Source organism: Chryseobacterium pennae (assembly GCF_003385515.1).
Classification (GTDB): Bacteria; Bacteroidota; Bacteroidia; order Flavobacteriales; family Weeksellaceae; genus Chryseobacterium; species Chryseobacterium pennae.
In genome coordinates this window covers 1-115,343 of sequence record NZ_QNVT01000003.1, presented here as the reverse complement: position 1 = coordinate 115,343, position 115,343 = coordinate 1, and the positions used below count along the sequence as shown (strand labels likewise).

104 protein-coding genes (1 of these 104 running past the window's edge) are annotated in these 115,343 nt (G+C 35.6%); 57 read left to right on the top strand and 47 right to left on the bottom strand.

Annotated features, from left to right (window positions below; translation table 11 throughout):
* Nucleotides 1–997, bottom strand: partial view of an alkaline phosphatase PafA gene (gene pafA / locus DRF65_RS05085; RefSeq protein WP_115969405.1) — the 5' portion only. 650 nt of this gene lie to the left of the window's left edge; only the first 997 of its 1,647 coding nucleotides appear in the window; its start codon is at nt 995–997; its stop codon lies off the left edge, out of view.
* A gap of 103 nt (nt 998–1,100) precedes the next feature.
* Here pafA and DRF65_RS05080 point away from each other — a divergent pair, with 103 nt between their 5' ends.
* The 3 genes from DRF65_RS05080 to DRF65_RS05070 are packed head-to-tail and all read left to right on the top strand — an operon-like array spanning nt 1,101 to nt 2,864.
* Nucleotides 1,101–1,886 (top strand): hypothetical protein, encoded by a 786-nt coding sequence (locus DRF65_RS05080; RefSeq protein WP_115969403.1) that lies wholly within the window; start codon nt 1,101–1,103, stop codon nt 1,884–1,886.
* A 37-nt stretch (nt 1,887–1,923) separates the two neighbouring features.
* Nucleotides 1,924–2,316, top strand: a complete 393-nt coding sequence (locus tag DRF65_RS05075; RefSeq protein ID WP_115969401.1) for a VOC family protein — start codon at nt 1,924–1,926, stop codon at nt 2,314–2,316.
* Nucleotides 2,317–2,327: 11 nt separating this feature from the next.
* Nucleotides 2,328–2,864: a GNAT family N-acetyltransferase gene (locus DRF65_RS05070; RefSeq protein ID WP_115969399.1), complete on the top strand. Its 537-nt coding sequence runs from the start codon at nt 2,328–2,330 to the stop codon at nt 2,862–2,864.
* An 84-nt stretch (nt 2,865–2,948) separates the two neighbouring features.
* Here the strand turns inward: DRF65_RS05070 and DRF65_RS05065 are convergent, their stop codons facing one another.
* A complete protein-coding gene (locus tag DRF65_RS05065) occupies nt 2,949–4,289 on the bottom strand; it encodes a M28 family metallopeptidase (RefSeq protein ID WP_115969397.1) in 1,341 nt (446 codons plus the stop codon).
* Nucleotides 4,290–4,451: 162 nt separating this feature from the next.
* Between DRF65_RS05065 and DRF65_RS05060 the strand changes: the two genes are divergently transcribed.
* From DRF65_RS05060 to DRF65_RS05040, 5 genes are all read left to right on the top strand, one after another.
* The gene (locus DRF65_RS05060; RefSeq protein ID WP_115969395.1) at nt 4,452–4,706 is read left to right on the top strand and encodes a hypothetical protein; all 255 of its coding nucleotides are present in this window, start codon (nt 4,452–4,454) and stop codon (nt 4,704–4,706) included.
* A 502-nt stretch (nt 4,707–5,208) separates the two neighbouring features.
* On the top strand, nt 5,209–5,799 hold the full coding sequence (locus DRF65_RS05055; protein ID WP_228438538.1) for a Crp/Fnr family transcriptional regulator: 591 nt from the start codon (nt 5,209–5,211) through the stop codon (nt 5,797–5,799).
* A gap of 56 nt (nt 5,800–5,855) precedes the next feature.
* Nucleotides 5,856–6,407 carry a putative glycolipid-binding domain-containing protein gene (locus DRF65_RS05050; RefSeq protein WP_115969393.1) on the top strand — a complete coding sequence of 184 codons (552 nt, stop codon included), beginning with the start codon at nt 5,856–5,858 and terminating at the stop codon, nt 6,405–6,407.
* A 341-nt stretch (nt 6,408–6,748) separates the two neighbouring features.
* Nucleotides 6,749–7,480 carry a DUF1963 domain-containing protein gene (locus DRF65_RS05045; protein WP_115969391.1) on the top strand — a complete coding sequence of 244 codons (732 nt, stop codon included), beginning with the start codon at nt 6,749–6,751 and terminating at the stop codon, nt 7,478–7,480.
* Between the two features lie 234 nt (nt 7,481–7,714).
* Nucleotides 7,715–8,632 (top strand): alpha/beta fold hydrolase, encoded by a 918-nt coding sequence (locus tag DRF65_RS05040; protein WP_115969389.1) that lies wholly within the window; start codon nt 7,715–7,717, stop codon nt 8,630–8,632.
* A gap of 122 nt (nt 8,633–8,754) precedes the next feature.
* Here the strand turns inward: DRF65_RS05040 and DRF65_RS05035 are convergent, their stop codons facing one another.
* The 3 genes from DRF65_RS05035 to DRF65_RS05025 form a co-directional block, all read right to left on the bottom strand.
* Nucleotides 8,755–9,681, bottom strand: a complete 927-nt coding sequence (locus DRF65_RS05035; RefSeq protein WP_115969387.1) for a malate dehydrogenase — start codon at nt 9,679–9,681, stop codon at nt 8,755–8,757.
* 118 nt (nt 9,682–9,799) lie between these two features.
* The gene (locus DRF65_RS05030; RefSeq protein ID WP_115969385.1) at nt 9,800–10,351 is read right to left on the bottom strand and encodes a biliverdin-producing heme oxygenase; all 552 of its coding nucleotides are present in this window, start codon (nt 10,349–10,351) and stop codon (nt 9,800–9,802) included.
* Nucleotides 10,352–10,370: 19 nt separating this feature from the next.
* Nucleotides 10,371–12,569, bottom strand: coding sequence for an ATP-binding protein (locus DRF65_RS05025; RefSeq protein WP_115969383.1), 2,199 nt, complete (start codon nt 12,567–12,569; stop codon nt 10,371–10,373).
* Between the two features lie 370 nt (nt 12,570–12,939).
* Between DRF65_RS05025 and DRF65_RS05020 the strand changes: the two genes are divergently transcribed.
* From DRF65_RS05020 to DRF65_RS04995, 6 genes are all read left to right on the top strand, one after another.
* Nucleotides 12,940–13,989, top strand: coding sequence for a linear amide C-N hydrolase (locus tag DRF65_RS05020; RefSeq protein ID WP_115969381.1), 1,050 nt, complete (start codon nt 12,940–12,942; stop codon nt 13,987–13,989).
* 140 nt (nt 13,990–14,129) lie between these two features.
* A complete protein-coding gene (locus tag DRF65_RS05015; protein WP_115969649.1) occupies nt 14,130–15,296 on the top strand; it encodes a porin in 1,167 nt (388 codons plus the stop codon).
* 20 nt (nt 15,297–15,316) lie between these two features.
* Nucleotides 15,317–16,747: an anion permease gene (locus DRF65_RS05010; protein WP_115969379.1), complete on the top strand. Its 1,431-nt coding sequence runs from the start codon at nt 15,317–15,319 to the stop codon at nt 16,745–16,747.
* Between the two features lie 16 nt (nt 16,748–16,763).
* Entirely contained in the window at nt 16,764–17,420 is a 657-nt protein-coding gene (locus DRF65_RS05005) for a succinate dehydrogenase cytochrome b subunit (RefSeq protein ID WP_115969377.1), read from the top strand.
* Nucleotides 17,421–17,432: 12 nt separating this feature from the next.
* Complete coding sequence (locus tag DRF65_RS05000) at nt 17,433–19,349, top strand: fumarate reductase/succinate dehydrogenase flavoprotein subunit (RefSeq protein ID WP_115969375.1); 1,917 nt, start codon at nt 17,433–17,435, stop codon at nt 19,347–19,349.
* Between the two features lie 12 nt (nt 19,350–19,361).
* Nucleotides 19,362–20,114, top strand: a complete 753-nt coding sequence (locus DRF65_RS04995; RefSeq protein ID WP_115969373.1) for a succinate dehydrogenase/fumarate reductase iron-sulfur subunit — start codon at nt 19,362–19,364, stop codon at nt 20,112–20,114.
* Between the two features lie 275 nt (nt 20,115–20,389).
* On the opposite strand, the gene DRF65_RS04990 is transcribed toward DRF65_RS04995, so the two are convergent.
* The 3 genes from DRF65_RS04990 to DRF65_RS04980 all read right to left on the bottom strand — a co-directional run bounded on the left by DRF65_RS04990 (nt 20,390) and on the right by DRF65_RS04980 (nt 23,627).
* The gene (locus DRF65_RS04990; RefSeq protein ID WP_115969370.1) at nt 20,390–21,160 is read right to left on the bottom strand and encodes a cyclase family protein; all 771 of its coding nucleotides are present in this window, start codon (nt 21,158–21,160) and stop codon (nt 20,390–20,392) included.
* A gap of 225 nt (nt 21,161–21,385) precedes the next feature.
* Entirely contained in the window at nt 21,386–22,348 is a 963-nt protein-coding gene (locus DRF65_RS04985) for a hypothetical protein (protein ID WP_115969368.1), read from the bottom strand.
* A gap of 265 nt (nt 22,349–22,613) precedes the next feature.
* On the bottom strand, nt 22,614–23,627 hold the full coding sequence (locus DRF65_RS04980) for a nucleoid-associated protein (RefSeq protein WP_089737409.1): 1,014 nt from the start codon (nt 23,625–23,627) through the stop codon (nt 22,614–22,616).
* Nucleotides 23,628–24,094: 467 nt separating this feature from the next.
* Here DRF65_RS04980 and DRF65_RS04975 point away from each other — a divergent pair, with 467 nt between their 5' ends.
* The 4 genes from DRF65_RS04975 (at nt 24,095) to DRF65_RS04965 (ending at nt 25,288) form a co-directional block, all read left to right on the top strand.
* Entirely contained in the window at nt 24,095–24,259 is a 165-nt protein-coding gene (locus DRF65_RS04975) for a hypothetical protein (protein WP_228438536.1), read from the top strand.
* 11 nt (nt 24,260–24,270) lie between these two features.
* Complete coding sequence (locus DRF65_RS04970; protein WP_115969363.1) at nt 24,271–24,627, top strand: DUF7674 family protein; 357 nt, start codon at nt 24,271–24,273, stop codon at nt 24,625–24,627.
* A gap of 82 nt (nt 24,628–24,709) precedes the next feature.
* On the top strand, nt 24,710–24,841 hold the full coding sequence (locus DRF65_RS29080; RefSeq protein ID WP_262511434.1) for a hypothetical protein: 132 nt from the start codon (nt 24,710–24,712) through the stop codon (nt 24,839–24,841).
* 51 nt (nt 24,842–24,892) lie between these two features.
* Nucleotides 24,893–25,288, top strand: a complete 396-nt coding sequence (locus tag DRF65_RS04965; protein ID WP_115969360.1) for a DUF7674 family protein — start codon at nt 24,893–24,895, stop codon at nt 25,286–25,288.
* Between the two features lie 73 nt (nt 25,289–25,361).
* Here the strand turns inward: DRF65_RS04965 and DRF65_RS04960 are convergent, their stop codons facing one another.
* Entirely contained in the window at nt 25,362–26,231 is an 870-nt protein-coding gene (locus tag DRF65_RS04960) for a nucleoside hydrolase (RefSeq protein ID WP_115969358.1), read from the bottom strand.
* Between the two features lie 200 nt (nt 26,232–26,431).
* Here DRF65_RS04960 and DRF65_RS04955 point away from each other — a divergent pair, with 200 nt between their 5' ends.
* From DRF65_RS04955 to DRF65_RS04925, 7 genes are all read left to right on the top strand, one after another.
* Nucleotides 26,432–27,220, top strand: coding sequence for a helix-turn-helix domain-containing protein (locus DRF65_RS04955; protein WP_115969355.1), 789 nt, complete (start codon nt 26,432–26,434; stop codon nt 27,218–27,220).
* A gap of 379 nt (nt 27,221–27,599) precedes the next feature.
* Entirely contained in the window at nt 27,600–28,019 is a 420-nt protein-coding gene (locus DRF65_RS04950; RefSeq protein WP_115969352.1) for a DoxX family membrane protein, read from the top strand.
* 21 nt (nt 28,020–28,040) lie between these two features.
* A complete protein-coding gene (locus DRF65_RS04945) occupies nt 28,041–28,394 on the top strand; it encodes a cupin domain-containing protein (protein ID WP_115969349.1) in 354 nt (117 codons plus the stop codon).
* A gap of 116 nt (nt 28,395–28,510) precedes the next feature.
* On the top strand, nt 28,511–29,188 hold the full coding sequence (locus tag DRF65_RS04940) for a hypothetical protein (RefSeq protein WP_115969347.1): 678 nt from the start codon (nt 28,511–28,513) through the stop codon (nt 29,186–29,188).
* A gap of 65 nt (nt 29,189–29,253) precedes the next feature.
* Nucleotides 29,254–29,976 (top strand): ankyrin repeat domain-containing protein, encoded by a 723-nt coding sequence (locus DRF65_RS04935; RefSeq protein WP_115969346.1) that lies wholly within the window; start codon nt 29,254–29,256, stop codon nt 29,974–29,976.
* A 7-nt stretch (nt 29,977–29,983) separates the two neighbouring features.
* Nucleotides 29,984–31,291, top strand: coding sequence for an outer membrane protein assembly factor BamB family protein (locus DRF65_RS04930; protein ID WP_228438534.1), 1,308 nt, complete (start codon nt 29,984–29,986; stop codon nt 31,289–31,291).
* Nucleotides 31,292–31,332: 41 nt separating this feature from the next.
* Entirely contained in the window at nt 31,333–31,818 is a 486-nt protein-coding gene (locus DRF65_RS04925; RefSeq protein ID WP_115969344.1) for a hypothetical protein, read from the top strand.
* A gap of 245 nt (nt 31,819–32,063) precedes the next feature.
* On the opposite strand, the gene DRF65_RS04920 is transcribed toward DRF65_RS04925, so the two are convergent.
* The 4 genes from DRF65_RS04920 to DRF65_RS04905 all read right to left on the bottom strand — a co-directional run bounded on the left by DRF65_RS04920 (nt 32,064) and on the right by DRF65_RS04905 (nt 40,560).
* The gene (locus tag DRF65_RS04920) at nt 32,064–32,591 is read right to left on the bottom strand and encodes a hypothetical protein (RefSeq protein ID WP_115969342.1); all 528 of its coding nucleotides are present in this window, start codon (nt 32,589–32,591) and stop codon (nt 32,064–32,066) included.
* 390 nt (nt 32,592–32,981) lie between these two features.
* Nucleotides 32,982–33,503, bottom strand: coding sequence for a hypothetical protein (locus DRF65_RS04915; protein ID WP_123947280.1), 522 nt, complete (start codon nt 33,501–33,503; stop codon nt 32,982–32,984).
* Entirely contained in the window at nt 33,500–40,069 is a 6,570-nt protein-coding gene (locus tag DRF65_RS04910) for an RHS repeat-associated core domain-containing protein (RefSeq protein WP_115969339.1), read from the bottom strand. Before DRF65_RS04910 ends, DRF65_RS04915 begins: the two co-directional genes overlap by 4 nt.
* Before the next feature lie 20 nt (nt 40,070–40,089).
* Entirely contained in the window at nt 40,090–40,560 is a 471-nt protein-coding gene (locus tag DRF65_RS04905; protein ID WP_115969337.1) for a hypothetical protein, read from the bottom strand.
* Nucleotides 40,561–40,764: 204 nt separating this feature from the next.
* On the opposite strand from DRF65_RS04905, the gene DRF65_RS04900 reads away from it, so the two are divergent.
* Together DRF65_RS04900 and DRF65_RS04895 are read left to right on the top strand one after the other, a co-directional pair.
* Complete coding sequence (locus DRF65_RS04900; RefSeq protein ID WP_115969335.1) at nt 40,765–41,793, top strand: hypothetical protein; 1,029 nt, start codon at nt 40,765–40,767, stop codon at nt 41,791–41,793.
* A 33-nt stretch (nt 41,794–41,826) separates the two neighbouring features.
* A complete protein-coding gene (locus DRF65_RS04895; RefSeq protein WP_115969333.1) occupies nt 41,827–42,171 on the top strand; it encodes a hypothetical protein in 345 nt (114 codons plus the stop codon).
* Between the two features lie 48 nt (nt 42,172–42,219).
* On the opposite strand, the gene DRF65_RS04890 is transcribed toward DRF65_RS04895, so the two are convergent.
* Genes DRF65_RS04890 through DRF65_RS04875 form a run of 4 tightly spaced genes read right to left on the bottom strand, consistent with a single transcriptional unit; the run spans nt 42,220 to nt 44,694 of the window.
* Nucleotides 42,220–42,822 (bottom strand): hypothetical protein, encoded by a 603-nt coding sequence (locus tag DRF65_RS04890; RefSeq protein WP_228438532.1) that lies wholly within the window; start codon nt 42,820–42,822, stop codon nt 42,220–42,222.
* Nucleotides 42,823–42,843: 21 nt separating this feature from the next.
* Entirely contained in the window at nt 42,844–43,329 is a 486-nt protein-coding gene (locus DRF65_RS04885; RefSeq protein WP_123947279.1) for a hypothetical protein, read from the bottom strand.
* Nucleotides 43,330–43,349: 20 nt separating this feature from the next.
* Nucleotides 43,350–44,000: a hypothetical protein gene (locus DRF65_RS04880; protein WP_115969327.1), complete on the bottom strand. Its 651-nt coding sequence runs from the start codon at nt 43,998–44,000 to the stop codon at nt 43,350–43,352.
* Nucleotides 44,001–44,052: 52 nt separating this feature from the next.
* A complete protein-coding gene (locus tag DRF65_RS04875; protein WP_115969325.1) occupies nt 44,053–44,694 on the bottom strand; it encodes a hypothetical protein in 642 nt (213 codons plus the stop codon).
* A 273-nt stretch (nt 44,695–44,967) separates the two neighbouring features.
* On the opposite strand from DRF65_RS04875, the gene DRF65_RS04870 reads away from it, so the two are divergent.
* Complete coding sequence (locus tag DRF65_RS04870; protein WP_115969324.1) at nt 44,968–45,462, top strand: SRPBCC family protein; 495 nt, start codon at nt 44,968–44,970, stop codon at nt 45,460–45,462.
* Nucleotides 45,463–45,622: 160 nt separating this feature from the next.
* On the opposite strand, the gene DRF65_RS04865 is transcribed toward DRF65_RS04870, so the two are convergent.
* From DRF65_RS04865 to DRF65_RS04855, 3 genes are all read right to left on the bottom strand, one after another.
* Nucleotides 45,623–46,129 carry a hypothetical protein gene (locus tag DRF65_RS04865; protein ID WP_115969323.1) on the bottom strand — a complete coding sequence of 169 codons (507 nt, stop codon included), beginning with the start codon at nt 46,127–46,129 and terminating at the stop codon, nt 45,623–45,625.
* A 14-nt stretch (nt 46,130–46,143) separates the two neighbouring features.
* The gene (locus tag DRF65_RS04860) at nt 46,144–46,716 is read right to left on the bottom strand and encodes a hypothetical protein (RefSeq protein WP_165852173.1); all 573 of its coding nucleotides are present in this window, start codon (nt 46,714–46,716) and stop codon (nt 46,144–46,146) included.
* Nucleotides 46,717–46,892: 176 nt separating this feature from the next.
* Complete coding sequence (locus DRF65_RS04855; protein ID WP_115969320.1) at nt 46,893–47,354, bottom strand: DUF3291 domain-containing protein; 462 nt, start codon at nt 47,352–47,354, stop codon at nt 46,893–46,895.
* 93 nt (nt 47,355–47,447) lie between these two features.
* Here DRF65_RS04855 and DRF65_RS04850 point away from each other — a divergent pair, with 93 nt between their 5' ends.
* On the top strand, nt 47,448–47,810 hold the full coding sequence (locus DRF65_RS04850; RefSeq protein ID WP_115969318.1) for a winged helix-turn-helix transcriptional regulator: 363 nt from the start codon (nt 47,448–47,450) through the stop codon (nt 47,808–47,810).
* Nucleotides 47,811–47,851: 41 nt separating this feature from the next.
* Here the strand turns inward: DRF65_RS04850 and DRF65_RS04845 are convergent, their stop codons facing one another.
* Complete coding sequence (locus DRF65_RS04845) at nt 47,852–48,397, bottom strand: membrane lipoprotein lipid attachment site-containing protein (protein WP_115969316.1); 546 nt, start codon at nt 48,395–48,397, stop codon at nt 47,852–47,854.
* Between the two features lie 246 nt (nt 48,398–48,643).
* Here DRF65_RS04845 and DRF65_RS04840 point away from each other — a divergent pair, with 246 nt between their 5' ends.
* Together DRF65_RS04840 and DRF65_RS04835 are read left to right on the top strand one after the other, a co-directional pair.
* Nucleotides 48,644–48,958, top strand: coding sequence for an ArsR/SmtB family transcription factor (locus tag DRF65_RS04840; RefSeq protein ID WP_115969314.1), 315 nt, complete (start codon nt 48,644–48,646; stop codon nt 48,956–48,958).
* A gap of 5 nt (nt 48,959–48,963) precedes the next feature.
* Nucleotides 48,964–49,467 carry an SRPBCC family protein gene (locus DRF65_RS04835; protein WP_115969312.1) on the top strand — a complete coding sequence of 168 codons (504 nt, stop codon included), beginning with the start codon at nt 48,964–48,966 and terminating at the stop codon, nt 49,465–49,467.
* Between the two features lie 316 nt (nt 49,468–49,783).
* Here DRF65_RS04835 and DRF65_RS28795 read toward each other — a convergent pair whose 3' ends face one another.
* From DRF65_RS28795 to DRF65_RS04800, 7 genes are all read right to left on the bottom strand, one after another.
* Nucleotides 49,784–50,020 (bottom strand): hypothetical protein, encoded by a 237-nt coding sequence (locus tag DRF65_RS28795; RefSeq protein WP_228438530.1) that lies wholly within the window; start codon nt 50,018–50,020, stop codon nt 49,784–49,786.
* 32 nt (nt 50,021–50,052) lie between these two features.
* Nucleotides 50,053–51,624: a tetratricopeptide repeat protein gene (locus DRF65_RS04825; RefSeq protein WP_115969310.1), complete on the bottom strand. Its 1,572-nt coding sequence runs from the start codon at nt 51,622–51,624 to the stop codon at nt 50,053–50,055.
* 267 nt (nt 51,625–51,891) lie between these two features.
* A complete protein-coding gene (locus DRF65_RS04820; RefSeq protein ID WP_165852172.1) occupies nt 51,892–52,740 on the bottom strand; it encodes a carboxypeptidase-like regulatory domain-containing protein in 849 nt (282 codons plus the stop codon).
* 216 nt (nt 52,741–52,956) lie between these two features.
* Nucleotides 52,957–54,852, bottom strand: coding sequence for a molecular chaperone DnaK (gene dnaK / locus DRF65_RS04815; protein WP_115969306.1), 1,896 nt, complete (start codon nt 54,850–54,852; stop codon nt 52,957–52,959).
* A 188-nt stretch (nt 54,853–55,040) separates the two neighbouring features.
* Nucleotides 55,041–55,337 carry a hypothetical protein gene (locus DRF65_RS04810; protein WP_123947278.1) on the bottom strand — a complete coding sequence of 99 codons (297 nt, stop codon included), beginning with the start codon at nt 55,335–55,337 and terminating at the stop codon, nt 55,041–55,043.
* A 146-nt stretch (nt 55,338–55,483) separates the two neighbouring features.
* A complete protein-coding gene (locus tag DRF65_RS04805) occupies nt 55,484–61,927 on the bottom strand; it encodes a polymorphic toxin type 23 domain-containing protein (RefSeq protein ID WP_165852171.1) in 6,444 nt (2,147 codons plus the stop codon).
* A gap of 35 nt (nt 61,928–61,962) precedes the next feature.
* Entirely contained in the window at nt 61,963–62,403 is a 441-nt protein-coding gene (locus tag DRF65_RS04800; RefSeq protein ID WP_115969300.1) for a T9SS type A sorting domain-containing protein, read from the bottom strand.
* A gap of 153 nt (nt 62,404–62,556) precedes the next feature.
* Between DRF65_RS04800 and DRF65_RS04795 the strand changes: the two genes are divergently transcribed.
* From DRF65_RS04795 to DRF65_RS04740, 13 genes are all read left to right on the top strand, one after another.
* Nucleotides 62,557–63,522 carry a hypothetical protein gene (locus tag DRF65_RS04795; RefSeq protein WP_115969298.1) on the top strand — a complete coding sequence of 322 codons (966 nt, stop codon included), beginning with the start codon at nt 62,557–62,559 and terminating at the stop codon, nt 63,520–63,522.
* Between the two features lie 125 nt (nt 63,523–63,647).
* Complete coding sequence (ppk1, locus tag DRF65_RS04790) at nt 63,648–65,720, top strand: polyphosphate kinase 1 (RefSeq protein ID WP_115969296.1); 2,073 nt, start codon at nt 63,648–63,650, stop codon at nt 65,718–65,720.
* Nucleotides 65,717–66,601 carry a Ppx/GppA phosphatase family protein gene (locus DRF65_RS04785; RefSeq protein ID WP_115969293.1) on the top strand — a complete coding sequence of 295 codons (885 nt, stop codon included), beginning with the start codon at nt 65,717–65,719 and terminating at the stop codon, nt 66,599–66,601. Before ppk1 ends, DRF65_RS04785 begins: the two co-directional genes overlap by 4 nt.
* A gap of 460 nt (nt 66,602–67,061) precedes the next feature.
* Nucleotides 67,062–67,715 (top strand): NAD-dependent epimerase/dehydratase family protein, encoded by a 654-nt coding sequence (locus tag DRF65_RS04780; RefSeq protein ID WP_115969290.1) that lies wholly within the window; start codon nt 67,062–67,064, stop codon nt 67,713–67,715.
* The gene (locus tag DRF65_RS28380) at nt 67,712–67,861 is read left to right on the top strand and encodes a hypothetical protein (RefSeq protein WP_165852170.1); all 150 of its coding nucleotides are present in this window, start codon (nt 67,712–67,714) and stop codon (nt 67,859–67,861) included. The genes DRF65_RS04780 and DRF65_RS28380 overlap by 4 nt, the downstream gene beginning before the upstream one ends.
* A gap of 130 nt (nt 67,862–67,991) precedes the next feature.
* Complete coding sequence (locus tag DRF65_RS04775) at nt 67,992–71,030, top strand: choice-of-anchor I family protein (RefSeq protein WP_115969288.1); 3,039 nt, start codon at nt 67,992–67,994, stop codon at nt 71,028–71,030.
* A gap of 287 nt (nt 71,031–71,317) precedes the next feature.
* Complete coding sequence (locus tag DRF65_RS04770; protein ID WP_115969285.1) at nt 71,318–71,707, top strand: DUF3060 domain-containing protein; 390 nt, start codon at nt 71,318–71,320, stop codon at nt 71,705–71,707.
* A gap of 19 nt (nt 71,708–71,726) precedes the next feature.
* Nucleotides 71,727–72,437: a barstar family protein gene (locus tag DRF65_RS28790; protein ID WP_228438528.1), complete on the top strand. Its 711-nt coding sequence runs from the start codon at nt 71,727–71,729 to the stop codon at nt 72,435–72,437.
* Between the two features lie 93 nt (nt 72,438–72,530).
* The gene (locus tag DRF65_RS04760) at nt 72,531–72,938 is read left to right on the top strand and encodes an HYC_CC_PP family protein (protein WP_115969283.1); all 408 of its coding nucleotides are present in this window, start codon (nt 72,531–72,533) and stop codon (nt 72,936–72,938) included.
* Nucleotides 72,939–73,007: 69 nt separating this feature from the next.
* On the top strand, nt 73,008–74,393 hold the full coding sequence (locus DRF65_RS04755; protein WP_115969281.1) for a TolC family protein: 1,386 nt from the start codon (nt 73,008–73,010) through the stop codon (nt 74,391–74,393).
* Nucleotides 74,394–74,408: 15 nt separating this feature from the next.
* Nucleotides 74,409–77,561 carry an efflux RND transporter permease subunit gene (locus DRF65_RS04750; protein ID WP_115969278.1) on the top strand — a complete coding sequence of 1,051 codons (3,153 nt, stop codon included), beginning with the start codon at nt 74,409–74,411 and terminating at the stop codon, nt 77,559–77,561.
* Nucleotides 77,562–77,573: 12 nt separating this feature from the next.
* A complete protein-coding gene (locus DRF65_RS04745) occupies nt 77,574–78,656 on the top strand; it encodes an efflux RND transporter periplasmic adaptor subunit (protein WP_115969275.1) in 1,083 nt (360 codons plus the stop codon).
* A 7-nt stretch (nt 78,657–78,663) separates the two neighbouring features.
* Nucleotides 78,664–79,098 carry a hypothetical protein gene (locus DRF65_RS04740; protein WP_115969272.1) on the top strand — a complete coding sequence of 145 codons (435 nt, stop codon included), beginning with the start codon at nt 78,664–78,666 and terminating at the stop codon, nt 79,096–79,098.
* A gap of 122 nt (nt 79,099–79,220) precedes the next feature.
* On the opposite strand, the gene DRF65_RS04735 is transcribed toward DRF65_RS04740, so the two are convergent.
* Entirely contained in the window at nt 79,221–79,469 is a 249-nt protein-coding gene (locus tag DRF65_RS04735) for a NifU family protein (RefSeq protein ID WP_115969269.1), read from the bottom strand.
* A 47-nt stretch (nt 79,470–79,516) separates the two neighbouring features.
* Entirely contained in the window at nt 79,517–80,623 is a 1,107-nt protein-coding gene (locus tag DRF65_RS04730; RefSeq protein ID WP_115969266.1) for an Mrp/NBP35 family ATP-binding protein, read from the bottom strand.
* 149 nt (nt 80,624–80,772) lie between these two features.
* Between DRF65_RS04730 and DRF65_RS04725 the strand changes: the two genes are divergently transcribed.
* A complete protein-coding gene (locus DRF65_RS04725; protein ID WP_115969264.1) occupies nt 80,773–81,228 on the top strand; it encodes a hypothetical protein in 456 nt (151 codons plus the stop codon).
* Nucleotides 81,229–81,381: 153 nt separating this feature from the next.
* On the opposite strand, the gene DRF65_RS04720 is transcribed toward DRF65_RS04725, so the two are convergent.
* Nucleotides 81,382–83,724 carry an outer membrane beta-barrel family protein gene (locus DRF65_RS04720; RefSeq protein WP_115969262.1) on the bottom strand — a complete coding sequence of 781 codons (2,343 nt, stop codon included), beginning with the start codon at nt 83,722–83,724 and terminating at the stop codon, nt 81,382–81,384.
* A 477-nt stretch (nt 83,725–84,201) separates the two neighbouring features.
* Here DRF65_RS04720 and DRF65_RS04710 point away from each other — a divergent pair, with 477 nt between their 5' ends.
* The gene (locus tag DRF65_RS04710) at nt 84,202–85,038 is read left to right on the top strand and encodes a chitobiase/beta-hexosaminidase C-terminal domain-containing protein (RefSeq protein WP_115969258.1); all 837 of its coding nucleotides are present in this window, start codon (nt 84,202–84,204) and stop codon (nt 85,036–85,038) included.
* Nucleotides 85,039–85,052: 14 nt separating this feature from the next.
* Nucleotides 85,053–85,829 carry a hypothetical protein gene (locus DRF65_RS04705; RefSeq protein WP_123947277.1) on the top strand — a complete coding sequence of 259 codons (777 nt, stop codon included), beginning with the start codon at nt 85,053–85,055 and terminating at the stop codon, nt 85,827–85,829.
* A 331-nt stretch (nt 85,830–86,160) separates the two neighbouring features.
* Here the strand turns inward: DRF65_RS04705 and DRF65_RS04700 are convergent, their stop codons facing one another.
* Together DRF65_RS04700 and DRF65_RS04695 are read right to left on the bottom strand one after the other, a co-directional pair.
* Nucleotides 86,161–86,883, bottom strand: coding sequence for a phytanoyl-CoA dioxygenase family protein (locus DRF65_RS04700; protein ID WP_115969254.1), 723 nt, complete (start codon nt 86,881–86,883; stop codon nt 86,161–86,163).
* 3 nt (nt 86,884–86,886) lie between these two features.
* Nucleotides 86,887–88,137, bottom strand: coding sequence for a dicarboxylate/amino acid:cation symporter (locus DRF65_RS04695; protein ID WP_115969252.1), 1,251 nt, complete (start codon nt 88,135–88,137; stop codon nt 86,887–86,889).
* A gap of 220 nt (nt 88,138–88,357) precedes the next feature.
* On the opposite strand from DRF65_RS04695, the gene DRF65_RS04690 reads away from it, so the two are divergent.
* The 4 genes from DRF65_RS04690 (at nt 88,358) to DRF65_RS04675 (ending at nt 94,281) form a co-directional block, all read left to right on the top strand.
* Nucleotides 88,358–88,846 (top strand): BON domain-containing protein, encoded by a 489-nt coding sequence (locus tag DRF65_RS04690; protein ID WP_115969250.1) that lies wholly within the window; start codon nt 88,358–88,360, stop codon nt 88,844–88,846.
* Nucleotides 88,847–88,856: 10 nt separating this feature from the next.
* Complete coding sequence (locus tag DRF65_RS04685; protein WP_115969248.1) at nt 88,857–89,276, top strand: SH3 domain-containing protein; 420 nt, start codon at nt 88,857–88,859, stop codon at nt 89,274–89,276.
* A gap of 75 nt (nt 89,277–89,351) precedes the next feature.
* On the top strand, nt 89,352–92,054 hold the full coding sequence (locus DRF65_RS04680) for an outer membrane beta-barrel protein (protein WP_115969643.1): 2,703 nt from the start codon (nt 89,352–89,354) through the stop codon (nt 92,052–92,054).
* Nucleotides 92,055–92,421: 367 nt separating this feature from the next.
* Entirely contained in the window at nt 92,422–94,281 is a 1,860-nt protein-coding gene (locus DRF65_RS04675) for a CocE/NonD family hydrolase (protein WP_115969246.1), read from the top strand.
* 196 nt (nt 94,282–94,477) lie between these two features.
* Here the strand turns inward: DRF65_RS04675 and DRF65_RS04670 are convergent, their stop codons facing one another.
* From DRF65_RS04670 to speB, 4 genes are all read right to left on the bottom strand, one after another.
* On the bottom strand, nt 94,478–95,089 hold the full coding sequence (locus tag DRF65_RS04670) for an alpha-ketoglutarate-dependent dioxygenase AlkB family protein (protein WP_115969244.1): 612 nt from the start codon (nt 95,087–95,089) through the stop codon (nt 94,478–94,480).
* A 50-nt stretch (nt 95,090–95,139) separates the two neighbouring features.
* The gene (locus tag DRF65_RS04665) at nt 95,140–96,546 is read right to left on the bottom strand and encodes a toxin-antitoxin system YwqK family antitoxin (protein ID WP_115969242.1); all 1,407 of its coding nucleotides are present in this window, start codon (nt 96,544–96,546) and stop codon (nt 95,140–95,142) included.
* A 136-nt stretch (nt 96,547–96,682) separates the two neighbouring features.
* Nucleotides 96,683–97,525: a bifunctional helix-turn-helix domain-containing protein/methylated-DNA--[protein]-cysteine S-methyltransferase gene (locus tag DRF65_RS04660; protein WP_115969240.1), complete on the bottom strand. Its 843-nt coding sequence runs from the start codon at nt 97,523–97,525 to the stop codon at nt 96,683–96,685.
* A 69-nt stretch (nt 97,526–97,594) separates the two neighbouring features.
* Nucleotides 97,595–98,455 (bottom strand): agmatinase, encoded by an 861-nt coding sequence (speB, locus tag DRF65_RS04655; protein ID WP_115969238.1) that lies wholly within the window; start codon nt 98,453–98,455, stop codon nt 97,595–97,597.
* 366 nt (nt 98,456–98,821) lie between these two features.
* On the opposite strand from speB, the gene DRF65_RS04650 reads away from it, so the two are divergent.
* Entirely contained in the window at nt 98,822–99,481 is a 660-nt protein-coding gene (locus DRF65_RS04650; RefSeq protein ID WP_115969236.1) for an HAD family hydrolase, read from the top strand.
* Nucleotides 99,482–99,569: 88 nt separating this feature from the next.
* Here the strand turns inward: DRF65_RS04650 and DRF65_RS04645 are convergent, their stop codons facing one another.
* The 7 genes from DRF65_RS04645 to DRF65_RS04615 all read right to left on the bottom strand — a co-directional run bounded on the left by DRF65_RS04645 (nt 99,570) and on the right by DRF65_RS04615 (nt 107,632).
* On the bottom strand, nt 99,570–100,964 hold the full coding sequence (locus tag DRF65_RS04645) for a type III PLP-dependent enzyme domain-containing protein (RefSeq protein ID WP_103248181.1): 1,395 nt from the start codon (nt 100,962–100,964) through the stop codon (nt 99,570–99,572).
* A gap of 122 nt (nt 100,965–101,086) precedes the next feature.
* Entirely contained in the window at nt 101,087–101,962 is an 876-nt protein-coding gene (locus tag DRF65_RS04640; RefSeq protein ID WP_115969235.1) for a tyrosine-protein phosphatase, read from the bottom strand.
* A 315-nt stretch (nt 101,963–102,277) separates the two neighbouring features.
* A complete protein-coding gene (locus DRF65_RS04635; RefSeq protein WP_115969233.1) occupies nt 102,278–102,901 on the bottom strand; it encodes a thiamine diphosphokinase in 624 nt (207 codons plus the stop codon).
* Nucleotides 102,902–102,920: 19 nt separating this feature from the next.
* Nucleotides 102,921–103,550, bottom strand: coding sequence for a tetratricopeptide repeat protein (locus tag DRF65_RS04630; RefSeq protein WP_115969231.1), 630 nt, complete (start codon nt 103,548–103,550; stop codon nt 102,921–102,923).
* The gene (locus DRF65_RS04625) at nt 103,540–104,109 is read right to left on the bottom strand and encodes a cob(I)yrinic acid a,c-diamide adenosyltransferase (RefSeq protein WP_115969229.1); all 570 of its coding nucleotides are present in this window, start codon (nt 104,107–104,109) and stop codon (nt 103,540–103,542) included. The genes DRF65_RS04630 and DRF65_RS04625 overlap by 11 nt, the downstream gene beginning before the upstream one ends.
* 192 nt (nt 104,110–104,301) lie before the next feature.
* Nucleotides 104,302–106,716 (bottom strand): TonB-dependent receptor plug domain-containing protein, encoded by a 2,415-nt coding sequence (locus DRF65_RS04620; protein ID WP_115969227.1) that lies wholly within the window; start codon nt 106,714–106,716, stop codon nt 104,302–104,304.
* 331 nt (nt 106,717–107,047) lie between these two features.
* The gene (locus tag DRF65_RS04615; RefSeq protein ID WP_123947276.1) at nt 107,048–107,632 is read right to left on the bottom strand and encodes a hypothetical protein; all 585 of its coding nucleotides are present in this window, start codon (nt 107,630–107,632) and stop codon (nt 107,048–107,050) included.
* A gap of 176 nt (nt 107,633–107,808) precedes the next feature.
* Between DRF65_RS04615 and DRF65_RS04610 the strand changes: the two genes are divergently transcribed.
* Nucleotides 107,809–108,300 carry a DinB family protein gene (locus DRF65_RS04610; RefSeq protein WP_115969224.1) on the top strand — a complete coding sequence of 164 codons (492 nt, stop codon included), beginning with the start codon at nt 107,809–107,811 and terminating at the stop codon, nt 108,298–108,300.
* 79 nt (nt 108,301–108,379) lie between these two features.
* Here the strand turns inward: DRF65_RS04610 and DRF65_RS04605 are convergent, their stop codons facing one another.
* Both DRF65_RS04605 and DRF65_RS04600 read right to left on the bottom strand, forming a co-directional pair.
* The gene (locus tag DRF65_RS04605; protein ID WP_228438526.1) at nt 108,380–109,141 is read right to left on the bottom strand and encodes a helix-turn-helix transcriptional regulator; all 762 of its coding nucleotides are present in this window, start codon (nt 109,139–109,141) and stop codon (nt 108,380–108,382) included.
* A 91-nt stretch (nt 109,142–109,232) separates the two neighbouring features.
* Complete coding sequence (locus tag DRF65_RS04600; RefSeq protein WP_115969220.1) at nt 109,233–109,709, bottom strand: MgtC/SapB family protein; 477 nt, start codon at nt 109,707–109,709, stop codon at nt 109,233–109,235.
* A 248-nt stretch (nt 109,710–109,957) separates the two neighbouring features.
* Here DRF65_RS04600 and DRF65_RS04595 point away from each other — a divergent pair, with 248 nt between their 5' ends.
* The 4 genes from DRF65_RS04595 (at nt 109,958) to DRF65_RS28250 (ending at nt 112,035) form a co-directional block, all read left to right on the top strand.
* Nucleotides 109,958–110,356: an immunity 22 family protein gene (locus DRF65_RS04595; protein WP_066692735.1), complete on the top strand. Its 399-nt coding sequence runs from the start codon at nt 109,958–109,960 to the stop codon at nt 110,354–110,356.
* Nucleotides 110,357–110,427: 71 nt separating this feature from the next.
* On the top strand, nt 110,428–110,721 hold the full coding sequence (locus DRF65_RS04590) for a hypothetical protein (RefSeq protein ID WP_115969219.1): 294 nt from the start codon (nt 110,428–110,430) through the stop codon (nt 110,719–110,721).
* 46 nt (nt 110,722–110,767) lie between these two features.
* Nucleotides 110,768–111,517, top strand: a complete 750-nt coding sequence (locus tag DRF65_RS04585) for a protein phosphatase 2C domain-containing protein (protein WP_115969217.1) — start codon at nt 110,768–110,770, stop codon at nt 111,515–111,517.
* A 230-nt stretch (nt 111,518–111,747) separates the two neighbouring features.
* On the top strand, nt 111,748–112,035 hold the full coding sequence (locus DRF65_RS28250; protein WP_123947275.1) for a hypothetical protein: 288 nt from the start codon (nt 111,748–111,750) through the stop codon (nt 112,033–112,035).
* Nucleotides 112,036–112,106: 71 nt separating this feature from the next.
* Here the strand turns inward: DRF65_RS28250 and polA are convergent, their stop codons facing one another.
* Nucleotides 112,107–114,941 (bottom strand): DNA polymerase I, encoded by a 2,835-nt coding sequence (polA, locus tag DRF65_RS04580; RefSeq protein ID WP_115969215.1) that lies wholly within the window; start codon nt 114,939–114,941, stop codon nt 112,107–112,109.
* Nucleotides 114,942–115,343: the final 402 nt, after the last annotated feature.

Here is a 115,343-nt window from a genome sequence, read left to right as displayed (position 1 = left end):
GTGCTAAATCCTGATCTAATCTTATATAAACATCTTCCACTTCAATAGAGTTTGGTCCAAATTTATGTCCGGCATAATCTGTAGAAGCCAAATTGATAGCTAAAAAGTCTGTAATATTATCACCACCCAATTTCTCTCCGTCTACAGAAGCTTCAGCCAATTTTAATGTCAGCGTATTTCCGAACGGTGTATAACGGATATTGTCTTTTTTGGTCTGATAATCTTTTGCAAGATCACTGTAAGGGAATGTAGGTGTTTTTGCGCTGCCCAATAATCCTTCCCAAGGAGAATTGTCCGGTGCACTTTCCGTATATTGATTGATCGGAAGTAAAGTATTCCAACCGTTGGCTACCAATTTTTCAGGTAAATTCTGAGAGTTGAATGATTTTACCCATTGAGGAAGATCATTCATATACCATGTACTGGTGATAAAGTTCCCGGTACTGTCGTCAAACCAGAAAGCTCCGTTTGGTGTGTGTCCTGCAGGAAGAATGGAAGCTCTGTCTTTTAGAGAAACCCCGATTACTTTCCCCTGGAAATTTGTTGCCAATCTCAATTCATCTGTTACCGTTGTAGACCAAAGGTTTTTCGGAGAATGGCTTCCGGTTTTTGTATTGGTTGTTCCTACCGGCTGAACGCTGTCATCTGCAGTACAGTATACTCCTTTACCTGTTTCTTTATCTGTCCAGTCATTTCCGGCAATTCCGTGAATGGCTGGTACCGATCCCGTATAGATACAAGTATGTCCCAAAGCAGTAATGGTAGGAACATAAGGAATGTGTACATTATTTAAAGAATATCCTGTATTCAAAAGTCTTTTGAAACCGTCATTTCCATATTTGTTATAAAAACGGTATAAATAATCCCAACGCATCTGGTCTACTACCAGACCCACTACTAATTTGGGCCTTTCCAGTTGAGAATTTCTGTTCTTCTGCGCATTGATTGTAACTACGGACAAAAAAGTAGCTGCCGCAATTGAAATGTTCCTAAGCATCCAAGTAAAATTTTATTGATCACAAATTTAGGGGTTTTGAATGTTTTAGAACGTGAATTTTTATTTAAATTTGATCTTTATTCAATTCCTCAACCCATTCACTATGATTTTAGGAGTATACTGGTACTTTAAATTCCCTGAAGATCTATATCATTTCAAGTTTTTTAAGTTTTTCGAGGGATGTGGCGGTCATGCAGATAACGCCGCAGAATTGGTAGTAAGAGTACAGGTTGATCACCCAGATGATTTCATTGGAAAACTGAAAGAACTGAAATCCCGGTTTAAAAAAGCTTTTTTACATCTTAACATCAATGAAAATCAGCTCATCATCAGTATTGGAGATCATCAGCTTTTTGATTTTTATTTTCAGCTTGCGCTTGAAATAGAAGTTCTTTTGGTTCGTGAAAATGCTATAATATTGGATTCCATTATTCCATTTAAATCACTTTCTACTAAAACCTATCATGTAGAAAGAGAAAACTTTGAAAATAATGAGCACCGTTTTATACAGATTGTAGGTTCAGATTTAAAAAAAAATAATGCTGAAACTCTTTCTATAAGAATTGATTGTAACCTGCCTTTAAATAATAAAGAATTCTTCATTAATGATTTGGGTTCTATCTGCCGTGAAGAAAACCTCAATGTATTCTATTATAAGGATCATCATTTTAATAATCACTGCAACTTAATGCTTTTCTTTACCAATGGCCGCCAGAAAACAGATGCTCTTCAAACAGTTAATCTCAATTCATTTGGAAATAAGGTAAGGCAGCTTACTCAAAAATATCAGGTTTATTTCGGTCACCTTGAGGGTCTAAAATATTATCCTCAAAATGGACCCCATGTTGAATTGATGATAGATGAGGAATATATTCTAAGTAAAAAATAAAACAATTTTAATTCAAAAAATCCCTAAATATAATAATATGATTAAGTTTAAATATGTCATTTTATATGTAGAAGATGTAGAATCAGCTATGAATTTCTACCAAAACACTTTTGATGCTGAGATAAAATTCATCACTCCGGAAAAAGACTATGGAGAACTGATTACAGGAGAAACCACTCTGTCTTTTGCCTCAGTTGTATTAGCTGCATCCAATATCAAAAAAGGATTTCTACTTTCAAAAACAGAAGCTAAACCTTTTGGAATTGAACTTGGGTTTGTAACTGACAATGTGGAAGCCCTGGTTGAAAAAGCAATAAAAAACGGAGCCGTTTTGTATGAGGATATTACCGTAAAACCTTGGGGACAAAAGACGGCTTACATTAAAGATCCTAATAATTATCTCGTAGAAATCTGTACTGAAATTCAATAAAACTATCATCCGTGGAAATAAAAAAACTACAAAGGCTAACTTCTAACCCCAGTTTGAATTGGGGAAACAATGGATATTCTACAGACATCATCTATTCTGTTTCTTCAATAGAATTCAATAGTTCTTTTGAGTTTAACTTAAGAGAAAAAAAATTATCCTACACTAAAGTCTGGGAAATCGATTCTGATGATATTAATGAACTCAATACCCTCATTGAAAAAGACTCTTCTTTCGGAGCTTTTGCAGATGAAGAACTTCAAGGCTGGATCATCTGCGAACACAGAACCTGGAACAATAGCTTTTACATTGAAAACATCCTGATCAATGAACAATACAGAAGACAGGGAATCGGTATCATGTTGATTAAAAGTGCCATCAAAGAAGCCAGAAAGCTGAACTGTCGGGTGATTGAGCTGGAAACCCAGAACACCAACTATCCTGCCATACAGTTTTACAGAAGAATGGGATTCAACATCACCGGAGTGAATACCAGATTATATGATAATTCTGAAGAAATTGCTTTTTTTATGACCTTGGATATAGAATAACAGATAAATACGTTAGGTTTTGGCTAAAGCCAATGGATAGTTGATTAATGATGAAAGCGGGCTAAGCCCGCTCCTGTTAATATTTTATTTTATTTTTGGTAAAACAATCAGACTCTCATTCCCGGTTGCATTGACTGCCTGTACCGCAAAGAAATAATTATCTTTAGAATAAGACAATTTGATTGAGTTCTCTCTGGTAAAGATTTTTTTCTGCCACATAGAAGCGTCGGTCTCACGTATTAACACATAGTATCCTGCTATTTCCCCTGATTGAGGTCTTTCCCAGGAAAGATCTGTAAAGTTGGTAAGCTTACTGACTTCTATTTTTACATTTTCAGGCTGTGAAGGGGCTTTTGCAAGATTGGCCAGAACTGCAATATTTACGCCTACATTCTTTTTAAAATATTCAAAATCCATAAACTCCGGCAGATCTCCATACTGTACCCCATTTTCTTTTCTGATGTTCTGATGTTGATGATCGAAATTTTCGTTAAACTCAGTCAGCCGTACAGCAGAAAAACCTTTTTCAACAAACGGTGTATGATCTCCACCTCTCAGAAATCGGTCATTTCTATAGATGAGTTTGACCTGAAGATGATCAACATAACGCTCTCCTATTTCTTTAATATATCTTGCCAACTGTCTTGATTCACCATCATTTTCCAATCCGAACTTTCTGATATCCAATGCTTTTTCATCCAATTCGTAATAAGGTAAACCTTCAGAAAAAATTCTTAATTGATGGGTATTTATTAAATGAGTATCACTACTGAAATTATTGGAGATCATATCATTATTCAATAAGGCTTCCAGTTGCCAACCTTCACTAACCGCTTTCTCAGCCAGCATTTTTGAACCTAATAATCCTTGTTCCTCCCCGGAAAAAGCAACCAGTACAATACTTGCCGGAAACTTAGATCTACTCAATATTCTTGCGCTTTCTATAAGTGCTGCCACTCCACTTCCGTCATCATTGGCTCCCGGAGCATTGTCTTTTATATTCATGACATCACTCACCCGCGAATCCAAATGTCCACTTATCATAAATAGTCTTTTATCATTAGGATTTGTGCCACGGATAATGGCAATAACATTTCCTAAATCGGTAGGACGGTCAATTCTTTTTCCATCCGGCTGAAGCGTTTGGTTTTGCATAAATACTTCCATTCTTCCCCCCGTATTTTTCGCATAATCATTAAACTTTTTCAACACCCATTTTCTTGCAGCTCCTATTCCTCTTTTTGGATCCGTTGCAGAACTCATCGTATGCCTAGTTCCAAAACCCACCAAGTAATTGATATGACTTTTGAGAGAGTCTGTACTTACCTGCGAAACCTGGTTGATAATTTCAGGATCCTGACGAATCGTTTCTTGGGCATACAATACAACAGGAGTAAAAAACAAAGTGAAAAGTATATTTTTCATAATGCAGCGATTAATTAATCTTTTGCAATTTATTTTTAATTAATAGAATGACAAACAAAGTTGGCAAATTTCATCAACAAAATCGTTAAATCAGAATTAAACACTTGCTGGTGTATTATTTTTTTTAGATATTAGTAATCAACAAATTAAACATCAGTTACTATGAAAAATTTAAAAAAACTAAAAAGAAGTCAATTGGTATTGATCAGTGGTGGTGACACTGCTTATGCAGTTTGTTTAGACGGCTATTGCCCACCCACTTTTGGATCTTATTACTGCAATGGTGACACTTGTTACAGATCTACTGGAGGTGGAGGCAATCCTGGAGGTGGAGGCCCTGGAGGCGGTGGTTTTCCTTGCCATGAACCTATGCGTTTCTGTCAGGAAGGAGAAACTGGATGCGGATGCGTTTATTAAAAGTCAGATTTTAAATAATTCAGAGCGGTTTTCACCGCTCTTTTTTTTGTATAGCCTGCAAAAAAATGCATCTTTGTTATTAATAAACTAATACCAGAATTCTATGCTACGTGCATTCTTTATTTTAGCGATTTTGTCAGCTTCCCGCACAGAAAACATTTAAATGTAAAGAAATTCGTGATGCAATAAAGTTAATTGATGAGGAAAAATATGATGAAGGGTTAAAAAAATTTCCAAACTCCGGAAAACTACATCTTGAAAAGGGCGTAATATTTGAATTTGAAAATAAATTAGCTGCTGCACTGGAAATTTATGAAGCTGGAATGAAAGGAATTTCTAAAGGAATTCTCTACCAAAGATTATAAAACTTATCCTAATGTACTGATTGGTTACCATAAAACAATGGAAGACAACCATCTATTCAATGTATACAACCATTATATATTCCAAATGGGAGATGTGGAGGCTTTTCAAAATTGGGAAACAAAGAATAAAGCAGAATATGATAAATACAACAGCAATGCAAAACCTTCTGAAATACATCCGCTCTCTTACTTCTTTTTCTGATGAAAGCTGGACTTTACTTCAACCTGCTCTTTCAGAAAAAGTATATAGAAAAAATGAACTGCTTCTTCAGGAGGGAGAAATGTGTAAATCATTATTTTATATTAATACGGGGTTTTGCAAAAGCTATTACGAAATAAATGCTGTTATAAAAAACACCGAATTCTTCTTTGAGAATGAAATCGCAACCAATATCAGCAGCTTCGGAAGCGGAAAACCTTCAGAATTCAATATGGTTGCCTGTGAGGAATTACACGTTGTTGTTTTTAATAAAGAAATACTCTTTAAAATTGCAGCACAGTACATTGAAATAGAGTCATTGGGCCGTCACTGTATCCGGAAGATTGCTTACAAACAGGAAGAGTTCGCCAATCTTTTTAAACTGTATTCTGCTCAGGAAAGACTGGAATATCTCGAAAAGAAACATCCTGAAATGTTGCAACGGATTCCTCTTACCCAATTAGCATCGTTCCTTGGGGTAACGAGGGAAACTTTAAGCAGGATCAGGAAAAGAAGAATCTCCCAATAACAGGAATTTTTTACCAAAAGAATCTAAAATCAACACTACATCCAATCCAAAATAAAATGAAAACATTGATCTGGCAAGGAATCGCTTTCCAATCTCTGGAGTATTTCAACCTTACAGAAGATGATAAGAACTTTATTGTAGAATCAAGAATTATTGGTTCCTATGAAGGTAAAATGTATACAGTAGATTACCAACTAATCATCGACCTTAACTGGAATATCCTGGAATTTATCATCGAATCTGAAGTCAACACCGTTAAAAATAAATTAACAGGTCGAAAACTGCAGGATGAATGGGAGATCAACAATGTAATTAATCCTGATTTCAAAGGGTTTCCCTTCATTGATATTTCTTTGACTCCTTTTACAAATACCTTACCGATCAATAATCTTCAATTGGCTGAAAATGATTCTCAGGAAATCAAAGTTATTTATATTGATATTTTGAATCACCTTGTAAAACCGGTTATTCAACAATACACAAAAATTGACAAACACACTTATCATTATGACAACCTGCAGACTGATTTCAAAGCAGATATTGTAGTTGATGAAAATGGTTTGGTGGTCAATTATCCAGGATTATTTGAAAAAATTGCTGAGATTTAAAGTTCAGCCCATTATTCATTAATTTCTTTATCATTATTCAATTTTCTATCTTTGAATAAACATCAATCACAATGACTATTGCCGAAATAAAAGAAGCTGCCCCTTTCTTGTGGAGTTCTAAACCAACAGGAACTGAGTAATAAAATCAGAGAATTAAAAGACAACGGAATTTCATATCTCGGATGTTTTGCCTTTACCCAACATAATCAACAAATTTCGACTTTAGAAGCCAAAAATCTGACATTGGAACTTGACGCCTTTACAGATGAAGAAAAAGCTGAATACACAGGCTATTACAATTTGATGATGGATGATTTTAAAGAAAACGAAGACTAAAGCTTATGGAAAAAACAGATAATAGAATTCAGGAAATTAAAGATAAAATAGAAAGGCCTGCCACAGAATTTTTCACCGGTGGTTTCAGACCTATGAATGTTTTGGAAGAATCATGGATCGGACGGGTATTTGCCTATGCTGAAGATGAAGAAATTCCTTTGGATAAAAATGGTGACCCAATGATGCCGCTTATCCAGTTTTATCTTCCCAACCAGCCTTTTGTCCCGGAACTGATAAAAGACAAAAAGTTAATTACCGTATTTATCTCCCAGGATTTTCCGGAAACTTTTGAAAAAATGGACGATAATTGGGCCATCCGGGAATATGACAATCTGGAAAATATTGTCATCAAAGATTTACAAAGTCCGGTCTCTTATTTAAAACCATTTCCATTACGTTCCGAATTATATCCTAAAGATGCTCCTTTATGGGATGGTGGCGGAATTGAGGATATAGATTACAACTTAATCTCTGAAATTGTTAAATTTGAACGAGAAGGACATTTCAACAGCTATTTTGACATCATTAAGCACTGTTACAGTACTAAATTGGGTGGTTATCCTTCATTCTGCCAGCCGGGCATTGGCTTTAAAGAGGGTTTTGGAGAAGGCTTTGAATTTGTTTTTCAGATTTCCTCAGATAACAAAGCTCAACTGAATGTGATTGACAGTGGAAGTTTTATGTTTGCTAAGAATAAACAAACTGGAGAATGGAGCTTGTATTATGATTTTTATTGATAAAGCAAAGTTAGTATGGGTTGTAAAATCTTTAAAAATCAATTTTAACAGAAAAAGATAGCCGTGTTCTGTATGAATATACAATTGTAAAGATCAATCTATTTATTTCTATACACATATTGTATTTCCAATTCTGGATTATCTTAAAAAAAATAATCAGCAGGGAAAATATGGTGAAAGGAAAATAATTTTTGCACTTAGTAATAAAAACTCCTTCACGATTGTTATAATAATATGAAAACAGTTGCTCTCCTACTCTTTTTTTCCGTTTCTCTGACTGTCTTTTCAGCTCAGAATCATCAGTCTGATGGTTTTTATGAAACTTCGGATCATGTAAAGATCAAATATAAAATCTCCGGAAAAGGAGAAGCCTGCATCTATGTTCCGGGAGGGCCAGGCCAGGGATATCATTCATTTGAAATGATGGGCGGAAACAATCTGGAAAAAAACATGCAAATGGTTTATATGGAGCAGCGCGGATCCGGCGAATCCGGTACTTCTGAAAATTATCATCTTGATAAAATGATTCAGGATATTGAAGAACTTAGGCAATATCTCAAATTGAAAAAAATCTTTCTGCTGGCTCATTCTTTTGGAGGAATCATTGCAACAGGTTATGCAAAAAAATATCCGCAGTATACCAAAGGGCTTATCCTTACCAATGTCACGCTCCACTTCCTGAATGATGAATCTGTAAAAGAACAGATTGAATATGGAAATGAACTACTCCATACCCCAGTCAAAGACATTCCTAAAGACAGCCTTCAGTCAGAAATTTCAAAAGTCAGTAGTTTATTGAGAAAAAAACGTATTGGCTATAAATTTCTTACAGATGATATAGAAACCATTAAACAAATGGACATAGTAGATTCTCTTCATCCCAGGATCATAGATTTTGGGATGGCGGTTATTTCAAAGCCTAAAGAATTTCCGGAATATTATAAAAACTATATTCCTATTACGAAAGAGATCAAATTACCTGTATTAATTATCACAGGAAAAAAAGATAAAGCTGTAGGAACAAGGCATTATCAAACATTTCAATTTCCAAATCAGGAAGTGGTTTCTATTAATGGTGGACATCTTTTATATTATGAAAAAAACAGCGAGTTTATTAATAGTGTATGGGAGTTTGTAAATAAAAATAAATAAGATCCTTCAATCATTCCAATTGCTGCACGATCAACATGCTCGTACCAGAAAATATGAAACCTTCACAATAAACAGAAAGCCGCGCCCTTCGGGCGCGGCTTTCCTATATAAAATTCAGTAAATTAGAATTTAAGATCTCCATTCACTTCTCTTACTGCATTAGCAGCTTCAGCGAATTTCAATTGCTCTTCAGCAGTTAACGTTACATTTACGATTGATTCTACTCCGTTTGCTCCGATGATAGCCGGAACTCCTAGGCAGATATCATTTTGACCGTATTCTCCATCAAGCATTAATGAACAAGGGATCATTTTCTTTTGGTCACAAGCAATAGCCTGAACCATTACAGAAACAGCTGCACCTGGCGCATACCAGGCAGAAGTTCCTAATAATTTAGTAAGGGTAGCACCTCCTACTTTAGTTTCTTCGATTACATATTTTTGTTGATCTTCACTTAAGAACTCAGTTACTGGAACCCCATTTCTTGTAGCTTTGCTCAATAATGGAAGCATTCCTGTATCACTGTGAGCTGCGATTACCATACCGTCAACATCAGAAATTGGAGCTTCTAATGCTTCAGCCAATCTGTATTTGAATCTTGCAGAGTCTAATGCACCACCCATTCCGATGATTTTATGCTTAGGAAGACCTGAAGTTTTGTGTACCAAATAAGCCATAGTATCCATTGGGTTAGAAACTACAATGATGATTACTTCCGGAGAATGTTTTACTAAGTTTTCAGTAACTTCTTTCACGATACCAGCATTGATACCGATTAACTCTTCTCTTGTCATTCCAGGTTTTCTTGGAATCCCTGAAGTAATTACTGCTACATGAGAACCTGCAGTTTTGCTGTAATCTCCTGTTGTTCCGGTAATTTTTGTATCGAACCCGTTAAGCGATGCCGTTTGCATCAAATCCATTGCCTTACCTTCAGCAAATCCCTCTTTAATATCTACCAAAACTACTTCTGAACAGAAGTTCTTCATCGCGATGTATTCCGCACAGCTTGCTCCTACAGCGCCTGCACCTACTACAGTTACTTTCATATTGTTACTTTTTAAATTATTTATTGTTTAGTTACTATTTAAATTTGAAACTTCCCAAATTTAATAAATCCTGAAAAAATGCGCAATTTTTCAGGAAATTTATTAGAATTAAAAGGAATTAGTTGACGTTCAGTAAAAATGAGTACAGTTTTTTCGCGCCAGACAGCACTTCTCCGTACTTTTCTTCTGAAACTTCAGTATCCAGAACCTCCTTAAAGTTCTTCCACATCGGTCCCGTATTCTCCTGATAGCATCCGAAGAAGTTAAAAGTAACCGCATCGAAACCATCTGTTTTAGAAAGCTGTTTCGCAATTACATTTCCCCCCAATGTAGACCCTTCAATCACATACATCGCTCCCAAAGCTTCATGCTCTGTATCAAATTCAAGATCGTGGGATGCTGTCTGATTGTCCAGAGAAAGGCTTTCAAGATCCTTTTCTATTAGAGGAAGTTTTTTTCTTTCAGCAAGCTGAAGCTTATCAGCATACTTGCCGGAAAGGCTGTTGAATATTTTGTCTTCACTGTGGAGAAGCATCAGATAATTGGTATGAATAATCTTTTTATAATCTTCTAAAGTGAAGGTTTTATTAAAAATCTTCTCAGAATTAAAAAGTTTCTCGGCTGCATCGTGATAGTCGGCTGTATTTTGTTTAAGATATTCTGATACCATAATTACATTTTAAAGTTTCTCAAATGTAAGGTTTTTTGAACGTTAAAATGAATGAAGTACCTTCTTTATTGCTCTCATAATCTATATTTCCGCCTATCCTTTTCATAATACGGTGAACAATGGACAAACCTACTCCGTTTCCTTTAAACTTCTTCGCATTATCCATCCGGTTGAAGATCTTAAACATCTTATGTTTTTCCCCCTCAGGAATACCGATTCCATTGTCTGAAATTCTGTAAACAATGGTTTGCCCGTCTTCTGTTCCCTCTATTTCTACCTTAGGCTGATCTTTATGGGATGAATATTTTACAGCATTATTGATAATATTCAGAAATACCTGATGAAGCAATGTTTTATCTGCCAGAACATCCGGACATTCCTTAATAAGTATTTCACTTTCCGGACTTCCATAAGTGATCTTTGCATTATCAGAGATCTTTTGAATGGTATTACCCGTTTTCAGAGTTTCAAGTTGTATCTCGCTATGTTTTGCTCGACTCAGCTGCAGGACATCATGCATCATTTCAGCCATACTGTCTATTTCCTCAATGATTGTATTGATCTTAGTTTTACTCTTTTCAGAACTATCAGTAATATTTCCCAAAAGCATTTGTGCATTCAGTTTCATTACCGTTAAAGGAGTTCCCAGATCGTGAGAGATGGTGTAGGAAAAACTGTCGAGTTCTTCATTCACCTTTTTCAGCTCATCATTAAGCCTTTTGATCGCATTGTAATTCTTATGAGAAGTTTCCAGAATCAAATCTCTTACAGCCTGTACCGCACTCACATTTCTGGAATTCCATCTTTTTGAATGTCCTTTAATGTTTTCTGTAAAAATATGGAATGAAGTTCTCGGAGAAATCATTTGCCGGACTTCTCCATTTTGGGAAAACACCTCAATTTTCTTTTCCGGATTTCCTGCCCAGTTAATATGCTCATTAAATTCTTTACGGAACCAGATCAGCATCTCATTTTTATCCCTTTCAATAAAGTAAATAATAATTCCGGCCGTATTTTCAGACAGCCCCAGGTCCTCACCATGATTCTTAAGGAAACTGCGGTTAATATAAATTCTGTCACTTGTATTTTCTAAAGCCCAATGTACAATTCTGCTGATACAATTCATTTCCGGAGTCGCTCCTTCTGTGATAATATTTTCATCAGACACAATTGCCAGACCGTCTGCTTCCGGCAAATTCATCATCTCTGTTTTATTTTCCCACAGAGAATCAAATAAATTATTATGTTTTAAAAATTCCGTTTTAAGACCAGAAATTCTTTCATTCAGCTCAAGACGGTAATTCAGTTCATTTTTTGATTTAAAAGAAGAATAAGCATTAGCAGCCAATGCTGTGAAGATCCCAGCCTGCACCCTGTCTTCAAGGTCAATATGCTTAGGTTCCACATTCTGGCAGGTTACCAGGCCCCAAAGGTGATTATCAATGATAATCGATATACTGAAACTGGAAGAAACTCCTGAATTCTTAAGGTATCGCCCATGAACAGGAGACATAGCTCGTGATGCAGATAGACTCAGATCAATATCCTTAATGGTTTTGCTTACCACAGGAACCGTATCTGCATAGACATTGCTGAAGATTCTTTTTCTTTTTTTCAGATAAAGTTCCCGAGCCTGTTTTGGGATATCGGACTCAGGATAATGCAGCCCTAGAAAACTTTCCATCTCTTCATTTTTCTTCTCGGCAATTACTTTTCCGGAACCGTCCATCATAAATTTATAAACCATTGTCCGGTCATAATTCACCACTTTAGAAAGCGTTTCCAGCAGGTGATTCCAAAGTTCCTGTTCATCATCAATCACATAAAAGTTATCGTATTTGTTAGAAATTCTTTTATCCGGATTTATCAGAACTTCCTCAAATTCGAGAAAAATAGATCCACTGCTTCTGAAAACAGAAAAATGATATTGCGTTTTATCAATAAAGATTTTGTCAAAATAGGTTTCATTTTCCCGTCTGGTAAAACGATCCAGGGAAGTATAAATATCTGATTCAATAATGTGCTGAAAACTTTCCGGGAAATCCGTAAGCTTTCTACCGAATAACTCATCCTGGTTTCCGATTTTAAAAATATCCGATATGTTCCGGCTTAAAAAAGTAATGGAAAGAGATTCTGCATCAATGCCAATCAGATAACCAAAACTTTGTATAGAACCTGGAATATGGATAGGTTCTTCATGACATTCTACAAAATTCATAACTCTTTTCAGTCTATCTATCAAAGATAGCGCTTTTTTTTAACTGGTTTTGGAGATGTGGTATGTAATTTTCATTCTGGTAATGTGGTAGCATACAGTAAAAAACAAGCATTTATTCCCATTGAAAAATCATCGATTTTCGCCCCATTTCAGTATGATCTTTCTAAAATATACGAAAAATTTCCCAATAATAGTACTTTCAACCACTAAAGCATGATTCATAACATGAAATGCAGCTTATCAGCTAAAATAATTATGTTATTTAATCAAATTTAACTAAATTTATATCACCAAATAATGAATATGAATAGAAAACCATTGAATTATTCACAATAAATTCAATATAAATTTTAAATTCAAATAATACTATATGAAAAAGTTCCCATTAATTTTATTTTCTCTTGTCCTTTCAGTAGGATTATGGAATCCGTCAGAAGCGTGCACCCGTGTTGTTTACAAAGGTCCGCAAAATACTATTCTTACAGCCCGCTCTATGGACTGGCGTGACGAGATTCCGGCCAATCTCTGGATTTTTCCAAAAGGAATAGACCGCAATGGCCAGACTGGTCCTAAATCTGTAAAATGGACTTCCAAATACGGAAGTGTGATAAGTTCCAGCTGGGATATAGCTTCTGCAGACGGAATGAACGAAAAAGGATTAGTAGCCAATATGCTATGGTTAGGAGAATCTCAATATCCGAAATTTGATCCTAAAGGAGGAAAAAAGGGACTTGCCATCTCTTTGTGGGCACAATATTATCTTGACAACTTCTCAACAGTGAAAGAAGCTGTAGAGTTTTCAAGAAAAGAGCCATTCGTTGTAGTAAGTGATTATATTCCGGGAACAGAAAAATTTACCACCATTCACCTATCTCTTTCTGATGCTTCAGGAGATAATGCAGTATTAGAATATATCAATGGAAAACTGGTGATACACCACGATCCTTCTTACACGGTAATGACCAACTCTCCTATTTTTGATGAGCAGCTTGCGCTTAACAATTACTGGAAAGGGATTCCAGGAACAGTGATGCTTCCGGGAACCAACCGTGCTGCTGATCGTTTTGTAAGAGCTTCTTATTACATTGATGCAATTCCTAAAACGGCTGATACCCGCACTGCTGTAGCCAGCATATTCAGTGTTATCAGAAACTGTTCTGTACCATACGGCATTTCTTCCCCTACAGAACCTAATATTTCTTCAACAAGATGGCGTTCTGTTTCGGATCAGAAGAATCTGGTATATTATTTTGAAACCGTTTTCACTCCCAATACATTCTGGGTAGATCTTAAAGATTTTGACCTGAGTACAAAAGGGAAAGTGATGAAACTGGATCTGAGCAACTATCAGACGTATCACGGTAAATCAAATACCAATTTCAAAGAAACTCCATCTTTCAAATTTTTAGGACTGGAATAAAAATTCAGGAAGAGAGCTAAGCAACAAAAGTTTTTATCATTTATGGCACGTCAGTGCTTAACCTCAACTTTTCAAGGATAGAGACAGAAACTTTTATGCTTGTATACAATTCAAAAAAAGCAAAAATTAAACAAATAGATATGGCCTTTTTTTCATTAAAAAAGAGAAGTCTGATCCTGTACATACTCTTGGGCTGGTTTTCAGCAAATGCACAGATACAGGATTCTCTACAGACCACACCACAACCACAGGAAGAAGATCATGTAAAATATCCTCAGCTTCAGATCAAAGGGCTTTTTCAGGCACGTTATCTGGTAGGAATGAGTAAAGATGTTGATGTCAACGGACTTCATCATTCTGACGGATCGGGAACCAGCAATAATTTCATGCTGAAATACATGAGGGTTCAGGTAAGAGCACAGATCAGTAAACGTACGGAAGTTGTTGCATTGGCTAACCTTGCAGATTTTAAAAATGACCCTAAAGGCAGAGTGCTTGAAAATGCTTACCTGAAGTACACTTTCAGTCCCAAGCTGGCATTCACCGTAGGACAGTTCAGACCCTGGTTTGGTATTGAGGAAACTTACCCTATCGATATTATCAAATCCCTGGACTGGTCTAACCAGTACTCTGAATTCGGGAAACTGGGCTGGACAAGCTTCCAGATCGGACTTTCTGCCACAGGACAGGTAAAATTAGGGGAAATACCTCTTCAATATGCTGTATCTGTAGTAAATGGAAACGGGAAAAACCAGGTCAATGATAATGATAACGGAAAGCAGTATTCTACCCGTTTACTTTTCGGACTATCCAAGAAATACAATTTCAATGTGGGTCTGAATGGAGGTATTGGTGAGGTTTTCAGCAAAAAAGTATATGCCGTAGGGATTGACCTGAGCTCAATGGTTCAGTTTGATCCGAAATGGAGTCTTGATATGCAGCTGGAAGCTAAACAGGCAACCAACCACGTTCTGTACAATTCTATTGCTCCGGAAGTAAGACCTGATAATCCGGATCAGTACCTCATTCGGGGGGCTTATTTCCTTCCGAATCTGAGATATGAAATCAATCACAAAAACCTCAGTGCTTTTGAATTGTCTTGCCGATATGAATATCTGGACACCAACTTCAGATTGGCTTCTAATCCAAGACAAACTATCACCCCGATGGTAGGACTTGAATTTTTGAAAAACTATGGAGCAAGAATTCAGCTGGGTGTACAGTTCGACCGCTACAAATATCAGGTAGAAAATACCAACCAATACAATAACAATCTATTCATAGTGCAAGTACAAAGTAGATTTTAACAGATTAAATTGTGAGTATCATGAAAGAAATTAATATTAAAAACGTTGCGATCACATTTGTCGTTGCGTTAATCATCTGGTTCATTCCTGCCCCTGAAGGTGTTGCTGAGAATGCCTGGCATCTGTTTGCCATCTTTGCGGCAACTATTTTAGGAATTATTTTAAAAGCAGCTCCTATGGGAACAATGTGTATGATGGCCATTGGATTTACAGCCCTTACACAGGTAGTAGCTCCCGGAGATGCCGGAAAATCTATTACTAAAGCACTTTCCGGATTTGGAGATAAAGTGATCTGGCTGATCGGGATTTCATTCTTTATTGCCAGAGGATTTATCAAAACAGGTTTAGGAAACCGTATTGCCTTTTTATTCATCAGGGTTTTCGGGAAAAGCTCATTGGGACTGGCCTACGGATTAGGACTTGCAGACGTTTGTCTGGCTCCGGCTATTCCAAGTAATACGGCAAGAGGTGGTGGAATTATCTACCCGATCATGAAATCTATGGCCATCAGCTTTGATTCCGTTCCTGAAAAACCGGAAACACACAGAAAACTGGGATCATTTTTAACATTGAACAGTTACTACATGAACCTCATCGCTTCTTCTATGTTCTTAACCGGAACCGCAAGTAACCCGATGTGTCAGAAATTTGCCGCCAACCTTGGAATCGACATTACATGGATGTCTTGGGCAGCAGCTGGTTTTGTACCTGGTTTAGTAGCGTTCTTCGTCATTCCTTTAGTTTTATATAAATTATACCCGCCTGAACTTAAAAAAACAGGTGATGCGCCAAAAATGGCAGCTCAGAAATTAAAAGAAATGGGACCAATTTCCAAAAACGAATGGCTGATGCTGTTAGCTTTCTTCATTCTTTTATTCCTCTGGATCTTTGGTGGAGCGTTGTCTATTGATGCCACAACTACTGCATTTATCGGATTAACTTTATTGCTGTTAACCTCAGTATTAACCTGGGAAGATGTTAAAAGTGAAAAAGGAGCATGGGATACCATCGTTTGGTTTGCCGTTCTGGTCATGATGGCAAGCTCTTTGAATGAATTGGGCTTCATTGGCTGGTTCAGTAACCTTATCAAAATTCAAATCGGAGGTTTGAGCTGGCAGGTAGCCTTCCCGGTTATTATTGTCGTCTATTTCTTCAGTCACTATATTTTCGCAAGTGCTACTGCTCACGTAGCAGCTATGTATGCAGCCCTGCTGGGTGTGGGTGTTTCTTTAGGAATTCCGCCTATGCTACTGGCAATGATGCTAGGATTCATGGGTTCAATTTATGGAGTACTTACTCATTACGGACATGGCCCGGCTCCGGTATTCTTTGGTAGCGGATATGTAGATCTGAAAATCTGGTGGCTTCGAGGTCTTGAAATAGGAATCGTGCTCTTAATCATCTACATGGTTGTAGGAGGTTTATGGATGAAAGTTTTAGGATATTATTAATTATTAAATCAAATATATGTTATCAACATTGTCAAGAAAAATGCTGATGTGCCTTACAGGACTCTTTTTGGGATTCTTCCTGTTGATTCATTTCCTCGGAAATCTTCAGCTTTTTCTCCCTCAGGAACAGGCTCATCTGCAATTCAATGCCTATTCGCATTTTTTATCAGGAAATATCATTATCAAAATAGTTTCTTATGTTTTGTATGCAAGTATTATTCTTCATGCTGTAGATGGACTGATGATTACGCTGAAAAATAAAAAATCCGGTGGTGATTATCAGAACGACAGACGTGGAAGAGCCAGTAAATGGGCTTCCAGAAATATGGGTATCCTCGGAACCTTAATCCTGATCTTTCTGGTGATTCATTTTCAAAACTTCTGGTATGTCTATAAATTCGGAAATCCACCATTGGATGAGAATGGAAATAAGGACTTATATATTTTGGTAGTTACTGTCTTCAAAGAATGGTGGTACGTTGTGATTTATGTACTTTCTATGATTGCCTTATGCTATCACATGATCCACGGATTGTACAGTTCCGTAAGAACACTTGGATTATACCATCCGAAGTTCGTGAAATGGGTTAAAATCACTGGAACAGCCTACTCTATTATAATCAGTTTAGGTTTTGCCCTTATGCCTGTTTATGTATTCTTTACTTATCATTAAAAAGACCTCATCATGATTTTAGATTCAAAAATACCACAAGGCCCATTGGAAGATAAATGGGCATATTATAAAAAGAAAGCCAAGCTTGTGAACCCGGCCAACCGTAAAAAGCTTGATGTGATTGTTGTAGGAACGGGTCTTGCAGGAAGTTCTATTGCAGCTTCTTTAGGAGAAATGGGATATAATGTGAAAGCATTCTGTTTCCAGGACAGTCCGAGACGTGCACACTCTGTAGCCGCACAAGGTGGAGTGAATGCTGCTAAAAATTATAAAAATGACGGTGACAGTGTATACAGGATGTTCGTAGACACCTTGAAAGGAGGAGATTTCAGAGCCCGTGAAGCCAACGTTTACCGCATGGCAGAATGTTCTTTAAACCTCATCGATCAGGCCGTAGCACAAGGCGTTCCGTTCGGACGTGAATATGGTGGCTATCTTAATAACCGTTCTTTTGGTGGAGTTCAGGTAAGCCGTACTTTCTACGCCAGAGGACAAACCGGACAACAATTGCTTCTGGGCGCTTATCAGGCTTTAATGAGACAGGTTGGAAAAGGCTCTGTACAGTTATTTTCAAGACATGAAATGCTTGATCTGGTTACGATTGACGGAAAAGCAAGAGGAATTATCGTAAGAAACCTAGATACCGGAGAAATTGAAAGGCATGCAGCTCATGCTGTAATATTAGCAACCGGAGGTTATGGAAAGATTTATTACCTGTCAACATTAGCCATGGGATGTAATGGTTCTGCCATCTGGAGGGCCCATAAAAAAGGAGCTTTAATGGCTTCCCCAAGCTGGATTCAGGTACATCCTACTTCTCTTCCGCAATCCGGAGATTATCAATCTAAATTAACGCTGATGTCTGAATCACTGCGTAATGACGGACGAATCTGGGTTCCATTAAAAGAAAATGAAAACAGAGCTCCGAATGACATTCCTGAAAATGAAAGAGACTATTATCTGGAAAGAAGATATCCGGCATTCGGAAATCTGGCACCAAGAGATATCTCATCCCGTGCTGCTAAAGAAAGAATTGACGCCGGCTTCGGAATCGGTCCTTTGAAAAATGCAGTGTACCTTGATTTTTCTAAGGCAATAAAAGAACAGGGAAAAGATAAGATCAAAGAGAAATACGGAAACTTATTTGATATGTATCTTAAAATCACAGGATATGACGCTTATAAAGAACCCATGATGATCTCTCCTTCTGCTCACTTCTCTATGGGAGGTCTTTGGGTAGATTATGAACTGATGACTACTGTTCCAGGACTTTTTGCATTGGGTGAAGCTAATTTTGCAGATCATGGAGCCAACAGATTGGGAGCCAACTCTCTTTTGCAGGCTTCTGTAGATGGTTATTTTATTGCTCCATACACCATTGCGAATTATTTAGCAGATGAAATTCACACAGGAAAAATTTCACCAGATGCTCCTGAGTTTGAGCAGGCTGAAAATGCAGTTAAAAACCAAATTCAGGACTTCATGAATATCAAAGGAACTAAAACTGTTGACTACTTTCATAAAACATTAGGAAAGTTACTGTACGACTATTGCGGACTGGCAAGAAATGAGGAAGGGCTTAAATATGCCATTCAGGAAATCAGAAAGCTGAAACAGGAATTCTACAAAGATGTAAGAGTTTCAGGGCAAGGGGACAAGATGAATGCCGAACTGGAAAAGGCTGGCCGTGTTGCTGATTATTTTGAAATCGGAGAGCTGATGTGTTATGATGCTTTAACCCGTAATGAATCCTGTGGAGCTCACTTCCGTGAAGAGTATCAGACTCCGGATGGGGAAGCCATGAGAAATGATGCGGAATATCAATTCATTTCAGCATGGGCATGGACAGGTGAAAATGGTGACCCTGAACTGGTTAAAGAACCTTTAATCTTTGAAGAAATACAGCCAACGGTAAGAAGTTATAAATAAAAAACAAAAATTATGGATTTACACCTTAAGATATGGAGACAGAAGGACAAACAAAGTGAGGGAAAACTGGTTAATTACGACCTTAAAGGATTAAATTCTCACATGTCTTTCCTGGAAATGCTGGATACGTTAAATGAAAAACTGATTACCGAAGGAGATGAACCAGTAGAATTCGATCACGACTGTCGTGAAGGCATCTGCGGACAATGTGGGATGATGATTAACGGTATTGCTCATGGTCCTTTAAAAAATACTACTACCTGCCAGCTTCACCTTCGTTCTTTTAAAGATGGTGAAACGATTCTGATAGAGCCTTTCCGTGCGGAAGCATTTCCTGTAAAGAAAGATTTAAAAGTAGACCGTTCTGCTTTTGACAGGATTATTTCTTCCGGAGGTTTTGTTTCTGTGAATACCGGTCAGGCTCCTGATGCCACTGCTATTCCGGTAACACATCAGATTGCTGAAGAAGCTTTTGATTCTGCTGCATGTATCGGATGTGGTGCCTGTGTGGCAACCTGTAAAAATGGAAGTGCTGCATTGTTTACTTCTGCAAAAATTGCTCACATGGCCTTGTTACCTCAGGGTAAAGAAGAAAGAAGTAAACGTGTTCTGGATATGGTTTACCAAATGGATACTGAATTATTTGGGCACTGCTCCAATACAGAAGCCTGTGAAGTGGAATGCCCACAGGGAATTTCTGTCCTGAATATTGCCAGAATGAATTTTGAATACAACAGAGCCTTGTTTTTTAAGAAGAAGGGTTAAATAAACGAAGAACGCTAAAAATGATACTATGTGAAAGGGTGAATCTGCAAATGCAGGTTTGCTCTTTCTATTTTTAAAATAAGTTTTTATGGATCAGCTTCAAATGCGAAATGATAATATTTTTTGTATTTAAGGTAATGCAAAGTTTTTAGCACATTATTTCCTGTTTTTAAGGGAGCAAAGGATGGAATCAATTTCATTGATTCTTTCTAAGCACATGCATATCCACTACACCTCCTAAAATATCACCAAGTTTTGCATTTGATCGATTTTTGTTAATCCATCATAGCCACTACTCTTGCCGGAGCAGCAGAACCGCCAACGATCTTTAACGGAAAAACACAGACTTTGAAACCTGATGGTGGCAATGCCTGAAGATTGGTAAGCTGCTCTATATGCAAATATTCTTTTTCTATTCCCACACGATGGCCTTCCCAAAAGTATTCCGGATCATTGAGTTCTTTTGCTTTTTTAGCCATAAATTTTAAAGGAAGATCCCATCCCCATTGATCTATTCCCATTACTTTTACGCCCTGATCAATCAGCCATTCCGTAGCTTCACGGCTCATTCCGGTTCCTTTTTCTACAAAATCGGGAGTTCCCATCAGCTTATCCCTATCGGTTCTTATTAAAACAATATTTCCCTCCTGAATGGTGATTCTATTTTTATCAAGATCTCTTTTCAGATCCTCTACAGTGATAGCTACAAAATCTTCCTTATGACTGCAATCGATGACAATACCATCTCCGTAGCACCATTCTAAAGGAATCTGATCAATTGTTTTAGCCGGTTTCCCTTCCACTTCAGGACCATAATGCCATGGAGCATCAATATGAGTAGTGGCGTGGAGTCCCATATTTTTAATCGTATCATCTGCCCAGCCTGTCCAGTTTTTGGGAAAAAGCCTGAACGGAAGATTTAATGCCAGACGAATTAGCCAATGGGATTTTCTATGAGGTTTGTGTTTGATTTTCACTCTCATAAACCAGGGATCTCCTGCATTGTACTGAATAGGTTTGGATAAATCGATGATAGTTGTTTTCATAGGATCAGCTTAAGAAGTAAAGATAATAAATACCGTTAGTTCGGAATAAAGATTTTGGATTTAGTTAGATTGGAAGATAGAGGATGGAAAATGGCAGTCATAAATATTATAAGAACAGCTATTCGTCTGTTTTACTTTTTTTAAAACAAAATTAATGATGTGGTTGACGATAAGTCATTAAAATTAAAAGTAACTTCCAGCCTCTCTCTTCGAGCTTCCAGCTTTTTAAAATATCTTTGGAATCATAATCTTCTTCGGATCATTTTCATCATACATGATCTCTACAGTTCCTGTTTTGGGTACAGAGGAAAGATTCAGAAGACTTACAATTGTTTTATAGGTAGCAATATGTTCATTTCCTCTGAAATCTTTAAAACTGACCTGAAATATAAGCTGTGGTTGGTCATTCACTGTTAAGCCTGTTTCATTCACACTGATAAGTTGTGCCTCAGCATCTCTTCCGGCAAAAAGAATTTGTTCATCTTTTTTATTTTTTACAAATTTCCCAACAATATAACTGACTATCAATACCGTAACTAAGAATATAATACCACTGAGAATAATGGGATGCACAAAAGTCAGAAACCTCCACCCAAAATCAAAAGATTCCCTACTATAAAAATAGCTATAAAGCCCTATTATATAAACAATCATAAATGCAATAAATACAAGTCGTATCGTCAGATTATTGATTTTAAATTTAGTCTGCATACCCCTTAAAATAAAATAAGGTTCTTTGGATGGTAAAGGATTTAAAAGAACTTTGACCGCTTTCCCCTTCTCGAATCTTTTTTCTTGTGGTTTTGTATCATAAAACATCATTTCCTGTCGGATAGGTACATTTCTTAGATTCTGAAAAGAAAGAACAATATGAATCATATTCATATTGGTTTTTGGATTGTATTTTACCAATTTATAGTCTATAATTTCAGCATTTCTGGGAATTCCATTTTGCATGATATGGCTGATCCTTTTCTTTTCTTTTAAAGTCTTCACCATAAGATTATTGATGAGAAAAAAGAGAACATATATCCAGATAAAAATAGAAAAACCGAGATATCCATAGCTCACGGCTAATGAATTTCTCGGTTCTGTACTTACTTCCTCAATCATTATATACAGGAAGATAGGAAATGGTATGCAGAAAACCAGCATATAAAGTGTCCAGAAAATGATCATAAATTTCATAACTGTTATTTTGCGGTGCGTGATAAAGTTATGATATTATTTTTAACCTAAGTCGATTTAAGAAATATAAAGGCTGGAAGATGGAAGAAAGAAGATGGAAATTACTTTCAGTTTTAATTATTTACCATTAACACCATCACTAATTTTACCTTAAAAAGGAAAAAAGACGAATGGCTGTTCTTGGGATCTTCATAACTTCCAGCTCCCGGCTTCCCTACTCCCAACTTTTTAAAATCAGGAATTCTACCCCGAAAGCTTTTCTCAATTATACTTCTTTCTCGAAATACAATCTGTAATATTTTCCTTTATCATCCTCTCCCATTTCAAGCTTCTGTCTGTCACCGTGGATATAAATATGGAAGTTTTTATCTAGCTTGATAATACTTTTAAAGTGTCTCTGGGTTTTCTTTACTGCAGCCTCACTGATAGGAAACTCTTCAGCTATATTTACCTGCATGTCCTGTTCGTAATCGGTTTTAAAGTTTACAAAACTTTCGATCACATGCTCATCACCCAATACTTCATTAGCAAATTCATCCAGTTTAAATTCTTCTTTCTCTTTAAAAAAATTAATCGATTTATTCAGGAAGTCTGCCTGATCAGCTTTTGAAACCTCAAATTCCTGTGGAAGCTGTTTCGTGATATAATCCTTGTATACCATTAAAGCTTCCTGCGTGTGGAAATACTCGTCATCACGCTGTTTTACTTTTAAGAAATCCTCAAACCAGTAATACATATCTCCGTTTTTGTTGTTGTCAACTACCGAAAGTACATATCCTGTATCCTTATTATTGTTGTAGATCAAAGCTGCTTTATCAATTTTAGATAAACCAATCCCCTGATCTTTTTCAATATCAAATGTTTCTTCTGCCGGATTAATTTTCAGGAACGATTCTCTTTTTTCAGTTTTAAAGATTCCGATCTTGTCTACTCTGTCCGGACGGTCACTTTCATCTTCAAAAAGGACAATAAACAATTCTCCACTCTGAACTCTAGGGTTTTCAGCGGCTTCGAAAAGGTGTTTTGCAATATTTTCAGACTCCCAGATAAACTTGGATTTATCTTCAAAAATTTCAGATACAGCACTGTAAATCGGGTTATTCACCAGATAGGTATCACTGTAAAAATGAAAAGTTTCTTCTGACTTGAATGATCCTAAAAAGTAATCCTCAAGCATCTCTGCCATTCCTTCCTCCAGCTTCAATTCCTCCTGGGAAAGCGTTAGAGAATCTCCGTTAATCTTATTTCCGACTCTGTGTACTATTATTTTTGAAAACATCTTCTGAATATTTGGACTGCAAAGATATTCATTCTATTCTTCACATGAAACTGAAAAAACAGGTTTGACCGTACTGATTTTTTAAACCACAAAAGTCACAAAAGTTTCATTCTAAAAACACTTTAGTTCACTTAAGAAGTTGAAAATTATACTGCGAAAAAGTTCACTAAAGAAGAAAATATGAGATTTTCAAAAAACTTATCTGTACTTATTACGCATAAAGCTTGTCTCTTAAAAATAGCTTAAGCGTTATAATTCTTTTGTGACTTTTGTAGTTGATATCAAACCTACTAATCTGGTTAAAAGATTCCTGTTTCTTCCAATTTGATAAAATCCTTATCATTTTGAAACGCTTTTTTTCATTTAAAAATTCAAAATAAACACATAATTATTTCATTTTCAAATTATTATGCAAGTTTCATTTTCAAAGGTACACCATTGGCATCATGATTCTCAAAACATACAAAATGGACTTGAAAACCTTGAACAGAATAGACAAATTAAGAAGATTAAAAAGCAGAGGACCACAAACTCCTAAATGGCTGAAACCTTATCACCTGCTGTTTGTTGCTTTTTTAATCATTTTCATGTTTGGAGTCTTCATTAAACTGTTGGAACAAAACCACATTTAACAATATATACTATGAACTATTTACAAGCTGTGCAGGAAATCAACGAACTGTTTCCTGACTTTGAAACGGAATTGAATACGACAAAAACACCCAATTCTTACAGTGTGATCCGCAACTTTACCGAGCGCATTAAAAATATGATCCGCCAGAATGACAGTAATCTCCTGTTCAGAAGTTTACAAAAGATTGACAAAATGTACATTAATGGAGATACACTGTTAAAAAATGCCATTGAGAACACTTTTATCTACTCTCTGGACAATTATACGGCCTTTTGCAGCAAAGAATACAGACAAAAAATCTTCAGTCACATTTCTTCTGACCTGAAAAATAGCTATTCAAGACAAATTTACAGTCATGGTATATGAACCTTTTATTACAAATTTCAACGGTTTCATTACAAAGTGTTTAAATTAAACAAAATTAAAAATAACTCACAATCAATAGATTATGAAAAATAAAATCAGAAGAATTTCCGACTGGAAAACATGGAAAAACACGACTAACAGACACAATTCAGAGATATTACTCACTCACATTGCTGTGATTGTAGGTGTTTTTATTTTTGCGGCATGTCTTTAAATTTTGGTATACATTTCGCTGCAATAAAAAGTGTTTGAAAAATTCTTAATTATGATGAAAGTACAAATGCAAACTATTAATCAAAAAATAGCTGTTGAATACTTAAAATTTTTCTATCCGCGACTTCGCAATGAAATCATACAGCTGTCTGTACAGGACAACTTTGCTGGAATCATGCAAATGACAGTCAATTACCTGAAAGGTCTGTTGCTGGAATCGAAGATCAATATTATTGCCCATCATATCAAACTGATGGACAGACTTTACCGGAATGGAAATTCCTATGTAAGAACAATGATTGAAAATATCTTCATAAGATCTTTTGAAAGCTTTAAAAAACACGCCAAGATTGCTCACTGGAAACTTCTTTATCAGTATATGCCTGTAAGCTTTCAAATCGTTTATAATGAGCAGCAGAAGCAGGATCAGATTTATTTTGGAAAATAATTTTAAAGGCGGAGAAGGCTATTTTTTAGCGTTCTTCGCCTTTTATGATAATACTATTTAGTGATTTTAAATATTAGGGTTTTATAACCATCCAAAGATCTGTTAAATCTGGGATATAGGTCGTTATTAATGACATACTCTTTTCCGGATGCTTTTCTGCTTCCAGGCATCCCCATTCTCCTTTTTTTCTGTACGGGATAACTTCTGCCCAATTTGCTTTAGAGGGATCAATTGCCAGTAAAGCTGCTACTGTATCATGGAGTGCTTTCTCTTTTAGTTCTACAGCCTTCAGAAACAGGTCTAGCCCTTTGTTGTGATTACGATACGGAATAAGCAGTTTAGCATCTTCTTTAGTGAAAACTGCCCCATGACAAACATTTTTACTAATCATTCGTCTTTCAGCCATTGGGTTTGAAAGCAAAGCTTCAGCCGCAAGCGGGTTACCGTTCAGATTAAAAGTTGCACAAACAAGTTTTCCATCAAATTTCTCCAGGCGGTGTTCCTTTGCAACAATATTATCGCCTGCAAAACCTCCCTGACAAAACCAACGATTAAAGAATACTCCGGTTTCCAATAAAGAATGTGGATTCGTAAGTGCTGCCCCGGTTAACAATGTGCAATCGGGAAATTTCTGAAGTGTTTCTGCCATAATATTCGCTGCAGTATCATCTGCATTGGAATCTTCAAAATTCCCTACCCAGTCCCGGTAAAACCCCGAAACACGTTTAGCTATAGATTTGGGAGTTCCAGCTCCAATTCGAACGTCTTCTCTATCAAGAATTCGTAAAACATGGCGTACAAAACCAATTTGGTCTGTTCCCCCCGGATGTACAGAAACACTAACCAAGTTAACTTTTGGATGGGTTGCTAAAATAGCAAGAGTCATAGAATCATCAGGATCTGCAGTTTCCATATCGAAATGGAAAGGCAATTTAAGTTGCATGTCGTCTTTATAGTATATTAGTTTTCAGTGGCAAAGATATAGAAAATAAAGATTATACTTTTTTGAGTCCGTCATTGAAAAATAATAATTTCTTTCTTAAACAAAAATCGTTTATTAAATATGACACTAAATCCCGAAGTCTTTGTAATTTAGTGAAAAGATTCAGCCCTATCGGGTACTTACAATTATAATGAATAAAAATGATTGAAGTAAAAAAATATTCTCATCAGGAAGGACATCCGGTTCCAGGACGGGTAATAAAGTATACTTTATTCTGGTGCAATACCGGGACTGCTGAAATTCTGATTGACGAGAATATTTTTAACCTAAAAAGCGGTCAAACCGTTACTATTACTTCCGGACAGTTTCACCAGCTGATTACTGTGAATGGAGAACTCACAGCCCTAGAATTTACCTTAGATTTTTTCTGTAAAAGCGATAGTGATATTGAGTTGATTTTCCACAACGGATTGTTCTGTCATTTTGGAATGAATGAAATGATTACCGTTCAGCACCCAGAATTTTTCACAGATACTCTCAACCTGATTGAAAAGGAAATCTACGAAAAACCCTACCAATACCTGACCTCAACTCATTCTTTGGTAGAATTACTTTTGGTAGAGATTAATCGTTCTAAAATTGCCAATGGTGATGAAATCTGGAAGCCGGATGCTTTGTTTCTTAAGTTTTTAGAGAGTGTCCGTAATAACTTCTCCAATAACCATCCTGTATCCTACCATGCAGATGCATTGACAACCACTGAGGCTAAACTGAATGAAGTTTCTAAGCTTCATACCAATAAAACTGCCCAAAATGTGATCTATAGTCTTACCATTTCCGAGGCAAAAAGGTTGTTGCTTTATGAAAAACTGAGCGTTAAAGAAATTGCCTACCAACTTGGGTTCAATGATCCTTTTTACTTTTCTAATTTCTTTAAAAAACATACTTCCCTTTCTCCCAAAGACTATCAAAAGTCGGTGAAGAGTTAAGTGTAAAAGCCGGATGTGGGAAGTGGGAAGTTTCTGAAGACTATAGAAGCTATTTTATTAATATAAAGAGTTTAATCCATTAATAATCGATTTTGCTGAAGCGAATGTTATCCAGCCGTTTCATCGAATCAATAAAGCAGATTCCATCTTTGCCTCGTAAAAATCTAACATAAGTTTTTTAAAGCCTTTCGTTTCCATTAAAAATCAACCACATACAGACAATATTACACTTCCGGATTTTGGAACTGATCCAATATAATTGATTTACCTGAATTCCAAAATCAGTCAAATATTCTATGCTTTTCCCGGAATCGTCTATTCTTTAGGCGAGCTCTTTCACTGAACTTTGTACCTGTCATTAAGACCTAAAAATTACTTCATGAAAACAAGACAGGACATCGCAGTTTTTTTATTAAGAATAGCATTAGCATCCGGATTTTTATCTGCTGTAGCCAGCCGGCTTAATCTTTGGGGAATACACTCTTCAGGATGGAAAAACTTTGTGAGCTATACTGCTGAAGTGAATTCATTTTTCCCTTCTTCATGGGCTCCAACACTTGCTGTATTATCTACTACTGCAGAATTAATTATTGGTATTTTACTGCTGACAGGATATCAGGTGCGTAAAACATCACTCGCCGCATCTGTTCTTACTTTCCTGTTTGGAACTGCCATGAGTATTTCTTTCGGATGTAAAGAGGCTTTGGATTATTCTGTTTTTGTATTCAGTGCGGGAGCATTTTTACTGAGTACCTTTCCCCGCTATTTATGGTCTTTAGATCAATTTTCACACGAATAATAATTTAAAACATACTATATCATGAGCACAAACATCAACAATTACATTGTAAAAACCGGACAAAAAGAATGGCAGCCTTTAATTGAGAAAGGAGTTCATTATGAAGGTATTTTTGTAAAGTCCTTAAAATTTGATCCTGAGCAAAACAGATCTACCACCATCCTTTTAAAATTTGAACCGGGAGCAAGCTATCCTTATCATAACCATCCGGCAGGTGAAGAACTTTTCATTCTGGAAGGTGATGCAACTATCGCAGGCGGAAATCTGGAAAAGGGAGATTATCTGTACACTCCTCCCAACTTCAAACATTCCGTGCAATCGGAAAATGGATGTATTATTCTGTTTATGGTTCCGGAAGAGGTGGAAATCCTTTAATCTGATTAATCACTTTACGATCAAACCTGTGGTGGACTGCTTTTTCATCATGGGTTTGCCTGTTTTCTCCCTTTTATTCACTGTAAAAGCTGTATCTTTGACTATCAAATTACATCATGAATACAGATTTTGAAGCTTTTAAAGAGCATTTGTCGTGGCTTATTCACCCTTCTCAAATTGATACCGTTTCAGAAACGAAAATCAGATTATCCTCAAAGTTTACAGATACCTTTCCCATTCTTACAGAATTAGTCACTCAGGCAAGGGTTCTGAGCTTGGATATTGATCATCAGCCTCATCATCTTTTTTCCTGGACCAATAAAAACAATGAAATTTTCGGTTGGTTAACCAAAGCAGAATCTGGTTTTACCTCACCCCTTCCTTTTATTGAAGAACACAAACTGTTACTCAACGAAATTGGCGGTATCCGGGAGTCTTTTAATCAGCCTGATCCAAGTTTTTCAAATAATCAGGAGTTTATGTTCACCGGATCAGAATGCTCAGCAGGAATTAATGATTGGAACGACTATTACGAGGAACAGTGCAGCGATGAGAACAAGCCGCCAATGGATTATAAAAACTTCATCAGCTTTGTAGTAGAAGCTAATGGCGCAACTACTGTATATGAGCCCCAAACAAAAGAAGTTTTTCTTTTCTCCCATGATCATGCTTTTGACAATGTAGATTTTCTTGAAAATCAGCCGGAATATACTTTTCATACATTCCATAATATCATCAGTTTTGCAGATTATGTGGAAGCGCTGGCTCAGGAATGGAAAAATGAAATCATATAAACCTCCTGTTTACCGTAATCTCTGAAATTAATTATTTTTTATCCCCTATTAAAATTATACCTGAAATGAAAAAGTTCGGAATATCCGTTATCTTATGTTTATCTTCATTATTAAGTGCCCAAAATAAACAGCAGACTGATTCTTTCTATACCGCTATCCGTGAGAATAATTTTCCATTGGTAAAGAAAATAGTAGATCAGGGATTTCCAATTAAAACCACACTTCCTGAACAAACAGCACCTGTATTGGCAGCTATCTGGAAAAAGAACTTCCCTATGGTTAAATACTTGGTAGAGAAAGGAGCCAACATCACTGCGGAAAAAAAATTGGTAGATGGTGCTATTGAATATGGAAGTCCGGAAATTACTTTCTATCTTATCCAAAAAGGAGCTTATGCGAAAAATGCATTATACACTGCTATCTTCTATGAAAATTTTGGAATTGCAAAGGAACTCTATCTGAATCACCAGCCACAGATCATTGATAATGAAGATCCGGGAAAACTTTTATTGCTTGCTGTAAAAAGCAAGGATCTGGAATTCATCAAAAAGCTTCCGCTGAAGAAAAAGGATTCCCCTATGGATTTCTTTGACTATGACGGATACAATGCTTTATTATTGGCTGTAGAAAAGAATGACACTGAAATTGCAAAATACCTTCTGTCTCAGGGAGCTGATAAAAAATCAAGAATCACTTTTGAAACTGATAACGGAACCGTTTCAGGGAAAACAGCCCTACAAATGGCCAAAGCCAATAAAAATGCAGAACTTTTGAAACTTTTGAAATAAAACATCCATGAACAAGATCAAAAAACTAATACTCCTTATTTCAGCATCAGTTCTCTGGAGCTGTCATAACAATACCCAGAAAGCAACTCCAAATAAGGTGGAACACACAACTCTACTTGTAGCTACAGAAGGGAATATTTTTAATTTTGATCTTGATAAAAACAGGATTGCCTGGCAATATAAAAGCCCGATAGACTCGGCTGGCAACAGAAACCTTTTTACTTTGGACGGACAGAATATTTTTATGCCTTTTGAAAGTGGAAAGTTCATCAATTTTGATCTTAATACCGGAAAAATTATCTGGCAGCAACAGATTTATGGAAATGAGGGCACTCCAATGAGTATGAGCAATGACAGGAATGCTGAAGCTGCAGTACTGCGCCCGTTAGTTCCTTTATTCATGGCTAAGCCTTTAGTGGATGGTGAGAATATCCTGATGGTATCTGCCGGGCAACCGGAATATGTAAAGCGTGCGTGGCTATACAATTTCAACAGGGAGAAAGGAGAAAGAACATGGCTGAGTGAATTGCCCACAGTATACAATTATTTTGCGCCTGTAAAATACCGTGATTCTTATTTTGTGAACTCTGCTGTTTTCCTTAACAAATACAGCAGGCCAAGTGGTACGGATACTTCCTACGGAATGTTTGACGGCGATGTGGAAATAGCCGGCCAACCAAAACAGCATCATGAACCTAATCAGTTTACCAATACTACATACAGTCAGATCCAGACTGATGGAGAGAATCTGTTTATTGCTGAAGATGGTGGAAATATTTATGCTTTACACCTTAACAAAGATGGCAATCTGCCTGCTGGAGATATTTCTGATCCTAATAACACCTTTATTCAAAACCCAAAAGTTTTCAAATGGGTATTCCAGGATAAAACTTATGGTTCACACAAAAGCAACAAATTCTTTTTGGAAGATGGTACTTTATATGTAGAATTCGGGCTTCCTATTAATGGTAAGACTTGCCTTTTTGCGATCAATGCTGATAATGGAAAAATGAAATGGAGAAAAATTTTACCTTCAGAAATAAAGAACTGGACAATTAGTGGTGATAAAATCATTGGTAATACTGCAAAAGATATTTTTTATATGGATACTAATGGGGAAAATTACACGGAATTCCGTGTGAAAAACATTCCGGTTTCTGATATAAAATCTATCGATAAAACTCATTTTATATATGTTACCCAACAGGGAATTGAAGTTTTTGACACGGCTTCCAAAACAGCAAAATTAGTAGTTGTAAAAGCATTCAATAATAATGAATACAATAATCTGCAGATACAGTATATTTCAAAATAAATACCTCAACAGGTTTTATAATTTGATCTGAAAGAAAAGACATGACCAAAATTAAATTCAGAAAAAGCAATATTATCATCAGCATTATCCTTTGTCTGCTGGGAATATCTTTTTTTGTTTACCTACTGATGAACGAGGATTTTATCATACAATGGGTTTCGGTCTTATGGATTTCTATCATATTATATATCCTTTACATCCGATACAGGCAGCTGACCAGAGCTAACAGCGGCACTTCGGGATTGGAAATGAATGATAAAGGTATCCTGAATTCTACTCTGTCAAGTCCGCTATTTTTAAGCTGGAAGGAGATTGAAAGTTTTGAATCAGGTTTTTACAGATCTAACCATATCTTTATCAAACCCAAAAACCTGGAAAAATATAAGGATAAAAATAAGCTTCTGCATTTTATCAAAAGTATTTTTTCTCCTAAACCTGATATCCTAATGATTGATACGGATGTTTTGGAACCCGGAAAAAAGGAATTATTGGTATTGCTGAATAATAAGCTCCGTGAAAACAGGTGATTCTTTAATTTTATAATATCTGAAATGATTTATGTTTTGACTCAATTATTTAATCAGTTAAAACAAAAGTGTAAAAACCAAAGGCAAGAATTCCCGATTTTGGTGGATTATTTAATTGATTACTTTTATTTGATATATTAATTTTAATCAAACAACCACTTTTTTTGAATAGTAATCTTAAACTTTTTCACAAATCTTATTAATGTTATATTTTTCCCTTTTAAAAGCTTTTTTCTAATAAGATATCAAGGCTGTAAAGGAATTTTAGTTACTATACTATCTTCTAGAACCTTATAACCTCTAGCCTCTAAGTCTTTGACATAAGATTCACAACCTAAAATTGTGGCATTATATCTGTTGTGAACGGATTTAATAACCTCCTCGTAGTTATTAGGTTTTGTATACCTATAAACTGCTCGATTATTTTTATCGAAGATTATGGGATGATGTATTGTTTGAAATGGTTCTAAAATAATCAAATCTTCGTGGCACAATCTATCATTCCTAGAATAATATCCACTTTTAAAATATGAATAAGGATCTAATACTTTTCCATTTTCTAACACAAAAGATTTTCCATAAAAACCTAAAGGATCAATAATATAGGTAGTATTGGTATTATTTTTTATAACTTCCTTGGTAACTTCTGTTGACTGTATATCAATACGTTTTAACGGAAAAATAATATCAATATCTTTTCCTTTATTCAACTTAATTTGATTCGAGCAAAAAATAAATAAAAAACAAAAAGGTAATAAAACAATTTTTCTCATAATTAAAATTTAATTTTAGACAGTGTTAAAAAATATTCAATAGCGTTTTGTAAATGAACAAATCCTTGTTTCTCCATAAACCCTGTCCACTTGGCAGAAGCTCTATAAGCTGACAACTCCTTTAGTTCTTGCGTGATGCACCTGAAACAGCAGCACCTCCCAGAACGGCACTCCATGTTTTTTTCCAATCCCAGTTTCCGGTATTCCAGTTTCCACCATTGGCAGCTACGCCATTTAAATACCCCTTACTAAAGTCTTTGAATACACTATTTAGATCGTTACGTAAGTATGAGTATCAATAAATTTTTAAGAAGACAAAAGTAGAATTTCCCCTACTTTTGCTTAGAATATATTTTCAAAGCAGGCTTATGTAATAATTTATAGAAGCATTTATTTCACAAATGGAATCTTAGCAACAATATTATCCTCTAGCATAATGTAACCTTTTTTTTCTAAGGCGTTTATATATTGTTTACAACTTAATGGCATACCATTCTCTTTACTATGTCTTGATTCAATATTCCTACTGTAATTACCTGTTTTAGAAAAATCATATATTCCTCTTTCCATATAATTTAGACTTAGAATTGTATCAATTTTTTGCTTAGGTTTCAAAATAATTAAATCATTTCTGCAATCTTCATCCTCCCGAGAGTAATATCCTCTCGAAAAATTTATAGGATTTAATATTTCATTATTCAATTCCCAATATGATTTCCCCACAAAACCATATGGATCAATAATATATGTATTATCAGTATTGTTTTTTAAGGTATAAATTACTGGTTTATTTGCAATTAACTCTACAGGTACTTTTACGAGAATATCAATATTTTTGCTTTTATTTAGTTTCATTTGTGTAGAGCAAGAAATAAAGCTAAAACAGGCTGTTATTAATATGATTTTTTTCATTTTATTATTCTAATATTTAACATTAACATATAATCTGACATTGAATTTAAATAATCATAGATTCCCGAATCTGGTATTTTTGTCCATTCTGCTGCTTTCAGATAGGATGAAACTTCATTCAAATCTTCGATCAATGGATGATTACCTTGCAATATATTTTTTTTCCAATTCTCAAAATGACCAACTTCATGAATTATTACCTCAGCTAGGCCATAGTTTGATCTTTTTCCATTAAAAAGGCCTGGTGCTAATATTATTCTACCAGTAACTGGATTTGTTATCCCTTTTATTCTAATTTTAGGATCTGCAGGATCAATAAAAAGTCCATCTGGATCAACGCTGAATTTAATATATTTTTTTGCCCATTCATCCATTGCATCTGGGCTCCCAATACCAATCCATGTATTTTTGGGCGCAAATAAGGGTGCAATTATACTAAGGCTATAAATATTTGCTGGACCATATGGTTTTAAACCATAAATAGACAGTACAACATTTAATGGATCTGCTAAAGTAGATATTGAATTCTTTCCAAATACTCCATTTTCAGAATCTGAAGATCTCATATATCTGTAACTTATACTCATGTTAGCTGAAGTTATCCTATTATCAAATAAGTTACCTGTATAGGATAAACCACCAACTGCACCTCCCAAGAAATTACCACCATTAAATGCCGAGTTTAATCCTCCGGATACAATTCCCGGCAGGAAATTTTTAATGGCTCCTGCACTACTTGATATATTCCCCAATGCACCAGATACAGCAGCTCCTCCTATAGCACCTCCCAGAACGGCACTCCATGTTCTTTCCCAATCCCAGTTTCCGGGATTCCAGTTTCCACCATTGGCAGCTACGCCATTTAAATATCCGCCCACCAACGCACCAGCTAACCACATCAAAAACTCACCAGAGGGATCGTTGTACATCAATGGATTATTCATCACATACCCATACTTATTGTAATTCTGGGTATTCATAGGATCCTGAATATTTTCATCAGCATTGAGAAACCTTCTTAGTAGTGGATCATATAATCTACCATTCATATGAATGATGCCTACTTCTGAAAAGTGTTCATGCCCGGTATATCCACGGTCAATAAGCAGTGAAGCGCCTGCAATAAATGTTCTATCAGTTGTAACAGGTGCATTACCCAATTTCAAATGCGTAAAATTCCCCCACGCGTCATAATGCCTTTGCTCCAGCTTGTTTCCGGCTTCATCAGTGATGGCAAGAATACTTCCTATATAATCTTTGTGTAAAAACTTATAAGAACCGGTAGACTCCCCAAAGCTTTTCAAATATATAACATTACTTGCATATGGATCACCCTCAACATACAGAATATGCTTTTCCCGCCCCGTAGACTGATCTACTATCACCTCAAAGCTGCCATCTTCATTGTAAACCTTAGAAAGTTTGCTCTGCCATAAAGGGACATCAGGATTCCAAATATTATCTCCTTTCATCTTAAGTTCGGTAGCCCCTCCTCCCGGGTTTTTCAATCTTTCAATTTCAACCCTTTGCCTCATACCATTCAATCCATACTCAAAGTTAACACGGGTTCTCTCTCCACTAATAAGCACCGGATCATTATTTTCATTGTAAATAATAGTTTGGATCAGATCTCCATTGTAATTTTGCGTCCCTGCTGCATTCAAAGCCATTGCAGTTGGCTGATAAATTTTTGCTGCATTTTCAAACTTCGTGGAGCCTACCTGATCGTTTCCTGTAATCCTACCTTTTGCATCATAGATATTTCTGTTTGTAGAAGGTTTAACTCCAGTGATTGGATTTGTCCAATTAATAAGACGGTTATTATCATCGTAATCAAAAGACTCTACAATGTTGAAATCTCCCGCTGTAGTTCTTGATTTCAGTTCATTCTTTATTGCATCAAAAGAATAGGACATCTGTAACACTGCAGGATTTATCTGTGAAGAATGTTTAATAGCTGTAAGGAATCCGTTTGAATCATATACATTTGTTATCTCATTTGCTCCTAATTTAGCTTTTAGAACCTGTCCTTTGGCGTTGCTGCCATTCAGTTCCCAAAGAACTTTCCCGGAATTTTTATCTTTAATCTGAAAAAGCTCCCCGTTCCAGGTGTTGTATATGTTTTCGACAGTAAACTTAGTTATAGTACCACCGGACTGTAATTCTTTTTCATAAGAAATGACTTTTCCATTATTATCAAAGGTAATTCCCTTTTCTTTATAAGTCTTTCCATTACTGTTCTCCGTGGAAGAGATTAACCTGCCGTGAGGATCATATGTAAGATCAGTACTAAATACCTGCCCTTTCAACGTTCCTGATTTTTTAGTCAGCAGCCCTTTTTCATTGTAAATAAAAGAAATAGTTTTGTTGGTGGTTTGTCCGTTATCTATAGTAGAAAACTCTTTCTGAGTAGTTAACTGACCTAAATTATTATATACATATTCTTTGTTTCCCTTTGGACTTATAGTCTTTTTTGGTAGTCCCAATCCTGTATATTCATACTTATAAACACCATTTGACGGATCATTAAATTCAGATTTTCTGCCCCACGAATCATATTTTGTACTCACGCTATTTTCAGCATATTTTGCCTGGGTTTGGTTGCCAGCAGCATTGTATGAAAATTGAATGGTCCCTCCCTTATCTGTAGAAGATATCACATTCCCCAGGGGATCGGTGGTTTTAGATGTAATTCTTCCGTATCCGTTTAGTTCCTTAACCGTCGTTGTAAATCCTGAAATAACAGTTTCAGTCTGTTTTCCGGTAAATGCAGTAGCCTTTACTTTGACTGGGAAAGTAGAATCATCATATTCCATAACATTCCATTTACTGACGCCCTGGCTTTCAAAAAAGGGTTCTGATTCTTTAATTTTTCTGCCTAATAGATCATATTGGGTATCCTTTGAAATAAACTGTCCATCGATTGAAGCTTTGGCAGAAACTTTGTACACCTGTCCCAGTTTATTAGTAAACGTTTGTGAAATATCACCGTCTGCCTTACTTTGGGTGACAATTGTATTGGAATTTTTATCTCTTTCGTATAAATAGCTAGTTAATCCATTCAGATTGGTTTTAGAAGTCGCTAATTTCCCCCAATTATCATAGGTATTGGTCTGAACGTTACCCATAGGATCTGTTTGGGTTAATACCTGTCCCCAATCATTATAAGTTAAGTGAGTCTCCAGACCTAAATTATCTGTTGTCTTTATCACGAACCTGCCTTTCGCATCATATTCGGTTTTTGCAGTTTGCGATTGAGAATCTATACTATTAGCAACTAATTTTTGGATACCATTTCCAAATCCGTCATAATTGTAAGTTTCTAAAATATTGCCCGTATTATCACCATTCCATTTTTTTATTGTTTTTATCTGGTTATTTTCATACGTATATTCTTCCTTTCCGGATTTCGTATCACTATAAGCCTGAACAACTTCGGTTTTTGATTTAATACGCCCTATATAATAACCCGTTGCTATTCCTGTTGGGTTATTATTATATTCATAAGTCGAGGTCTTTACAGAATACCCTCCATTAATATTTGCAGTACTTTGTAACGGAAGATAGTATTCACCATACGTGATTGTACTTTCTGCTGTAGAACCTGTTAAGAAATCTTTCCCCCTATTAGTTTTCGGAACAATTGCTGTGACTGCCTTAGCCTTATCAGCATCAGAAACAGTCGCTACTACCTGTCCATTGAGGATCTTATCAATTTGATATGTTGTAGATTTAAAACTTAATAGTTGAGTATTGTTTTCAGAAATATCTTCTGGAAATATCTTAGCTTCATCATTAGTTCTGATGGACCATTCTTTAACCGGAATTCCATCATTTGTTGGATCAATCTCTACTCCGGACCATATCTTTGTATTTTCAAAACCATCAGCATACCATGAGCTTCGCGCTGTTTTTCTGAACCCGATCATCCCTCTGCCCAGGATATTCGAAGTAAGTCCCCTATACCTGAAATCCTGTTTCAGCTTTTTATCTGACATTGTAGATTGTGTAAGTCCGGAAACAACATATATCCCTACTGATTGGTCAATTTCAACGTACGGGTAGTTTTCTGTTTTAGCCGTACCATATAAGCCCGGATTCTTCTTATCTAACTGCTTATAGAAAATATCTGTGGTAATACCTCCTTGTGAAATGCTCTTTATCCTTGCTGCCATTGAGGTATCAAAATATGTATTGGTATATATAATTTGTCTTTCATCGGGATAATTCGGATTAAATGCCTTTGGTCCAGTTAATACAAGTTTTCTCAACATATTCCCAATAGACTGGTCAACAGCAACCCCCATCACATCATAAGATGAATTGGGAGCTATTTCTTCTTGCAAATTGCTTTGATTAAGATATAGTTCACGACTAGAATTATAACTATAATATGGCTGATGGTATTCCGTTCCAAAAGGTAATATATTAGCCATTATGCTATGTTCCATTACATATTTTACCGCTTGGTTATTATCTTGAACATAGTGTTTTTTGTAATATCTGCTTGATTGCAGGGATATAAGATCTGTTTTTCCATCATTGTTGATATCAGATGCTATAAACGTCCTAGGGTTCAGGATAGTAAATCTACCATCATTCTCTTGGGTCACTGAGCGGGCTTTCATTGGCGGCTCAAAAGTTCTGGTTTCTTCCTTGAAGCTATTTCCCTTGGAAGTATATAGATACCAGATAGGAGATATAACCCCATTTGGCATCATAATATCACTTAATCCATCTCCATTATAGTCACCAACTACACTGTCTTCCCACAATCCCTGTAAAGTACCGATAGTTGTTGAGTACAAAGAGGACAATTCAGATTCATATTTGCCCTGAGTATTTTTCTTAAAAGTAATCAATAGTGGGATTTTATCCTGGGTTAATTTTAGGAAATCAAACAAACCATCTCCATTAAAATCACCCATTCTATAATCGACAAATGCATCTTCATTGACATTATTGTCAAGTGATATTTCGTAATACCACGCATTATTCTGAACAGCCTGATCAGGATCAATAACAATATATCTATTCGTTGCTTCACATTTGCTAACTTTCCCAGTAGGAATAGGATCCGTTGGATTTATTGGTACACAACGGTTGTCGTTTAATTGTAAAATAAATTCACTTAATCCATCACCATTGAAATCAACATTTTTGAGCACAATAATTTTTGTTCTTGTACCATTTGCAACCACAGATCCAGTTGATCGGTCGTAATCCGCATTAGGGATGATCTTTTTATAATCCAGATGCAACTGGTTATCATCTGTAATGCTATAAAACGATAATTCGAGATCTAATTTAGTCGTTGAAGGGTTATTGATTTGTCTTACTGTATTAAACCCTTGGCGACTGTAGATCGTATTATTTTTCTTTAAATTAGTAATAGTGGCATATCTAAGGTCTGATAAATCAATAGAGTTTCCTAGAAATACTTTATTGGAGTAGCCATAAACATCGCTATATAAATATAATCCCGTTTGCGAAATTTGTGGTGTGATTGTCGAATAGTATCGTAATAAATCTAGATTACCATCACCATCAAAATCACCTGTTAAATCTTTTTCACCCGGTCGTAATGTTTCATTAACAACCCAACCGCTAGGTTGCGGATTTTCATAAGTAAAAATCACCGGATTTGATTCTTGATTATTACTGTTTAAAATAGTAATTTTATCCAGGAATCTGTAAGCGAATGACCTTTCATCTTTTTTATAGGTAATACTATACTTTTTGTATTGCTTATCACCTGTAGATACAATAACGGATTCAAGCATCTTTGATTGGGAAAAGTATATTCCTTTAATATGAGCTGTTTCAGAGGCTGGCCTTGTTAAAAAAACAAACTCAATTTTATTAATATGCGGAGTATTTAGAACTTCATTTCCTCCCCATTCAATACTACTGATCACGGTAACATTATTTTCTAAAGAATATTTATAAGTAATATAATTACCATTAACATCTTTTGACTTTACAATATTATAATCAATAGGGGTACGTGCTGAATTACTTCCTGAAGTAATAGCGCCATACCAGGCCTGAGATCCGTCATCAAAAGTAACCTCCCAGTATTCTGGTCCCTGCCATCCTTGTCCTGTAGTTGCACCAACAGATTTTATTTTAATATTAGAATATTTTTCAGTTACATATTCTGCGCCATCCTTACCATACTCACCTGATTTTAAAATTAATCTTTGCCCGTTAAAACTATAATAATCGGAATAATCAAGCTGTACAGCTTTCTTAACTCCGTCTTTTTCAAGATTTTTCCCGACTCTTGAAATTGAGGTCAACCCTGAAATGTTCCAGCCATAGCCGGCAAGGCCATTGCCTGCTCCACTCACATACACAAGATTGATATTGGGAGCCGTATTCTTTATTCCGGGAGGAAGATCTATGGCTAATGTATATTGTAGCTGTCCTGCTTGAGTTACTTCTATATTTCCTTTGGCGTCGTGAAAACTTTGCGGCGGCGTTGTTTGCGATAATCCCAAAATAGAAATGCAGGACAATATGAAAGTCAAAAATAACTTTATTTTCCTTTTATTATTTTTCATGATATTGCATTGTGTTTTTACTATTTTTTAGTAATATTTCTGGCGAAAACACGTCCATCTTTTAAGGTAAAACGAAGTACATATACTCCCCATTCATAGCCCGTCATATTAATTTTCAACTGCTTATTTAGATTTGGCAAATTCACCTGTTGAAATTTCCAGTGGACCGTACTATGTTGATATAATGACACAGATTCTATCAATCCGTCCACCTGTTCAGTCCAGTCAATAGTCAATATGTCACTTACCGGTACAGGATATAACCGAATCTGTTTCCAGAATTCTTTCTCTTCGATAATCTGGGAAGAGGATAAAGAAACTGTTTGAGGTTCTGTTTTTGATAAAGTCTTACTTGTCTGTTTGGCGTTGACTTCAGGTCCCCAATACACTTGATTTCCTGCCTCGTCATATTTAAAATAAACTTCTGTCTGCTGAGCAGAAACACCTAAAGCAGTACATAGAAATAATGCACTTAAATAATTCTTTTTCATGTTTCATTTAAATTTTGTGTGAATATAAAAAATACTATTAATTCCCAAAACAGTGAAAATACGGTTAAAAAAAATGGGTTTTTTACGGTAGATAATGTTTATCATATATCTCGTGTCTAAATCAATTTAAACCACATTTTATTTTCAATATTATTTATTTTATTGTATTTTGTCTGCCCTCATAAAAACTAAAAAACCAACACGATGAAATTCAATCTTAAAAAAAAATCTGTTATACTCTGGGGCATTATCCTCATTGCGGTAATCCTTTTACCAGACGCCGAAATGTATTATCAACGATATAAACTGAGATCTGAAAAACTTCCGGAACAATATAAATCATACTCTACCCTGGATAACCTAAAAGACACGGACTATGAAATCATTAAAATATCATATGGCATCCACGAACCTGTAATTCAGGAAAATGACAGTACCATTGTGATTATTACCAAAAGAGACCGGGATTCGGAAAAAGCAGGTACTGCCAATACCTACACATGGTATAAAATAAACCTAAAGGGTCAGATAACAGACAGCCTTCAATATCAATACAATACTGAAAATGGAGTGCATAATTATCAGACTTTCAATGATTATATTGTAGATGTAGATCAGAATACCTACAGTAACTGGATGAAGGATGGTGACACCACTCATTATCCGTATAAAAATTTAGATGATGCTAAAATATTTTCGGTGTCAGAAACGGAAGATATCACTGCAAACAGAGACTATATGTATGATGATATTATTCATTCCGAATCACCGGGGAATGAATACAAGTATAAACTGACTGTATTTAAAGATAATATCTGGAATTATTTTTATGCTGAAAAAGACTGGCATGGCTATCCTAAAAATACACTTAATAAAAAGGCTATTGATTTCAGTAATTCAGGGTATGAGATAGATAAATCTTCAGGACTTATCAAAAGAGATCATGTTCAAAAAGAAAAATGGAATGCCCGCACTTTCTGGAGCCTAAAAAACTTCAGCTGGGGAAGCGGAAATGGATCAGGTAACCGTGGGTGGTCTGGAACATCCTATTTTTCCATTAATATGCCAAAGAAAACCCTGCATTATAAACAGAATGTTTTCATAGAACGTCCTGACAATTATCTCAGGGATCCTTTTTCTTATTTTGTATACCAGCCTAAAAACGGAGACTATATGCTGTTAATTGATGAAGAACATCAACTCTATTACCTCATAAGACCTAAAAAGTCTTAGAAAGATTAATTTAAAGTTCAATACAATACTCTTATGAAAATCTTTAAACTTTTTTTGAAACGGCTTCTCATTACAGCCATCCCCTTGGTGAGCCTCTATATTTTTGCAGAAATCGCTTTTCAGAATAACCGTGAAAGGGAGCACCCTACAGATGCTGGCTTAGGGATAGCATTTCTGCTGACATTTATTTTATTCGTATTATTTATTGGCTTTTTGACAGATTTTATCATCAGACTGAGAAAGAAAGAGTATAAAACAGCACTTACCGACCTTCCTTTTCTTTTGTGTTTTATATTTCCGGCTTTATATCTTGCCTGTTTATGGGGCGGTGGTGATGGCTTCTGCAGCTGGATTATTACTGCAGCACGTAATCTGTAATACAGACTGCATTCATTTTCTGTTTTACGGCTGAATCGGAATTGAAAACTATTCTCCGGCCTTCACAGTATCATAAGTATTAAAACTTTTATAAATCCTGGTTTCTTTTAATTTTCCTTTTTTATAGATCTCTACTTTTTCTATATCTGAAGATTTTTTGTTGAAGTATTTTATTTCAGTCAACTGCCCATCATTATTGAAAAACTCAGTCTTAAGATTTCTTCCGTCTTCCTGATAGTGTTTCGTTTGGAGGTTTCCGTTCTTTTTATAGGAATACCTCTTGAGGTTATAAAAATTGCCATCGTTGTAAGAGATCCCTTCATATGTGTACTGAGCCGTATATTTTCCTTCTTCTATCAGCTGCTGTTTATCATTGTAAATGAAATAATAGGCATCATTTTTAGGATGTATCAGGGTATAACGTACCGTTAATTTAGGATGACTCTCAGGGTACTTTATCATCACATCTTCTTTTCTGAAAACAGTAGAGTCATTCTGGGAAACCCATAGTGTATCTGTATCCTTAGGACCACTTTTGTGATATATTTTTGAAATGATAACGTTTTTATGGTCATCATTTTTACCTTTAGTACAGTTGCAGGCCAGCATGATACTGATGGGGAACCATAGAAATAATAGTATTTTCAGCATTTGAATCATTTTTTATTTTTGCTAAGGTATCGTTTCTATTCCGGATAGCTTAAATGCTCCTTTTTCTTCTTTTAACCAAAAGACAAATTGAGCCCCTTCATGTCCGTCTCCAAATTCATTCCGGCGTTGCGTCGTGTATAATACAATATAAGTTCTGTCTTTAAATCCCGGATCAGATCCGTCAAAAGAAAACTTTGTTTCATTGCGGTTCAGTCTTTCCAATAATTCTTTGTTAAAGATAGTGCCAATATGTTTTTGATAGAAAGCATCCTTCCCCACAAAATAGTTTTTTTCCGGTGCTGTTTCAAAGCACAAGGAACAATACACTTTTTTAGTTGTTAACTGATTTAATGCTGCATAATCTTTCTGAGTAATCAGATGAATTATTTTTTGAGTAAATGCTTCCGCTTTTTTTTGCAGTTGCGGATTCACTGATTTTGTTTGCCCATAACAGACCAACTGTAATCCGGTTAGAAATAATATGGAGAGGTATTTTGTCAATTTCATTTTACTATTTTTTGGTGATTTTATTTGTATTCATTCTTCGTATTCAGCTGTGTTTTATAACCCGGAATATCAAAGCTATGGGTGTCATTGTCTGCTTTTTCAAAATTATGATTGTCTGCTTTTTCATTGCTGCGAAAAATAAAAACATAGGCATAATTTTTACTTTCCCTTTCCAGTTTTTCCGTTCGTTCCAATCCTACCAGATCAAACTCATAAATTCCTTTGGACAGATCAAAACCTTTTGCAGGAAAATAAGATTCAATATGTCCGTCTGCTCCTGTCGGGATCTGATCTTCCTTATCTGTTATATTCTGTTTGATATTTTCCAGACGGTATTCCAGATAATCAAAGCTGGCAAAACAAATCCGACCCAAATCACCCACTTCAAGAAAGAAGTTGTTATATCTAAAAACCTCATCATATCCCTGTGGTAATTCTACACTTTCTTCATCTACAGAAATAAAAATTGTATATTCGAAAACACTGATCTGATAGAAAGGCAGAAACCGCCCCTCTTTAATGGAGCTCAAAAAAAGTTCTTTATGCTTATCAAAATAAGACAGCAACTTTTTCCCTCGGCATTTCTTTTCCTTTAGATATTCTGTAAACAGATCTGTTGAAATAATGGCCATGCCATAGCCGTCTGCAGAAAATTCACCTATATTTTCCATTGTATTAATTCTCTTTTTACTTCCGATTTATCAATTGTTAGGCCCTGCTTTTTTAACAAGGAAACCACCACCAGATTGAATATATCTTATTGTTCTTAAAGGATATATTAATATGTCCGTCTGAAATTCCTTCTTTATCCTCCCTTAATGTGATCATCGGAAGTTCTCCCTCATCATAGGTTTCCAAATGACTCATGTTTCGTACTGAATTCGGAAATATCTTTTTGATATCCTCCAACGTAGTATTTGAATCTATTCTGATTCCTTTATACAGAATAAAATTTCCCTTGATAAACCTAAAGCTGCTAATTCCTATTTGCTGTTTGCTGTTTTCAAAACATGATCCGTTTTTATATAGATATTTATCATTTACATCTCCTTCTTCAAAAATGTAGGAACATGGCTGCTCATCAGCCATCAGCTTGGTACTGTCCGCTTTTCCAAAATTTTTTTCAAAATCCTTGATATCAAAAATCCGTTTTGTTTTACCATTGAACCGGATGTCTTCAGCCAACATCACGTCATCCCTTCCATCGCCAATTATTTCTGCCGTCTGACGGATATCCAGTACAGTTGAATCCGTTTTACCTTTAGCTTCCTTTAGTTCGGTTTGGGGTGACACCTGCTTTTCTTCTTTTTTCTTATGACAGGCCTGAAATAGAATGATTATGAATACAATAGAAAAATACTTCATACTTTAATTTGGTTTACATGGTATAAAAAACGTTGCTCTAAAACAAACAAGAATATTCGTATTATACTGTCAGAATTGTTTTTATGAACACGAAATTACAAAAAAAGGCTTACTAATCTTTTTTTAAGCCCATTATTAATCTTTTTTAACTTTTATAATAAGAACCACAGATTAGTTTCTAAAAGTTCATTATCTCAGATATTTACCTCAACTTTTAGTATTATTTTGTAATTTTAAATAAAAAGATTAATAACCAACTCCTAAGAACAAATTATGCCCCATATTTATCACGCTATACTCATTGGTTCCTCAAAAGAAAAAGTATACCACGCCATTGCCAGCCAGTCCGGATTATCTGCATGGTGGACTCCACATACCAAAGCCAGCGCTGAAGTTGACAGCATTGCCCGATTCTCATTTGGCCCGGATTATTTTAAAGAAATGAAAATTGTAAAGCTTACCCCTTTTGAAGAAATCCAGTGGCATTGCATCACTGGTGCTCATGAATGGATTGGAACTGATATTTCCTTTCATCTTTTATCCGGAGATAAGGAAACATTACGCAAAATGCATCCTGAAATGGAAGGCCAGATCGAACAATTAGTATATGACAGTGGTACCTTATTAATTTTCCATCACAAAAATTGGGATACCTACTCACCTATGTTCGCTGAATGCAATTATACCTGGGGACAGTTTCTGAGAAGTTTGAAATTACTTTGTGAAACAGGTAAAGGAAAGCCCTGGCCTCATCAGCATCGTTTATGAGTTGTTTTTAAGGTAGGAAGCTGGATGAGGGAAGCTGGAAGTTACTTTTAGTCTTATCATGAATGACTATCATAATATCAACTTATCGTTTTTTAGGAGCGTGATAATTTCTAGACTTAATTTTCAGCTTAAAAGCATTTTTATCCTGGACTTGATTAAATTATGGAATCATGTCAATTCCTGTTATTTTAAATTTCCCTTCTTTTTTTTCCAAACTAATCATTCCCTGAGTACCTTCCCATGTTTTTGAAGGTGGAATCAGCATATATAAAAAACTAATGCCGTGTATGTTCATTTCTTTATTAAAATAAGGATGAAAAAACTGCATAGTAAACTTCTCATGTTTTTTAACTTCAGTTTTTAACTCTTTTTCAAAAAAGACTTTATAATGTTTTTTTTGAAATAAATCCTTGGTTACCTCCACTGTGACAAGGTTGCTGTTTTTAGCTTCTACATAATCAAGACAAGGTCTGCAATAGAAGGGAAAATCACAAAGTGTTTTTATTTTTTCTTTATCATTTCTGGTAACCGCATCCGTAAAATCTTTCCAGAATTTTTGTAAAAGAATCTTATCCTGAGTAGATATTTCATCATCAGACTTATTTTTCTGCCCATAGATGGAGACAGAAAATAGAAGACAACTTATTAAAATCAGAATACTTCTCATGGCATATTCTTCATTTATTTCAGGTTATTGTTTGCCTTATAAAATCTGTCATCTGTTTCTTTAATAAAATCGAGATAACTGAAATTAGCCGCCTTATTTTTACGATACTCAAGATAATCATTATAATACTGGAATACTCCGCTTAATCTGGATGTTAGCAAAGGGGTTTCTTTAGCACTGATAGCTTCTACATATCCCACTTTTTTCCCTTTTTCATTCACCATAGACAGCACCAGATACGTAATATCATTCTGTTTACCACTAAAAACCCTGGCTCTTTCCACATTATCTTTACCGTTATCAAAAACCAGTTTATACTTATCTTTCTTGTTCAGCAGATAATCCAGTATTTTCTGAAAATTATCCGGATTTTCAAGAGTTAATTTAAATCCCTCAAACTGAGTCCCGTTATCCTTTCCATAAAAAGAAAGCATTCCCGGAGTATAATATTCTGAGTCCGGAGCATCTTCAATCCTGATTCCGCCAAAATTGATGGGAAGCTTTCCATCATTAACAATTTCTGCTTTATATATAGAATATTGAACGGCTTCTGTTCCCACACCGACTCCATAGGTTTTCAGTCCCATTGTTTTTAACTCGGTTTGTTGAGCAGGAAGCATTATTTTCTCTAAATCAAAACCCTGACTTTGGCATGATTGAAATAAAAATGAAAAGCTTGCTATTAAAAAGAAAAACCTCAGTTGATGCATCGTATTAAAATTTTGTATGGATAATGGAGGGACAAGATACAAAATTTAGACTCTTAGCCTCCAATATTCAATTCAGGTTTCTGAAATACCGTTTGAAAATTAAAGGCATATTCCGATGGTCCGTTCTTCTGAAGATGCTCTAATCTTTCTAAGGCTTCTTCTACACTTGGATATTGATTGTTTTTAATCCACCACAGGACATAATAGGCTTTTCCATACTTGTGAAACCACTCTTTTCTTCTTCGTAAAAAATCAACATGAAATGTTTTGTAAGTAAAATGTTCCAATGATTTTATATCTTCCCACACCGAAAGATTGATGATGACCTGATCGTCATTAAACGGATTGAAACCGGTGGCATTATTCTCTTCATCTTTTAATCTCCAGATAAATCCATTGCTTTCTTCCGCCAGCTGATTCACCGAATCAAAATGATCAACAAATTCTTTCATTACAGGGTCTTCGATATTCACTCCAATCATTCTGGCTACATTGATTTGTGCTAACTGATACATTTTTTTATGTCTTGTTTTATGTCTATTATTGTGTAAAAATAGAGACTGCAGCCTTATCATAAAATAACTATCAATTTAGATACTATAAAAAAGATGGAAAAAAAATGTGTGACTTCCTATATCAATATTGACCAAAAATCTTACCCCTGTGCGGTAAGCTTTGTGATGGATCTTATAGGTGGAAGATGGAAAGGAGTTATTTTGTGTCACTTAAAAAACGGTGACAAAAGGGTTGGAGAGCTGAAAAAAGAGCTTTCTTTTATTACGGAAACAACATTAAGTCTTCAGCTGAGGCAATTGGAAAGAGACGGTCTGATTACCAGAACTGTTTTCGGAACAAAACCTCCTGTGAAAACAGTTTATAGCTTATCAGCATTGGGCCTTTCATTCATTCCGTTGCTGGATAATATCAATGAATGGGGTAAAAATATTCTGGAAAAGAAAATAACATCTTAAAAATTTGAATTGTTTTCAGATTTTTAAGATGCCCGTTTCGTTTAATATACTTTACTTCCTTTGATTGTAAGGGCATGTTTAGTTTTTATTGAAGGGCAGCATCTTCCATCCTCTTCTGTATATTCCAGTTTTTCTACAATGATCTTTCCATTTTTGATGGTATCAAAAGCAAACAGATAATCCGGTTCATATCCTGCGATTACTTTAACGCTATTCCCATCATTTTTGTACAATGATAATCCTTGCCCTATCAGTGCATTTCCACCTTCTGGTGCAATATTCCAGTAAATAGCTACATCATCAATCCCATCACCGGTAAAATCTCCAACATGAGGGTCCTGAAGATCAATTACCCCGTCATCATAGGTCTTAAGAATTTTAGGTAGATAGTCTTCAAATTGCTTTACAGCTAATTTTACAGCTTCCTCTTTAGAAATCCTGCTTTTTGATTCTTTTGAAGTTGATTCTTTTTCTTTGGATAAAGGTTTCTCTTCTTTCAGTTCATCTTTTTTATGCCCTTTGCTGTCAGAATTATTACAACCTGTCAACACTGCCAGTAGCCCTATTATACCGATGATCTTTTTCATACATTTTATATTTCCGATGATAAATTGAAGCAATAAATATACAGCAATATGATACAATCAGGACTATTGAATTCTTATTATTGAATAGAAGCATCAGTACTTTAAAGTTTCACCAAGAATTAGAGAATTACCCAGAGAACCGATAAACACTGGTATTCAATATTTTATTTAAAAATAATGCACAAAAAACTTGCGCAACCATATGGTTTCACTTAATTTTACATTACTATACTTTCATAAGATAAAATGACAAGACGAGATATTTTTCAGGCCATTGCAGATCCTACGAGACGGGCAATTATCAGCCTCATTGCTCTTCAGGCGATGACTCCTAATGCCATTGCAGAACATTTTGATACAACAAGACAGGCAGTATCTAAACATCTTCGCATTTTAGTGGAATGTGAGCTCGTAAAGCAGGGACAGAAAGGCAGGGAAATTTATTACTCCCTTGAAATTGATAAGATGAAAGAAATCGATCACTGGCTGGAGCAGTTCCGTGCAATATGGGAAGCCAAATTCAGTCAGTTGGATGAATTATTAGCAAATATCAAAAAGTAAAAAATATGAAAACGAACCTTTTATTTAATTTTTCTGTAAACAAGGAAAATAACACGATCGTTATAGAACGGGAATTCAATGCCAATCTTGAACTGGTTTGGCAGGCATGGACTACCGCCGAATTATTAGATCAATGGTGGGCACCCAAACCTTACCACGTTGAAACAAAATCTTTACACTTTGTAGAAGGCGGAATGTGGCTTTACGCAATGGTGAGCCCGGAAGATGAAAAGCTTTGGTGTAAAGCAGACTATGATAAAATAGATAAGCTGAAATCATTAACATGGCTGGATGCTTTCTGTGACGAAAACGGAAAAGAAAATACGGAAAAACCGCGTTCTCACTGGACCAATATTTTTTCAGAAAAAAATGGTATCACTACTGTAAATATCACTCTTCAGCATGACAGCCTTGAAGATATAGAAACGATGATTCAGATGGGATTCAAAGAAGGGTTTACCATGTGTATGCAGAACCTGGATGAGTTATTACCAACTCTGGAAAGATAGTTCGTAAAACAGAAAGAGATTATTCTAAAGAATCCCAGTCGATCACCGATTAGGATTTTTAAAATACGTAAGGCCAAATCAGTAGAACTAAAGATTTACACTCCGAATTGTCTCAAATGATGATCCATATGTTTGTATGCCGCAATTCCCCATTCCGGGTTGAAATATTTCCAAAAGTAGGATGAGAAAGAGTTAAACACCGGGTGTTCATAGGAAATTCATTCATTAAATGAATAAATTCTTTTCGATACGTTTCAAAATCAAGGTCATTTGCTTTGCCTTTGGTATGATGTTCCGGTTGGCCCTGAATATTCTTTTAAAAATTGGGAGCGATATACAACGCAAAGATTCTCAACAGGTACTGTTTTATCTGAGTTTTTTTATTCCCTCTGCTTTCTTCCAGAATTTGCCGGTTACACGAGTTGCAGTGAAGAAGCATTTCACTGGCAGTCATTGTTTCCCACTGAGGTTGGTGAACTGCTGATAAGTTCTTAACTCTCGCAATAATAAAATCTGCAGTTTCCTTTTTTAAAAGACTTTTGTTCATGGTCATGATGACTTTATAATTTTAAAAACCGTCCTATATTATTTCACCAGGTTCTTCATCCAGGCATTACAATCTATATCTGAAGGGATATTATATTTTTTCCGGAATCGGGTTTTCCGTATTTCTACAGCATGAACCGTTACTGAAGTGTACGTTGCAATTTGTTTGGTAGAAAATCCAAGATATAAAAAAGCAGAAAAGGTAAGCTCCGGAACTTTAATCCTTGGATTCATCGCAAGCATTTTTTCATATACTTCCGGATATACTTCCTGAAAACGGGCAAAGAACTGCGGAGAGTTTTCTTTAGCCATCTGTATCAGCTCAGAAAATGATTCATTAACCTGTAACTGAAGTTTCTCAATAGCATATTCTCTTTCTGTAATGATGGTATTTTTATGTTGAAGCTGATTTTCTTTTTCTTTAATAATTGCTCTCTTCCTTTTTCTAAGATTTCGGTTTCGAATGAGAGCCCAAACTAATATTACAATAGCGATAATAATGATAAGAGTAAGAGTAATTTTATTACCATTTTCTGTTTCAATAATTTTCTCAGCCTGCTCTTTCTGTATATTTTCCAGTCCTTCCTGAATACGCATCCTGCCTTCTGAAGCACTTTTTTTAAATTGATCTGTCGATTTTTTTAAATAGACTTTTTCTTTATCGTGATCACCCAACATCCGGTATGCTGAGGCTATTTTTGACTGAACATATTCTGCAGAATGTCCCATCAGGGACTTATTATCCATGGTCTGCTGATAATATTCAATAGCTTTATGATAGCTACCTGTCTGAAAATAATAATCTCCATACGCCTCCAGAAAAGGAGATGTATAAGCAAGATCTTCAATTAATGCCTGATCATAGGCTTTCTTAATAAAAGGATAGGCTTCCTTAGGTTTTTCCTGCTGTAAATAGATCCATGCTTTATAAAAATAGATATAAGCTTTACGCCAGTACATTCGTTTAACATTCAGATACTCTTTCTCAGGGATCTTTTCAATGTAAGCTATAGATTTATCAGCATAGAGATGAGCCGACTGATAATCCTCCATATCGATATAAGCATCTCCAATCGTCATATAAGTATTAGCTTTCAGAATTTTCGAATTAATATCTTTTCCATTAGAGAGCAGCTTTAAAACCTTAAATTCTTCTTCCAATTGCTTATTTGGCAGAGATATAAGACCATAATAGGTGGCTGTTGCTTCTGTAAATAATGTTTTATAGAGCGGATTGGTTTTCACAGCCTCTTCTTTCATCCCTTTTTCAATATAAGAATAGGCTTCTTTTAACTCACGATAAAAAAAGTGATTTCTAATGATATAATAATAAGCTAGGGCTTTTTTTTCAGAATCGCCGTTTTTTTCAGCAAGCAGACTAGCTTTTCTGGCATAGTTTAAAGATCTTTTATAATCTCTGAACATAAGACTATCGGCCTGATTCAACAAATAATTAATATCATTTGCTTCTTTCTGAGGATCATTAAATAAAGTGAAGGATGGAGAAAAACTTGTTTTAACCTTTCCTGAGTATGGTAATGAGAATGAGGTTTCAGCACCTGCTACAAAAAGACTTATAAAACATAAATAGAAACAAAAAATATACTTCATATTATTTTGCTAATAAAAACATATCGAAAAAAAAGCACAGTAAATATAGACAAATAATTAATTCATCAGTATTAATAGTAGTTCAAAATAAATACTCTTTTATATATATAAAAAGATTAATAACAATAACTAAATGTTAATTACTTCTTCAGAGTGCGTCTTCAGTACACCTGAACCTTTTAGCGTTTTGACATCTGTATCGATCAGTTGTATATAATGCCTTAACAATGGGTTACATAAATCTTCTCACAAGCTATGATAATAAAACTATGTTGCAGGCTTCTTTTCTTTTTCAATTTTCACATCAATATTAATTGCTGGGCTTCCCGCAGATATTTTTTCCCAATTGCTATAAAAATTTCTTTCAAAAACAGTTCTTAATAGTGCAGCACTAAAACCAAAATCGCCTTTAAATCCACTCATAACCTGTACAGAAACATAAAAATCTTCTTTATCAACCCAAACAGAATAATCATTTAAGTCAAAAGTAAATGTCCCGTCTATGATTTTATCTCCCTTTATTTCTGTGCTGAGATTTTCCAAAAGAATAGACGTTCCAGGCTGTTTATCTTTTTTAGAATAAACATTGAAATTGAGAACGATTGGCTTATCTGTTTTAAACTTTGCTATATTAAGGTGTATTTTCTCAATTTTTACTTTTTTTTTGTTTGAAAATGGGATTGCAAATTCCTTATAAGCTGCTTGATTAGAGCCATTCGAGCTAAATCCATACAGCATATTCTTTGCTTTTGATTTGACTCCAATATTTTTACTTTCAAAAGTTTTTGGAGTTAATTTTAATTCAGCAATTTCGTTAACTTTTTCTTTAAGAATAATAGTATGATTATTTGAATTGATAAAGTCTTTGATATTTTGTTCAAAAGAGTTATAACCACCTAATTGAACAATTATTTTCTTAGATTTATCAATATTGGATACGTCAATGCTATAATTTCCATTTTCATCTGTAAGTGCTCCAATATTTTCATTTTCAACTCCAATTCTTGCGTAAGAAATCACCTGGTTATTTTCGTTAGAAATAATTTTGCCGGAAATAATCTGAGAATTCGCAAAACTGAATAATAATAAAGACAAAAAGATGAATTTTATTCTCATATGCATATTTTTTTACTAAAAACATCGTCTAATCCTCAAATATACTATTTATTATTAATCACAACTCTTAGAAATTTATAATTTGAAAATAATAAATAAATCATAAAACAAAACGTATATAAACACTTGGCTAATGACTCCAATAAAAACAAAAACCGTCTTAGAAAATTCTCTAAGACGGTTTTATATATTTTATTAACTGTTGTTAATCAATAATTATTTTACTTCTTCGAAGTCTGCATCCTGTACATCCTCACCTCCGGCATTGTTTGCGCCAGCGTTTTGAGCACCTGCATCAGCACCCGGCTGTTGACCTGCTGCATATAATTCTTCAGAAGCTGCCATCCATGCTGCATCTAACGCTTCAGTTTTAGCTTTTACGTCATCTACATTTTTAGCTTCGAAAGCCGTTTTCAATTCTCCGTGAGCTGCTTCGATTGCTGCTTTTTTGTCAGCAGAAAGTTTTTCACCGAATTCTTTCAATTGCTTTTCAGTCTGGAAGATCAATCCGTCAGCTTTGTTGAATACTTCAACTTCTTCTTTTCTCTTGTTATCTGCTGCAGAATTTTCTTGAGCTTCTTTTTTCATTCTTTCAATTTCCTCGTCAGAAAGACCTGAAGATGCCTGAATTTTGATATTCTGTTCTTTACCAGTTCCTTTATCTTTAGCTGATACATTCAGGATACCATTAGCATCGATATCAAAAGTTACTTCAATTTGAGGAACTCCTCTTGGTGCTGGTGGAATATCTGAAAGGTCGAATCTACCAATCTCTTTGTTATCGTTGAACATAGGTCTTTCTCCCTGTCCTACTCTGATGCTTACAGCCGGCTGGTTGTCAGAAGCTGTAGAGAATACTTCAGATTTTTTAGTTGGGATGGTAGTGTTCGCTTCAATCAATTTAGTGAAAACAGAACCCATTGTTTCGATACCTAAAGAAAGTGGCGTAACGTCTAATAAAAGTACGTCAGTTACATCTCCAGTCAAAACACCACCTTGGATTGCTGCACCAATGGCTACAACCTCATCCGGGTTAACTCCTTTTGAAGGTTTTTTACCGAAGAATTTCTCAACTTCTTCCTGAATGATTGGGATTCTTGTAGAACCACCTACCAGGATTACTTCGTCGATATCTGAAGTAGATAAACCTGCATCTTTCAATGCTTTAGCAACCGGTTCCATAGATCTTCTTACCAAGTCAGCAGATAATTGCTCAAATTTAGCTTTAGTTAAAGTCTTCACTAAGTGTTTAGGACCTGTAGCTGTAGCAGTGATATAAGGAAGGTTGATTTCAGTTTGTGCAGAAGCAGACAATTCGATTTTTGCTTTTTCAGCAGCTTCTTTTAATCTTTGTAAAGCAATTGGATCAGCTTTCAATTCAACACCTTCTTCAGCTTTGAATTCGTCTGCCATCCAGTTGATAATTACATCATCAAAGTCATCACCTCCTAAGTGAGTATCACCGTTTGTAGACAATACCTCAAATACACCGTCTCCTAAATCAAGGATAGAGATATCAAAAGTACCACCACCAAGGTCATATACAGCGATTTTCTGATCTTTGTGAGCCTTATCCAAACCGTAAGCTAATGCTGCAGCTGTAGGTTCGTTGATAATTCTTTCTACTTTAAGACCTGCAATTTCTCCAGCTTCTTTAGTAGCTTGTCTTTGAGCATCGTTGAAATATGCAGGAACAGTAATTACCGCTCTTGTTACTTCCTGTCCAAGGTAATCTTCAGCAGTTTTCTTCATTTTCTGAAGTGTCATTGCAGAAATTTCCTGTGGCGTATATTCTCTATCGTCGATTTTTACTTTTACAGTATCATTTGGACCAGCAACTACTTTGTAAGGTACTCTTGAAATCTCTTTAGCATCTTCTTTGAAGTGTGTTCCGATAAATCTTTTGATAGAGTAAACAGTCTTTGTTGGATTCGTTACAGCCTGTCTTTTTGCAGGATCACCTACTTTTCTTTCTCCATCTTCTGTAAATGCTACGATAGAAGGAGTAGTTCTCTTACCTTCTGCGTTAGGAATAACAACAGGGTCTTTACCCTCCATTACAGCAACACAAGAGTTGGTTGTTCCTAAGTCAATTCCAATTATTTTACTCATAATATTTTTATTTTTTCTAATTTTTATATTTAATTTACACTCACTATTTCACAACATTTGTACCATATCCCGTTTTGTGACAAAATGACACAATAAAAATAAAAACCCCGATTAAATCGAGGTTTTATTAAATCAATATGGAAATTTTTTCATATCAATGAATCGGCATTCTGTCTTTTTTATGAATATTAATTCAATGGGACTAATTTGATGGACTTGTTACATGAATTTTCAAATCTAAAAAACAAAATACCATCAGTTTTTCCTACAAGGATTTTTTTGATCCAACCTCCTCCCTGAGGGTTTTTAAAATATTCATTTATAATAAGGTGCTTGTTTTTCTTGTCTACATAGAATTTTCCTCTTCTGTAAGCAGACGGAACTACAACAATATCATTATTATAATCAGTCTTTGAAAGATATCTGGTCTCCCCATTTTTTTTGAATTGCAAAAAAGCATTAGAATCATTCCATGAATCTGCCATGGGAACAATTTTATACGTTATTGTTGTATCCACAATTGAAAATAGATCATTGATATTTAAATCCTGACAATTTATTTTTTTTTGAGCCTTGCAGTTCTGATTAACAAGAAACATAAAAAAAATGCATATTAATTCTTTCATTTTCATTACCATGTAGTAAACATACTAGGGGTTTTATATTGAAAATAAGGCTGCCAATTCCAGGACTGGTTTACAAATCCTTTGTCCTTGATAAGTCCGTGGATAGCCCGATTCTGGATGGCATGTCTCACATGTTCGGAATTAACTCCCACACGGTATCCTTTATACCCTACATATAACGCTCCTAATCTGTAAGGTGTTCCAGTTTCGTTTACAAAACTATATTTGAACTTCCTTCCAAAACCATCTCTTTCATTCATTACAGGGTTCACAAGTTTTCCTTTATTATTCATTATCCTGGATTCCTCTTCTACAGCCTGGTTATCAAGACCTCTATAGCCCGTCATTAAACTGAACCCAGCGCTATAGTCTCCTATACTCAGGTTCAGGGCAGCTGTTCTGTAGCTGTCTCCTCTATCCCCTAAGCCCAATTCTTTTACCAGAATACCGCCATCGTTTTCATACATAAACCTAAAGTCTCCCCAATGAAACCCTACCAATCCTGTTTTTTGAGTCAGTTCAGACATTTGTCCGGAACCTGTCCACCAGTTTGATCCTAAAGAAAAGCCCAACTTTCCGTCATCATAATTAAACACTATAGATTTTCTATATTCCCATCCGCTAAGCCCGGTTCCCCCATGATAGCCATAATAGGAAATACCATAACTATTGGAAAGATTAAAGTCTCCCATCTTATAAGTAGTATCAATACTTGCTCCAAACCCAAACCCATTTCCATACGATACATTGAAAGAAATACCCAAATAAAAGTTTTCCTCCTGTATGATAGGGATGGAAGGTATGAGCTTACTTGCCTGTAATGCTACAGCTCCGATTATAGCTCCTACGATGGACGTAGCCCCACCCAACAAGCCACTTTCCGCTCCTCTATGAATGGATAAGGCAATTTGTCCGAAATTCATATTTCCTTTCGTGGCAATCAAATCAACGGTAAGGTTTACAGCAGCATAGATGAGGGCAGCAATCCAAAAGAATTCTCCACTAGGATCGGTATACATCAATGGGTTATTGAGTACATACCCATACCTGTTATAGTTTTGAGTATTAAAAGGATCCTGTATGTTATTGTCTACTGATAAGAAAGTATGCAACTTAGGATCATATATTCTTCCATTCATATGGATAAGCCCTACCTGGAAGAAATGCTCATGTCCTGTGTACCCTCTTTCTATAAATAAGTCACGAGCTCCTTTCTTAACATCTACTTTTACCCCATCTTTTTCCAGATATACCAAATTTCCCCAAGGGTCAAAGTGTCTTCTTTCCTCTATTTTTCCTTCTTTATCAGAAATGGCAAGAATAGTTGCCTGATAGTCTCTATGAAGATAATGAATACTTTCAGTAAGTACTTGCTCTTTAGGATTAAAATCTTTGATATACACAGCAGGAGCTGAATAAGGATCTCCTGCGATATAGGTAATAATTCTTGTACTTACAAAACCATCAGAAGGTTTTCCAGGAAAAGAATTCGTAATGATTTCCACCGTCTTATCATCTGAATACATCTTATATTTTCCGTAGTATGAAAAGGTTTTATTATAATCATATTCTGAAGTTGCTCTTGACTGACGGATATTATAACTGAATTTCACCATTTCGTCTCCATCCTGCGCAATGCTCACCGGACTTCTATAGGCATTATAGGAGACTGTCTGCAACTGATTCACCTTATAGTAGCTGTCACCAATCGCATTTAAATTGATTCCTTTTTTTCTATATCTGTTTCCTTCTGTATATTTATACTCACCTACCTGGCTATTGTTAACAATCCTTCCATAAGTATCATATTTTTGTGATTGGGTTCCGTTTGGATCTGTCCATAAAATCAACCTAAGCTGATTATCATATTTGAAGACTTCCTGCCATCCACCAGTAATTACATTATTCTTTCTACTTTCCAATAACCCTACATTCGCTGCAAAAGTGTATTCATTGAATAGAATCATTCCTGCACTACTCTTATGCCTTACCGCTCTCAGGTAATAATTTGCATCATAGGTATTACTGATATCTGTTCCATTACCAAAATAGGCAGAAATCACCTGCCCCTGTTCATTAATGCTATTTAACTTCCAGATTACCTTTCCATTGCCGTCATTTATAGCAACCAACATTCCGCAGGAAGCATAGATATTTTCGGTATCAACGATACTGGAAAGGGTACCCAAAACGGTTTCCGTCTTTTCTCTTGCGATTCTTCCAAAATTGTCATAAACAAATCGTTTACTGAAAGTAGCTACCCCATTATTTTCTTCCTGTTCAGAGACCCTATAAAAACTGTCATATTTATAGGTAAAAGAGTTGCTCACACCATTGGAATTTCCTGTTTCAGAATCAAGCAACCCCTGGGCTGTATAGCTAAAATTAACGATTATATCAGTGTTATCGCCCATAACTTCTTTGTGGATAGCTCTTCCGTATTGATCATAGACATATGTCGTTTTTCCTTTAGGGTTTTTCTCTTCCAAAAGCTGCCCTAAACCATCATATGCGTAAGTATAGTCACCTCCTACTGACGGATCGGACGTTTTTGTTTTTCTGCCCCATCCATCCTGTTCAACCTTAATGATATGCCCGGCATAGTTGGATGATTTCAGCCCCCCATTAGCATAATAAGTATACTCGATTGCTCCACCATTGTCAACCATCTTAACTTTGTTACCCCATTCATCCTTGGTAATGGTTTGTGTTTTTTGTCCGTCTACAACTGTTGCGGATAATCCGTTGTATGAAGTCGTGATTATTTTTCCTGTTGGATATATGTTTTTAACCATTCTTCCATATCCATCATATTCCGTTACCGTCCATCTGCTTGGTGAAGTGGTGGAAAAATAAGGATCACTTACTTTATATGGTCTGTCTAACACATCATAATCCGTTCTTTTCTCTATCCATTTATCATTGAGGGATAATCCTCTTTCCAAACGTACCCTGCCCCAGTTGTCGGTTAATGTTTCTTTGGTAGCTCCTGTAGCATCCACCACCCTTAATTTAATTCCATTGATGAAATCTCCGGAAATAATCCATTCATTATAGTACTTGGTAGAATTATTATAGATATCCTTTTCTTCTATTTTTCGTTGCCAGGTATCATAAACATTAGAAGCTGCCTGATTCAAACTATTGGTACTGGAAAGCAACATTCCAAAATCAGGATCATAAGTAAAGGTAGAAGCTGCTCCTAAAACATCCGTAGTCTTGATAGGAAATCTTCCTGTAGGATCAAATTGCATCTTCTCAACACGTGGAGCTATACCTGTTGTAGAAAGAGTTTTCTGTATATTATTTCCAAATACATCATATACAAAATCTTCGGTGATATAATCTGTATTATTTCCTTTTTTCTTGGTTTGAGCAACAAGCCCGTTAGAATAAGTGGAAAGTGCCTCTGTGGAAAATACATCGGTTCCCAATGTTTGAGTTTCTGTACTTTTTATAGGCCTTCCGATATAATACTGATTCCCGATTCCTGTCGGGTTGTCCTCATAATCAATCAAAGTAATCTTTTCTCCACCATTAGCTACCGTTCTCATCTTTTTAGGATTATTGTAAGGATCATAAGTATCATAATACTGATTTACAACAGTTCCCATCAGAACATCCGTTTGCTGTATCTGTGATGGTAAATTCACGAAGACCTTATTGGGTAGTAGTGAAGTAGTATAACTATTAACTGTTTTTGAGATAAAAGTACTTGGAGAGTCAAAATTAACACTTCCGTTTAAATAGCTTTCCTTGATTACTCCTCTTTTCTGTATGTCATGTAGAGAGACAGTCCAAAGAGGCTGAGTAATAGTTCCACCAAATACAGCTGATTTAGCGACCCCTTTAAAACCCATAAACCCTAAGCCTTCCAGGTTCATCACCGCACCTTTATATCTGTATTCCTGAATTTTAGATTCTCCATTAAAGCTTCTTTCAATTTTTTTTACCAGCTTTACTGATGGAGCAATATTAAGGTTTACGTATGGATATTGTTCAGAAGAGTCAGCTGTATATGTTCCAGACCCATTTCCTGCATCTAAAACCGTATCATAGGTAATGTCTGTCACCAAGTCATTACTCTTGATTTTTCTCAAGGTCATATCTACCCGGTTATCTTTCTTGAATGAGACATATTTGATCTTATCTCCACCAAAAAAGGCATAATCTAGATTCTGATTGGTAATATTGGAATTGGTTAGAAAGATAGGGGTTCCTTTGTTAATAGCCCCTCCATAAGTATAGTTGTTTTGCCAACCATCAACATAAGCTGAGAAAGTAGGAATTCCATTCACATTACTTCCCATGTTGTACTTGACTCCTCCTTTATCCCTGATACTATAATTATCTCCATAGGCCAGGTAAGCTCCATTCTGCCCAGGTCCATAGTCTGGTACATTATGAGGAGTCAGGATATCATGGTAGAATAAATCAGCTCTTCCATCTCCATTGATATCTGCAAAATTATAATAGTATACCTGAAGCATATACCCACAAATCTGAGAATTGGGTGATGGTCCCGGATAACAGGAATTGACCAGTTGAGGCTTAAAATAATTGGTTCCTATATCTTTTACACTACTCTCAAACGATTCTCCGGAGCTTACAATGAAAAACCAATTGGTATTGGCATTATCTATGGGAAACACCAGGTCTGTTTTTCCATCTCCATTGAAGTCTGCAAGATAGCAGGGAAAATCCTTCTTGATAAGATTATGGGAAAAAGAGGCCTTTTGAGTAAAAGTTCCGTTATTCATCCCATACACAAAAATTCGTCCGGGATTAACGATATATAAATCTGATATCCCATCTCCATCAAAATCCGCTACATAAATTCGAGATTCACCGGTAACTACACTATTATAGCCCAAAGTCACCGGAGATTGTACTGCTGAGTTATGAGAATCTAATTTCAACAGAAAGACCTCAGATGTATTAACCGTAATATCATGCGAACAACAGTCTGGTGGTGGTCTATTATCTGGTGCCGTCTTTGCAGGTCCGCAATAATAGGTCTGCTCCACACTATAAGGTCGCACTACAGCTACAATATCAGAAATTCCGTCCCCATCAAAATCTCCTGTAAAATATTCCTTTGGAATTCTGGAATAGTAAGTATTACTTCCATTGATGACAATACACCTGTCATTTATTGCTGTTGGAAATTTATATGAATTGGTGAATGATAAGTCAAGTGAATTTGCGGCATTCGGAATATAATTGTTTATTTTAATGATTTCCTCATTGGTAACCGAGCCTGTATTATTGCTTATAACAGTAGATATCGCATCCAGATTATAGTATTTATCATTAGGTAAAACCAATTTCGTAGAAAAGATATCCTTGAATTTTTCAACACTGGTCATCGTTCCCGAAATATTAGAGTTGGAATTAATGAGTTGTCCAGAATTGAACCTGTAAAGCTGATCCTTAGAATTAGGATACGTCATAAAATCAATCGAACTATCACTATCAAAATATCCTGAAGTATATTGCCAGTTGCTTTTATCATACGCAGGAGAAACAGCTGTTATAGTCTTGGAATTGTTGGCAATACCATTTTCAGTGTTATCATACTCAAAAGTAACAGGCTTGATTGTTTCACCGCTTCCATTATATTGGTAAATACTCACCAGTCTTTCATAATTCAATGAAGTAACACTATACATTAACTGATACTTTCTGTAAAGCTGAGCATTCCCTGTTACCTCTATCCTATCCAGTTTTCTGTGTGAATACATATTTCTTGCCCCATAAATATAAGCCTGATCTGTTCGGGCTGCATCTTTATAGTAAAACTGTATCTTATTCGGACTGCTATCCGGATTTACCGATGCATTGTTACCATATTCAATAGTCTTGATATAGATATAATTATTGTAGCTGTCATAGATAAATTTGATTCTGTTCTGTTGAGCATCTTCAATGTAATTCATCTTCCATTCAAAGGTATTCGAGCCCAAAAAGCCACTTCCACCTCCAAATTTTGCCGTTTTACCATCTGGATAATACACCATAAAATATTCAGGTCCATTGGCAACACTTCCGTGGGAAACGATTTTTACATTTGAATACTGTTCCGTCTGGTACTCTGCTCCATCAGCCCCATAAGTGCCAGATTTCAAGAGTAACCTCTGCCCATCAAAAGCAAATCTGTCACTATTATTATAATTCACCCCATCAATTACTCCATCATGGAATTTTGTTGAAGCTACCCGTGTAATAGATGATATTCCGCCAATATTCCAGCCCCATCCCGCAACTCCATTTCCTGATTGACTGGAATAAGAAAGGGAAATATTGGGAGTAACATCCTTAATGCCCGGAAGATTAGCTATAGGAATTGTATAATTGGCACCTCCAGTTGAAGACACTGATATTTCACCTGCTATCTGCCCTACAGATTGTCCGTTAAATAGCCCCACTACTGAGAGTAGAGCTATCAAAAAGTAGAATTTGATTCTCATGTTCGTCGTCTTGGTTATTGTTTTAATATCTTGTAAGTCAGTTTTTCCCCAGTACTCAAGTGGAAAACGACCACGTACATGCCGATTGGCTGATTCGTAAGGTCCAGTATGACCTTATTCTCTCTCTTATCAAACGTAAGCTCTCGGTATTGGGTGAAGTTGTAGGCTATATATTCCACTTTCTGAATCATAGCACCCAGCTCAGCAGACCAGACAAGGGTTACCTTATCTTTCGTGGGGTTTGGGTAAATCTTGACCTGATACTCTGGAGGCGGAAACTCCTTTTTACTGGCCAGTAGATCTACTTGGGCCTGTTTGTCAGCAAACAAACATAAAGCACAGTATTTTCTTACAATTTGATTTCCCCCAGTATCATACTCAAATGATAATGACTGTGATCTAATTCCTTCTATTGAAACCAATAAGAAAAGAATTAGTAGTAAATTTTTTCTCATAAGCAATATTTTAAACTATACAAAAATCCAGAAAACAAATCAGCTGTGAAAGGACAATGCATCCTATTGAGGTGATATAAATAAGATTAATTATCTAAAAACTAACAAATATTTATTTTTTTTAGATATTTTTGACAACAAACACTAATTACCATGAAAAACTATCAGAAAAACCTTTTTGAACTGCTATTAAAAGAATCCGGGGGAAAGAAGAACCTGGTAGAAATCATGATTGACAAACTGGCGCTTTCCAATGATACAGCCTATAGAAGAATCAGTGGAAAAAGCCACATCACCCTGAATGAAGGTATCTCACTGGCTTCCCATTTTGGAGTCTCACTGGATCTGATTCACAATTCAAATCTAAATAATGCTGTTTTAAACAAGATTCATGATATCTACAACATTGATGATCTGGAAATGTATTTCGAAGCCTCTATCCGAAATCTGCAAAAGGTAAAAAACACTCCGAATGTAGAGTTTATCTATGCGGCTAAAGATATTCCTCTTTTCTATTTTATGAGGTTTGAGAATCTGAGAAAATTCAAGATTTATGCCTGGCTTAAGCTGATGGATGTTGTCTTTTTTTCACAACGGATAAGTTTTGAAAGTTTTGAAATTCCGGAAAAGATCAATCAAAAAGCAATGCTACTTTCAGAAGTCTATAATGATGTAAATTCTACCGAAATATGGAGCAATGTCACCATCTATACACTTCTCGAGCAGATTCTTTATTTTCATCAGCTGGAACTCATTCATATTGATAATGCACTGAAAATCTGTGAAGAAATTACAGAAATGCTTACCCAGATAGAGGAAGACGTCATCAGCGAAAAAAAAGGCTCGCTTACTTTATATCAAAATGACCTCCTGATCATGAACAATAGTGTCTTTATCAGATTTGCAGATCAAAAGATGCTCTTTTTACCCTACAATATCCTGAGCTATTACTATACATTGGATGAAAGAGTCTGTGGAAATTATGAAAAAAGCCTGGATTTGATTCTGAAAAATTCTGAACTGCTTTCTTCTAACAATAAAGCAAGGTATATTTTCTTCAATAAAATGTATAAAAAAGTTGAGGAAATAAAAAAGATATTACAAATACATCATCAGTAACAAAAGCTGCTTTCTACTGAAATACCATACGCTTCAAAATTATTAAAATTAATCAAAGTTTAATCTAAGAAATAGGGACAGAAACTGTACGAATTATTATTTTTGATAAAATATACACATTTAGAATGTCATTACACTTTAATCCACGAGATATTACATGGTTAGCCTTTAATGAAAGAGTTTTACAGGAAGCCATGGATGAAAAAGTTCCTTTACACTTAAGAATACGTTTTCTTGGAATCTTCTCCAACAATCTGGATGAGTTCTTCAGAGTGCGTGTTGCCGGATTAAAGCGTGCCATGGATTTTAAGGAAAAGGTTATTTCCGAGTCCTTTTATCAGCCACCTTCCAAAATTCTTCAGCGAATTAATGAAATAGTGATGAGACACCAGCTGAATTTCGATAAAACCTGGAAAACAATCCAGACTGAAATGGCTGATCATAAAGTATTCATCAAGAATTCCAAAAACCTGACCGCAAAACAAAAGGATTTTGTCAGAAACTATTTCGATGAAGTTGTGGAATCTAATGTGATTCCTATTCTTCTTCATGAAAATACACCAATGCCTTACCTGAGAGATAAAAGTCTCTATCTGGGAGTAGCCATGAGAAAAAAAGACTGGCAGTATTCCAGCAACTATGCCATTATTGAAATTCCTTCCCGCTTTGTAGGAAGATTCGTACTGCTTCCCACCGAAGATCCGGAAGAAAAAAATGTAATGCTTCTGGAAGACATAATTACCTTCAACTTACCACACATTTTCTCTTATTTCGGATATGATGAGTTTGCCGCTAATGCCTTTAAAGTAACGAAGGACGCCGAGCTGGACCTTGATAATGACATTCGTACCAACTTTGCAGAAAAAATAGAAAAAGGCCTTAAAAACCGCAGAAAAGGGAAACCTACCCGATTTGTTTTTGACAAAGATATGGATAAGGCTTTGCTTGAGCTTTTGATCAGAAAACTGAACTTAACAAAGAAAGACAGCATTATTCCGGGAGGAAAAATTCACAACTTCAAACACTTCATGGACTTTCCGGATGTTTTTGAAACCTATGCAAGACCTGTGGAACGAACTTCTTTCACTCACCAGGCCTTTGAGCATGGAGAAAGAGTTACCGATGTGATCATGAAAGAAGATGTACTTCTTACTTTCCCGTATCATAAATATAATCCGGTGATTGATCTTCTGCGTGAAGCAGCCATGGATCCGGATGTAAAATCTATACAGATTACAGCCTACAGACTGGCCAGTAACTCAAAAATCAGTAATGCATTGATTTATGCAGCCAGAAACGGGAAAGAAGTAACTGTAATGCTCGAACTTCAGGCAAGATTCGATGAAGAATCCAATCTGGAATGGAAAGATATGCTGGAACCGGAAGGAATCACCGTACTTATCGGGCTTCCAAATAAAAAGGTTCATGCAAAACTTTGCATCATCAAGAAAAGAGCCCATAACAAAACCATTCAGTATGGATTTGTAAGTACCGGAAATTTCAATGAAAAGACCGCAAGAATTTATGGAGACCACTTACTTATGACTTCTGACCGTGGCATTATGGCAGATATCAATAAAGTATTCAATGTGTTGAAAAAACCAAAAGATGATTACCTGCCGGTTTTGAAAACTTGTAAAAATTTATTAGTTTGCCCCCAATTTATGCGTGAAAAGATTGTTCACCATATTGATAAGGAAATTGAGGAAGCTAAAGCCGGAAGAAAAGCAGAAATCATCGTTAAAGCCAATTCACTGAGTGACAGACTATTAATTGAAAAACTATATGATGCTGCCACAGCAGGAGTAGTCATCAGACTGATTGTAAGGGGAATCTACTGTGCCGTTAACCAAAAGGAATTTAAAGAAAAAATCAAGGCCATCAGTATCGTAGATGAATATCTGGAACATGCCAGAGTAATGTATTTCTACAATAAAGGAGTAGAAGATATATATATTTCCTCTGCTGACTGGATGACCAGAAACCTTGATTACAGAATTGAAGCCGCAGCCAAGATAACCGACAAAAACCTTAAAAAAGAATTAAAAGACATTCTTGATATTCAGCTTAGAGATAATGTAAAGGCTAGAATTTTAGATAAAAAACTAAGCAACGAATACATCAGAAATGATAAAAAAGAATGTAGATCACAAATAGAAACCTATAAGTATTTAAAGGCTAAAACAAGCAAAAAATGAAGATAGCAGCAATAGACATAGGAAGTAATGCCGCCAGACTTCTCATCAATGAAGTAAAGATAAACAATAAAAAACCGGAATTCATCAAACTGAATCTCCTGAGAATCCCTCTGAGATTAGGTATGGATGTATTCACCATCGGAAAAATAGGTCCCGAAAGAGAACAAATGGTCATCGACTCCATGAAGATTTTCAGCGACCTGATGAAGATCTATAAAGTAGACCATTACAGAGCCTGCGCCACCAGTGCCATGCGTGATGCTGCCAATGGTGATGAAATCATCAGACAGGTACAGGAAGCTTCCGGAATCAATATCGAGATTATTTCCGGAGACGAAGAAGCAACCCTAATTTATGAAAACCATGTTGCTGAAGGCCTTGACAAAGAATTTGCGTATTTATATATTGACGTAGGAGGAGGTTCCACAGAGCTTACATTCTATGAAAACGGTAAAATGATGTATGAAAGATCCTTCAATATCGGAACGATCCGTCTTCTCAACAATCTTGTTACCATAGATAACTGGAAAGAAATGAGAGAAGAAATCAAACAGAATATTGTCAGCAAAAAACCAATTGTAGCCATAGGATCAGGAGGAAACATCAATAAAGTATTCTCCATGAGCAAAACTAAAGACGGAAAGCCCATGTCTCTAGCTCATCTGAAAAAGGTTCACAAAGAATTCAATGAACTTTCGGTAGAAGAAAGAATGACTCAATACAGTCTTAGGGAAGACAGAGCCGATGTATTGGTTCACGCCTTAAGCATTTTCAACAATGTAATGGCCTGGTCGGATATCAATAAGATTTTTGTACCAAAGATCTCTGTAGCGGATGGTTTAATCCAGAATATCTACAGTCAGTTACAGCATAAAAAATAGTTTTAAAGCATAATTACATGTAAAGCCGGGCAGTTTCTGTCCGGTTTTATTTTTCAGGAGCTACTCCTGCTTTCCGCTGTATCTTTTTCGCCCTCATCAAAATCACCAAGCAAAAAAAGGATGCCGCTGCAATCAGGGCTAAAATATTCCACTTCCTTACCATCCTCAACCGTCATTGCGAGCGCAGCGAAGCAATCTCAACATTCTCACAAACAGAAAATAAACACATTATTTTTAGGTTTTGGCTAAAGCCAATGGAATTGGGTTATCTTATTTATTGAGCGAGTTAAAGCCTACCCCTATTGATGTTGATATCCGTGTGGATATACATATGGGAATTGTTGTTTAACGACAAGATCTTTTATCTTTTATCTTTTATCTTTTATCTTTTATCTTTTATCTTTTATCTTTAAAGTAATTCTCTACTCTCATCCGTCATACAACTATCAATAGCAAAACAATGAGCTCAATTAAAATAATTCTTACAGGTGCTACCGGAATGGTAGGTGAAGGTGTTTTACTGGAATGCCTTGAAAATCCCAATGTGTCTGAGGTCCTTAGTATCAGTAGAAAACCATCTGGAAAAAAACATTCTAAATTAAAAGAATATCTCATTCCGGACTTTTTATCCATCGATACCAACGACGAGAACTTAAAAGGATATGATGCCTGTTTCTTTTGTGCCGGAATCAGCAGTGTAGGAATGAATGAAGAGGATTATACCAGAATTACATATGATACCACCATCCATTTTGCAGAAGCAGTTTTACATCAAAATCCAGAAATGGTATTCAATTATGTATCCGGAGCCAGTACCGACAGTACAGAAAGTGGAAAGCTGATGTGGGCAAGAGTAAAAGGGAGAACAGAAAATACTCTGAAGAAAATGAATTTTAAAGGAGCCTACAATTTCAGACCTGGATTTATGAAACCTGTTGAGGGCCAAATCAATGTAAAATGGTTTTTCAAACCTTTTATTTGGTTTTTTCCTATTTTTTTACCGTCAAAATCACTAACTTTACATGAAGTGGGAAAAGCTATGATCAATGCTGTAAAAAAAGGCTATCCTTCTTCAACTTTAGAAATTCGGGATATTAAAAATTTAGCGATATGAGAGACATGTTAAAAAGAATTGTTCTGGTTATTTTTGTACTCTTGGTTCTGACTGCAGTTTCAGGGTTTCTGTATATGCAGAAACATCCTTTGGAAGGAGCTAAGTCAGGAACAATGTTAAATTTTTCCGGCAAACCTTCAAAATAACTGATTCTTGTCTATCATCATTTTATATTTTATCAGAAACAGACCTATTTTTTAAACATTTCTTAAAATTCCATTAAAATAGTTACCAAACATAAAGTTCATTTTTGTATTTATCTAATTGAAGCCAAAAATGATCAACAACTACCTATTAAAAGGGTCAGTCGCAGCCGCGTTCTTTTTTCAGACCGGTCTTTTCGGACAGACGCTTATCCATTACTGGAATTTTAACAATAACACCTCTGAAACCGCTATAACAACACCTTCATCTACATTAGCCAACGGAGCTCTTGTAGCTATAGCCGGAGGTACCAGTGTGATTGATTTTGCAGGCGGTACCGGACAAAATTTTAATATTGATAATTTAAATGCCAGAAACGGAGATGCATCCGGTACCCATTTAAGATTCAACAATCCTATTGGTGGTGTTTTACAGTTCAATCTGCCTACAACCGGATACAATAATGTTATTGTAAAGTTTACAACAAGAAGATCCGGACAGGGAGCCGGAACACAAACATGGTCTTATACAACAGATGGAACTACTTTTGTTCCGTATCAGACCGTTACCCCTCAGGATGCCAATCCGCAGTTAATTAATTTTGATTTTTCTGCAGTGGCAGGAGTATCCAATAACCCCAACTTTAAATTAAAGGTTGAATTCTCCGCAACAGGAGGCGGAACAGGGGGGAACAACCGTTTCGATAACTTTACAGTGGATGCAGCACCAGCAGGAGGTGTTGATACTACTCCACCTGCAACCACCTATCTTCCTGTCAACAATACCAATAATGCTTCAACAACGGTTAATCCTACTATTTCTTTTAATGAAAATGTAAGATTAACAGATAACTCTGCGATAAACGATTCTAATGCACAAAATCTTGTAGAATTCCGTCTTGGAAATGCTACAGGCACTCAGGTTCCCTTTACGACGGCTTTTAGCAACAACACCATCACCATTCTCCCAACTTCCGGCTTAGTGCCGGACCAAACGTATTATCTGTCGCTTAAGCCCAATACTATTGAGGATTTCAGTGATAATGCCGTAACTGCAGCAACTTCTTCTATCTTTACAACTGCCGGAACCTCTATTGCTCTTGATAAAAATTTCATCAAAGTAAATGAAAATGCAGGAACACTGGCTTTCAAAATTAATGTAGTAAATCCTTCTGCTGCAACTGTGAATCTTGTTGTTAAACCTGCTCCTTTTAGTACGGCAGACAATAATGATTTTACCTTAGCCAATCAAACCATCAATATCACTCCTTCCGCAACGAGTTATACAGTCAATATCCCTATTATTGATGATACATTAGAAGAACAAAATGCTGAATATTTTGTAGTGAGCCTTGAAAACCCAACAGGAGCAATTATTTCAGGAGATAACTCTGCAACCATTTATATTGTAGACAATGATAAACCGGCACCTGCTCCTTCTAATGAGATCAAACTGAACTATATCGGAAGCTTTGATCCTTCCGGAAACAATAACAGTTCCACAGAGATTGTTGTTCATGATCCTGCAACTCAAAGACTGTTTACCATCAGTTCTCTTACAGATGTTTTTGATATTATTGATTTCAGTAATCCTAACAGTCCTTCGGTAATTAATACTATCAATATGGCTTCATATGGAGGAATTACCAGCATCGCCGTAAAAAATGGAATTATCGCAGCAGCTTCCCCAAATACCAATCCGCAACAGAACGGTTCTGTAGTATTTTTTGATATTAATGGAAACTTCCTGAAACAGGTTACTGTAGGAGCTTTACCGGATATGATAACGTTTACTCCTGACGGAACAAAAGTGATTACAGCTAATGAAGGTGAACCTAATGATGCTTACACTGTAGATCCTGAGGGAACCATCAGTATTATTGATATTTCAGGGGGAATTGGTACTCTTACGCAAAGTAATGTAACAACACTCAATTTTAATAATTTTGATTCTCAGTTGGCTGCTTTAACCGCTACAGGGTTAAGAAAAGTAAGAACCAACAATACACTTTCCCAGGATCTGGAACCGGAATATGTTACTGTGAGTGCAGACAGCCAAAAAGCATGGGTAACTCTTCAGGAAAACAACGCCATTGCTGAGGTTGACCTTGCGACTAAGAATATCACCGGAATCTGGGGATTGGGTAAAAAAGATATGAGTCTTCCAGGGAATGGTTTTGATGCTTCAGACAACAATGGTGAAGTTCTTATTGCCAACTGGCCTGTAAAAGCTTACTATCTTCCTGATGCAGTACAAAACTATAAAGTAGGAAATACCAATTATATTGTCACTGCTAATGAAGGGGATGAAAAAGATCTTTCGGGATATAGTGAAAGAACAACAGTAGGAGCAAATAGTTATGCTTTAGATCCTGCTATTTTCCCTAATGCCAACATATTAAAAGCATCTCACAATCTGGGAAGATTTAGGGTTTCATCTGCAACAGGAAATACAGATGGTGATGCAGATTTTGAAGAAATTGCAGCTTTAGGAGCACGCTCGTTCTCTATTTTTAATGCAGATACTAAACAGCAGGTGTATGACAGTGGAGATCAGTTTGAAAGATATATCGCTGCCAAACATCCTTTGATTTTCAATGCCGATAATGAATCCAACACGATTAAAAGCAGAAGCCGGGCAAAAGGTCCTGAACCGGAAGGTGTAGCCCTTGGGACAATAAACGGACAGACTTATGCCTTTATCACACTCGAAAGAACAGGCGGTGTAATGGTTTACAATATCACCAATCCAAATAATCCTACTTTCACAGATTATAAACATTCCCGCTCTACCTCAGCTTACGGTGGAGATAACGGTCCTGAAGGAATTATCTATATCGCTCCGGAAAACACTACCACTCATAAAGGCTATGTGATTATTGCCAATGAGATCAGCGGAACTTTATCCATGTATGAAGTAGCTCAGTTACCAACTTTAGCAACCAGTGAAGTAAAATATGAAAAAGAAACATTCAATGTCTTCCCAAATCCTGTGAATAAAGGAAATATTTTATATTTCAACAGAAAACAGAACTATGAATTATACGATATGTCCGGAAAGCTGGTTGGAAAAGAAAAAAATGCCTTGACCATAAATACTTCAACCCTTTCTACAGGAGTTTACCTTGTGAAAACTTCAGAAGGACATCTTAAAAGAGTTATTGTTAAATAATCTATTTTTTACGATTTGATTGAAGCCTCTAGTTTTAGAGGCTTTTTTATAATGATGTCAACTTGAAGTTAAAAACATCTAATATCCTTGTCAAGGTTTTAAACCTTGACAAGGATTCTTCACTAAATAAAATCTTTGGATTTAAATTAATAGTAAAAAAAGTATTCTAGTCTCGCTTTTAAAATAGATTCACGTCATCCTCAAAAAAAGATATCATTTAACTTTTGATTAACTATGAGAAAATTATTTTGTACTTATATTTACCCACAACAAAAACCAAATTCAATATGAAAAGTATTAAAACAGCAGGCATTTTAGCCTTTCTGCTACTAGGAACAGTAACCGCATTTTCTCAATCCAGAAAAACAGAATCCACGAAAGGAGTGGAACAGTCTAATGGGAAAACAATACAGGTAGACGGTGTAGGCCATACCCTTAATTATAGTCTTAATGGTGGAAATGTTGAGGTTTCAGGAGGCGACAATACAGTAACGGTTAAAGGAAGTGCAAGAAAGATTTCAGTTTCGGGAACAGGTAATAAAATATACATTGATAAAGTAGACAATGTTGCTATAGAAGGTGGTAACAATACAGTATACTACAGAACTTCAGGAACAAAATCAGGAAAGCCTAATGCCTCTCTTACCGGAGTAGGAAATAAGGTGGTGAAACAATAAAACGATCAGTATAAATTATATGTTTGGATTTGAATTAGATCAGGGTGAAAACTCTAAAATCATTAGCTTTATAGATGAGGTAAAGAATATTGAAGGAACTTGTCTCATTGCTTATAAAAAGGTAAGACTCGCCAATGTTAATGATGTAGCCAGTTTTAAATCTGCTATAGAAAGTTCTTCAAAAACTTATGATAACAATGGTTACATATCTGTATTGGATGAACAAAAAAATATTGTAGCACGTACTTTTGTAAGTAATATCAAGATCATCAAATCCAAACATAATAATATCACTTTTCTTGGTCATGTATGGCAACATCCGAAAGGCTTTCAAAAAGCTTTGAATATGAAAATTAATAATGAGATCACCAAAAAAAGCATTTGGAAAACATTCAAAAAAGATGAACTGCAGGGATGGCTTGTATGTGCTTTAAACAACAGTAATAATAACACACCAAAGACAAATATTACCATTCAGATTGATGGAAATGAATTTCATAATCTGGATAGTTTTCTCTGTACCTTAGGAGAGGAAATTCATGGACCTGGAGGATATTTCGGTCGTAATTTAGCTTCATTATATGACTGTCTTCGTGGTGATTTTGGTGTAGAATCCGTTTCAGAATTAATTTGGATAAATCATCGAACAAGTAAAAAACTATTCAAGTCTAAATTTACAGAAATTCTTGAAATTTTTAAAAATTACAATGTAAAGGTTTCACTAAATTAATTTCATAAAAAACAAAAAATCCTTTAAAGTATAAACTTCTTCCATAATTCTATAACATCAAGACTCATATTCATTTTAATTTTATCCCGCGAAATGAAAAGAGTCTTTCACATACTGTTTATTCTTCTGTACATTGTAGTTTCTTCAGGATTTACGACCAGTAAGCACGTATGTAAAGGAAATGCAAGTGAAGTACATGTAGGCCTGAAAAAACTCTCTGATTTAGACTGTCCGAAATGCAGTGCCAATAAAGAAAAAAATCACAGTACATGTTGTAAGCTGGAAGTAAAAAAAATCTGCAAAGAAGATAATCTTCCTCATTCTTACAAAAACTCTCCGGTTAAATTCTTATCAGCATCTATTCCCTATTATAACCTGGGAGCTGTATTTGATCTTTCACTACCTGTTGATCCGGAAAACCATACTTTTTATTTTGATCCTTCAAAATACCATCTCAATTACCCTTCCCTTTTCATTCTTCACTGCGTTTATAGAATTTAGAATAGATTGAATCATATCATGATCCCTATCGGGACAATTATTTTTCAATTTTAATTCTAAAAATATTCTATGAATTTATCATTCAGAGCACTCATCTTATGGCTGAGCTGCCCTGCGCTGTCCTTTGCTCAGTTGACGAGTCTGGAGGACGTACTTCTCAGGGCCGAAAAAAATTATCAGTCTATTCAAAAGAAAGAGATCAATATACAGGCCTCACATGAAAGGCTTAAACTGCAAAAAACATACTATCTTCCGGAAGTTACCTTAATAGCTCAGCAGAGCTTCGGAACTATCAATGCTCAAAATGGACCGATGTACAATATGGGCGGTTCAGGCATCGCTTCTACTTCTATGCCCCTGGCATCGCAAAACTGGAACTCAGGTTTCGGCAGCTTATATTTAACCAATATCAATTGGAATGTATACACATTTGGGAAGCTTAAAACCAAAGAAAATGTAGAATCCGCTGATACGGAGATTCAAAAAGCTGATCTGAAACAGGAAATCTTTCAGCATCAGGTAAAAACAGCTGCCGCTTATTTCAATCTTCTGGTCAGCCAAAGGCTTGAGAATGTACAGCACGAAAATCATAAGCGTTCAGAAGTTATTTATTCTATTGCTCAGGCAAGAGCTAACAGTGGCTTAATCCCTGAAGTGGACGCATCCTTAGCAAAAGCAGAAATGTCAAATGCACAGACTGCCATCATCAATGCTAACGATCATGTTCTGGAATACAATAAAAAATTATCGGACCTGTTAGCAGAAAATTTCGCTGATTATCAACTGGATCATTATTTCAGTAAGAATATGCCTTCTTTAATTGAGGATACCTCATCTATTACCAATCATCCAACCACTCTTTTTGTTGCCCAGAAAATTAATAAAAGTAAGCAGCAGGAAGCCTATTTAAATACTGCCGGGCTCCCTTCTCTTTCATTTTTCGGAGCATTTCAGGGACGAGGATCAAACTTTGGATGGAATTACGTTCAGGACAATTCAGCTTATTCTCAATCGTATCTGAAAGGAGTTGGGGTAGATCGGATGAATTATATTGTTGGCCTTAATCTCAGTTGGAATCTTACAGATTTTTACAGAAATAATACCAGAGTCAATGAGCAGAAACTGATCACCAAAACCTTGGATCTTGATTACCAGCAATTACAGCAGGAACTTTATAATCAGCAGAACCTTTCGGAACTGAAATATAAAAATGTCTTATTAAAAATAACTGAGTCCAAAATACAATTACAGGCTGCTACAGATGCATTCAATCAACAAAAAGCTTTGTATGAGAATGGATTAACCACTATTGTAGATTTCACTCAGGCATTATACCTGCTGAACCGGGCTGAAATTAATTATGAAATTGCTCAGAATAATTCCTGGCAGGCTGTTGTCTTAATCGCTGCTTCTACGGGAGACATATCGATGATTACAAAAGCAATTACCCATTAACTTAAAAATTTAAACATGAATCTTATAAAGTTTGCATTACGCAGGCCAATATCTGTAATGGTATTGGTATTGGGGCTGTTGTTTTTCGGAATCAAAGCTGCCAAAGAAGTAAAAGTAGATATTCTTCCCGAAATGAATCTTCCTGTAGTGTATGTCGCCCATTCCTTTAATGGGTATACTCCACAACAGATGGAAGGATATTTTACCAAAATGTATGTGAATATGCTTTTATTTACCAATGGTATTAAAAGTATTGAATCTAAAAATACCCAGGGACTCACCCTCATGAAAGTTAATTTCTATGAAGGTACCAATATGGGGGAAGCTATTGCACAGATCAATGCGCTTTCTACCCGTTCACAGGTATTTTTACCGCCAGGTGCACCGCCTCCTTTTATTATCCGTTTTGATTCTTCATCACAACCTGTAGGACAGCTTGTGTTCAGGAGTACTACAAAAACCAATAATGAGTTACAGGATATTGCCAATTTCAATGCCCGTCCTTTTCTTATTGCCATTCCCGGGCTTACCACTGCTCCACCGTTTGGAGGAAGTCCGCGTACAATTGAGGTGAATGTAGATCCTATCAAACTGCGTGCGCATCAATTGTCACCGGAACAGATCGTGGAAGCTATAAGCAGGAATAATATTACTTCCCCATCAGGAAATGTTTATATAGGGGAAACCAATTACCTGACTCCTACCAACAATACCGTAAAAAAAGTTGAAGAACTTGGGGATATTCCTCTGTTCAAAGGAACTGCAGACAATGTTTATGTCAAAGATGTGGCTACTGTTAAAGATGGAGCGGATATCGCCACCGGATATGCCCTGATAGACGGAAAACGTTCCGTATACATCAATATTGCAAAAGCCAGCAATGCATCTACATTGGAAGTTGTGAATAAACTGAAGGAATCCTTACCTAAAATCCAGCGGAATATGCCGGATGATGTGGAAATTTCCTATGAATTCGATCAGTCTGTTTATATTTCAAATGCCTTGAAAAGCTTAGCTGTTGAAGGTATTTTGGGAGCTTTGCTTACCGGATTGATGGTAATGCTTTTCCTTAATGACCGCAGAGCTGCATTGATTGTTATTATGACCATTCCGATTTCAATTATTTCCGGAGTATTATTCCTTAAATTATTCGGACAGTCTATTAATATTATGTCTTTATCCGGGCTTGCTCTTGCCATTGGGATATTAGTGGATGAAAGTACGGTCACTATTGAAAATATCCACCAGCATTTTGCTATGGGAAAAACCCGTGCACAGGCTATTTGGGATGCCTGTAAAGAGATTGCATTTCCAAAACTGCTTATCATGCTTTGTATTCTTGCCGTATTTGCTCCGGCATTTATGATGACTGGTATTCCCGGATCTTTATTTATGCCTTTAGCCATGGCAATAGGTTTTTCGATGATTGTATCTTTTATATTATCTCAAACTTTTGTTCCGGTAATGGCCAACTGGATCATGAAGCACGATCCTAAGACGTGTGAAAATCACAAACCTGATTGGTTCAGCCGTTTCCGTGATCGTTTCACAGGCTTGCTATCTTCTCTGATGCAGCGTAGGAAAATCATTGTAAGTGTAAGTCTTGTTGCTGTTTTAGGGATAGGAATCGGACTTTATCAAATCACAGGGAAAGATGTGTTACCCTCTGTTAACTCAAGGCAGTTTCAAGTTCGTATAAAAGCAACTGAAGGAACCCGTATTGAAGTTACAGAACTTAAGGTTAAAAAGTTTTTGGAACATCTTAAAAATAAAGTTGGGAAAGACAATATTGCCATTTCTTCCGTATTTATCGGACAGCACCCCTCTACATTCGCGGTAAGCCCTATTTATCTTTATAATGCAGGTCCGCATGAAGCTTTAATGCAGGTTGCTTTAAAAGAATTTAAAGGAAATTCTGATGAACTCAAAGATGAATTACGAAAGTATTACAAAGAAAAAATGCCTGATATTCAGATTTCCTTTGAGCCTATTGAGCTTACCGAAAAAATTCTAAGCCAGGGAACGAATAATCCGGTAGAAATAAGAATCTCAGGAATGATGAAAAAGATGAACCAGATGTATGCGGAAAAACTTTTAACCAAAATAAAAGAAATTGAATACATGCGCGATCAGCAAATCCCTCAATCTATGAACTATCCTGCATTGCAGATTAATATAGACAGGATAAAAGCAGCTCAGTTAGGTCTGGATGCACAGGATATTGCCAAGTCACTGGTGACTGCCACGGCTTCTACTCGTTATACCAATAAAAATTTCTGGGTAGGAGGAATGATGGGAATTGCCTATGATGTACAGGTACAGACTCCTCAGAATATTCTTAACAGCAAAGAGGAACTTGCCAATATTCCATTATCCAAAAATTCAGACAGACCTGTTCTGGGAGATGTGGCTTCTATAACTTCTGCAAAAGAATTGGGAGAAAGCTATAATTTGGGAACTATGGGCTATACAACGGTTACAGCTAATATCCATAAGACAGATCTTGAACAGGCTTCCAAAGATGTACAGAAAGCTATTGAGTCTCTTGGTGAGCTTCCCAAAGGAGTTAATATTGAAGTTTCCGGAATGGCTCCTGTATTAAATGAAACCATGAACAGTCTTTCTTCCGGACTTCTTATCGCAGCTGCAGTAATTTTCCTGATGCTTGCAGCTACTTTTCAGTCGTTCCGTGTTTCATTGGTTATTTTAACAACGGTTCCTTTTGTCATTGTAGGATCATTGACATTACTAAAGCTTACAGGTTCTACACTGAACCTTCAGTCTTACATGGGATTAATTATGTCTGTTGGAGTTTCTATCGCCAATGCTGTTCTATTGATAAGCAATGCTGAAACCATTAGAAAATCAACAGGAAATGCATTGGATGCCGGCATTGAAGCTGCAAAACTTCGTATCCGCCCCATTATTATGACTACTCTGGCTATGGTTGCCGGAATGTCACCAATGGCTATCGGTTTCGGAGAAGGTGGTGATCAGGTATCTCCACTAGGTCGCGCCGTGATCGGGGGACTTATTTTTTCAACATTCTCTGTTCTGATTATTCTTCCTCTTGTTTTTGGATGGATTCAAAAAAATGCCAGCATTATTTCTCCTTCCTTAGATCCTGAAGATGAAGAAAGTATTCATTATTCTAATTCCAACCCATAATTTTTATACTCAATGAAAAACCTATTATATACCGCTGCTATCCTAACTCTTATGATTATTCCGGCTTCATGCAACAACGAAAAAACAACACCTCAACAAGAAGCCAAACCCATGATGATGGCTAGTATGGAGACTGTAGCTATTAAAAAAAGCAATCCCAAAGTAGAACTTAAACTTCCAGGAGAGCTCGTTCCTGATCAGGAAACTGCATTATTTGCCAAAGTACAGAGCTATGTAAAAAAGATCAATGTTGATATTGGCTCTTATGTAACCGAAGGACAAGTGCTTATGGTTTTGGAAGCTCCGGAAATACAGTCTCAGGCTGCTAATGCTAAAGCAAAATGGCAGGCACAGGAAGCAATCTATGCCTCTACAAAATCAAGTTATAGCAGAATGTATAAAGCCAATGAAACAAAAGGAGCCATTGCAAAAGATGCACTGGATCAGATCACCGCCCGTAAACTTTCTGATGAAGCACAGGTGAATGCAGCAAGATCAGCGTATCGTGAACTTCAGGATATCAATCAATACCTAGTTATCCGTGCTCCTTTTAGCGGAATCATTACAGAAAGAAATGTAGACCTGGGCGCTTATGTAGGTCCAATGGGAGGAACACCTTTAATGGTTATTCAGAATACTTCAAAGCTTCGCCTTAGCTTATCAGTCTCTGAAGCTAATGTTCCTTACCTCAATGTGGGTGATACGATCTCATTCCGGGTCAACGCTATTCCTGAGAAAAATTTTAAAGCTACAATATCCAGGAAATCAGGATCATTAGACCTTAAGCTTCGTTCAGAAAAAATAGAGGCCGATTTTATCAATCATTCCAGAGAATTAAAGCCTTTTATGATTGCAGAATCCATGATTCCTCTACAGAATAAAGAAGCTACATTTTTTATCCCAAGATCTGCTGTGGTGGAAAGTAATATGGGAATTTATATCATCAAAAAAGACCATGGAAAAGCAAAATTCGTCCCAGTTAAAAAAGGAAGAATACTGAATGACACCGTTGAAGTTTTTGGAGAATTATCTGAGGGAGATCAAATCCTTAAAAAAGCAAACGAAGAAATTACAGAAGGAAGTTTAATTAAATAATATTATCATGAAATTAATGGTTAGAAACACATTTTTAATTCTTTTCAGTGCAATAGCTTTATATGCCTGTAGTAAAGAGAAAACAAAAAGTCCGGAAACGGCAACAGTACAGCAACCTCAACCTCAACCTCAACCTGCAACCTCCGGAAAATATGTAAAAGGCAGTCATGTTCCCAGTGAAACAGTCTGCATGGTTAATAATGCCTATATGGGCAAAAAACAGATTGAAGTTCCCCACAACGGAAAAATGTACTATGGATGCTGTGAAATGTGTGTAAAACGTATTCCATCTGATAAAACAGCCAGAGAAGCTATTGATCCGTACACAGGAAAAACAGTGGATAAAGCTGATGCTTATATTGTCATGATAAGCGACGAAGGTGAAGTAGCTTATTTTGAAAATGAGGAGAATTATAAGAAATTTATCACTCAGAATTCATAATTATATTTTCAGATTATTTGTGTAAGGCTTGATAACCATTCATTATCAAGCCTTTTTAAACAGAAACAAAAAAGACAGGCCTTTGTACAAAAGCCTGTCTTTTTAATATCTCAGATAGAGTGTTATTCTACGTTGATTACCTTTGCAATTTCCGGAGCATGTTGTTTGATTGTATTTTCCACTCCTAATTTTAAGGTTGAAAAATTCAACGAACATCCGGAACAGTTACCCAGAAGTTTTACAAAAACCTGATTATCCTTCACATCAATAAGCTCAATGTCACCACCGTCTTTATTCAAAAACGGTCTGATGCTTTCCAGAGCTTCCATTACTCTTGTTACTGTATCTTCGTGCGTTATGTTTGTTTCCATATTTTTTCAGTTCAATTCGGTTTTTTCAATTTGATTGAAAGTTATTATTATTTTGCCTTTGGCGAGCAACCTGCCATTGTGGAGATCTTCACAGCTTCTGTTGGAGGAAGGCTTTTGTTTCTTTCTACAAGGCTTTCTACCATTTTTCTTGCTGTTTCAGTATAGATCTCTGAAATTTTAGAACCTTCCTGAAGGGCTGCCGGTCTTCCTACATCTCCTGCTTCTCTGATGCTTTGGATCAGTGGAATCTCTCCCAATACCGGAATTCCAAGATCTTCTGCCAGATATTGCGCTCCCTGGTTCCCAAAGATATAATATTTATTATCAGGAAGTTCTTCCGGTGTAAAATACGCCATATTTTCGATTAATCCAAGAACCGGAATATTGATGCTTTCCATCTGGAACATCGCAATACCTTTTCTTACGTCTGCCAAAGCAACGTGTTGAGGTGTACTTACAATCACCGCTCCTGTTACAGGTACTTCCTGAATGATGGATAAGTGAATGTCACCTGTTCCCGGAGGAAGGTCAATTAATAAGAAATCCAATTCACCCCATGCAGCATCTCTGATCATCTGGTTTAATGCTTTTGAAGCCATTGGGCCTCTCCATACTACTGCTTGGTTTGATCCTGAGAAATATCCTATGGAGAGCATTTTTACTCCATAATTCTCGATAGGCTTCATCAGATTCCTTCCGTTCACTTCTACAGAAATTGGTTTTGCCCCTTCTGTATCGAACATCGTAGGAACAGATGGTCCGTAGATATCGGCATCCAATAATCCTACTTTAAAGCCCATTTTAGCTAAAGTAACTGCCATATTTGCAGAAACCGTAGACTTGCCTACACCTCCTTTTCCGGAAGCAATAGCGATAATATTTTGAATTCCCGGAATTTGTTTTCCTTTGATCTGACTTTGCTGAATTTCACTAGGTTCCGGAGAAACGATTTTAAGTTTTAAATGAATATCTTCTCCAAATTCACTAGCAAAAGCCTGCTTCATGGCAGCTTCCAGCTTTTTCTTTTCGTGCATTGCAGGTGAATGAGCCGTCATGTCGATATACACATCATTACCCATAACCTGAAAATTACTCACCAAATCGTCTACTTCTATTTCTTTAAGGAAATCCTGAACCTTTTCTTTCGTCAACATATAAATATAAATTGTTTACAAATTTACGTTTTTTTTCGGTAATTTAGAATCAATAAAATCTATAATATCAGGTGATAAATCAGATCGTTAAAAATTTTGTTTATCCTCTTTTTTCATCATGAAGAATCACCCTCACCAAAACAAAATCTATGGAAACCACTGCTTACCCATCTAAATATGCATTACCCAAAGAAATCTTCACTGTAGGAAAAACAAGATTCAAATGGTATGATCTGGCTGAAGATCCTGCTGAAGTTTCCTCACAGGATATCCAAAATGCTAAAACGTGTATTGAAAACGCCAATGAAAATTTTCAGAATATCGAAGATCTCGGATTTGTGATTATGCATCGATGTGGAGAAAATTACCTTCTTCTCGTCTGTACCTGGCGAAGTGAAAACGAATTATGGGAAAGCGTCTATTACAACGGAACCGGAAAATTTGAGATCTGGGACAGAAATAAAACCCATCATCCTACTTACTGTGTCTGGGAAATGGGCATTGTTTACCATGAGTCCCAGGCATGGAAAAAATATCTGGGAACAGAAAAAAGTGAAAGTGATAAGGAGGAATATCTTAATACTTTATTTGAAGGTGAGGTTTGAATTGCAGGGAAGCTGGAAGAGGGAGGCTGGAAGTTATAATAGTTTATTAACGACTGAAATTTTGTTTAACTGAATATCAACCTTTAATAAAAATGTTCATCAGCCATCGTAAAAGAAAAAGTACTTCCTACTTCCATCATCCCGCTTCCAGCCTTAATTCGCTCTATTTTTTTCATCAAAATTTATATTACGATTTGCCCCTTTTACTTTTTTATTTCCGAAAGTATAAGTTGCCGATACAGTAAGTCTTCTGGCATCATAATAATTATTGAAATAATGAGATCCTGTGGTATAGTAAATCTCTCCTTTACTTCTTGACTGTTTAAAAATATCTGAAACAATCACATTAATCTGCAAGTTTTTATCCATCAGATTCATTTTTACCCCCGTAGTAAAATTCCCTACAAAATCCCAACGAATATTTCCAGAGTTGGAAGGAAGGCGGAGCCAATAGTTTAAAATCAGCTGAACGGTTTTCCCTTGATTCAACGAGAGGTTATTCTGAAAATCAAAATCATAGCTATATCCTTTTTTAGAAGATGCATCTGTTGTAAAAACATTCATATCCGTATAAGATAAATCCGCAGAGTAATTAGCTTCCCAACGTTTGAAAAATGTATCAGAATAGTTTACGGTAGCTCCTATACTGTTTTGAGTATAGTAATTAAAAAAAGTACTTGTCCTGCTTTCCCCTGAAAGACTTGCCAATTGCCCAAACCCATCCAGCGTTTTCTGAAAATAAAGTGTGGTTGACAGTTTCCCCTTATACACATGAGAAAATTCAAAATTGTGATTAACAGAGGGCTGCAAAAAAGGATTCCCTGTGAAATAAGAATTAATATTGATATACCAACGATAAGGATTGATTGCACGGAAGCCAGGTCTGTTGATCCTTTTCGAATAATTCACGCTGAATGTGTTATTTTCATCACCTTTATAGCTTATATAAGCGGTTGGAAAAAATTTACCATAAGAACTTTCTGACTGCTGACCGGAAGTCAGAGAGTTTCCATTGACTGTAGAATATTCATACCGAAGTCCCAATTTTGCTGACCATTTTTCATTAAAGGATTTTTCAAGGCTGAAATAAGCAGCATAGTTTTTCTCATTGTACTTAAACTCATTGCTCTTCAAAACATCAGTCACATAATTTCCATCCTCCAGATTCTGGTAGAAAATACTTGAATTGTTATCAAAATTGGTGAACTTGATCCCAGCTTCTGCTTTAGCAAACTCATAAGGTAAAGTAAGATCTGCCTGCCCGGAATAAATTTTATAATCTACCACTGATGGTGATTTTACAATAAACTGATCTCCGGAATTTTCTATTGTCGTAAAATCAATGATAGTCTTGGGAATATTGGAGAAATAGTTCCCTGTAATACTTAGTTTATTATCCTGTTTCCCAAACTTAACATCATAATAGGCACTTATTGTCTGCTGGGTAGATTTTCCTCTATGTTCAGCATAAGTAGAGAGTGTATTGGTATAATTATCATTTTGAAAATAATCTGATGTGTTTTCGATATCCATATTAGAGTGCCCCACTCCATAATCATAGATAAACCCTATATTGGACTTCTTTCCTAACTGATAATCAATACTCAGATTGGCTCCTAATCCATCTCCAAAATCTTTTCTGTCATCATGACTTTTAAGTCCCTCTGTCCCTGTCATTCTATAATTCTCAAAAGAATGTTTTTGGTATTTACTTTGTCTTAATTTTAATGAAGAACGCAACTTTTCATTCTGATAATTAATGGTTGCACTGTTTGAAAATCCTGAATAAGTCTGCTGCTGAAATCCTGTAGTAAAACTTCCATTCCATCCAAGATTCTGATTTTTCTTTAAAACGATATTGATAAGACCACTGTTTCCCTGAGCTTCATATTTTGCAGGCGGCGCTGTAATCACCTCAATTTTTTCTATATTTTCTGATCTGAGACTTTTAAGATAGGTCACAAGTTCGGCTGAAGACAAGTTCAGAATTCGTTCATTAATCATTACTGATACACTACTTTTCCCGGCAATGGAAATCCCTGCATTCTCATCAACCTTTACCAATGGTGTTGTAGCTAGTGCATCTGCACCATCCATTCCCTGAGAAGCAACTGAACTCGCCACATTAAAAACCAGCCTGTCTGCTTTTCTTCCAATCAGCTTTTTTCTGGCGGTGAGTGTTACTCCTTCAATCTGCTTTTCTTTTTTCTCATCAATAAAAAAATCTTGCTTCACATCTCCTTTTACCGTTACAGATGCATTCGAAACTTCATTTCCATCCTGAATAAGTTTTATAGTGTAATTTCCGTCTTCAGAAAGCTTCAGAGTGTAATTTCCTTTTTCATCAGAAATAGCGGTCTGCTTTTTCTGATCCTTTATAGCTATCACTTCAATATAGGAAGCAGCTTTTCCGGTTTGTGTAATCTTCCCTGTTATAGTCTGAGAAAAAAGAGCTGCCGGTAGCAGAACAACTGCTGAAAGTAAAATCTTCTTCATGTAATTTGATAATCATGGTTTTATATAAGACAATTGGGAATTGAATTTTATTACATGTTAAGAGGAAAGGAAGCTGGAGGCTGGAAGTGGGAAGTTATTGAAGCCCAACTACAAATGACATTTTTTTAATAAGATTTTTTAAGCTTATTAATTATAATCAACAGGCTACAAGCTATCTCTTACTTGAAAATACTTTCAGCTTCCCTCTCCCAGCTTCCAGCCCACTCTTTCTCAAAACTTACATCAATAAACTATAAGTTATTCATAGCCTAAAAGCACCTCCAACTTCCCTCTCCCCAGCTTTCAACCCACTTTTCTTTCAAAACTTATCAATCAATAAACTGCAAGTTATTACTAACCTGACAGTACCTCCAACTTCCCTCTCCCTAGCTTCCCTCTCCCTCTTTCTCAATTTTACACCCTCTTTTCTCATATTTGGTACTGTACTTGATTTATACCCGTTCATAATATCAAAACATGAAAAAAGGGCTGCTTGCATTGTCTTTATTGATGACTCAAATTATTAATGCACAAAATTCTTCTCAGCAAACTAATCCTTCAGCAGAAACTAAAGATCATATCTCTTCTTTTCAAGAGGATATTGCTTCTCCGGTTATTAAAGCAGACAGACTCTTTGATTTTTCTACCAGAGTTGAGGTTACTCCACAGAGTCCCGGGGATAAAATCTATTATATGACCATTGATGCCAATGATGTCAACAAAAAAAAGAAATTCACAACTTACAAGAAGCCTTTCACCATCAGCAGAACTACACAGGTTCAGGCCTATGCAGAAAGAAAAAGAGAAAAGAGTCCAATAGTCACAGCAAATTTCAACAGAAGACCTAATTATTGGGAAGTAACTCCCCTTTCAAAAGTCGATCCTCAATATACAGCTACAGGAAAATTTGCTTTAATCGATGGGATCAGAGGTGATATAGACTGGAAAAAAGGAGACTGGCAGGGATATCTGGGACAGAATTTTGAAGCTATCATCGATTTTCAGTCACCTCAGCAACTCACTCAAATATCCTCCACCTACCTTCAGGATAACAAAGCATTGATCCTTATGCCTAAAAAAGTGGAATATTATGCCTCTATGAATGCTAAAGATTTTATTCTCCTGGATACCATCAACAATGATATTGATCCTAAAGATGAAAAAGTTCATACCAAAGACTTTACCACTGAAATTCTTCCTACTGAAGCAAGATATCTTAAAGTAAAGGCTTATTATTCCGGAAAAATTCCCGGATGGCATCAGAAAACCGGGGGTGAAACGTATATTTTTGTTGATGAAATTTCTATCAAATAAAAACTATTATACCCATGAAAAAATTATCACTATTTCTGTGCTTACTATTAGGTATTTTAAAGATATCAGCATGCAGCTGTATGAAGGGTACTTTAGCTGAAAACTATTTAGAAGCTAATGTAGTCGGGGTTATAAAAATCTTAAAAGTGTATGAGGATAATCCTGATCAAAGAACCTATAAAGCTGATGTAGAATTTGAAAAAATATATAAAGGAACAAAGTTTACCACATTAAATGTGAGAGGACAGATTGGGAAATCATATTCAGCAGGATGTGAAAGAGATGTAGTTCCTAACGAAAGATATCTAGTTCTATTGAATAATTCTGACAACATCTACACTGTTTCGTACTGTTCCGCCATGTCCAGATTAAATGTACAACCTACAAAAGATGAGGAGGATCAACTTGAGGTGTTAAGCAAAGCTTTTTCTTATTTAGAGACAAATAAACTAAAATTTAAAAGCTCTCAATTTTCTTATTATCATGATCAAAAACAGGGAAGCAATCCTAAATCAGAACTCTCAAAAATCAATAATTTCAGTCCCAAACAACCATTTGCTATATATAGGGTAAAAATCAATAACATTTTCAAGATTAAAGAAATTTCACCAGTTATAGGCTTTGGCAGTAAAGACAAAACTATTGAAGGAATCATGAAAAAAAACATGACCGTTAACGCTCCAATGTATAACAACACTTCGGAGAAAGAAGAATATCTATTACTTCTCTTCTACAATAAACAGAACATCAATAGTCCTGGCAAAGAAGTAATCTCTAATTTCTGGTACTAATAAACCAGGCAACATATCTGAACACAGACCAAATGTCTGCAATAGGCTTAAGATTAATATTTTTTTTATTTCAACGCTAGGAATACGCAAAGGAATTATAAAACGTTGTGAATATATTTTCGTTCGCAAGGGCATTTCATTCAGCTATGTACACAATAAGTGGGCTCTGCTAAGTGTAACGCTTTTGCGAACATAATTTTTGTTTTTTAAATAAAAGCCTTAGCGAACATTTCGTTAAAATAACACCTTAGGAGTTATTAACAGACAATCTTATCTCCAATTCAAATTTAGACTCTTCACTATTTGCAAAATAACAAGTCTATATAATATCTTAATTCATTCTTTCTGCCCATTGCAGGACTTCCGGGAGCTCCATGTCAGAAAATTCTATATGAATAACTCTTCTTTTCTTTCCATTGGTAGTTCTGTTTGATCCATGAAGAGTAAGAGGTTTCATAAGCATCACGCCTCCTTTTTCTACTTTACAGATTTCTTCGGTTTCCACATTCCAGTCTATCGTTTCCGGCCTGTAAATTCCTTTAGCATGAGATTCAGGAACCACTTTTAAAGCACCATTATGTTTATCTGTCTCATCCAGATGGATTCTTATTGTATAAATGTTCTCCAAAATATCCAATGGCGGCTGTACAGCAAACTGATTTTGCTTTGTGGTCCATGGACCAAAACCAGACAATTCCAGTTTTTTATCCACAGAAATGGTGAGATCCTGATGATAAGCAACATACCAGTTAGAGGTTTCCGGCTTATCAAAATAGATACTTTTCACTACAAAATATTTTTTACCAAAAATTTCATTGATGATTTCCCTGATATTCTCATTAAAGATAAGGTTTTTAACTTCCGGAATTTCTTTTAAAAACTGTCTTATTGCAAATAAGTCTTCTGATTTCCTGAAGTTCTCTTTTGAAGTATCTATATTGTCCAGAACATGAATAATCTGAGCAACCTCTGCATCAGAAAATACTTCATTAATAACTGAAAAGCCATATTTTTCAATATGGCTTTTATATGATGATAAGTTTATTAAACTCATTATTTAAATTTTGTCTAAAGGTTCGGTTAGCTGCCCTTCCCATTTCGATACTGCTGATGTAGCCAATGTATTTCCTAATACGTTTGTCATACTTCTTCCCATATCACAGAAGTGGTCAATTGGTAAGATCAATGCAATTCCTTCCGGTGGAATTCCGAACATTGAACAGGTCGCAACAATAATTACCAAGGAAGCTCTCGGTACTCCTGCAATTCCTTTTGAAGTAAGCATCAGTACTAAAAGCATGGTAATCTGTTGTCCGATGGTCATCTCTACTCCGTAAATCTGAGCAATAAAAATCGAAGCAAATGTCATATACATCATACTACCATCCAGATTAAAGGAATATCCTAAAGGAAGAATGAAAGATACTACTCTGCTGTTACACCCGAATTTCTCAAGTTCTTCTACCAATTTCGGGAATACGGCTTCTGAACTGGTTGTAGAGAAGGCAATCAATAATGGTTCTTTAATTCTCTTTAATAAATCAAACAGTCTGTTTCCTAAGATAAAATATCCTACCAATAAAAGAACCAGCCAAAGTATACCCAATGCAAAGAAGAAGTCTCTCAGGTAGATCGCATATACTTTAAAGATTTCAAAACCATTGGTAGCTACCACAGCAGCAATAGCTCCCAATACTCCCAGAGGAGCAAACCACATGATGTATCCTACCATTTTAAGGATACCATGAGCCATGATATCAAAAAGCTTTACTACCGGTTTAGAGTATTCTTCTCCTAAATTAGCTAAAGCAACTCCGAACATAATCGCAAATACTACAATCTGTAATACTTCATTGGTTGCAAAGGCTTCAAATAAACTTTTAGGAATCATATGCTTTACAAAATCTTCTAATGAAAAACTTTTACTGCTTTTCAAAAGATCTTCTGCTGAAGCAACGTCCTGAACGGGTAGTTTGGTTACATGTCCCGGCTCCAGCCAGTTAACAAGTATCAACCCGATAAAAAGGGAAACCAAAGAAGCGGAAATAAACCAAAGCATTGCTTTTGTTCCTACTCTTCCGATCATTTTGATGTCACTCATTTTAGCAATTCCTACCACAAGTGTAGTAAATACCAAAGGTGCAATAATCATCTGTACCAGTCTGATGAAAACCGTTCCCAATAATTTTATATTCTTGGAAAAAGGTTCTGCGCTTTCCGGATACTTTACATGTACAAGTCCTCCAATTCCTACTCCCAGGATAAGCGCGATGATAATTGCTATAAAAAGTTTATTCTGTCCTTTCATATATATAGTTCAATTTGCGCAAATATAATGGTTTTTGAATTGGCAGAATATTTTATTCTCATCACCTTAAGGCCATATTAAGTTTTCGAAACATAAAAATTAAAACGCTGGTTCATAAAATATTGTAAAAAATTTAAGAAACATTTATTGAATTTTTATTCTTTTGGTACAAATTTTATTATTACATTTGATTGTATAACAACATTAATAAATATACAATATGAAAAAAACTATCGCAATGGCTGCATTAGCTGTAGCTGTATCTTTCGGGGCAGTTTCTTGTAAGAAAAAAGTTTCTGATGCCGAACTTCAGACTCAGGCTACAACTGTGGTAACTTCTAATCCCAATGCTTCCGTTGAAGTAAAAGAAGGCGTGGCTCACTTAAGCGGAACTTTCGCAGACCAACAGTCTAAAGACGCTATGATTGCACAATTAAAAGCAATTAAAGGAGTAAAAGAAGTAATGGATATGTCTAAAGTTGAAGTAACTCCAGCTCCGGCACCTGTTGAAACTAAATCTGCTGTAGATCCTGTAGTTCAGAAAAAAGTTCAGGATGCAGTAAAAGATTTCCCTACAGTAAAAGTTGAAGTTATCAACAACGAGCTTACCCTTACAGGAAACGTTTCTCAGGAACAAGCTAAAAAAATCAAGCAGTCTGTTGACGCTTTAAAAGTTGGTAAAGTTAAGTTTAACTACACAGTAAAATAATTAAATTAAGATGAGTACATTACAAGATAAATATTCAAGCGTAGTTTCAGCAGCTCAGTCTGCCGGGATTTCAAACTTACAGGTTCAGGAACAGGATGGAATTTTATATGTTTCCGGAGATGCTTCCAATACAGCTGCAAAAGACGCAGTTTGGAATGCTTTAGGAGCTATTGATTCTACTTATTCTGCTTCAGATATCAATATTGATGTACAGGTTGCAGGTCTTACTTCAGGAGCTTCTCTTACTGTTGCTACAGAAGATTCTAACCTGAACATCAGACAGGAGCCTTCTACTGAAGCTGCCGTAGTAGGTAAAGCTGCAAAAGGTTCTGCTGTAACTTTAATTGAGCAGACTTCTGATGACTGGTGGAAAGTAAAAAATGCTGACGGTCAGGAAGGGTATGCCTATTCAAGATATTTAAAAGCATAAAATATTTTTTAAAATATTCACAAGGAACATCCCTATATTGGGATGTTTTTTTATTTTTACGCTTTGGAAAGCTCAATGAAGAAAATCTTATTATTCGTGTTTTTGGTGTGTAATTTTCTAATTATATACGCTCAAAGACTACATATTGATGGAAAAGTAACCGATCCGGAAAAAAAACCTGTAGAAAATGCTACCATATATCTGCTAAAGGCTAAAGACTCCACTATTATCAATTATACAGCAACCAATAAGGAAGGAAAATTCTCATTACAGACTGATGAGGTAAAAGAACCCTCCTTTTTAAAAATTGATACTGAAAAATTCTCTTATTCAAAAGCACTTGAAAAAATTGAGCAGTCATTATCCCTGGGCGATATAGAACTTGAGAAAAAGAAAGTAATAAATCTTGATGAGGTAAAGATCACTGTTTCTCCGGTGAAAATAAAAAATGACACCATAGAATTCAATGCTTCTGCCCTTAAAGTACGTCCAGACAGTCAAATTGATGAGCTTTTGAAACAGATTCCGGGAGTAGAAATTGGCAATGACGGAAAAATAACGGTGAACGGGAAAGCCGTAGACCAGATTATGGTGAATGGCAAACCATTTTTTGATAAGGATGGAAAGACAGCACTACAGAACCTTCCCGCAGATATCATAAAAAATGTCCAATTTACCACAACTAAAACTAAGGAAGAGGAACTGACCAAAAGGGCTCCGAAATCTCAGAATACTACCATTAATTTCAATATTGATGAGAAGAAAAACAAAGGCCTTATTTCAAAAATATTAGCCGGTTATGGTTCTGATAAGCGGTATGAAGGGAATGTTTTTTTAAATTATTTTAAAGGAGATACCAAAATCAGTGCTTTGGCTTCCGCCAATAATATCAATTCAAAGAGCAGTTCAGGAGATCAGATCTTTGATACGATGGGACGTAGCGCCCAGCAGGGAGGTGGAATACAAAAGTTCAGCAGCTTTGGACTGAATTATAATGACAAACTTGGAAGGGATGCCAATCTAGACAACCTCAGCCTGCAATATACAGATTCTAACAATGAGACCCGTTCCAAAGCTTCAAAGACAACACTTCTTCCGGATACTACTTTAAAAACCGATTCTGAAAGCAGCAATGAAAATGAATCAAGGCAATATAATTTCAACAGTTCTGTAGGAATAAAACTGGATTCGTTAACTAACATTTACATAGCGCCTTCATTTTCAAAATCAGAAACGTTCAGTTCAGGGCAATCCATATCTTCAACATTAAAGGATGATAAACTTTTGAATGAAAGTAAAAACAATACTCAAACCAAAGGCGAGACCAATACTTTCAGTCCCAATATCAATTTTTTCAAAAACTTTAAGAAAAAGAACAGGTCAATGATGGCCATGATCAACACTTCTATTACGGAATCTAACAATGAAAATATCAATCAGTCACTGAATACATTTTATAAGGATGCCGTTATGAGTACCGATAACCGTAACCAGTTACAAAAGAACCGTTCTCAGGATAATAACTATAGCTTTATGGCCAGATATACGGAACCTATATCAGATTCTGCAACTATAGGTATCAGCCTTCAATACAACTCAAAATTAACCAGAAATATAATAGATTTCAATGATTTTGATCCTGCTACAGGGCAGTATTCTCAATATAATACCCGTCTTTCCAACAGTATGGATCAAAGAATCAATCAATTTTCTCCTGAGCTATCCTATTATCTCTACAAAAAGAAATTCGGTCTCTGGGCTACAGTAAATGTTGATATTTCAGATATGAATGTAAACTCAGTTTTTAACGGGCAACTGTATAATCTTCAGAAAAATTTTCTCCTTCCTAAGTATTCAACCAATTTCCGATATTCTTTTACGGATCGCCAGTCGTTGATTATCTCCAACTCTTCCAGTTTCACAATTCCTGATTCTGGAAAGCTTATTCCCTATAAGGATGAATCTGATCCTTTAGTTACAAATACCGGAAATCCGGATCTTAAAAACACCTGGATCAATGAAACCAGCCTTTCTTTTAACAGTTATAACATAATCAAAAATCTTAATTATCATATTACTGCCGCGTTTACTTATAGAAATAATGATGTAATCAATTATTCCAAATATGATAGTTCCGGCAGGCAGATTATTACCTACAGTAATATCAGCGGGAATAAAAACTTTAGTTTGGGTATGGGGCTTACCAAAACATTTAAATGGAATGATCATAAACTCAGAATTGCTCCAAGGTTCAGCATGAATTACAATTATAATAATGGATTTATCAATGGTGAGTCATTTACCAGCAGAGCCTACAATTTTAATCCGGGTCTTAATCTGAATTATGAAATCAAAGATATATTTACTATAAAACCTTCCTATAGCCTTGGATATAGCTTTTCAAATTATACCAACTATAATGTAAATACAGTAAACACAACCAATCAGTCTTTAAAGGTTGAAGTAACCAATTATCTGTTTCAAAAGGCTTTTTTCATAGGCAATGATTTTTCCTACAACACGAATTCAAATATTGCTCCCGGATTCAAAAAAGATTTCTATTTCTGGAATGCCAGTGTGGGATATTCCTTCTACAATAAACAGCTGACAGCAAAAATAAAGGTCTATGATGTTCTAAATCAAAATCAAAGTGTAAAAAGAACCATTACGGATTCTTATTTTGAAGACCGTGAAGACCTGATTCTGAAACGCTATATCATGTTTTCTCTTAGTATGAAGATTAATAAGTTTGCAGGTAAAAAACCGAAAAAAAAATAAACACCATACTTTTATATACTTTCAATCAATGGCCGGAAATTTTTCCGGCTTTTTTGGATACTTAAGTTTATTTTAAGTGACTACTAACTGTTTGAGAAGTACACTTAAGCTTTCTGAAAATCTCCGATTTTCACCATAATTTCAATTGAAAACGTAAACATTCTCGCCCTCTGGAGGGGTGACAAAATCTACGATTTTGACGGGGCGGTTCTACCTGCATCTTACCCTTCTTCCTTCACAAAACTTCCTTTTACAAATTCCATAACCCACAGCAAAAAATCAAAACAAATTAACTTTTAAAGGAAGATTCATCTGAGAAAATACCGTGAAAGTATTTTTATTTTTAAATTAGCCACAAATTTTACTTATGAAGACCCATATTTCACTTGTATTCATTCTTCTTTTCATTCTTGGAAAGGCTCAGAATACGGAACAAAAAGACAATTTCGTTAGAGATAACTTTACCAAAAAGGAGTTTTATATTCCCATGCGTGATGGTGTAAAGCTCTTCACTGCAGTTTATATTCCTAAGGATATTTCAAACAAAAACAAATATCCGTTTCTGATGCAGAGAACCTGCTACAGCATTGCTCCTTACGGTGAAAATGAATATAAAACCAAAGTGGGTCCTAACACCTACCTGATGAAAGACAAATACATTTTTGTATATCAGGATGTCCGTGGAAGATATATGAGTGAAGGTACTTTTACCAATATGACTCCACAGGTGGAACGTAAAACGAAGAAAGATGTAGACGAAAGTACAGACACCTATGATACTATCGAATGGCTTTTGAAAAACGTTAAAGATAACAATGGTAAAGCAGGACAGTTCGGAACTTCTTATCCTGGATTTTATACCGCTGTAGGAACATTAGCACAGCATCCAGCATTGGTTGCTTCTTCTCCACAAGCTCCGATTTCTGATTTCTGGAATGATGATTTCCTTCACAACGGAAGATTTATGCTGGGATATTTCAGAACTTTCCCTGTTTTTGGAGTTCAGAAAACAAAACCGGAGCAGAAAGGATGGTACATGGACTCTTTCATCAAGCAAACTTCTGAGGATGGCCTAAAATTCTACAGAGACATGGGAACCCTTAAAGATGGCTATGAAAAATATTATAAAGATAATTTCTTCATGACAGAAATTATGAATCATACCAACTATGATGAATTCTGGCAAAAAAGAGGCCTTCTTCCTCATCTTAAGAATATCAATCATGCGGTAATGACTGTTGGTGGCTGGTTTGACTCAGAAGATCTTGCCGGACCTTTAAATATTTACAAAACAATTGAAAAGACAAGCCCTAAGGCTAAGAACACGATTGTAATGGGTCCTTTCTTTCATGGTGGATGGTCACAGGAACAAGGAAAACATTTCCACAGTGAAACTTATTTTGGAGACAGTATTGCCACCTATTACCAGAAAAATGTAGAAACAAAATTTTTCAGCCACTATCTGAAAGGAAATACCAAAGAGGATGCAGGGCTTCCGGAAGCTTTGATGTATGACACCGGAGCAAAACAATGGAAAGAATTTGCTTCTTACCCTCCCAAAAATGCTCAGAAAGTAAATTTCTACCTGTCTGATAAAACGTTGAAAAAAGCATCAGAACAAGGGTATTCAGAGTATTACAGTGATCCTAATAATCCTGTTTTAAGTTCTGATCATTTAAAAGACTTCAATGGATTTACTCCTAAAAACTATATGTCGGAAGACCAAAGATTTGCAGTTGGAAGGCCTGATGTATTGACGTTTACAACGGATGTTCTAACGGAAGATATTGCCTTTGCTGGCGAGATTATGGCAAAACTTAATATTTCTTCATCTTCTACAGACGCAGACTTTGCAGTAAAACTGATTGATGTTTATCCTGAAGATTTCAAACCCGCAGAAAAGAAAGACGGTGTAATTTATGGAAACTATCACCAGATGGTAAGAAGCGAAATTATGCCTGCGAGATTCAGAAATACTAAAGAAAAAGGAGAAGCTTTGGTTCCTGACCAAAAAACAGCAGTGAACTTCAGACTTCAGGATGTGGTTCATACCTTCAAAAAAGGCCACAAAATCCAGATTCAGATCAGCAGCACATGGTTCCCGCTTTTTGCTTTGAATCCTCAGAAATTTATGGATAATCCGAATTTTGCTTCTAAGGAAGATTACACTAAAGCATTTATTAAAGTGTATGGTGATAGCTCTATTGAAGCTGATGTATTGAAATAAATTGAAAAAGCTGTTCGGATGAACAGCTTTTTTTGTTATTTATCTCTCGCGGATTTTATTGATGCTGCAACCTTGTCAAGGCTCATTTAGATTAGTTAAATAAACTTTAAGGTATTTTTTAACCACGGATGGCACAGTTTTTCACAGATGATGGTGTTATAAATCTGCGTGATTTACGTAATCTGCGAGATTCTTTTTATTCTTCAATCGTTCTGAAAGTAAGGTTTACTCTTGGGGTTTTCACTTTCGTTGTAGGAGGAAGTCTGTGAAGCCAGTGATCCTGGGTTGTGCCTTTCATAATCAGTAAGCTTCCGTTTTCCAGGAATATTTCAACCTTTTCTTTGGTTGTTTTATGCTTAAATAAAAATTTTCTTTCGGCTCCGAAGGTCATGGAAGCAATGGCTCCATGTTTTTTCAAATCGGTTTCGCCATCACTGTGATAAGCCATTCCTTCGCTTCCGTCATGGTACAAATTGAGTAAACATGAATTATAGGTTTCACCTGAAACTTCTTCACATTTTTGTTTTAATTTTAATAATTCAGGAGTCCAGGGTTTTGCATATTTTGTTCTGTTGGAGTAGGTATATTCAAAAGCTTTTTCTCCAAACCAGGCCACTTTTCGTTTGGTGAGAATTAGTTTTCCGAAAATTACTGCCTCATCATTTTCCCATGGAATCTGGTTGAAAAGATAGTCATAATACCTATCAGACTCTTCTTTTGAGAAGACTTTCCCATAGTATAAGACGGTTCCGTTATGTGGTAAGAGACTTAAAGGATAATCTGGTGTTTCATCGAACAGGGTTAGCATAATCAGTAAAATTTATTCATTTATTATTAGAGAATAGGCAATTGATCTCCTCAAAGCGTACTGAAGTAGACGATGACAAATCCAATAATCACAGTAAACAATAGTATTTTCAGTCCCATATATACTTTTTCATCTCTTTTTGCTTTGGTAAACTCGGTATCTTGTTTTTCCTTTTCAGATTTTTTTTTACTACTTTTTTTTTCATTTAATACATCTTCATATCTTTCAGTAGAATATTTTAAAATCATGTTCTCAGTCAAAGGTGATTTAATAATTTTATTTTCAGAAGTATATTCTATAAAATCAATCTTTCCTTCCTTATCCCATCTTTTATGAACCAATGGATATTTGTCTTTATAAATATATTCATCTTTTATATATGCTTCTTTTACCAGAGAAGTAGGAATACTCCCTTCTATTTCATTTATTGAAAAGTAATACATCCACTTGTTTATTCTTTTACCCAGTGCATAATTCCCCAGAACACACAGATCTCCATTATTATACCAGTATTTATATTCCCCATCAATCACCTCATTGATATAATATGCTTCTGCTCTTTTCCTGTCATCAGGATAAAGAAAGGTAACAAAACCATTTTTGAAATGTTTTTTGAGTAAGCTTTCCGGATTATTTTGTAAATAATTTCGTTTACTATATGCATTCCAGGTATCATAATAATGATTGAACTGCCATGGATATAACATTTGAGATATAAGCTCGATATCCATTTTTATTTCTGATTCTGATTCCGGAAAAAACTCAATAATTGCAAATAAAGGCTCTATTTTCAGATTTCTATAAGCACAAAGCTTGTGGTGCCCGTCCAGAATGTATTCATGAAAATAATCATCTTCCCCGTATTTGCCCTTTAGAATAACTGCAAATGGTCTTACTCCTGATAAGATAAGATCCGTATAATATTTTACAAGATCTGTATCAATTTCCTCTTCAGATTTCCAGGCAATAAAAGGATATTCATACACATTAAAATGACAGGTATCTGCATAAACAGTATAAGATTCATAGCTGTAGATGAGGTTTTGTGATAATTTCTCATCATATTTCCTGATCTCTTCCTCTACTTCTTTTTTGTCCAGTCTTTCATGTCCAAATACGGCGGCATTGTTGTAAACAAACCATGCTTTATCCTCAGAAAAACTTAATTTATAATTCCCATTTTGCATTAAATCCAGCAGGGGCTGCAAAGTTTGAAACAGATCTTCGACTTTATCTGTATAATCTACATTAAAATCAACTTCTTTAAGAGCTTTATTAATACAATTATGATTTTCCTTGGTAATGGAAAACAGTACCATATTTTCATCTCCCGGATCATCACAGTCATCCCATAAAAAAAGAGCCGGCTCCTTTCCTATTGTCAGACATTCACTATACTGATTGATATCATATTCAAGAGCAATTAATCCCTTGCCGTCTTTAATTGTAAAATTCATGGTCTTATTAAAATTCAAAATATTTTTTTATAGAAAATACTTCAACCAAAGGTACTATAAAACATGAATTTTTCTGTTGCTTTTATCAACAAACAAAAACAAACAATAAAAATAGAGGATTATTAAAATATTGGTATCATGAATAAAGCTGCGAACTTTCCCAACCCACAATCATCTGCTTTCTATCACTTCCCCATCGGTAACCACCAAGATGTCCTGTAGACTGAATAACACGGTGACAAGGGATGAGAAATGCCACAGGATTACTGCCTATTGCTGTTCCTACAGCTCTTGATGCTTTAGGATTTCCTATTTTTTCAGCAAGATTGCCATACGTAGACAGTTTTCCCATAGGAATTGTCAATAGGCTTTCCCAAACCTTCAACTGAAAATCGGTTCCTTTTAAGTGAAGTTTGATCGTATTGAGTTTCGTCCAGTCTTTATCGAATATGGACAATGCATTTTTCTGAAGTTGATCTTGTTTTTCAAAAAAAGAAGCATTAGGAAATTTATGTTGTAAATTCCCTAATGCTGTTTCTTTATCGTTTTCAAAAGCCATATAGCAAATTCCTTTTTCTGTAGAAGCTACCAGGATATTTCCAAACGGACTTTCTGAAAAACTATAATTGATGACAAGACTTTTTCCCCCGTTTTTATATTCTGCCGGAGACATTCCTTCTATTTTTACAAACATATCGTGTAATCTGCTTGTACTGGAAAGTCCGGTTTCATAAGCGGTATCAAAAATACTTGCTTTTTCTTCCTTCAATAAATTTTTAGCATGTTCAAGACTGATGAACTGTAAAAATTTTTTCGGACTTGTTCCTGCCCAATCTGTAAAGATCTTCTGAAAATGGGCCGGACTTAAGTGAATATTCTCTGCCACTTCCTCCAAACTTGGCTGAAGCCTGAAATTGCTCTGGATATACTCTATCGCTTTAGCAATTCTGTTATAATCGATTTGATTCTGTGTGGACATTTTGTATTGTTTTTACCTCACAAATTTCCAAAGAATATACGGCAGAAAAAATCCGATTCTTGCGGAATATTAGTTATCGTTGTTATAAATATCGTTATAAGCAAGCATCTTATAATATAATTTAGCCGCAAGGAAAGCGGTTGGCTTAGCTATTGGAGAATCCATTAACTCTACAATATCAAATGCCACTACATTACATTTTTCAAATACTTTTCTTAATAATTCCAATGTTGGATACCATTGTAATCCACCCGGTTCAGGAGTTCCTGTAGATGGAGCAATAGAAGGATCAAAGGCATCAAGGTCAATCGTAATATATACGTTTCCTGAAACTTTTTCCAATACATCATTCACCCAGTTTTCGTTATTAGCAATCTCGTGAGCAAAGAATACTCTTCCTTCCGGCAAATACTGAGTTTCTTCAGCATCCATAGAACGGATTCCCACCTGAACTAAGTTATGTTTCTGGTTAGCTTCAAACACAGCACAAGCGTGATTAGAAGTAGAACCGTGGAACTCAGGACGTAAATCTGTGTGAGCATCTAATTGAAGAACGGTAAGGTTTTCAAATTTTTCTCCTACTGCACGGATAGAACCGATAGAAACAGAGTGCTCACCACCAAATAAAGTGAATACTTTCCCTTTATTATTCAAAAGCTCTTTTGTTTTCTGATAAACAGCTTCTGTCATTGCTTCAGGAGTAGAATTTTCAGAAACTTCTCCAGCCAAATATACTCCCTGAAGATAAGGCTCAGTTTGTGTTTCAATATCATAAAGCTCCATATTTTCAGAAGCGTCTAGGAATAATTCAGGGCCTTTATCAGCTCCTTTTCCCCATGTTGAAGTTCCGTCATAAGGAACAGTTACCAACATTACTTTCGAATTCTCTAACGTTCCGTTTTCTTCGGGAATTCCTGCGTATGTTCTCATGCTTTATTTTAAAATTTTAATGTTGTAATTGATCGCAAAGATACGAAGAGTTTGTGAATGATGGTTCTGGTTACATCTGAACTACGGATAATTTTTCAGTAAGGAAGATGGAGGCGGGAAGCTGGAAGTTATGAAAGTCCAAAGAAGAATCTGAACTTTATTTTAATTAACATTTTTACTCCATTATCATACCCATACTGAAACTTTGCTCATAATAACTTCCAGCCTCCAGCTTCCACCTCATTGCCCTCTATTTCTTATTTCAAACTCAGATTAGTTAAAGGCAGATGTTTTAATTTACAATCCTTCGTTTCATTAACTTTCTCTTTTCAACACAATTTCCTATTTTTGTGAAAAACTTAGAATATGTCTTTAAAAGCTGTTCTTTTCGATATGGATGGGGTAATTGTAGACACAGAACCATTGCATAGAAAAGCCTATTTCAAAACGTTTGATGAATTGGAAATTGCAGTTTCCGAAGATTTATACACTTCTTTTACCGGGGCATCAACCAAAAGAGTCTCTGAAACTCTGATTAAGGAATTTAATTTACATCAGACTTACGAATCTATTGCAGACATCAAAAGGTCTCATTTTAAAGATTATTTTTATAATGATGATGAGTTTGACCTGATTCCCGGCGTAAGAAACCTGATTCAACATTATCATGAAAACGGTATCAAGCTTATTTTAGCTTCTTCTGCTACCATGACGACTATCAATATGGTATTTGAAAAATTTGGGCTTGAGCAATATTTCAGTGGAAAGATCAGTGGTGCCGATTTAAAGGAATCCAAACCTCATCCTGAAGTTTTTCTACTAGCTGCTGAAATGGCAGGTGAACCTGTTGAAAACTGTATGGTGATTGAAGATTCTACGAATGGTATTCTTGCTGCCCACAGAGCTAAGATATTCTGTACAGCTTACAGAAGTCCACATTCAAAAAATCAGGATTATACTTTAGCTGATACGGTGGTTTCTGATTATGAAGACCTTGTACTGGATAAGATTTCAAAATATTTTTAAATAAAAAGCTCTCAGATTTTCTGAGAGCTTTTGTTTTATTCTGAGATTGCTTCGTCACTTTCGTTCCTCGCAATGACAAGTTGAGGTTTTATTTGTAACCAAGAAGTTTCAAGATATCTTCAGGTTCCTGTTTTTCACGGAAAATTTCATACTGTAACTCTCCATTTTCATCCTTCTGGATCAGGACGTGTCTTGGCTGAGGCATCAGACAATGGTGAACTCCACCATATCCTCCGATAGTTTCCTGATAAGCTCCTGTATGGAAGAATCCGATGTACAAAGGCTTTGTATCACTGAAAACAGGCAGATAAATGGCATTGGTATGCTGCTCAGAGTTATAATAATCATCTGAATCACATGTCAATCCACCCAGGAATACTCTTTCGTAACTATCTTCCCAACGGTTTAGCGGAAGCATGATAAAGTGTCTTGAAATCGCCCATGTATCCGGAAGTGTGGTCATGAAAGAAGAATCAATCATATTCCACTTTTCTCTGTCATTCTGACGTTTCTGAGAGATAATCTTGTAAAGGTTTGCCCCACTTTCTCCAACAGTAAAACTTCCGAATTCAGTATAGATGTTTGGTTCTTCCACTCCTTCTTCTTCACAGAATTTCTTGATCTGAGAAACAATTTCCTCTACCATGTATTGGTAATCGTAATCAAAATTCAAAGAAGTCTTGATTGGAAAACCACCCCCAATGTTCAGTGAATCTACTTCAGGAGCAATTTTCTTCAAACGTGCGTATACACGAAGACATTTGTACAATTCGTTCCAGTAGTAAGAAGTATCCTTGATTCCCGTATTGATAAAAAAGTGAAGCATTTTCAATCTTGCATTCGGGTGTTCAGCGATCTTCTGGCTGTAATAAGGAATGATATCTTTATATCCGATTCCTAATCTTGAGGTATAAAATTCAAACTTTGGTTCTTCTTCAGAAGCGATTCTGATCCCGATATTAAAGGTAGAATCGATACTTTCTGTAAGTTTATCCAGTTCACGGTAATTATCCAGAATCGGAGTAATGTTTCCAAAACCATTATTGATCATATCTGAAATATTTGTCAGATAATCATCTGTTTTGAATCCATTACAGATTACCTCAATGTTTTTATCTACTTTCCCTTTCTCATAAAGAGATTTTACAATATCCATGTCATAGGCAGAAGACGTTTCTATCGAAATATCATTCTTCAGAGCCTCTTCCAATACGAAATTGAAATGACTGGATTTTGTACAGTAACAGTAGGTGTAATTCTTTTTATATTCAATCTTTTCAAAAGCTTCTTTAAACCAGCTTTTGGCTTTTTGAATATTTTGAGAAATTCTCGGCAGATAGCTAATCTTTAGCGGAGTGCCAAATTGTTCAACTACGTCCATCAATGGAACGTCGTGAAACAACAAATTGTTCTCAGAAACATTAAATTCCTCCGTAGGAAAATATAATGTCTGATCAATAAGTTCCGAGTACTTTATTTTCATTTCTAAACAAGTGAATTAAGAAATGCAAAATTGCTAAAAAAGTTTGATTTTTAGGTGTTAAAATTATTATAATTTTAAATAAAACAACAATATTGTTGTTTAGAGAAACTTACCCCTGATAATCAGTGGGTAAACTTTTGAATATATCCCTCTCTTTTGATTTCAGAAATACCTAATACATGCTGAATATAAGTATCTATAGACCCATACTTTTTATCGATCTCTTCAAAAGCTGCATCAAGGTATCTTTTTTCTACCCAACTGAGCTTTTCCAAAACCTGTAAATCCATCTTCGGATACAGGAAATGTAGGTTATTGGCCAATCGTAGTCTTTTCTCTACCAGGGGCTTCCTGAAATTATTGGACAAAAGATATTCATTATAAATGGTCTCTTTATCAAACTTCAATATGGTCAGGATTAAGGCAGTAACAATTCCTGTTCTGTCTTTTCCGGCTGTACAGTGGTAAAGAATAGGTTTCTCCGATTCCAGAATCTCTGTAATAATAGTTTTTATTGTCTCAGGATTTTCGGTTACATATTCACGGTAGAAGTCAATCATTCTTTTGTCTGCATCAGAAGCATTCACTTTTCCTTTCAAAACCAATTTTCGGGCCTGTGACAACTGATCTCCTTCATCTTCAAAAGCTGAATATTTCTTATAGGTCACTCCATCCGGAAGATGATCCGGACTGTCAGAAATCTCTTTTGAATTTCTTAAATCTATAATCTCTGCAATACCCAGTTTTCCAAATTCGTCAAAAGATTTCTTATTAAGTTTATGGAGATGGGCACTTCTATAAAACATTCCTTCTTTTAGGGTTCGTCCTTCAGTATTTTTAATATTGCCTACCGCCCGGAAGTTATTAACCTTTTTGATCTTAAGGGCTTTCTCAGTTTCATTTTTGCCATATTCAGGGGTTTCAAAATGCTGTGTTTTGCATGAAAAAATGCAGCATAATGAAATGGTGATAACCGGTATTTTGATGAATGTATTCAATAGCTTTTTGTTTTATTACAAAAGATACAAAAGTTTATTTTACTAACACTTTAGTTCACTTAAGTAAGCTTAAAAAATTACATAAAAGAAGTACACTTAAGAAGAAAATCAAAGATTTTCAGAACTTAGGTGTACTTCTCAAACAGTTAGTAGTCACTTAGAAATAACTTAAGTGTTCAAAAACTTTTGTGACTTTTGTGGTTTAAGATTTTATATTAAATTTTGGTTAAAGCTAATCGATCTTATTATATTTTTATTGAACGGGCTAAAGCCAGCTTCTATTGAATTACTTGTGTAATTTTACTTAAAACTTTATCACAAATAATTTTTCCCAATAAAAATCAACAGATCTCCTTTTTCATAGGTAATGGAAACCTCATCTTCTACCGCAAAGTTTCGGGTTCCGATTGTTGAGGTAATGTTCAGACTTCCATTATCCAAAGGCCAATTTAACCCTTTTGTTATAATATTTCCAGCTGCAGGAAACGGATACAGAGAAACCATTTTATCTTTTATTCCTTTTACCGTAAAATTTTTAGGAATGAAATAATACTCTGAAAACTCATCATAAAACTTCACATCCAGTTTATCTTTAAAGGCATAAGCCACCGTAAGATTTCCTAAAAAATGATCCTGCTCGCCCCCGCTTCCACCAAAAACATCTACATTTTTTCCTCCTTTTTCAATAATGATATCCAGTCCTTTATAAAAATCTGTATGATTCTGATCGGGTGTATGGATAAATTTTTCCTGATAAATATTTTCATCAGATCCGGAATGGGAATCAAAATCACCGGAAATAAAATCCAGTTGAGCCAAAGGAAAGCCTATTCTTTTGAGATAATGAAAAGCGCCGTCTGTACAGGCAATCAGATCATAATGATCCGGATTTGGAAAAGATTTTGGAGCTTCTCCATTGATGAAAAGTAACACCTTCATAGTCATTCAAGTTTTTCCTTTATTTATTTTTAGCACTTTGAGTTGTTGCAATAACCCATTTTTCTACATTTTTACCCGGCCTATTTTCTTCTATCGTTTTTATAAAGCCAGTAATTTTATTTTTCACTTCAGTATCTGTTTCTATATCAACATATTTCTTATAAGTTTCCAACATTCTGCTTACTTCATCATATGACAGTCCATCCGTGTATAATAAATTCTGGTAGGATTTCCCTATATAAAAGTTAACAGCAAAATACTGATTTGAACTCTCGTCAATTAGTTTATAAAACCGTTCAAAATATGAAACAGCCTGCCTAAAATCAGGCTTATTTCTTTGAAAATTGTTCAAGCCTCCATACCAAAGTGCAGCTGGAAATAATGAGTTTTCTTTTAAAATTTCAATAATATTTTTTTCTGCCTCATCATTTTTATTTTGATTGATTAAAGTTAGTACCAATTGTGATTTAAAATCTAAATTATTGGGTTCTTCTTTTAATGCTCTGCGAAATAAATTTTCTGCCTCAGAAAACTTATTTTCTGATAAAAGATTATTTCCATTTTCAAAATCATTTAAACTATTTTGAGCTAAAAATAAATTGGAAGATAAAACTAATAATAAAAAGAACCTTCTCATTCTACCTTTCATTCGGGTTCCAGTATTCTTCAGGTTCGTTGTTTAGTTTTGATATATATCTTGCCAACACGAAAAGATAATCTGAAAGTCTGTTTAAATATTTAATTAATTCCGGACGTACTTCTTCAGCCTCATTTAAGAACACCAATGAACGTTCTGCTCTTCTACAGATAGTTCTTGCCGCGTGCAAAAATGTTGCAGGCTTACCTCCACCTGGAAGGATAAAATACTGAAGTGGTTCCAGCTTTTCGTCAAAAATATCCATCCACTGCTCCAGTTCTTCAATTTCTGTTTCTGAAATAATGATCGGAAGACGGGATTTTCCGTTGGCCAGCATCAGTTTGTCTACTGGTGTAGCTGCTTCTGAACCTACTGTGAATAAATCAAACTGAATTTTTTTCAGCTGTCTCAAAACTTCTTCATCTTCAATATGGCTTTTAGCTATTCCGATGAATGAATTCAGTTCATCTATATTTCCATAGCTGTCCACTCTGGCACTGGCCTTAGAAACTCTTGTTCCACCATATAGTGCCGTTTGGCCTTTATCTCCTGTTTTTGTATAAATTTTCATAGTACTAAAATACCTTTTTTTGAACAATGTAAAAAGTAAAATGTAACAATAGCTTCCTATTCTATCTGAAAATAATAAACTGACATTAGGATTAATGTCAGTTTATATTTGCCCTATGGGTTTTATATCTTTTGAGGCTGCTTCACCTTTGTTAGGCATGATAACACAAATATCGATTCCTTTATTTATAGATTAAAAAGTATAATTAACATTTAGCTGAAAAGTGGTTCCATTAAATCCAAACTGATTCACTTCCCAAGGATATTTGAACCTTCCTCCAAGATCTGTTACTACATCTCCTTTGCTATCTATAACATCCGGATAAATATTTAATAAATTATTTACGACTCCGGAAACTTTAAGGTCTTTCGTGATTTTATATGTTAAAACGATGTCTGTAATTACCTTACCAGAAAATGTCTGATCTTTGGCAGGATCAGTTGCGTGCTGCCATGCAACAGAACCAAAGTAAGTATTATTTAAGTTAAAATTAAACTTTGAAATTTCATACGAAAGGCTGAGAATAGTTTTTGTTTTTGGCCTTGCAGAGGTAATTCTGGATTGTTCTTTTCTATCAAAAAAGTTTTCTGAGTAATCATTTTCAGCCAAAATAGGCGGAACGGCAATATTATCTACTATTTTAGTTTCATTATAATTGAAAGCTGCAATAATTCCCAATCTTCCTTTGCCTACAGCGGAATTATAATTAGCTACGAAATCGACCCCTTCAGTAACTGTATTTACCGCATTGGTAAAAAACTTCAAGGAGGTTATTTTATTATTGTTTAATATTACTTCCACAGGGTTTGCTACATCCGGACTACCTGGAGCACCGGTTTTGTACCCAATATCTCCTGAGAAAAGTACTCGGTCTTTAATTTTTATTCTATAATAATCTGCAGTAATAGTCAGGTTTTTAAAAGGTTTTATGGCAAATCCCCCAGTAATGTTAAAGGCTTTTTCAGCATTTAATTTTGGTACACCAAGATCAGATCTTACAATTTGAGAGTCATTATTAAAAGTCCCCTGATTAGCTACAGTATTCCCTGTAATTTTGGTTTGAACATTGGAATAATAAATTTGATGTAATGAAGGAGCTCGAAAGCCTGTAGAAACAGATCCTCGGAAAACCAGTTTATCATCTAACAATTTATATCTTGCATTTCCTTTCCAGGAAACATTATTTCCAAAATCACTGAAATTTTCATATCTCACAGTTCCTCCAAGTAACAGGTTTTTCGTAACATCCCATTCAGCATTTATGTAAGCTCCAATATTCTGACGATTTTCATTGACTTCGTTTTGAGGCTGCAGCCCGGGAAATGATTCTGCACCACTTCCTATATAAGATGCTTCTTCTCCTGCCGTTGCCTGATAATTTTCATTACGCACTTCCACTCCAGCTCCTAAAACAACCGCACCAAAGTCCCGGTTGATATCTATATTTCCTATAATATTACTAAACTGATGACCACCCGCTTTAAAACGGGTTGGTGAATTTGCACCCAAAGATGTATTTATGGTGTTTACAACATAATTTACAGCATTAGAGCCAAAGGTTGCACTCCCATCAAAACTCCATTTTCCAAACATACCTTTCCATCCGGAGGTTAAATTATAATCATAAACATCTGTTTTAAATTCAGGCTGAAATCCATTGTAAGGTTGTCCTTTTGGTGTTAATAAACCAAAATCTGAAGCTACCCAATAAGGTGTTCTATACAAAGCATAACTGGTCCCATTCCTGTAAGTTGTACCCCCAAAAGCATAAAATTTACCTGTCTCGCTTGTTGGCAATTCAAAATTCACAAACATATTAGCCACTTTTGTCTCCGGCTGTCCTATAATCATTCCTAAACCGGGATTTGCTTGCGTCCAGGCATTATCCACCCCAAAAAGTTCATCTTTTGTAACAGAACCTGCGCGGTTCGTTTTATTTTGGGAAGAATATCCTAATGTAAGATTCAAACTTCCATTTTTGGCAACTCTGATTCCTGTATTAAAATCTGCTCCGATATTAAAGCCGTCTCCTTTTGAAGTAATCCCTGAAAAAAGATTGACTGCACTTTTTCCAACGCTGTTCTTAAGAATAATATTGATCACTCCTGCAATAGCATCAGAACCGTATTGTGCGGAGGCACCATCTCTCAATACCTCTACATTCTGTAAGGCGGCAGAGGGAATACTTTTCAGATCCGTACCTACCTCACCTTTTCCGGGGGTGTCATTTACATAAATTAAAGCACTTTGATTTTTTCTTTTATTGTTAACCAAAACTAATGTTCTGGATGGGCCTAATCCTCTTAAATCTGCCGGATCAAAATGAGCCGTTGCATCAGAAACAGTTTGCTGTGATGAATTAAAAGAGGGTACAGCGTACGTCAAAGCTTTATCAAAAGTAATTTGTCCTGTGGATTTTAACTGTACTGCCGAAATATTATCAATAGGAATTGCTGAGGTAATTATGGTTCTGGGCTTAGTTCTCCCTGTGGTCACCACAACTTCATCTATATTATTTTCTTTTACAGTTTCCTGAGCATATGCCATAGTACCAGCTCCGCTTAATAGTAATGCATAGATTTTTTTATTAAAGATTTTCTTTTTCATGTCAAGTATTAATAATTGAATAAATTTATAAAAATATTAAATACTAAACATAAAAATATAGCATAAAATAAAGATACCATTCAAAACATAACAAATCTTTATTAATATGCGAAAATACAATGATTAATTTACAAAATACAAAATGGTCTATTAATGCTCTAAAAAAGAAATACAACAATCATCTTATATTTTACACGAAAAACAATTAACTAAAATTACAAAATAACGTGATTTTATTCTTTTTGATAAATAGTTTAAATAGATTGAAATCGCATAAACTACGGGCTTACAAAAACTATAAAAATGGCCGACAAAAGCCGGCCAATCCAAATTATTTATTTACCTCTACGTATTGTATGATGGTCTGGTTTTTGGGGTTATAGATTAGAGTACTACTGTTGGGAAATCTTTTCAGCTTATAATACTGAATACTTTTATCAGTTTTAATATCTTCTAAAAAGCTTGTATCAAAAGTATTATCAGGAAGAAATTTTGAGAGAAGGCTTATTTTACTGATAATGCTTTGCCCATCAATCTTTTTAGCCGTTTTATCTGATTTTCCTTCATTAGAAGTGGGTTGTTTTTCTAAAAAAGGCAACAATACATCAATGTTTGCTTTGTATTTAAAAATATAGCCTTCGGTTCCCGTAGGAAGCTTTATTTTTTTTCCTTTTTCTTCTGAAATCATATTACCTCCTGCGTTAGGGAAAACTGTATTGAACTTTGCATCCTCGGAATTAGTAAATGAATTAATAGATTCGTTTACTGTTTTTTTAACAGTCTCTTCTACTGCTTCCTGGGCTTTCTGCTGTACCTTTTCCTTGGTTTCCTGGACCGTCTGATCTATTTTTTCTTCAATTTTATTACATGATACTAATAAAAAAGTGGTCATAACAGGCAAAATATACTTCTTCATAATTCTAAATAATCATTTTCTTTTTATTAATATACTTCTCTTAAACGGAAAAGTAGTCTTCAATATTTTAGCAAAGAAATAAAATATTCTTTCAGTATCAAAAATTCTACTGACAAACTGTTGTCATCACCCACTCATACCTTTGTATCAACAATAACAAACAAAAACGATACATTATGACAACTACAGCAACAGCAACTAAGCAATTCATGACTACTGAGCAGTTATTAAAGGACTGGCAAGGACACAGAAACCTTACAAGAAGAGTGATTGAGGCTTTTCCTGAAAAAGAATTATTTGAATTTTCAATTGGAGGAATGAGACCATTCGCTAAAATGGCAGTAGAGCTAATTTCTATTGGAGGTACAGCTTTGAAAGGAATTATTGAGAACAATGTGGAAGCTTATAGTGAAGAAGCTTTTAATCCAAAAACTAAAGAAGAAATTTTGAAAAAATGGGATGAAGAAACTGATGTGATCAACCACTATTTCAGACAAATTACTGAAGAACGTTTCCAGGAGACTTTTAATCTATTTGGACAGTATGAGTTCCCGATATATGAGAATATTCTTTATTTTGTAGATAATGAAATTCATCACCGTGCACAGGGATATGTTTATCTGAGAGCTTTAGGAGTTGAACCCCCTTTCTTCTGGGAGAGATTTTAATACAAAAACAGATTTATAAACCATTTCATCTACTTGCCAATAAAAGTCAATCTACCTCAGCTGTTTTCGGCTGAGGTTTTTATTGATGCCTTTCCATCATTTTGACAAGCAATTCTCTCATCCTTACCTGAAGGCTTTCCGGTTCAAGGACAGTAGCATAGTCTGCAAAAGTAATGACCCAACGGGGAAATCCATCATTGATCCATTCTGTTTCAAAAGTAAGTTCCATCCCTTGATCGGTTTCTACTTCTTCAACCAACCCATAATATTTTTTAGAATTGACTAAATGAGCCATTATTTTTTTATCTATCAAAAGTTTCGCTTTCACTTTATTTCCGTGTGACTTTCTGTAGTCATTGATTTGCCCATATTCCTGTAAAAAAGGAATCTGTGTTTTAGAAATCTTTAGAATTCTGTCTATTCTAAACTGCCTGAAGTCTTTTCTCAGTGTACAGTAAGCCATGATATACCAAAAATTGAATTCAAAGAAAATTCCGACTGCTTCAATGGTCCTGTTGGTTACTTTTAAATCTACTGTCTGATATTCAATATTCAGCTGTGTTTTCTCAGCAATACTTTCCAGAATAATAGGAATTACATTCTTCAGAGAGTCTTCCTCTTTCTGTTGCGTATGAAAATTAAAAACATCAATCTGTTTTTCAATATTCTGAATTAAATTCTTATCTGAATGCCTCAACACGGAACGTACCTTTTCCATAGCGGTCTGATAATGATTTCCCAAACTCTGATGGGAAAATTTCTGCATAAGCTTTTCGGCGGTAATGAAGCTCAAAACCTCTTCTTTGGTAAACATCACTGGTGGAAGTTTATAGCCATCCATCAGGGAATATCCGTTTCCTGCTTCTCCAACAATTGGAATTCCTGCATTCTCAAGGGTTTTTACATCCCGATAAATAGTTCTTATGCTGACATCAAATTTCTGCTGAATTCGTTACTCCTACTTTATACTCCCTGATCTTGTTGTAATTATCTATAAAACTCTGCAGATAAGTTAATGCACTCAAAATAATAAGCACCAAAGCTGTTCCCAGAAGGGAAAAATAGACATATCCTGAACCCACAGCCATCCCTATGGAAGCTGTTGCCCAAATGGTAGTGGCTGTTGTAATTCCTTCAATTTTATTCTCACCTTTAAATATGACGCCTGCCCCTAAAAATCCGATTCCGGTAATTATATTTGCGGCCAGACGATCAGGATTTGCAACACCTATTTTAATCGAGAGGATGGTAAATAAACAGGCTCCAAAGCAAACGAGGATAAAAGTACGCAGCCCGGCAGATTTATTGCGATACTCACGTTCTGCGCCAATCAGTAATCCCAGAATCACTGAAATAAAGATCAATAACAACTCATTCGTAACGACATAATGGTCCTGTAGAAATTCCATTTTCAAAATTTAACAATAGAATAAATTTACAATAAAAATTTTTACGGAACTATTTTTGATGTTGGGACTTTGTGTAGTATGCTTCAAAAAACGGAATGTAACGGAAAACTTTTGTAATATTACAGTTCAAATTGAAAAAATAAGTCTCAACCCTGTTTTTTCACTCAAAAAAGAGAGTTCGAAAGTTTCGACAACCTGGAAAATACATTCTAAACAATTATAATAAACAATACAACAAACAATACATTATGGACAAAGAAATTTCTCACTTCTGGCTGGGGTATTTTAAAAATGAAGAAGAATTTTATGCTTTTGTGGAAGAGGATGAAAATTATTATCTGGAAGAGGAAAATGATGATCAGTATGTTTCAAAATTTGCAGAGTCCCAGAACATCAAATGGTTCGATGACGACTTTATAGAATATGGTTTTGAAGATGAAAGACTGGGATTGGTTGAAAAGTTCTCAGAATATTCATATGCAGACCAATGGCTTCCGGTTCTGGAGCAAAAGCTTAATGACCTAAGCCTGGATACTCCTGTAAATGCCATTGTTTTTGCCAGCAGATTTGTTATTCCTAATCCTGTTTCTGTGGATGGAGAAGAAAACAAACTGTATTATATTGGCGAAATTGAATTTGACGTTTAAATAATACTATAGAAATTTAGAATACCTGGCTGTATTTTTTTCTTATAGTCAGGTTTTTCTCTCAACACATCATGGCTATCGCAAAAAAGGGACTTAGAAAGATCATCGTCATTGACGAAGTATTTTATTGGAAAATAAGAAAGAAGATCTCACACAATGAAAGACATGATGTTGAATATGAAATCTCTGTTCAGCATGAGAGCGAAGGTCAAATTCTATTAATAAATGTGGGGTTCTGTAGGTCTGAACCTTATGGAAGAGAATCTATGGAAATCACACCTAGTCTCATCGAATCTAACATTACTGAGGCCATTGAACTTGGCTGGGAATATAATAAACAGGGAAAAGCCATTACATTGATGTAAGGGAAATTGTTTTTTTTGTGAAATAACAATACCTTTCAACGAATTCATGAATATATATTCCTCTTTACAAATCAGTGATTATCATACCAATCATTGCGAAGATCATCTTCTGATCAAAAAAATAAACTCTAATAAAATTATATGTGCAGTAATGGACGGATGTTCTACTGCTATGGAAAGTCATTTTGCCTCTACCTTAGCTGGTAAAATACTTCGTAAGATCATCATCGAAACAGGATATAGAGAGTTGTATGAAAAAAATATTCAATCTGGTATTGATGAACAACTTAAGGAAATCATAAAAAGACTGTTCGATGAAATTACATTTCTAAAAAAGCATCTGATGCTGGATGAGAAGGAGCTATTAACAACTCTTATCATTTTACTTTATGATGCTACAGACAACAAAGGGATTATTTTATCTATTGGTGATGGAGTTATTTGCATCAATGGACAAATAACCGAATTTGATCGTGATAATACACCTGATTATTTCGCTTATCACCTTAATGCAAATTTTGAGAATTGGTACACCAACCAGATTCAAAAGATATTTTTTGAAAAATTGGAGGATATTTCTATTGCTACTGATGGAATTCTTAGTTTTTCAAAGATCAAAAAAGCTGATTCTGAAAGTGTAAACTGTATTGAATATCTGATGATAGATCAATCAAATAGTGATACTGACGAAATGCTCAACAAAAAGATTAAAGCACTTGAACATCGCTATGGAATGAAGCCAACAGATGATTTAGCTATAGTAAGATTAATAAAAGATAATTCTTCTCAATTGTAAAACCGGGTTTCTTTAATTATTTTGGAGTACGGGTTTCCGTAAAGGAGTTATAAAAATACGTGATAGATTTGAAAACATAAAATAACATCATGAAACGTATTTTTAATTTATTCTTCTTTTTGATAATTTGTGTAACCACAGTATCATGTTCTACTAACTACTACACTGTTTTATTGACTGAAGATGCTACAATTTATGGTTCTTCGGATTCCACTAATATTCTAACTATAGTGCCTAAAAACACTGAAGTATTCTTATCAACTCAGCTCAATAAAAAGAATTACAAGAAAATAAAATGGAACAATTACTCTGGATGGGCATATAATCCTGTTTATACTTCATACAGCAATTATACTCCTTATACTCCAGTAAAAACTCCTACGACCACATCAACATACAATTATAGTTCTAGTAGCACAAGTTCATCAGGTAGTAGTGTAAGTGTGAAGGGATATCACAGAAAAGACGGAACGTATGTCAGACCGCATACCCGAAGTGCATCATCAAGAAGGAGATAGATATATAAAAATAAAAAACTTCCGCCCGTAAGCAGAAGTTTTTATGTTTATTATTAAGTAATTTCAGATTCTTAATGAGCTTCCAGCCAATTATCTCCTACTCCAATTTCTACCAATAGCGGAACCTGTGTTTTTAAAGCATTTTCCATTTCAGTTCTGATCAGTTTTGAAGCGGCTTCAATTTCATCTGCCGGAGCTTCAAATACCAATTCGTCATGTACCTGAAGCAGCATTTTTGTTTTTAGCTGCTGTTCTTCCAGCTCACGGTCTATTTTGATCATAGCCAACTTTACAACATCAGCTGCACTTCCCTGTACCGGAGCATTCACTGCATTTCTTTCTGCGTGACCTCTTACTACAAAATTATTGGAATTGATGTCTTTTAAATGACGCTTTCTTCCCAGAATGGTTTCAACATATCCCATCTGACGGGCTTTATTTACCTGTTCTGCCATATACTCCTTCAATTTCGGATAGGTCTCAAAATAAGCTTCAATCATCTGCTTGGCTTCTGTACGGGATAATCCGGTTTGTTCTGCCAGTGCAAAAGCTCCCTGCCCATAAATGATTCCGAAGTTTACCGTCTTGGCTTGGCTTCTTTGCGTCTTTGAAACCTCTTCCAAAGGAATTTTAAAAAGTTTAGCAGCTGTAGAGGCGTGAATATCTTCTCCGTCCTGGAATGCTTTAATCATATTGTCTTCTCCTGAAATTTCAGCGATAAGACGAAGTTCAATTTGTGAGTAATCGGCAGAGATGATCTTCTTTCCTTCTCCTGCAACAAAGGCTCCACGGATCTGCTGTCCTCTCAAGGTTCTGATCGGAATATTCTGAAGATTCGGATTTACACTTGCCAGACGGCCTGTTGCTGCGGTAGTCTGAGAGAAATTGGTGTGTACTCTGTTATCTAGTTTATCAATCTGAGATGGCAATGCATCTACATAGGTTGATTTTAATTTCTGATAGGTTCTGTATTCAAGGATATGCTTGATGATCTCATGCTTTGAAGCCAGTTTTTGAAGTACATCTTCTGAAGTGGCGTACTGTCCAGTTTTTGTCTTTTTAGCTTTTGGATCAAGCTGCATTTTTTCAAACAGGATTTCTCCAAGCTGCTTTGGTGAATTCATGTTGAATTCTTCTTCTGAAAGTTCAAAAATCGTTTTTTCTAAATTTCTCAGGTCATTTTCAAGATCAATACTTTCCTGTGCCAGCCATTTTTCATCTAAAGAAATTCCTGCAAGTTCCATTTTCGCTAAAACTTCCATCAAAGGCATTTCAATATTGAAGAAAAGGTCTTCAAGGTTTTCTTTTTTCAGTTGTGGAGCAAACAATTCATACAGCTGGAAGGTTACGTCAGCATCTTCCGCAGCATAATCTGTCTGTGTTCTAAGGTCAGCATCCCTGAATGTTCCTTGCTTTTTCCCTTTTTTCCCGATAATGGTTTCAATGGAGACTGGTTTATAGTTCAGATATACTTCAGAAAGATAATCCATACCGTGTCTTCCGTCAGGATTCAACAGGTAATGAGCAATCATGGTATCAAACATCGCTCCTTTCACGGTGATGTCATACTGTTTTAATATTTTATAATCGAATTTTAAATTATGAGCGATTTTCAGTAAATCTTCTTTCTCAAAAAACGGTCTGAAGATTTCCAGGGTTTGTAATACTTCTTCTCTGTTTTCGGATAAAGGAATATAATAGGCCAGTCCTTTTTTATAGGAAAAACTCATTCCTACCAGTTCTGCTTCCAGCTCATTCAGAGATGTGGTTTCTGTATCAAAGCAAACCGTTCTCTGTTTCAAAAGATTGTCTACCAGTTTTTTCTGAGCTTTTGGATTATCAACAAACTGATAAAGATGATCGTTATGCTCAATAGAGGATTTTGTAGAAGTCGCCTGATCCAGCTCTTCAAAATTGGCAAAAAGGTCAAGCTGCATTACCTGTCCTTTGACTTCTGTTCCTGCCGGAGTCTGCTTTACTTCCGCTTCACTTACTACAACTGTTTCTGTAGCTGCCGGAGCAAAAGCTCTGTATAGGTTTTCATATAGTCTTCGGAACTCAATTTCTTCAAAGACTTCTTTTACTTTTTCAAAATCGGGAGTTTCCAGATCATATTGTTCCTGATGGAATTCTACAGGAACATCACAGATAATGGTTGCCAGTTTTTTAGATAAAATTCCACGTTCTGCAGAGGCTTCCACTTTTTCCTTCAGTTTCCCTTTCAGCTTATCGGTATTGGCCAATAGATTTTCAATGCTACCAAATTCTTTAAGGAACTTCATTGCCGTTTTCTCCCCAACTCCTTCCAGTCCCGGGATATTATCTACCGCATCCCCCATCATCGCCAGATAATCAATCACCTGTTTTGGGTCTTCGATCTCATATTTGGCTTTCACTTCGTCTACGCCCAGAATTTCTATATCACCGCCTTTTAGTCCTGGCTTATAAATTTTGATTTTATCGGTAACCAGCTGTGCAAAGTCTTTATCCGGTGTTACCATGAAAGTGGTATATCCTTCTTTTTCCGCTTTGCAGGCAATGGTACCTATTACATCATCTGCTTCATACCCTTCGACACCCAGAATCGGAATGTGCATTCCCTCGAGAATCCTGTGAATATATGGAACAGCAATTTTAATAGCTTCCGGAGTTTCACTTCTGTTAGCTTTATAATCAGCAAAATCTTCAGTTCTTACGCTTGCTCTTCCTACATCAAAAACCACCGCTAAATGAGAGGGTCTTTCTCTTCTGATCAATTCGATTAAAGAGTTGGTAAATCCAAAGATGGCAGAGGTATCCAAACCAGTACTGGTTAATCTCGGATTCCTGATCAGTGCGTAATATCCTCTGAAAATCATCGCATAAGCATCGATGAGAAACAGCCTTTTATCTTGTGTTGCGTCCATAGTATCTATAATGAACAAATATAAGAAAATACGAGGATAAGTTGCTAGTTTTGGGATGGGATTCGGGATGCGGAAGACCTGATTCGTGATGGAAAAAGATTGATCAATTAGCTTTGCTTGTCTAATCTGATAGTCAGTGCCAATTTGTTATCGACTTGTTTGACAACTGTAGAAGTGTTGATGTTTATTTGAACCACCCCGTCAAATCTTCAATTTGACCCCCCTCCAGAGGCTCATCTTGTAGTGGTTTTATAATTCTGCACCTTTTTTCAGGTAATAAAAACGCTGCATTGTTTGTGCTAGTTTTTTAATCCCTGGAAAAGGGTAATTTTTTGTTGGACTAAAAGCAGCCAGTGATTTGCTTAGCTCTATGACAAAATCCTTGATTATTACAATCTTTTT

Excerpts from the sequence above, each read along its gene's own strand:
- DRF65_RS04825 (WP_115969310.1), bottom strand. The coding sequence starts at position 51,624 with ATGAAGTATATTTTTTGTTTCTATTTATGTTTTATAAGTCTTTTTGTA.
- DRF65_RS04700 (WP_115969254.1), bottom strand. The coding sequence starts at position 86,883 with ATGAGTTTAATAAACTTATCATCATATAAAAGCCATATTGAAAAATAT.
- DRF65_RS04945 (WP_115969349.1), top strand. The coding sequence starts at position 28,041 with ATGAGCACAAACATCAACAATTACATTGTAAAAACCGGACAAAAAGAA.
- DRF65_RS04930 (WP_228438534.1), top strand. The coding sequence starts at position 29,984 with ATGAACAAGATCAAAAAACTAATACTCCTTATTTCAGCATCAGTTCTC.
- dnaK (WP_115969306.1), bottom strand. The coding sequence starts at position 54,852 with ATGAGTAAAATAATTGGAATTGACTTAGGAACAACCAACTCTTGTGTT.
- DRF65_RS04630 (WP_115969231.1), bottom strand. The coding sequence starts at position 103,550 with ATGAAAGGTAGAATGAGAAGGTTCTTTTTATTATTAGTTTTATCTTCC.
- DRF65_RS04595 (WP_066692735.1), top strand. The coding sequence starts at position 109,958 with ATGGACAAAGAAATTTCTCACTTCTGGCTGGGGTATTTTAAAAATGAA.
- DRF65_RS04800 (WP_115969300.1), bottom strand. The coding sequence starts at position 62,403 with ATGAGAAAAAATTTACTACTAATTCTTTTCTTATTGGTTTCAATAGAA.
- DRF65_RS04695 (WP_115969252.1), bottom strand. The coding sequence starts at position 88,137 with ATGAAAGGACAGAATAAACTTTTTATAGCAATTATCATCGCGCTTATC.
- DRF65_RS04610 (WP_115969224.1), top strand. The coding sequence starts at position 107,809 with ATGACAACTACAGCAACAGCAACTAAGCAATTCATGACTACTGAGCAG.
- DRF65_RS28380 (WP_165852170.1), top strand. The coding sequence starts at position 67,712 with ATGAGAGACATGTTAAAAAGAATTGTTCTGGTTATTTTTGTACTCTTG.
- DRF65_RS04860 (WP_165852173.1), bottom strand. The coding sequence starts at position 46,716 with ATGGGACTGAAAACCTATGGAGTCGGTGTGGGAACAGAAGCCGTTCAA.
- DRF65_RS04585 (WP_115969217.1), top strand. The coding sequence starts at position 110,768 with ATGAATATATATTCCTCTTTACAAATCAGTGATTATCATACCAATCAT.
- DRF65_RS05040 (WP_115969389.1), top strand. The coding sequence starts at position 7,715 with ATGAAAACAGTTGCTCTCCTACTCTTTTTTTCCGTTTCTCTGACTGTC.
- DRF65_RS04925 (WP_115969344.1), top strand. The coding sequence starts at position 31,333 with ATGACCAAAATTAAATTCAGAAAAAGCAATATTATCATCAGCATTATC.
- DRF65_RS04920 (WP_115969342.1), bottom strand. The coding sequence starts at position 32,591 with ATGAGAAAAATTGTTTTATTACCTTTTTGTTTTTTATTTATTTTTTGC.
- DRF65_RS04645 (WP_103248181.1), bottom strand. The coding sequence starts at position 100,964 with ATGAAAATAAAGTACTCGGAACTTATTGATCAGACATTATATTTTCCT.
- DRF65_RS05010 (WP_115969379.1), top strand. The coding sequence starts at position 15,317 with ATGAAAGAAATTAATATTAAAAACGTTGCGATCACATTTGTCGTTGCG.
- DRF65_RS04895 (WP_115969333.1), top strand. The coding sequence starts at position 41,827 with ATGAAAATCTTTAAACTTTTTTTGAAACGGCTTCTCATTACAGCCATC.
- DRF65_RS05000 (WP_115969375.1), top strand. The coding sequence starts at position 17,433 with ATGATTTTAGATTCAAAAATACCACAAGGCCCATTGGAAGATAAATGG.
- DRF65_RS04730 (WP_115969266.1), bottom strand. The coding sequence starts at position 80,623 with ATGTTGACGAAAGAAAAGGTTCAGGATTTCCTTAAAGAAATAGAAGTA.
- DRF65_RS04840 (WP_115969314.1), top strand. The coding sequence starts at position 48,644 with ATGACAAGACGAGATATTTTTCAGGCCATTGCAGATCCTACGAGACGG.
- DRF65_RS04935 (WP_115969346.1), top strand. The coding sequence starts at position 29,254 with ATGAAAAAGTTCGGAATATCCGTTATCTTATGTTTATCTTCATTATTA.
- DRF65_RS04940 (WP_115969347.1), top strand. The coding sequence starts at position 28,511 with ATGAATACAGATTTTGAAGCTTTTAAAGAGCATTTGTCGTGGCTTATT.
- DRF65_RS29080 (WP_262511434.1), top strand. The coding sequence starts at position 24,710 with ATGAAAAATAAAATCAGAAGAATTTCCGACTGGAAAACATGGAAAAAC.
- DRF65_RS04865 (WP_115969323.1), bottom strand. The coding sequence starts at position 46,129 with ATGAGAAGTATTCTGATTTTAATAAGTTGTCTTCTATTTTCTGTCTCC.
- DRF65_RS04890 (WP_228438532.1), bottom strand. The coding sequence starts at position 42,822 with ATGCTGAAAATACTATTATTTCTATGGTTCCCCATCAGTATCATGCTG.
- DRF65_RS04720 (WP_115969262.1), bottom strand. The coding sequence starts at position 83,724 with ATGAAGAAGATTTTACTTTCAGCAGTTGTTCTGCTACCGGCAGCTCTT.
- DRF65_RS04905 (WP_115969337.1), bottom strand. The coding sequence starts at position 40,560 with ATGAAAAAGAATTATTTAAGTGCATTATTTCTATGTACTGCTTTAGGT.
- polA (WP_115969215.1), bottom strand. The coding sequence starts at position 114,941 with ATGGACGCAACACAAGATAAAAGGCTGTTTCTCATCGATGCTTATGCG.
- DRF65_RS04885 (WP_123947279.1), bottom strand. The coding sequence starts at position 43,329 with ATGAAATTGACAAAATACCTCTCCATATTATTTCTAACCGGATTACAG.
- DRF65_RS04875 (WP_115969325.1), bottom strand. The coding sequence starts at position 44,694 with ATGAAGTATTTTTCTATTGTATTCATAATCATTCTATTTCAGGCCTGT.
- DRF65_RS04955 (WP_115969355.1), top strand. The coding sequence starts at position 26,432 with ATGATTGAAGTAAAAAAATATTCTCATCAGGAAGGACATCCGGTTCCA.
- ppk1 (WP_115969296.1), top strand. The coding sequence starts at position 63,648 with ATGTCATTACACTTTAATCCACGAGATATTACATGGTTAGCCTTTAAT.
- DRF65_RS04660 (WP_115969240.1), bottom strand. The coding sequence starts at position 97,525 with ATGTCCACACAGAATCAAATCGATTATAACAGAATTGCTAAAGCGATA.
- DRF65_RS05025 (WP_115969383.1), bottom strand. The coding sequence starts at position 12,569 with ATGAATTTTGTAGAATGTCATGAAGAACCTATCCATATTCCAGGTTCT.
- DRF65_RS04615 (WP_123947276.1), bottom strand. The coding sequence starts at position 107,632 with ATGAAGAAGTATATTTTGCCTGTTATGACCACTTTTTTATTAGTATCA.
- DRF65_RS05035 (WP_115969387.1), bottom strand. The coding sequence starts at position 9,681 with ATGAAAGTAACTGTAGTAGGTGCAGGCGCTGTAGGAGCAAGCTGTGCG.
- DRF65_RS04760 (WP_115969283.1), top strand. The coding sequence starts at position 72,531 with ATGAAAAGAGTCTTTCACATACTGTTTATTCTTCTGTACATTGTAGTT.
- DRF65_RS04870 (WP_115969324.1), top strand. The coding sequence starts at position 44,968 with ATGCCCCATATTTATCACGCTATACTCATTGGTTCCTCAAAAGAAAAA.
- DRF65_RS04735 (WP_115969269.1), bottom strand. The coding sequence starts at position 79,469 with ATGGAAACAAACATAACGCACGAAGATACAGTAACAAGAGTAATGGAA.
- DRF65_RS04785 (WP_115969293.1), top strand. The coding sequence starts at position 65,717 with ATGAAGATAGCAGCAATAGACATAGGAAGTAATGCCGCCAGACTTCTC.
- DRF65_RS04690 (WP_115969250.1), top strand. The coding sequence starts at position 88,358 with ATGAAAAAAACTATCGCAATGGCTGCATTAGCTGTAGCTGTATCTTTC.
- DRF65_RS04970 (WP_115969363.1), top strand. The coding sequence starts at position 24,271 with ATGAACTATTTACAAGCTGTGCAGGAAATCAACGAACTGTTTCCTGAC.
- DRF65_RS04750 (WP_115969278.1), top strand. The coding sequence starts at position 74,409 with ATGAATCTTATAAAGTTTGCATTACGCAGGCCAATATCTGTAATGGTA.
- DRF65_RS04965 (WP_115969360.1), top strand. The coding sequence starts at position 24,893 with ATGATGAAAGTACAAATGCAAACTATTAATCAAAAAATAGCTGTTGAA.
- DRF65_RS04605 (WP_228438526.1), bottom strand. The coding sequence starts at position 109,141 with ATGGATGGCTATAAACTTCCACCAGTGATGTTTACCAAAGAAGAGGTT.
- DRF65_RS05020 (WP_115969381.1), top strand. The coding sequence starts at position 12,940 with ATGAAAAAGTTCCCATTAATTTTATTTTCTCTTGTCCTTTCAGTAGGA.
- DRF65_RS04775 (WP_115969288.1), top strand. The coding sequence starts at position 67,992 with ATGATCAACAACTACCTATTAAAAGGGTCAGTCGCAGCCGCGTTCTTT.
- DRF65_RS04900 (WP_115969335.1), top strand. The coding sequence starts at position 40,765 with ATGAAATTCAATCTTAAAAAAAAATCTGTTATACTCTGGGGCATTATC.
- DRF65_RS05055 (WP_228438538.1), top strand. The coding sequence starts at position 5,209 with ATGATAAATACAACAGCAATGCAAAACCTTCTGAAATACATCCGCTCT.
- DRF65_RS04795 (WP_115969298.1), top strand. The coding sequence starts at position 62,557 with ATGAAAAACTATCAGAAAAACCTTTTTGAACTGCTATTAAAAGAATCC.
- DRF65_RS04710 (WP_115969258.1), top strand. The coding sequence starts at position 84,202 with ATGAAAAAAGGGCTGCTTGCATTGTCTTTATTGATGACTCAAATTATT.
- DRF65_RS04845 (WP_115969316.1), bottom strand. The coding sequence starts at position 48,397 with ATGAAAAAGATCATCGGTATAATAGGGCTACTGGCAGTGTTGACAGGT.
- DRF65_RS05045 (WP_115969391.1), top strand. The coding sequence starts at position 6,749 with ATGGAAAAAACAGATAATAGAATTCAGGAAATTAAAGATAAAATAGAA.
- DRF65_RS05015 (WP_115969649.1), top strand. The coding sequence starts at position 14,130 with ATGGCCTTTTTTTCATTAAAAAAGAGAAGTCTGATCCTGTACATACTC.
- DRF65_RS04755 (WP_115969281.1), top strand. The coding sequence starts at position 73,008 with ATGAATTTATCATTCAGAGCACTCATCTTATGGCTGAGCTGCCCTGCG.
- DRF65_RS04705 (WP_123947277.1), top strand. The coding sequence starts at position 85,053 with ATGAAAAAATTATCACTATTTCTGTGCTTACTATTAGGTATTTTAAAG.
- DRF65_RS04915 (WP_123947280.1), bottom strand. The coding sequence starts at position 33,503 with ATGAAAAAAATCATATTAATAACAGCCTGTTTTAGCTTTATTTCTTGC.
- DRF65_RS04880 (WP_115969327.1), bottom strand. The coding sequence starts at position 44,000 with ATGGAAAATATAGGTGAATTTTCTGCAGACGGCTATGGCATGGCCATT.
- DRF65_RS04960 (WP_115969358.1), bottom strand. The coding sequence starts at position 26,231 with ATGCAACTTAAATTGCCTTTCCATTTCGATATGGAAACTGCAGATCCT.
- DRF65_RS04835 (WP_115969312.1), top strand. The coding sequence starts at position 48,964 with ATGAAAACGAACCTTTTATTTAATTTTTCTGTAAACAAGGAAAATAAC.
- DRF65_RS05080 (WP_115969403.1), top strand. The coding sequence starts at position 1,101 with ATGATTTTAGGAGTATACTGGTACTTTAAATTCCCTGAAGATCTATAT.
- DRF65_RS05060 (WP_115969395.1), top strand. The coding sequence starts at position 4,452 with ATGAAAAATTTAAAAAAACTAAAAAGAAGTCAATTGGTATTGATCAGT.
- DRF65_RS04685 (WP_115969248.1), top strand. The coding sequence starts at position 88,857 with ATGAGTACATTACAAGATAAATATTCAAGCGTAGTTTCAGCAGCTCAG.
- DRF65_RS04675 (WP_115969246.1), top strand. The coding sequence starts at position 92,422 with ATGAAGACCCATATTTCACTTGTATTCATTCTTCTTTTCATTCTTGGA.
- DRF65_RS04725 (WP_115969264.1), top strand. The coding sequence starts at position 80,773 with ATGGAAACCACTGCTTACCCATCTAAATATGCATTACCCAAAGAAATC.
- DRF65_RS04620 (WP_115969227.1), bottom strand. The coding sequence starts at position 106,716 with ATGAAAAAGAAAATCTTTAATAAAAAAATCTATGCATTACTATTAAGC.
- DRF65_RS28790 (WP_228438528.1), top strand. The coding sequence starts at position 71,727 with ATGTTTGGATTTGAATTAGATCAGGGTGAAAACTCTAAAATCATTAGC.
- DRF65_RS04740 (WP_115969272.1), top strand. The coding sequence starts at position 78,664 with ATGAAATTAATGGTTAGAAACACATTTTTAATTCTTTTCAGTGCAATA.
- DRF65_RS04745 (WP_115969275.1), top strand. The coding sequence starts at position 77,574 with ATGAAAAACCTATTATATACCGCTGCTATCCTAACTCTTATGATTATT.
- DRF65_RS04665 (WP_115969242.1), bottom strand. The coding sequence starts at position 96,546 with ATGAATTTTACAATTAAAGACGGCAAGGGATTAATTGCTCTTGAATAT.
- DRF65_RS04810 (WP_123947278.1), bottom strand. The coding sequence starts at position 55,337 with ATGGCAGATTCATGGAATGATTCTAATGCTTTTTTGCAATTCAAAAAA.
- DRF65_RS04670 (WP_115969244.1), bottom strand. The coding sequence starts at position 95,089 with ATGCTAACCCTGTTCGATGAAACACCAGATTATCCTTTAAGTCTCTTA.
- DRF65_RS04600 (WP_115969220.1), bottom strand. The coding sequence starts at position 109,709 with ATGGAATTTCTACAGGACCATTATGTCGTTACGAATGAGTTGTTATTG.
- DRF65_RS04855 (WP_115969320.1), bottom strand. The coding sequence starts at position 47,354 with ATGTATCAGTTAGCACAAATCAATGTAGCCAGAATGATTGGAGTGAAT.
- DRF65_RS05050 (WP_115969393.1), top strand. The coding sequence starts at position 5,856 with ATGAAAACATTGATCTGGCAAGGAATCGCTTTCCAATCTCTGGAGTAT.
- DRF65_RS04590 (WP_115969219.1), top strand. The coding sequence starts at position 110,428 with ATGGCTATCGCAAAAAAGGGACTTAGAAAGATCATCGTCATTGACGAA.
- DRF65_RS04985 (WP_115969368.1), bottom strand. The coding sequence starts at position 22,348 with ATGAAATTTATGATCATTTTCTGGACACTTTATATGCTGGTTTTCTGC.
- DRF65_RS04680 (WP_115969643.1), top strand. The coding sequence starts at position 89,352 with ATGAAGAAAATCTTATTATTCGTGTTTTTGGTGTGTAATTTTCTAATT.
- DRF65_RS04950 (WP_115969352.1), top strand. The coding sequence starts at position 27,600 with ATGAAAACAAGACAGGACATCGCAGTTTTTTTATTAAGAATAGCATTA.
- DRF65_RS04990 (WP_115969370.1), bottom strand. The coding sequence starts at position 21,160 with ATGAAAACAACTATCATCGATTTATCCAAACCTATTCAGTACAATGCA.
- DRF65_RS04650 (WP_115969236.1), top strand. The coding sequence starts at position 98,822 with ATGTCTTTAAAAGCTGTTCTTTTCGATATGGATGGGGTAATTGTAGAC.
- DRF65_RS05075 (WP_115969401.1), top strand. The coding sequence starts at position 1,924 with ATGATTAAGTTTAAATATGTCATTTTATATGTAGAAGATGTAGAATCA.
- DRF65_RS04820 (WP_165852172.1), bottom strand. The coding sequence starts at position 52,740 with ATGAGAATAAAATTCATCTTTTTGTCTTTATTATTATTCAGTTTTGCG.
- DRF65_RS04780 (WP_115969290.1), top strand. The coding sequence starts at position 67,062 with ATGAGCTCAATTAAAATAATTCTTACAGGTGCTACCGGAATGGTAGGT.
- DRF65_RS04975 (WP_228438536.1), top strand. The coding sequence starts at position 24,095 with ATGGACTTGAAAACCTTGAACAGAATAGACAAATTAAGAAGATTAAAA.
- DRF65_RS04625 (WP_115969229.1), bottom strand. The coding sequence starts at position 104,109 with ATGAAAATTTATACAAAAACAGGAGATAAAGGCCAAACGGCACTATAT.
- DRF65_RS04635 (WP_115969233.1), bottom strand. The coding sequence starts at position 102,901 with ATGAAGGTGTTACTTTTCATCAATGGAGAAGCTCCAAAATCTTTTCCA.
- DRF65_RS05030 (WP_115969385.1), bottom strand. The coding sequence starts at position 10,351 with ATGGTATCAGAATATCTTAAACAAAATACAGCCGACTATCACGATGCA.
- DRF65_RS04995 (WP_115969373.1), top strand. The coding sequence starts at position 19,362 with ATGGATTTACACCTTAAGATATGGAGACAGAAGGACAAACAAAGTGAG.
- DRF65_RS04850 (WP_115969318.1), top strand. The coding sequence starts at position 47,448 with ATGGAAAAAAAATGTGTGACTTCCTATATCAATATTGACCAAAAATCT.
- DRF65_RS28795 (WP_228438530.1), bottom strand. The coding sequence starts at position 50,020 with ATGACCATGAACAAAAGTCTTTTAAAAAAGGAAACTGCAGATTTTATT.
- DRF65_RS04770 (WP_115969285.1), top strand. The coding sequence starts at position 71,318 with ATGAAAAGTATTAAAACAGCAGGCATTTTAGCCTTTCTGCTACTAGGA.
- speB (WP_115969238.1), bottom strand. The coding sequence starts at position 98,455 with ATGAGAACATACGCAGGAATTCCCGAAGAAAACGGAACGTTAGAGAAT.
- DRF65_RS05005 (WP_115969377.1), top strand. The coding sequence starts at position 16,764 with ATGTTATCAACATTGTCAAGAAAAATGCTGATGTGCCTTACAGGACTC.
- DRF65_RS04980 (WP_089737409.1), bottom strand. The coding sequence starts at position 23,627 with ATGTTTTCAAAAATAATAGTACACAGAGTCGGAAATAAGATTAACGGA.
- DRF65_RS05065 (WP_115969397.1), bottom strand. The coding sequence starts at position 4,289 with ATGAAAAATATACTTTTCACTTTGTTTTTTACTCCTGTTGTATTGTAT.
- DRF65_RS04910 (WP_115969339.1), bottom strand. The coding sequence starts at position 40,069 with ATGAAAAATAATAAAAGGAAAATAAAGTTATTTTTGACTTTCATATTG.